The organism is Clostridium sp. MCC345 (assembly GCF_018785345.1).
GTDB lineage: Bacteria > Bacillota > Clostridia > Lachnospirales > Anaerotignaceae > Anaerotignum_A > Anaerotignum_A faecicola.
Genome location: NZ_WQPP01000060.1, coordinates 230,770 through 322,558, shown reverse-complemented (window position 1 = coordinate 322,558; position 91,789 = coordinate 230,770). Strand labels below are relative to the sequence as shown.

At 48.0% G+C, this 91,789-nt stretch carries 81 protein-coding genes, 2 tRNA genes and 1 riboswitch; of the genes, 67 read left to right on the top strand and 16 right to left on the bottom strand.

The features are described from left to right. Positions 1-3 precede the first annotated feature (3 nt). The 16 genes from GPK49_RS10975 (at position 4) to recA (ending at position 18,247) form a co-directional block, all read left to right on the top strand. Positions 4-75: transfer RNA gene (locus GPK49_RS10975), tRNA-Gly, on the top strand. An 82-nt stretch (positions 76-157) separates the two neighbouring features. Next, the gene (locus GPK49_RS10970; protein ID WP_016407207.1) at positions 158-439 is read left to right on the top strand and encodes a DUF503 domain-containing protein; all 282 of its coding nucleotides are present in this window, start codon (positions 158-160) and stop codon (positions 437-439) included. Positions 440-624: 185 nt separating this feature from the next. Next, positions 625-1,917 carry a trigger factor gene (tig, locus tag GPK49_RS10965; RefSeq protein ID WP_016407206.1) on the top strand — a complete coding sequence of 431 codons (1,293 nt, stop codon included), beginning with the start codon at positions 625-627 and terminating at the stop codon, positions 1,915-1,917. Between the two features lie 106 nt (positions 1,918-2,023). Further along, positions 2,024-2,623: an ATP-dependent Clp endopeptidase proteolytic subunit ClpP gene (clpP, locus tag GPK49_RS10960; RefSeq protein ID WP_215677867.1), complete on the top strand. Its 600-nt coding sequence runs from the start codon at positions 2,024-2,026 to the stop codon at positions 2,621-2,623. Then, entirely contained in the window at positions 2,624-3,925 is a 1,302-nt protein-coding gene (gene clpX, locus GPK49_RS10955; RefSeq protein WP_016407204.1) for an ATP-dependent Clp protease ATP-binding subunit ClpX, read from the top strand. It begins immediately after the preceding gene. Positions 3,926-4,227: 302 nt separating this feature from the next. After that, positions 4,228-5,418 (top strand): threonine ammonia-lyase, encoded by a 1,191-nt coding sequence (gene ilvA / locus GPK49_RS10950; protein ID WP_016407203.1) that lies wholly within the window; start codon positions 4,228-4,230, stop codon positions 5,416-5,418. A 118-nt stretch (positions 5,419-5,536) separates the two neighbouring features. Beyond that, a complete protein-coding gene (locus tag GPK49_RS10945) occupies positions 5,537-6,436 on the top strand; it encodes a DMT family transporter (protein ID WP_016407202.1) in 900 nt (299 codons plus the stop codon). 128 nt (positions 6,437-6,564) lie between these two features. Continuing rightward, positions 6,565-9,399 (top strand): FtsK/SpoIIIE family DNA translocase, encoded by a 2,835-nt coding sequence (locus GPK49_RS10940; protein WP_215677865.1) that lies wholly within the window; start codon positions 6,565-6,567, stop codon positions 9,397-9,399. 98 nt (positions 9,400-9,497) lie between these two features. Next, a riboswitch (ZMP/ZTP riboswitch) is annotated at positions 9,498-9,577 on the top strand. A 112-nt stretch (positions 9,578-9,689) separates the two neighbouring features. Then, a complete protein-coding gene (locus tag GPK49_RS10935) occupies positions 9,690-11,363 on the top strand; it encodes a formate--tetrahydrofolate ligase (protein WP_016407199.1) in 1,674 nt (557 codons plus the stop codon). 20 nt (positions 11,364-11,383) lie between these two features. Further along, positions 11,384-12,241, top strand: a complete 858-nt coding sequence (gene folD, locus GPK49_RS10930; RefSeq protein ID WP_215677856.1) for a bifunctional methylenetetrahydrofolate dehydrogenase/methenyltetrahydrofolate cyclohydrolase FolD — start codon at positions 11,384-11,386, stop codon at positions 12,239-12,241. A gap of 112 nt (positions 12,242-12,353) precedes the next feature. Then, positions 12,354-12,827 (top strand): hypothetical protein, encoded by a 474-nt coding sequence (locus tag GPK49_RS10925; RefSeq protein WP_215677854.1) that lies wholly within the window; start codon positions 12,354-12,356, stop codon positions 12,825-12,827. Between the two features lie 141 nt (positions 12,828-12,968). Next, complete coding sequence (rimO, locus tag GPK49_RS10920; protein WP_215677852.1) at positions 12,969-14,333, top strand: 30S ribosomal protein S12 methylthiotransferase RimO; 1,365 nt, start codon at positions 12,969-12,971, stop codon at positions 14,331-14,333. After that, positions 14,311-14,850, top strand: coding sequence for a CDP-diacylglycerol--glycerol-3-phosphate 3-phosphatidyltransferase (gene pgsA / locus GPK49_RS10915; protein WP_016407195.1), 540 nt, complete (start codon positions 14,311-14,313; stop codon positions 14,848-14,850). Before rimO ends, pgsA begins: the two co-directional genes overlap by 23 nt. 115 nt (positions 14,851-14,965) lie before the next feature. Continuing rightward, positions 14,966-16,204 (top strand): competence/damage-inducible protein A, encoded by a 1,239-nt coding sequence (locus tag GPK49_RS10910; protein ID WP_118581743.1) that lies wholly within the window; start codon positions 14,966-14,968, stop codon positions 16,202-16,204. After that, a complete protein-coding gene (locus tag GPK49_RS10905) occupies positions 16,191-17,051 on the top strand; it encodes a DMT family transporter (protein ID WP_016407193.1) in 861 nt (286 codons plus the stop codon). The genes GPK49_RS10910 and GPK49_RS10905 overlap by 14 nt, the downstream gene beginning before the upstream one ends. 101 nt (positions 17,052-17,152) lie before the next feature. Next, positions 17,153-18,247: a recombinase RecA gene (recA, locus tag GPK49_RS10900; protein WP_016407192.1), complete on the top strand. Its 1,095-nt coding sequence runs from the start codon at positions 17,153-17,155 to the stop codon at positions 18,245-18,247. A 95-nt stretch (positions 18,248-18,342) separates the two neighbouring features. Here recA and GPK49_RS10895 read toward each other — a convergent pair whose 3' ends face one another. From GPK49_RS10895 to GPK49_RS10885, 3 genes are read right to left on the bottom strand one after another with little or no spacing between them, the layout of a single operon-like run. Further along, complete coding sequence (locus GPK49_RS10895; protein ID WP_016407191.1) at positions 18,343-18,675, bottom strand: branched-chain amino acid transporter permease; 333 nt, start codon at positions 18,673-18,675, stop codon at positions 18,343-18,345. Continuing rightward, on the bottom strand, positions 18,676-19,386 hold the full coding sequence (locus tag GPK49_RS10890) for an AzlC family ABC transporter permease (RefSeq protein ID WP_016407190.1): 711 nt from the start codon (positions 19,384-19,386) through the stop codon (positions 18,676-18,678). A gap of 30 nt (positions 19,387-19,416) precedes the next feature. Next, positions 19,417-21,186, bottom strand: a complete 1,770-nt coding sequence (locus GPK49_RS10885; protein WP_016407189.1) for an Rqc2 family fibronectin-binding protein — start codon at positions 21,184-21,186, stop codon at positions 19,417-19,419. A 249-nt stretch (positions 21,187-21,435) separates the two neighbouring features. Here GPK49_RS10885 and GPK49_RS10880 point away from each other — a divergent pair, with 249 nt between their 5' ends. The 15 genes from GPK49_RS10880 (at position 21,436) to GPK49_RS10810 (ending at position 36,261) form a co-directional block, all read left to right on the top strand. Then, positions 21,436-22,323 carry a YicC/YloC family endoribonuclease gene (locus GPK49_RS10880; protein ID WP_118581738.1) on the top strand — a complete coding sequence of 296 codons (888 nt, stop codon included), beginning with the start codon at positions 21,436-21,438 and terminating at the stop codon, positions 22,321-22,323. Positions 22,324-22,380: 57 nt separating this feature from the next. Then, positions 22,381-22,989 (top strand): guanylate kinase, encoded by a 609-nt coding sequence (gmk, locus tag GPK49_RS10875; RefSeq protein ID WP_016407187.1) that lies wholly within the window; start codon positions 22,381-22,383, stop codon positions 22,987-22,989. Position 22,990: 1 nt separating this feature from the next. Continuing rightward, complete coding sequence (rpoZ, locus tag GPK49_RS10870; protein WP_016407186.1) at positions 22,991-23,290, top strand: DNA-directed RNA polymerase subunit omega; 300 nt, start codon at positions 22,991-22,993, stop codon at positions 23,288-23,290. Positions 23,291-23,346: 56 nt separating this feature from the next. Next, complete coding sequence (gene priA / locus GPK49_RS10865; protein ID WP_318283905.1) at positions 23,347-25,782, top strand: primosomal protein N'; 2,436 nt, start codon at positions 23,347-23,349, stop codon at positions 25,780-25,782. A gap of 133 nt (positions 25,783-25,915) precedes the next feature. Then, complete coding sequence (def, locus tag GPK49_RS10860) at positions 25,916-26,368, top strand: peptide deformylase (protein WP_016407184.1); 453 nt, start codon at positions 25,916-25,918, stop codon at positions 26,366-26,368. Positions 26,369-26,380: 12 nt separating this feature from the next. Then, a complete protein-coding gene (gene fmt / locus GPK49_RS10855; protein ID WP_215677842.1) occupies positions 26,381-27,310 on the top strand; it encodes a methionyl-tRNA formyltransferase in 930 nt (309 codons plus the stop codon). A gap of 41 nt (positions 27,311-27,351) precedes the next feature. Beyond that, a complete protein-coding gene (locus GPK49_RS10850) occupies positions 27,352-28,056 on the top strand; it encodes a zinc metallopeptidase (protein ID WP_016407182.1) in 705 nt (234 codons plus the stop codon). 146 nt (positions 28,057-28,202) lie between these two features. Continuing rightward, positions 28,203-29,555 (top strand): 16S rRNA (cytosine(967)-C(5))-methyltransferase RsmB, encoded by a 1,353-nt coding sequence (rsmB, locus tag GPK49_RS10845; protein ID WP_215677840.1) that lies wholly within the window; start codon positions 28,203-28,205, stop codon positions 29,553-29,555. A gap of 3 nt (positions 29,556-29,558) precedes the next feature. After that, positions 29,559-30,608: a 23S rRNA (adenine(2503)-C(2))-methyltransferase RlmN gene (gene rlmN, locus GPK49_RS10840; RefSeq protein WP_215677838.1), complete on the top strand. Its 1,050-nt coding sequence runs from the start codon at positions 29,559-29,561 to the stop codon at positions 30,606-30,608. A 1-nt stretch (position 30,609) separates the two neighbouring features. Next, on the top strand, positions 30,610-31,377 hold the full coding sequence (locus GPK49_RS10835; RefSeq protein ID WP_215677836.1) for a Stp1/IreP family PP2C-type Ser/Thr phosphatase: 768 nt from the start codon (positions 30,610-30,612) through the stop codon (positions 31,375-31,377). An 18-nt stretch (positions 31,378-31,395) separates the two neighbouring features. Continuing rightward, a complete protein-coding gene (locus tag GPK49_RS10830) occupies positions 31,396-33,786 on the top strand; it encodes a protein kinase domain-containing protein (protein WP_215677834.1) in 2,391 nt (796 codons plus the stop codon). Positions 33,787-33,805: 19 nt separating this feature from the next. Further along, positions 33,806-34,687, top strand: coding sequence for a ribosome small subunit-dependent GTPase A (gene rsgA / locus GPK49_RS10825; RefSeq protein ID WP_215677832.1), 882 nt, complete (start codon positions 33,806-33,808; stop codon positions 34,685-34,687). 3 nt (positions 34,688-34,690) lie between these two features. Then, positions 34,691-35,356 (top strand): ribulose-phosphate 3-epimerase, encoded by a 666-nt coding sequence (gene rpe, locus GPK49_RS10820; protein ID WP_016407176.1) that lies wholly within the window; start codon positions 34,691-34,693, stop codon positions 35,354-35,356. A gap of 2 nt (positions 35,357-35,358) precedes the next feature. After that, entirely contained in the window at positions 35,359-35,997 is a 639-nt protein-coding gene (locus GPK49_RS10815; protein WP_016407175.1) for a thiamine diphosphokinase, read from the top strand. Between the two features lie 93 nt (positions 35,998-36,090). Then, complete coding sequence (locus GPK49_RS10810; protein ID WP_016407174.1) at positions 36,091-36,261, top strand: hypothetical protein; 171 nt, start codon at positions 36,091-36,093, stop codon at positions 36,259-36,261. Positions 36,262-36,339: 78 nt separating this feature from the next. Here GPK49_RS10810 and rpmB read toward each other — a convergent pair whose 3' ends face one another. After that, entirely contained in the window at positions 36,340-36,543 is a 204-nt protein-coding gene (gene rpmB, locus GPK49_RS10805) for a 50S ribosomal protein L28 (RefSeq protein WP_016407173.1), read from the bottom strand. Positions 36,544-36,762: 219 nt separating this feature from the next. On the opposite strand from rpmB, the gene GPK49_RS10800 reads away from it, so the two are divergent. The 5 genes from GPK49_RS10800 to GPK49_RS10780 all read left to right on the top strand — a co-directional run bounded on the left by GPK49_RS10800 (position 36,763) and on the right by GPK49_RS10780 (position 41,410). Next, positions 36,763-37,854 carry an adenine-specific methyltransferase EcoRI family protein gene (locus GPK49_RS10800; RefSeq protein WP_215677830.1) on the top strand — a complete coding sequence of 364 codons (1,092 nt, stop codon included), beginning with the start codon at positions 36,763-36,765 and terminating at the stop codon, positions 37,852-37,854. Beyond that, positions 37,844-38,938: a GmrSD restriction endonuclease domain-containing protein gene (locus GPK49_RS10795; protein WP_215677829.1), complete on the top strand. Its 1,095-nt coding sequence runs from the start codon at positions 37,844-37,846 to the stop codon at positions 38,936-38,938. The genes GPK49_RS10800 and GPK49_RS10795 overlap by 11 nt, the downstream gene beginning before the upstream one ends. 138 nt (positions 38,939-39,076) lie before the next feature. Next, on the top strand, positions 39,077-39,988 hold the full coding sequence (locus GPK49_RS10790) for a ribonuclease Z (protein ID WP_215677827.1): 912 nt from the start codon (positions 39,077-39,079) through the stop codon (positions 39,986-39,988). A 33-nt stretch (positions 39,989-40,021) separates the two neighbouring features. After that, the gene (gene tsaD / locus GPK49_RS10785; RefSeq protein ID WP_215677825.1) at positions 40,022-41,050 is read left to right on the top strand and encodes a tRNA (adenosine(37)-N6)-threonylcarbamoyltransferase complex transferase subunit TsaD; all 1,029 of its coding nucleotides are present in this window, start codon (positions 40,022-40,024) and stop codon (positions 41,048-41,050) included. A gap of 30 nt (positions 41,051-41,080) precedes the next feature. Continuing rightward, a complete protein-coding gene (locus GPK49_RS10780; protein ID WP_016407169.1) occupies positions 41,081-41,410 on the top strand; it encodes a pspA/IM30 family protein in 330 nt (109 codons plus the stop codon). 73 nt (positions 41,411-41,483) lie between these two features. Here GPK49_RS10780 and ymfI read toward each other — a convergent pair whose 3' ends face one another. After that, positions 41,484-42,224, bottom strand: a complete 741-nt coding sequence (gene ymfI, locus GPK49_RS10775) for an elongation factor P 5-aminopentanone reductase (protein ID WP_330548460.1) — start codon at positions 42,222-42,224, stop codon at positions 41,484-41,486. 143 nt (positions 42,225-42,367) lie between these two features. Between ymfI and GPK49_RS10770 the strand changes: the two genes are divergently transcribed. Together GPK49_RS10770 and GPK49_RS10765 are read left to right on the top strand one after the other, a co-directional pair. Continuing rightward, on the top strand, positions 42,368-43,225 hold the full coding sequence (locus GPK49_RS10770; RefSeq protein WP_215677823.1) for a hypothetical protein: 858 nt from the start codon (positions 42,368-42,370) through the stop codon (positions 43,223-43,225). A gap of 103 nt (positions 43,226-43,328) precedes the next feature. Next, entirely contained in the window at positions 43,329-45,269 is a 1,941-nt protein-coding gene (locus GPK49_RS10765) for a fructose-1,6-bisphosphatase (protein WP_277118787.1), read from the top strand. 64 nt (positions 45,270-45,333) lie between these two features. On the opposite strand, the gene GPK49_RS10760 is transcribed toward GPK49_RS10765, so the two are convergent. Further along, a complete protein-coding gene (locus GPK49_RS10760) occupies positions 45,334-46,578 on the bottom strand; it encodes an NAD(P)/FAD-dependent oxidoreductase (protein WP_215677819.1) in 1,245 nt (414 codons plus the stop codon). A gap of 195 nt (positions 46,579-46,773) precedes the next feature. On the opposite strand from GPK49_RS10760, the gene GPK49_RS10755 reads away from it, so the two are divergent. Continuing rightward, the gene (locus GPK49_RS10755; RefSeq protein WP_215677818.1) at positions 46,774-49,146 is read left to right on the top strand and encodes an endonuclease MutS2; all 2,373 of its coding nucleotides are present in this window, start codon (positions 46,774-46,776) and stop codon (positions 49,144-49,146) included. A gap of 30 nt (positions 49,147-49,176) precedes the next feature. Then, positions 49,177-49,860 carry a response regulator transcription factor gene (locus tag GPK49_RS10750; RefSeq protein WP_215677816.1) on the top strand — a complete coding sequence of 228 codons (684 nt, stop codon included), beginning with the start codon at positions 49,177-49,179 and terminating at the stop codon, positions 49,858-49,860. A gap of 19 nt (positions 49,861-49,879) precedes the next feature. Here the strand turns inward: GPK49_RS10750 and GPK49_RS10745 are convergent, their stop codons facing one another. After that, entirely contained in the window at positions 49,880-50,266 is a 387-nt protein-coding gene (locus GPK49_RS10745; RefSeq protein WP_118581691.1) for a hypothetical protein, read from the bottom strand. 117 nt (positions 50,267-50,383) lie between these two features. Between GPK49_RS10745 and GPK49_RS10740 the strand changes: the two genes are divergently transcribed. After that, the gene (locus GPK49_RS10740; protein ID WP_215677814.1) at positions 50,384-51,802 is read left to right on the top strand and encodes a sensor histidine kinase; all 1,419 of its coding nucleotides are present in this window, start codon (positions 50,384-50,386) and stop codon (positions 51,800-51,802) included. Between the two features lie 106 nt (positions 51,803-51,908). Here GPK49_RS10740 and GPK49_RS10735 read toward each other — a convergent pair whose 3' ends face one another. Continuing rightward, complete coding sequence (locus tag GPK49_RS10735; protein WP_215677813.1) at positions 51,909-52,946, bottom strand: TlpA disulfide reductase family protein; 1,038 nt, start codon at positions 52,944-52,946, stop codon at positions 51,909-51,911. A gap of 245 nt (positions 52,947-53,191) precedes the next feature. On the opposite strand from GPK49_RS10735, the gene GPK49_RS10730 reads away from it, so the two are divergent. The 3 genes from GPK49_RS10730 (at position 53,192) to GPK49_RS10720 (ending at position 57,088) form a co-directional block, all read left to right on the top strand. Next, positions 53,192-53,878 (top strand): response regulator transcription factor, encoded by a 687-nt coding sequence (locus GPK49_RS10730; protein ID WP_016407159.1) that lies wholly within the window; start codon positions 53,192-53,194, stop codon positions 53,876-53,878. Next, on the top strand, positions 53,862-55,391 hold the full coding sequence (locus GPK49_RS10725) for a sensor histidine kinase (protein ID WP_016407158.1): 1,530 nt from the start codon (positions 53,862-53,864) through the stop codon (positions 55,389-55,391). The genes GPK49_RS10730 and GPK49_RS10725 overlap by 17 nt, the downstream gene beginning before the upstream one ends. A 197-nt stretch (positions 55,392-55,588) precedes the next feature. Beyond that, positions 55,589-57,088, top strand: a complete 1,500-nt coding sequence (locus tag GPK49_RS10720) for a copper amine oxidase N-terminal domain-containing protein (RefSeq protein ID WP_215677811.1) — start codon at positions 55,589-55,591, stop codon at positions 57,086-57,088. A 48-nt stretch (positions 57,089-57,136) separates the two neighbouring features. On the opposite strand, the gene GPK49_RS10715 is transcribed toward GPK49_RS10720, so the two are convergent. Further along, positions 57,137-58,000 (bottom strand): PHP domain-containing protein, encoded by an 864-nt coding sequence (locus tag GPK49_RS10715; protein ID WP_215677809.1) that lies wholly within the window; start codon positions 57,998-58,000, stop codon positions 57,137-57,139. A gap of 109 nt (positions 58,001-58,109) precedes the next feature. Between GPK49_RS10715 and GPK49_RS10710 the strand changes: the two genes are divergently transcribed. The 9 genes from GPK49_RS10710 to ylqF all read left to right on the top strand — a co-directional run bounded on the left by GPK49_RS10710 (position 58,110) and on the right by ylqF (position 66,490). Then, positions 58,110-58,550: a TIGR04086 family membrane protein gene (locus GPK49_RS10710; protein ID WP_016407155.1), complete on the top strand. Its 441-nt coding sequence runs from the start codon at positions 58,110-58,112 to the stop codon at positions 58,548-58,550. Positions 58,551-58,714: 164 nt separating this feature from the next. Beyond that, positions 58,715-59,953 carry a protein translocase subunit SecD gene (gene secD / locus GPK49_RS10705; RefSeq protein WP_215677807.1) on the top strand — a complete coding sequence of 413 codons (1,239 nt, stop codon included), beginning with the start codon at positions 58,715-58,717 and terminating at the stop codon, positions 59,951-59,953. A 13-nt stretch (positions 59,954-59,966) separates the two neighbouring features. Then, positions 59,967-60,848 carry a protein translocase subunit SecF gene (gene secF, locus GPK49_RS10700; RefSeq protein ID WP_016407153.1) on the top strand — a complete coding sequence of 294 codons (882 nt, stop codon included), beginning with the start codon at positions 59,967-59,969 and terminating at the stop codon, positions 60,846-60,848. Positions 60,849-60,977: 129 nt separating this feature from the next. Beyond that, positions 60,978-62,753 (top strand): single-stranded-DNA-specific exonuclease RecJ, encoded by a 1,776-nt coding sequence (gene recJ / locus GPK49_RS10695; RefSeq protein ID WP_215677805.1) that lies wholly within the window; start codon positions 60,978-60,980, stop codon positions 62,751-62,753. A 12-nt stretch (positions 62,754-62,765) separates the two neighbouring features. Further along, entirely contained in the window at positions 62,766-63,281 is a 516-nt protein-coding gene (locus GPK49_RS10690; RefSeq protein WP_215677803.1) for an adenine phosphoribosyltransferase, read from the top strand. Between the two features lie 64 nt (positions 63,282-63,345). Further along, positions 63,346-64,293 (top strand): AEC family transporter, encoded by a 948-nt coding sequence (locus GPK49_RS10685; protein ID WP_215677801.1) that lies wholly within the window; start codon positions 63,346-63,348, stop codon positions 64,291-64,293. Positions 64,294-64,442: 149 nt separating this feature from the next. Then, positions 64,443-64,787, top strand: a complete 345-nt coding sequence (gene rplS / locus GPK49_RS10680; protein WP_016407149.1) for a 50S ribosomal protein L19 — start codon at positions 64,443-64,445, stop codon at positions 64,785-64,787. Between the two features lie 131 nt (positions 64,788-64,918). Further along, positions 64,919-65,509 (top strand): signal peptidase I, encoded by a 591-nt coding sequence (gene lepB / locus GPK49_RS10675; RefSeq protein ID WP_016407148.1) that lies wholly within the window; start codon positions 64,919-64,921, stop codon positions 65,507-65,509. 30 nt (positions 65,510-65,539) lie between these two features. Further along, positions 65,540-66,490 carry a ribosome biogenesis GTPase YlqF gene (gene ylqF / locus GPK49_RS10670; protein ID WP_215677799.1) on the top strand — a complete coding sequence of 317 codons (951 nt, stop codon included), beginning with the start codon at positions 65,540-65,542 and terminating at the stop codon, positions 66,488-66,490. Positions 66,491-66,548: 58 nt separating this feature from the next. On the opposite strand, the gene GPK49_RS10665 is transcribed toward ylqF, so the two are convergent. Genes GPK49_RS10665 through GPK49_RS10655 form a run of 3 tightly spaced genes read right to left on the bottom strand, consistent with a single transcriptional unit; the run spans position 66,549 to position 68,991 of the window. Further along, positions 66,549-67,187 (bottom strand): NUDIX hydrolase, encoded by a 639-nt coding sequence (locus tag GPK49_RS10665; protein WP_215677797.1) that lies wholly within the window; start codon positions 67,185-67,187, stop codon positions 66,549-66,551. Between the two features lie 5 nt (positions 67,188-67,192). Continuing rightward, complete coding sequence (locus GPK49_RS10660; RefSeq protein WP_118581661.1) at positions 67,193-68,254, bottom strand: tyrosine-type recombinase/integrase; 1,062 nt, start codon at positions 68,252-68,254, stop codon at positions 67,193-67,195. 14 nt (positions 68,255-68,268) lie between these two features. Continuing rightward, a complete protein-coding gene (locus GPK49_RS10655) occupies positions 68,269-68,991 on the bottom strand; it encodes an ATP-binding protein (protein ID WP_215677795.1) in 723 nt (240 codons plus the stop codon). Between the two features lie 273 nt (positions 68,992-69,264). On the opposite strand from GPK49_RS10655, the gene GPK49_RS10650 reads away from it, so the two are divergent. The 8 genes from GPK49_RS10650 (at position 69,265) to GPK49_RS10615 (ending at position 81,527) form a co-directional block, all read left to right on the top strand. Next, positions 69,265-71,508: a RelA/SpoT family protein gene (locus GPK49_RS10650; protein ID WP_174707763.1), complete on the top strand. Its 2,244-nt coding sequence runs from the start codon at positions 69,265-69,267 to the stop codon at positions 71,506-71,508. Positions 71,509-71,529: 21 nt separating this feature from the next. Further along, positions 71,530-71,982, top strand: a complete 453-nt coding sequence (gene dtd, locus GPK49_RS10645; protein WP_016407142.1) for a D-aminoacyl-tRNA deacylase — start codon at positions 71,530-71,532, stop codon at positions 71,980-71,982. Next, positions 71,982-73,454, top strand: coding sequence for a coproporphyrinogen dehydrogenase HemZ (gene hemZ / locus GPK49_RS10640; RefSeq protein ID WP_277118798.1), 1,473 nt, complete (start codon positions 71,982-71,984; stop codon positions 73,452-73,454). Before dtd ends, hemZ begins: the two co-directional genes overlap by 1 nt. Continuing rightward, positions 73,451-74,701, top strand: coding sequence for a histidine--tRNA ligase (gene hisS, locus GPK49_RS10635; RefSeq protein WP_215677793.1), 1,251 nt, complete (start codon positions 73,451-73,453; stop codon positions 74,699-74,701). Before hemZ ends, hisS begins: the two co-directional genes overlap by 4 nt. A 192-nt stretch (positions 74,702-74,893) precedes the next feature. Continuing rightward, entirely contained in the window at positions 74,894-76,252 is a 1,359-nt protein-coding gene (trkA, locus tag GPK49_RS10630; RefSeq protein ID WP_016407139.1) for a Trk system potassium transporter TrkA, read from the top strand. Positions 76,253-76,276: 24 nt separating this feature from the next. Beyond that, entirely contained in the window at positions 76,277-77,728 is a 1,452-nt protein-coding gene (locus tag GPK49_RS10625; protein WP_215677791.1) for a TrkH family potassium uptake protein, read from the top strand. Between the two features lie 614 nt (positions 77,729-78,342). Further along, the gene (locus tag GPK49_RS10620) at positions 78,343-80,508 is read left to right on the top strand and encodes a response regulator (RefSeq protein WP_215677789.1); all 2,166 of its coding nucleotides are present in this window, start codon (positions 78,343-78,345) and stop codon (positions 80,506-80,508) included. Between the two features lie 236 nt (positions 80,509-80,744). Continuing rightward, a complete protein-coding gene (locus GPK49_RS10615) occupies positions 80,745-81,527 on the top strand; it encodes a stalk domain-containing protein (protein ID WP_215677787.1) in 783 nt (260 codons plus the stop codon). Between the two features lie 118 nt (positions 81,528-81,645). Here GPK49_RS10615 and GPK49_RS10610 read toward each other — a convergent pair. After that, positions 81,646-81,735, bottom strand: a tRNA-Ser gene (locus tag GPK49_RS10610). 129 nt (positions 81,736-81,864) lie between these two features. Between GPK49_RS10610 and hemW the strand changes: the two genes are divergently transcribed. From hemW to GPK49_RS10580, 6 genes are all read left to right on the top strand, one after another. Then, on the top strand, positions 81,865-83,001 hold the full coding sequence (gene hemW, locus GPK49_RS10605) for a radical SAM family heme chaperone HemW (protein ID WP_215677785.1): 1,137 nt from the start codon (positions 81,865-81,867) through the stop codon (positions 82,999-83,001). 149 nt (positions 83,002-83,150) lie between these two features. Then, on the top strand, positions 83,151-84,200 hold the full coding sequence (hrcA, locus tag GPK49_RS10600) for a heat-inducible transcriptional repressor HrcA (RefSeq protein ID WP_118581631.1): 1,050 nt from the start codon (positions 83,151-83,153) through the stop codon (positions 84,198-84,200). A 24-nt stretch (positions 84,201-84,224) separates the two neighbouring features. After that, on the top strand, positions 84,225-84,788 hold the full coding sequence (gene grpE / locus GPK49_RS10595; RefSeq protein WP_215677889.1) for a nucleotide exchange factor GrpE: 564 nt from the start codon (positions 84,225-84,227) through the stop codon (positions 84,786-84,788). Positions 84,789-84,832: 44 nt separating this feature from the next. After that, positions 84,833-86,665, top strand: a complete 1,833-nt coding sequence (dnaK, locus tag GPK49_RS10590) for a molecular chaperone DnaK (protein WP_215677783.1) — start codon at positions 84,833-84,835, stop codon at positions 86,663-86,665. Between the two features lie 106 nt (positions 86,666-86,771). Continuing rightward, positions 86,772-87,944, top strand: coding sequence for a molecular chaperone DnaJ (dnaJ, locus tag GPK49_RS10585; protein ID WP_016407124.1), 1,173 nt, complete (start codon positions 86,772-86,774; stop codon positions 87,942-87,944). A gap of 159 nt (positions 87,945-88,103) precedes the next feature. Further along, on the top strand, positions 88,104-89,267 hold the full coding sequence (locus GPK49_RS10580) for a cation diffusion facilitator family transporter (protein ID WP_215677781.1): 1,164 nt from the start codon (positions 88,104-88,106) through the stop codon (positions 89,265-89,267). Between the two features lie 43 nt (positions 89,268-89,310). Here the strand turns inward: GPK49_RS10580 and GPK49_RS10575 are convergent, their stop codons facing one another. The 3 genes from GPK49_RS10575 to GPK49_RS10565 form a co-directional block, all read right to left on the bottom strand. Beyond that, a complete protein-coding gene (locus GPK49_RS10575; protein WP_215677779.1) occupies positions 89,311-89,775 on the bottom strand; it encodes a low molecular weight protein-tyrosine-phosphatase in 465 nt (154 codons plus the stop codon). Positions 89,776-89,960: 185 nt separating this feature from the next. Further along, positions 89,961-91,160: a site-specific integrase gene (locus tag GPK49_RS10570; protein ID WP_008703747.1), complete on the bottom strand. Its 1,200-nt coding sequence runs from the start codon at positions 91,158-91,160 to the stop codon at positions 89,961-89,963. Positions 91,161-91,271: 111 nt separating this feature from the next. Beyond that, on the bottom strand, positions 91,272-91,505 hold the full coding sequence (locus tag GPK49_RS10565; RefSeq protein WP_008703749.1) for an excisionase: 234 nt from the start codon (positions 91,503-91,505) through the stop codon (positions 91,272-91,274). Between the last annotated feature and the right edge of the window lie 284 nt (positions 91,506-91,789).

Genomic DNA, 91,789 nt, shown 5'->3' with positions numbered 1-91,789 from the left:
TATGCGCGAGTGGCTCAGTGGTAGAGCATCGCCTTGCCAAGGCGAGGGTCGCGAGTTCGAATCTCGTCTCGCGCTTAGAAGAATCGGTTTTGAGGACAATCAAGACCGATTTTTTCTTTTACCTTTCTTTTAACAAAACCGGAAAGGAGGGACTCATGTGTTTGTAGGGATTTGTGAGGCAACCTTTCGTGCAGAATGGGTTTCCAGCTTGAAGGAAAAGCGGATGGTGGTCAAAAGTCTGGTGGAAAAAACGAGGCATAAATTCAACGCCTCCGTGGCGGAGGTGGACAGACAGGAGGAGCATAAAATGCTCGTGGTTGGCTTTGCTTGTGTCAGCAATGAAAAAAGCCATGCGGAGCGTATGCTGCAGCATATTCTGGATTTCATGGAGAAAAGCACAGAAGCGGAATTGATTTCGGCAGAATATGAGGTATATTAGGTGTATTTTTGTTGAAAACAGACGGAAAATTTGCATTTACCTGTAGATTTTCAAAATTCAGTGTGTTATAATCTACTGTGATTGTGCAGTTTTAGCGTACTGTAACTCAACATGGCAGCATCATTTAGAAAATAAAGACAAAGTTGTCATAAAAAACGAATATCTTTAAGGAGGAACTTCTTACAATGAACGCAACATTAATCAGCAAAGAAAAAACAGCAGTAAAACTTTCTTTTGAAGTAAGCGCAGAAGTACTGGAACAGGGCATGGCTTTTGCTTACAACAAACACAAAAATAATCTGTCTCTGCCCGGCTTCAGAAAGGGTAAAGTACCCAGAAAGCTGATTGAAGCACAGTATGGCGAAGGCTTTTTCTATGAAGATGCAATCAACCACATCTTCCCCGATGAATACATGGCAGCAGTAAAGGAACTGGGTCTGGACGTTGTTTCCGCTCCCACTCTGGATATTGACTATATTCAGTCCGGCAAGGGCGCAAAATTCATCTGCGATGTAACTGTAAAGCCTGAAGTGGAACTGGGTCAGTATAAGGGTCTGGAAGTAGAAAAGGTTTCCGCAGAAGTAACAGATGAAGACGTTATGAAGGAACTGGAAAAGGTGCAGAAGCAGAACGCAAGAAAGGTTGAAGTAACAGACAGAGCAGCACAGCTGGGCGATGTTGTAAACATTGACTATCTGGGCTCCGTTGACGGCGTTGCTTTCGATGGCGGCAAGGCAGAAGGCTTTGATCTGGAGCTGGGCTCTCATTCCTTCATCGAAGGCTTTGAGGATCAGATTGTTGGCCACAACATCGGCGAAGAATTTGATATCAACGTAACCTTCCCCGAAGCTTACCATGCACCCGAACTGGCAGGCAAGGCAGCTGTATTCGCAATTAAGGTAAACGGTATCACAGCAAAGGAACTGCCCGAACTGAATGACGCATTTGCAGAAGATGTTTCCGAATTCTCCACTCTGGATGAATACAAAGCAGACATTCTGGCTAAACTGGCTGCAGAGAAGACAGAAAAGGCAAAGCAGCTGCAGGGCGATAAGCTGCTGGATGCAGCAGTTGCAAACTGCAAGATGGAAGTGCCTCAGGTTATGTACGATAACAAGATTGACAGCATGATGAGAGAATTTGAAGAAAATATCGTTCGTCAGGGTCTGTCCATGGATGTTTACTATCAGTACATGGGTACAAATGAAGAAACCATGAGAGAAACCTTCAAGGATACATCCATGAAGAGCGTTGATGCAAGACTGATGCTGGAAGCAATCGCAAAGGCTGAAAATTTGGTTATCTCCGATGAAGATCTGGATGCAGAGGTTATCAAATACGGCGAAAGCTACGGTGTAGACGGCAAGACAATGCTGGATATGATTCAGGAAGACGATAAGAACGCCCTGAGACAGGATATGCTGGTAAGAGCTGCTATGAAGGTAATCGAAGACAACGCAGTCATCAAAGAAGCATAAGAAGCATAAAAAAAGCAACAAAAAGGCGAAGACTTGGAAATATTGCAATGCAGATAGGCACAGGAAACTGTGCCTATTTAGATAATATAAGATTGGAGGAATCATAATGAGTTTAGTACCTATGGTCGTAGAACAGTCCAACCGTGGCGAACGTTCTTATGATATTTATTCCAGATTGCTGAAGGACAGAATCATTTTTCTGGGGGAAGAGGTCAACGATGTAACCGCAAGTCTGGTTGTGGCACAGCTGCTTTTTCTGGCGGCGGAGGATCCCGATAAGGACATCAACCTCTACATCAACAGCCCTGGCGGTTCTGTAACGGCAGGCATGGCAATTTATGATACCATGCAGTATATCAAGCCTGATGTATCCACCATCTGTATCGGTATGGCGGCAAGCATGGGCGCATTTCTTCTGGCAGGCGGCGCAAAGGGCAAGAGATATGCTCTGCCCAATGCAGAGGTCATGATCCATCAGCCCAGCGGCGGCGCAAGAGGGCAGGCAACGGATATCCGTATCCATGCGGAAAATATCCTGCGCACCAAAGCAAAGCTGAATCAGATTCTGGCGGAAAATACAGGCAAGCCTGTGGAAGAAGTGGAAAAAGACACAGAACGCGATAACTTTATGAGCGCTGAGGAGGCAAAAGCCTACGGTTTGATTGATGCTGTCATCACAAAGCCTCAGACAAAGGAGAGAGGATAAATGGCAGGGAAAACGGAAGATATGAATAAGCTGCACTGCTCCTTCTGCGGAAAAACGCAGGATCAGGTGAAAAAGCTGATTGCCGGCCCGAATGTATATATCTGCGATGAATGTATCGACCTCTGCTCGGACATTATCGAGGAAGAATATGATGTGCTGGCAAATAAGGATGAAAATTTCAATGTGCCGAAGCCGAAGGAGATTAAGGAAACGCTGGATGAATATGTCATCGGGCAGAGCAGAGCAAAACAGGCTTTGGCGGTTGCGGTGTATAACCACTATAAACGCATTTATATGGATACCAAGGCAGAGGATGTAGAGCTGCAAAAGAGCAATATCCTTCTGGTTGGACCTACAGGGACAGGGAAAACCCTTCTGGCACAGACCTTGGCAAAGGTGCTGAATGTACCCTTTGCGATTGCGGATGCAACCTCTCTGACCGAAGCCGGCTATGTCGGCGAGGATGTGGAGAATATCCTGCTCAAGCTGATTCAGGCGGCAGATTATGATGTGGATAAGGCAGAACGCGGCATTATCTATATCGATGAAATTGATAAAATCACAAAGAAAAGCGAAAATGTATCCATCACCAGAGATGTCAGCGGCGAAGGCGTACAGCAGGCACTGCTGAAAATTCTGGAGGGGACTGTGGCAAGCGTGCCTCCGCAGGGCGGCAGAAAGCACCCGCATCAGGAATTTATCCAGATTGATACAACCAATATCCTTTTCATCTGCGGCGGTGCCTTCGGCGGCATTGAAAAAATCATTCAGAACCGCATGGGGCATAAAGTGATTGGCTTTGGTGCAGAGGTGCAGAGCAAGCTGGATAAAACAAATGACGAGCTTTTGCAGAGCCTTATGCCGCAAGATTTGCTGAAATATGGTCTGATTCCGGAATTTATCGGTCGTCTGCCTGTTGTGGTAACGCTGGATAATCTGGATGAGGATGCCTTTGTGCATATTTTAACAGAACCCAAGAATGCACTGACAAAGCAGTATGAATATCTTTTTGCGCTGGATGATGTTATTCTGGAGTTTAAGGAGGAAGCGCTGCGTGCTATCGCAAGAAAGGCAATGGAACGGGAAACCGGCGCGCGTGGGCTGCGTTCTATTGTAGAGGAATTCATTAACCCGATTATGTATGAAATCCCGACACAGACAAACGTGGAACGCTGCATTATCACAGAGGATGTTGTAAACGGCAAGGCGGCTCCCGAATATGTTTATAATGAAAACAGAAAGCCCCTGCAGCGGATGCGAAAGCGCAAAAGCAGCAGAGGAAACAGCGGTGTTTCCGCATAAACCAAGAAAAATCGGAAAAATTGAGTATCTCTATCCTAATGATAGGGATACTTTTTTATTGGAAAAACGCACAATAGAAGGGGATTTCATTTTGCAGTGTGCGGAAAAATGTGCATATTTGGCGGATTTGTCGGAATTTTTAACAAAATCGCAAAAAATGTCTAAAAAATCACAAATAGCTGTTGACGGAATCGCATTTGCGTACTATAATTTATGCGTACTTGAGAGAGAGACAAGGACAGAAAAATGTCCTTGATAAAAAGACAAAACATATTATATAAAAGACACTAGGAGGAAGAAAAATGCTTACACTGGAAATGATTCAGGACGCAAAAAAAACACTGGAAGGCGTTGCAAGAGTAACACCTTTGTACGAATCCGCTTTTATCAACCCTAACGCAAACGTATTTATCAAATGCGAAAATATGCAGGTAACAGGCTCCTTCAAGCTGAGAGGTGCTTATGTAAAAACAGCAAGCCTGACAGAAGAAGAAGCTTCCAAGGGTGTAATCGCTTGTTCCGCAGGTAACCATGCACAGGGCGTTGCTCTGGCAGCACAGAAAAAAGGCATCAAGGCTACTATCTGCATGCCCGCAGGCGCTCCTCTAGCTAAGGTTGAAGCTACAAAGAGCTACGGCGCAGAAGTTGTTCTGGTTCCCGGTGTATATGATGATGCTGCTGCAAAGGCAGTAGAACTGCAGCAGGAAAAGGGCTACACATTCCTGCACCCCTTCAATGATGAATATGTAATGGCAGGTCAGGGTACTGTTGGTCTGGAAATCATGGAAAAACTGCCCGAAGCTGACGTTGTATTCGTTCCCATCGGTGGCGGCGGTCTGATTTCCGGTGTTGCTTGCGCAATCAAGAGCATCAACCCCAACTGCAAGGTATATGGCGTGCAGGCAGCAGGCGCTCCTTCCATGAAGCAGTCCATCGAACATAAGAAAATCGAAAAGCTGGCTAGCGTTTCCACAATGGCTGACGGTATCGCAGTTAAGGAGCCCGGCACACTGACATTCGAGGCTTGCATGAAATATGTTGACGGCATCGTAACTGTAACAGAAGCTGAAATCGCATCCGCAATCCTGATGCTGCTGGAAAAACACAAAATGGTAGCAGAAGGCGCAGGTGCAGTTTCCGTAGCAGCAGCTATGACAAATAAAGTAGATATCAAGGGCAAAAACGTTGTATGCGTAGTTTCCGGTGGTAACGTAGACGTAAACGTACTGGACAGAATCATCGACAAGGGTCTGCAGGAAAACGGCAGAATCGCTGAATTCTCTGTAATGATGGCAGATAAGCCCGGTCAGCTGATTCAGCTGCTGCAGATTATTGCACAGACAGGCGCAAACATTCTGGATGTAAACCACGACAGAAGAGCAAAAGGCGTAGCAGTAAGCAATGTAGTTGTAAACGTAACCGTTGAAACAAGAAACAAAGCACACTATGAAGAAATGGTTGCAGCACTGAAGGCACAGGGCTACACAATCTGATTTTTCCGAGTGCTTCATAATAACCTTTAACAACACAGGGTACTGATCGAAGGGTCAGTACCTTTTTTTGTTGAAAAAAGCGAAAAAATATATTATTCTGTTACCTGAGGTGAAAAATATGGAACAACAAAAGAAAAAGCGTACAGCAGGAATCTGCCTTACCCTCGCGGGTGGCATTTGCTGGGGGCTTTCCGGCTGCTTTGGGCAATATTTATTTCAGAAAAAGGATATTACGGCAGATTGGCTTGTGATGGTGCGGCTGCTTTTGGCGGGAGTACTTTTGGTTTTGATGGGCTTTTTGCTGACGAAAAAACGGATGGGGGATATCTGGAAAAATCCTGTGGACAGAAGGCAGCTCTTGATTTTTTCTGTTTTTGGTATGCTGAGCTGTCAGTATACTTATTTTGCGGCCATCCAATATTCCAATGCAGGCACGGCAACGGTGTTGCAGTCCTTGGCGCCTTTGCTGATTTTGGGGGTTGTGTGCTTCAAGGAAAAGCGTTGGCCTCGTAAAATGGAAACAGGTGCTATCTTTTGTGCATTGCTGGGGGTGTTTTTGCTCAGTACGCATGGCGATATTCACAGCATGAGCATCACAACCTTGGCTTTGGTGTTCGGCTTAGGTGCGGCGGCAGGCGGTGCGGCGTATAATCTGCTTTCCGGGGATTTATTGCGGCATTATGGCGTATATGCCGTTGTGGGCTATGCCATGCTGCTTGCGGGTGTGGCAATGCTGCCCTTTGTGCGCCCCTGGAGCTATGCCGTTCCTTTTGACCAAGGAACTGTTTTGGCGACGGCAGGGGTGGTTGTGATTGGCACGGCGATTGCGTTTTCGCTTTATCTGAAGGGTGTCAGCATTGTGGGGCCCTTCATGGGAAGCCTGCTCGGGATGATGGAGCCGATTACGGCGGTTATCGTTTCCCTCCTCTTTTTGCACGCAAAATTCCAAGGCATAGACCTGATTGGCTTTGCGCTGATTCTGGGGACAGTGGTGGCGCTTTCCTTGCAATCGAAATAATGAAAAAAACAGGATACCTTGGTTTTTGCAGAAGCCAAGGTATATTTGCGTGCAAAGGAATTTTGTGATAAAATTATGTATTGGAAAATTTTTATCTGAAGGATATGGAAATAGATGAGGTGAGAGCTTTGGCGGAACAGAAAAATAAGAAAAAAACTGCCAAAACCACTGCAAAATCGCCGTCTGTGAAAAAAGCAACGGCAAGGAGCAGTGCCGGAAGGGAAATAGCAAAAAAGGAAACGGGAGCGAGAAAAGAGACCACCAGAATGACGGCGCAGCCTGCCCGTTTTGGGGACAGTATTCTGGATGAGGTCATTCTGCTTCTGATTATTGTTGCATCAATTATTGTATTTATCAGCCTGCTGACGGAAAGGATGGGCATCATCGGCGGCATCATCAGCAGCTTTTTCAAGGGACTTTTCGGGCTTGGCGGGCTTTTTCTGCCCATCTGCGTGATTGCCTACTGCATCTGGATGCTGGTGAGCGAGGAAAAGCGATATCCGCTTGTGCGCGGCATCGGGGCGGGGCTATTTCTGTTGACCGTAGCCGCCTTTGCGCAGGTGCTGCACCCGATTCAGGCGGCAGAAAGCCTTGGCTTTTTCAAACGCTGTGGTGTGTTTTACGGCGCAGGTGCGTTTACAAATGGAGGGCTGACAGGTGGACTGATTGGCGGTGGACTGGACAGGGCATTGGACACCCTTGGGAGCGTCATTGTCCTATTGGCGACAGGCATTATTTCCATCGTCATGGCAACAGGAAAATCCTTCTTCCATGCTCTTGGGGATGCCAATGCGCACCGTAAGGCGAGACGGAAGGTGAAAAACGAAAAAATCAAGAATAAAGTCGAGCGGATTCGCCAGCAGGAGGAGCTGGAAGCGGAGCGGCAGGCGAAAAAGGCGCAGCGCCGCAGAAGGATGAACCGTGAGGATTTCAATATCGAGGTACAGGAGAACAGCGGTGAAACGCCCTATGTGGAGGAAACGGTGTTCCGCAAGAAGCCTTTGATTCTGGAAACGAAAAAACGGGAACCGATTTTTGATTTTGTGAAGGAAAACGGCGCAGAGGTTGCGGTGCGCAGAGAAGAAAAGACGGAGGATGCACCGAAGGAAGCGCACGATGAAAAAGCCGCAGAAACGCCTTCTATCCGAGAAGCGGCGGCAATGCCGGCAGAGGATGTGCGAAAGGAGGCGGCAGAGGAGCAGGTGAAACCGCAGGCAACAGAATCCGATGCGGCGGATGCATTGTTTGCGGAAATCTTTGCAGAAAAGCCGCGCGAGGAAAGCATCAGCATTGATATTCTGCCGGAGGAGGACATGGGCAAAACCGTTGTGCCGAGAAAGGAAACGCCCGCTGCCAAGGAGGAAATCCCCATTGCAATGATGGAGGAGGAGACTGTGGAAGAAACGCAGGCAGAGGAAGCGGAGGAATCCGAAGAAGCGGCAGAGCCGGAGGCAGCGAAGCCTGCGGCAGATATGCCTGAGCCAAAGAAGGAAACGGCACCTGTCGAGGAAGAAAAGCCGTATATCTTTCCGCCGATTACGCTGCTGGGAAAAGATCCGCAAACGGGCAACGGCAGCAACCGTTCGGAATTATTTGAAAATGCAAGAAAGTTGGAAACTACGCTGAAAAGCTTTAGTGTGGATGCAAAGGTAATCCAAATCAGCAGAGGTCCTACTGTGACGCGCTATGAGCTTTCGCCGAGCCAAGGCGTAAAGGTCAGCAAGATTGTGAATTTGGCGGATGATATCGCGCTGAATCTGGCGGCAAGCGGGATTCGTATTGAAGCACCCATTCCCGGCAAGGCGGCAGTCGGCATTGAAGTGCCGAATAAGGAAACACAGTCGGTTTATATGCGGACGCTGTTGGAAAGTGATGCCTTCAAGCAGCACCCCTCTAAGCTTGCCTTTGCCCTGGGGCAGGATATTGCAGGCAACCCTGTTGTGACGGATATTGCAAAAATGCCGCACCTGCTGATTGCGGGCGCAACGGGTTCGGGGAAATCGGTCTGCATCAATACGCTGATTACGAGTATTCTTTATAAGGCAGACCCCAAAGAGGTTAAGCTGCTTCTGGTTGACCCGAAGGTGGTAGAGCTGAGCGTGTATAACGGGATTCCGCACCTTTTGATTCCGGTTGTGACAGATCCGAAGAAGGCAGCCTCTGCGCTGAATTGGGCGGTGCGTGAGATGCTGCAAAGATATAATGATTTTGCTGCCCATGGTGTCAGAGATATTAAGGGCTTTAATAAATTGATGGAAGAAAAGGGTGACGAAAAGGGCAAAATGCCGCAAATTGTCATTATCATTGATGAGTTGGCAGACCTGATGATGGCAGCACCCGGCGAGGTGGAGGATGCTATCTGCCGTCTGGCGCAGATGGCGCGTGCGGCAGGGATGCACCTGATTATTGCGACACAGCGTCCCTCTGTGGATGTCATTACGGGGGTAATCAAGGCGAATATCCCTTCCAGACTGGCGTTTGCCGTATCCTCCGGCATTGACTCCAGAACGATTCTGGATATGGTCGGGGCAGAAAAGCTGCTGGGGAAGGGCGATATGCTGTTCTATCCTTCGGGACAAAGCAAGCCTTCCCGTTTGCAGGGCGCATTCGTAACAGATCAGGAGGTCGAAGCTATTGTCGATTTTCTGAAAAAGAGCAGCAAGCCCAATTATACACAGGAAACCATCGACCAGATTACCGCTGCCGGCAAGGTTGGCGGTGCGGCGGAGGATTCGGATGAATTTTTCTCGCAGGCAGTTGATTTGATTCTGGAAAAGGAAAAGGCATCTGTTTCCATGCTCCAAAGACAATTCCGCATCGGCTATAACCGCGCGGCAAGGCTGATGGATGATTTGGAGAAGCAGGGGATTGTCGGCCCGGAGGAGGGCAGTAAGCCTCGAAAGGTTCTCATTACCAAAAGCGAATGGGAGGAAATGACGGGGGCAGTTCCCGATGAGATTTAAAATACCAAAAAGGATTGTGGAGAGAACTCTCTGCAATCCTTTTTTCGGTTTTCGACTTAAAATGATTGACAAAAAGAAAGAAATATAGTACTATCACGATAGGGTCATATGACTGACGGAAGTGGAGACAACCACATGGAGTATGACTATTCGAATGCCGACCGTCTGGGCGATGATGCTTGGATTGGGTGCGGTTTTTTTTATGGAAAATTTTCGGTAAAAAACGCACCATCCCTTGTATCAGATGTGGAACAGCGGAATACCGCCAAAGCAGAGAGGAGATTTTTCGAATGTTTAAAACAGACTTACAGATTGCGCAGGAATGTAACATGGAGCATATCCTGAAGGTTGCTGAAAAAGCAGGGATTCCCGAAGAATATGTAGATTGCTACGGCAAATACAAGGGCAAAATCAGCAGCAAATATTACGACAAAATCAAAGATAACCCCGATGCAAAGCTGATTCTGGTAACAGCGGTGAACCCTACCCCCGCAGGCGAAGGCAAAACAACCGTTACCATCGGCCTGACAGAGGCATTGCAGCAGATGGGCAAAAATGCCATTACCTGCCTGCGTGAGCCTTCCTTGGGGCCCTGCATGGGCGTAAAGGGCGGCGCTGCCGGCGGCGGCTATGCACAGGTGGTTCCCATGGAGGATATCAACCTGCACTTTACCGGCGATTTGCACGCCATCACAACAGCAAATAACCTCTTGGCATCCATGGTGGATAACCACATTCAGCAGGGCAATGAGCTGAACATTGACCCCAGAAGAATTGCATGGAAGCGCTGTGTAGACCTGAACGACAGACAGCTGAGAAATGTGATTTCCGGCTTGGGCGGCAAGGTAAACGGTGTACCCAGAGAGGACGCATTCCAGATTACCGTTGCTTCCGAAATTATGGCAATCTTCTGCTTGGCAAATGATTTGAAGCAGCTGAAGGAAATGCTGGGCAGAATCATCGTTGGCTACACCTATGATGATGAACCTGTAACAGCAAAAATGATTGGCGCAGACGGCGCAATGACAGTTCTTTTGAAGGATGCACTGCAGCCTAACGTAGTGCAGACACTGGAAAATACACTGGCAATTATTCACGGCGGTCCCTTCGCAAATATCGCACATGGCTGTAACTCCGTTATGGCAACAAAAACAGCAATGAAAATTGCGGATTATGTTGTAACAGAGGCAGGCTTCGGTGCAGATTTGGGCGCTGAAAAATTCTTTGATATCAAGTGCCGTAAGGCAGGCCTGAAGCCCGATGCGGTTGTTCTGGTTGCAACCGTGCGTGCGCTGAAATATAACGGCGGTGTGCCGAAGGCAGATTTGTCCAATGAAAATCTGGATGCACTGGCAAAGGGCTTTGTGAATCTGGAAAAGCACATTGAAAACATCCAGAAATACGGCGTTCCCGTTGTGGTAACACTGAACCATTTCGTAGCTGATACAGATGCAGAGGTGGCTTATGTGAAGGAACGCTGCGAATCCATGGGCGCAACCTTTGCCGTAGCGAAGGTTTGGGCTAACGGCGGCGAGGGTGGCAAGGCTCTGGCTGAAAAGGTTCTGGAAACACTGGAAACAAAGGAAAGCAAATTCCATTTCCTGTATGAGGATGAACTGAATATCGTAGAAAAGGTAAATAAGGTATGCAAGGAAATCTATGGCGCAGGTACAGTAAACTTCTCTGCGGCGGCAAAGAAAACACTGGCACAGATTGACAAGCTGGGCTTTCACGATTTCCCTGTATGTATTGCAAAGACACAGTATTCTCTTTCCGATGATCCCAAGGTTCTGGGTCGTCCGGAAGGGTTCGAGGTAACAGTAAAAGAGATTCGTATTTCCGCAGGCGCAGGCTTTATCGTTGTTCTGCTGGGCGATGTTATGACAATGCCCGGTCTGCCTAAGAAACCGGCTGCGCTGAATATCGATATTGACGATAACGGAAATGTGGTAGGTCTCTTCTAAGAAAAAGGGAGTTAAAAAGGATGAAAGCACAACTGATTGATGGCAAACGGATTTCTGCGGAAATTAAGGCAGAGGCGGCGGAGGAGGCAGCAGCATTAAAGGCAAAGGGTATCACACCCTGCTTAGCGGTTGTTTTGGTCGGCGATGATTCCGCCTCTCAGGTATATGTGAATAACAAGAAAAAGGCATGTGAGGCAGTCGGGATTCGCTCGGTTTCCCATGTGTTGTCTGGGGGGACAACGGAGGAAACACTTTTGGAGCTGATCGCCAAGCTGAACGCGGATAAGGACATTCATGGGATTCTGGTGCAGATGCCTGTGCCAAAGCAGATTGATGAACGAAAGGTTATTCTTGCCATCGACCCGAAGAAGGATGTGGATTGTTTCCATCCCGTAAACGTGGGCAATCTCCACACAGGCGGAGAGGGATTCCTTCCCTGCACCCCTGCGGGCATTATCGAACTGATTAAGCGCAGCGGTCATTCCATCGAAGGGAAGCAGTGTGTTGTGATTGGCAGAAGCAATATCGTAGGAAAGCCTGTGGCTATGCTGTTGATGCAGGAGAACGGCACTGTGACGATTTGCCATTCCAGAACAAGGAATCTGGCAGAAATCTGTCGGGGGGCAGATATCATTGTCAGCGCAGTGGGCAAGGTAAACACAGTGACGGCGGATATGGTAAAGGAAGGCGCGATTCTCATTGATGTTGGGATGAATCGCAATGAGGCAGGCAAGTTGTGCGGCGATGTGGATTTTGAGAACGTGAAGGAAATTGCAGGGGCGATTACGCCTGTTCCCGGCGGCGTTGGCCCGATGACCATCGCTATGCTGATGAAAAACTGCAACATAGCCGCAAAAATCCAGAATGGATTGGAATAAAGAAAAATTGTAAGAAAATCTTAAGATGGATACCCTTGACTTTTCCGGAGAGCCAAGGGTATTCTTTTTATATAGAGAATGAACGGGAAGTGAGCGGAAAGGAAGTGTTTGTATGAAAAAAGGTGCTTTGAAGGGTATTGTATGCTTGGTTGTAATCGTGGTTATCTGGATGGCAGTTTCTTTTCGGAGCAAACCGCTTTCCGAGGAGGGGGAAATTTCCCTTGAGAATTTTGTAGTTTGCCGTGTGCAGACGATGGAGATAAAAAATGATACAGGCTATGTGAGTGGGGCAGAAATCAGAGAGAAGGAACGGATGCAGAAGGCACTGGATGCGTTGGGTGAAATAGAGGTCAGAAAAATGATGCCATGGGAGAAGTTCTTTTCCGACAGGCAGGAACAGGAAACGTATTATACAATGATGATTTGGTACGACAGCGAAACGGAAGGACGGTATGAGTCGCTCGCCTGCTGGGAGGGAGGACGCATTGATTTCAGAGATACCGCCTACATGATTACGGGAAAGGAGAAAACGAAGGCGACAGACCTGCTGGAAGGGCTTTTGCAGGAATACGAAACAGCAGAATAAGGAAAAGCAACCCTCGATTGTATCGGGGGTTTTTCTTTGGCAGAAAGAGGGAAAAAGAATTTTGCGGAAATATAGCAATTTTCCTAGTTTTATAGTAAAATATAACGATAGAAAAAAGAGAAGATTTTAAGGAGGAATACAATGAGCAGAAAAATCGCATTCACCTCTTTGGGGTGCGATAAGAATAGAGTTGACAGTGAGGTTATGCTGGGGATTTTGCAGAAAAACGGCTACACAGCGGTAGCGGATGAGGCAGAGGCGGATATTATCGTGGTGAATACCTGCTGCTTTATCAAGGATGCTTTGGAAGAAAGCATTGAAACCATTCTGGAGATGTCCCAATATAAGAACCCTGATGTGGGGAACTGCAAGGGATTGATTGTGGCAGGCTGCTTAGGGCAGAGATATGAAAAGGAATTTTTTGATGAATTGCCGGAGGTGGATGCCATTATCGGCACAACGGCGTACGAATCCATTGCCGAGGTTGCGGATGAAATTCTGGGCGGCAAGGAGCAGGTGAAGCAGCTGGAAAGCATTGACCTTGCTATGCAGGATGGAAACGGCAAGCTGCGTGTGCTTTCGACCGCACCATATTTTGCGTATCTGAAAATTTCTGAGGGCTGCGACAACCGTTGCACCTATTGTGTGATTCCGCAAATGCGTGGCAGACACCGTAGCAGAGAGCTGGAAAGCCTTGTGGAGGAAGCAACCCTTTTGGCACAGCAGGGCGTGAAGGAATTGGTAATTGTTGCACAGGATACATCTATCTACGGCAGAGATTTATACGGTAAGCCGATGCTGGATGTGCTTTTGCGGCGGCTGAATGCCATTGAGGGTCTGGAGTGGATTCGCCTGCTGTATGCGTATCCCGAAACGCTGACAGAGGAAACCATTGAGGCAATGGCAAGCTGCGAAAAGGTTTGTCATTATATTGATATGCCGATTCAGCATGGGAATGATGCCGTACTGAAACGCATGGGCAGAAAGAGCAGTCAGGCACTGATTCGGGAGAAGGTGGCAAGGCTGAGAGAGGCTATGCCCGATATTGCCATCCGCACCACGCTGATTGTCGGGTTCCCCGGAGAGACAGAGGAAGAATTTGCGGATTTGCAGAGTTTCGTGCAGGAAATGAAATTCGACCGTCTGGGTGTGTTCTCCTATTCGCAGGAGGAAGGCACGGTTGCGGCGGAAATGGAAAATCAGATTCCGGAGGAAACGAAGGAAGAACGCAGGGATATCATCATGGATATACAGAAATCCATTGCGGCTGCGCTTTGTGAAAAAGAGGTCGGCAAGGTGATGGAGGTGCTGATTGAGGGCAAGCTGCCTGAAGAAAATATCTTCTGTGGCAGAACAAGACGGGATGCCCCCGAAATTGACGGTCTGGTATTTGTTTCCTCGGAGGAGGAGCTGTATTCCGGTGATTTTGTAACGGTAAGGATTCGAGAAGCAGGCGATTATGATTTGATGGGAGATGTGGTTTATGGATATGAATTTGGCGAATAAGCTGACCATGCTGCGCGTGGTTATGATTCCGGCATTCTTGCTGGTGCTGTTTCTGGCACCTGAGCCAATGAACAGATATATTGCAGTGATTATTTTTATCGTGGCATCCTTAACGGATATGCTGGATGGCAAGATTGCAAGAAAATACAACATGGTTTCCAACTTCGGGAAATTCATGGATCCCCTTGCGGACAAGCTGTTGGTGATGTCTGCATTGGTTTCCATGGTTGCCTTAAAGGACTTGGCGGCATGGGTGGTTATCGTGATTTTGGCAAGAGAATTTGCCATTACAGGCTTCCGTACTCTTGCGATGGAGGCGAATATCGTGATGGCGGCAAGCTGGTGGGGGAAGGTGAAAACCACCACGCAGATGATTATGATTCCTGTGCTGCTGCTGAATCTGCCGTTTGCGTGCATGCCTGTTCTGGAAAAGCTTCTGGTGATTCTGGCGGTATTCTTTACGATTTTCTCCGGCGCGGATTATATCATTAAGAATAAGCAGGTTCTGATGGGCTAAGAGAAAAATGAAAGAGAGCGCTTTGTTTGAAAAGGCTCTCTTTTTTATTTCGGGATATTGGAATCCGATGATAAAAACGGTACAATAGAGGAAAAGACACAAAGGAGGAAGAAACATGAAGGCGGAGATTCTTGCAGTTGGCACGGAGCTGCTGTTGGGGGATATTTTGAATACAAATGCACAGTTTCTGGCGCAGGAGCTGGCCAATCTGGGGATAGAGGTATATTATCAGACGGTTGTTGGGGATAACCCACAGCGTTTAAAGGATACGATTTTTCATGCCTTTTCCAGAGCGGATTTGATTATTACAACAGGCGGCTTAGGGCCTACCGAGGATGACCTGACGAAGGAAACGGCGGCAGAATATTTCGGGGAAAGGCTGATTCTGGATGAAAGAGCATTGGGCAGAATTCGGAAATATTTTGACCGCACAGGCAGAGTGATGACGGAAAACAACGTGAAGCAGGCAATGGTGCCGGAGAAAAACGGGATTGTGCTGTATAACGATAACGGCACGGCACCGGGGATTATTATGGAGAAGAACGGAAAGATGATTGTGATGCTGCCCGGCCCTCCGAGAGAAACGATTCCCATGTTCCAAAATCAGGTGAAGCCTTATCTGGCGAAGAAGCAGGAATTTACCTTTGTTTCCCGTATTCTGCGCGTGGCAGAGGTGGGCGAGAGTGCCATGGAGGAAAGGGTAAAGGATATCATTGATGCGCAGACCAACCCGACGATTGCGCCCTATGCGAAGGATGGCGAGGCAATTCTGCGCATTACGGCAAAGGCAAGGGACGAGGAGGAAGCAAATCGACTGATTGACCCTGTTGCGGCGGTATTGAAGGAAAGATTGGGCGATGCGGTCTATGGCGAGGGCGAAACCGATTTGGAAACCGTTGTGGCAGAACAGCTGTTGCAAAAGCAACTCACGTTAGCGGTGGCGGAATCCTGCACCGGTGGTATGATTGCGTCTAATCTGGTGGAATATCCGGGAATTTCTGCGGCACTTGTGGAGGGCTGTGTGACCTATTCCAATGAGGCGAAAATGCACAGACTCGGCGTAAAGGCGGAAACACTGGAGAAATACGGCGCAGTCAGCGAGGAAACGGCGAAGGAAATGGCGGAGGGCATTGCGAGAACAAGCGGCGCAGACATCGGCGTGGCAACTACGGGCGTTGCAGGTCCGGAAAGCAGCGAGGGCAAGCCGGTCGGTCTGGTTTATATTGCGATTGCTTATAAAGGAAAAACGGAGGTGTACACCTGCCATTTTGTCGGGAAGCGGAACAAAATCAGAGAACGTGCGGCATATACTGCGCTGAACCGGCTGAGGAAGGTAATCAATGATGAAGCATAAGGGGGATTGGCTGCTGCTTCTGGCGGCATTTATCGGCGGCGGCGGATTTATCAGCCTGAAATATCTTCTGGATTGGGGATATGACCCGTTTCAGGTGATTTTCGGGCGTTTTCTGACGGCATCCGTCTGCATGTGTCTGGTTTACTGCAAACGGCTGAAACGAATTACCAAAGAGGAATGGAGGGTCGGCAGTATTCTGGGGGCATTGCTTGCGGCAATGTTTCTTCTGATGACGGTTGGGCTGCAATACACCACGCCATCGGTCAATGCGTTTCTGGTGAATATTCCTGCGGTCATTGTGCCGTTTGTCTGCTGGGGTGTGTTCAGGCAGAAGCCGAATCGGAACTGCTTTCTGGCGGCGGGGATGACGCTCTTTGGCGTTTGCTGCCTTTCTCTGACGGCGGATTTTCGTCTGGATTTCGGGGCAGGGCTGTCACTCTTGGCGGCGGTGGCGTTTTCGCTGCAAATGGCGTTTCTGGGGAATCTGACCAAGGACTGCGATTCTGTGCATATTGCGATTGTGGAGAATCTTTCGACCCTTGCGGTGATGACGGTGATTCTGATGTTTACGGGATGGGATATGCCGCCTCTGACATTGCCTGCCTTCGGAAACTTTTTCTATGCAGGGGCATTTTGCACCGCGCTTTATTTTGTGCTGCAAAGCATCGGACAGCAAAGCACTGCGCCGAACAAGGCGGCAATCATCATTACAACGGAATCTATTTTTGCGGCGGTATTTTCTGCGATTTTATACGGCGAACGGATGCACTTCAGGGGATATCTGGGGTGTGCGGTGATTTTTGCGGCAATGGCTTTGGCGGAAAAGCCTGTGCAGGAGAGAAAATAGCCGTTGACAAGGCGAACAAAATCGAATAAAATGGAAAAAAAGAGAACAAATATTCGTGAATATAAACAGAATCCGATAGGGTTTGGAAAGGTGGAAATAAAATGGCGGCAAAGGCACAAAAGGAAGATGTAAAATTTGAAGATAAGCAAAAGGCACTGGATGCGGCATTAAGCCAGATTGAGAAGCAGTTTGGCAAGGGTGCGGTAATGAAGCTGGGGGACAATAATGCAAAAATGGCGGTTGAGGTTGTGCCGACCGGCTCTCTGAGCCTGGATTTGGCGTTGGGGGTTGGCGGTCTGCCGAAGGGCAGAATCGTTGAGGTTTATGGCCCTGAATCCTCCGGTAAGACAACGGTTGCCCTGCACATGGTGGCAGAGGTGCAGAAGCGCGGCGGCATTGCAGGGTATGTGGATGCGGAGCATGCGATGGACCCCACTTATGCAAAGGCGCTGGGGGTTGATATTGATAACCTCTATATTTCTCAGCCGGATGACGGCGAACAGGCGTTGGAAATCACCGAAACCATGGTACGCAGCGGTGCGATTGATATTGTGATTGTGGACTCCGTAGCGGCATTGGTGCCTCGTGCGGAAATCGAGGGCGAAATGGGCGATTCCCATATGGGCCTGCAGGCAAGACTGATGAGCCAGGCATTGAGAAAGCTGACAGGTATTACCAATAAATCGAATTGTACGGTTGTTTTCATCAACCAGCTGCGTGAGAAAATCGGCGTAACCTTCGGCAATCCCGAAACCACAACGGGCGGTCGTGCGCTGAAATTCTATTCCTCTATCCGTATGGAAATCAGAAAGGCGGATGTGCTGAAGCAGGGAACGGAAATTGTCGGCAACCGCACAAAGGTAAAGGTTGCGAAAAACAAGGTAGCACCTCCCTTCAGAACGGCAGAGTTTGATATTATCTACGGCAAGGGCATCTCCAAGGAGGGGGATATTCTGGATCTGGCGGCAGATGTGGATATCGTAAATAAGAGCGGCGCATGGTATGCCTATAAGGAAACCCGTATCGGGCAAGGGCGTGAAAACGCAAAGCAGTTCCTGCGCGAGCATCCCGAAATGTGCGCGGAAATCGACCATCTGGTGCGCGTGCATTATGGACTGGAGCAGAATCAGGCTGCCCCGCAGACAGCAGAAGCGGCAGATGCAGCCGAAGCACCTATCACGGAAACAGAATTTTAAAATTATAATCAAAAAATTATAATTAAAAAATTGCAAAAAAAGAACCCTTCGTATGGAAAAAATACGGAGGGTTTTTCTGTTAAAATTATGTAGTATTATGCAAATACAAGCTGCACCAGAACCATATAGCAGACAGTGCCGCAGAAAATGCTGATGAGAGTGCTTCTTTTCCAGAGGTGCAGAATGGCTGTTACCGCGGAGGCAATCAAGAGCGGCGCAAAGCCTGCCGCAGAGGAAAAAGAAATGCCCTTCAGACAATAAATGACAAGGGTTGCCATAATTGCCATCGGAAGCACACGCCCCAGATAGCGTACAGGCTCTGGAACGGCTCTGCCGCTGAAAATGAGGAAGGGCAGGGCACGCTCCAGAAGGGTGCAGATGCCGCAGACGGCAATGATTGCAATAGATTGCATTGTAGTTAAAACCATTTACGCTTCCTCCTTTTCTTCTTTTACAGCTTTTACAGGCTCGATACGGTGACGCAGGATGCTTAAAAGAGCAACGGTAATCACCAGCGAAGGCAGAATGAAATTGCTTGGCCCGAAGATAAGCAGACAGACGATGGCGGAAACAAAGGCAAGCCATGCCGGCAGGCGGTTATCCGCGCCAAGTATCTGCTCTATCAGGATAACGATGAAAAGGGCGGTCAGCGCAAAATCAATGCCTGTGGTGTTGAAGGGAAGCATGCTCCCAATCAGCGCACCGATGATGCTCAGGATAATCCAATAGGAGATGGACAGAAACGCCGTCAGCACATACGCCCATTTTTCATTGACATCCGACTCGAAATGATGCGAACAGTGGAGGGAATAATTTTCATCCGTCAGGGAATAGATGAGAAAATATTTCCAAGGACCGAAGGTACGGAATTTTTCGATGAAGGACAGCCCATAGAAAATATGACGGCTGTTGAGCAGGAGTGACATAATCGCAACGGTCAGAAGCGAAACGCCGCCGGCGAAGAAGGTCACCATCAGATATTGCAGAGAGCCTGCCAGAACGAAAATGCTGCATGCGCCTGTCCAGACGAAATTATAGCCGCAGTTCTGCATCAGTACCCCGTAAGCAAGGGCAACGGGGATATAGCTGATGAGGATGGGAAGGCTGTGCTTGAGTGCGTAACGAAAGGCTTTTGCCATAAATCATGCTCCTTTCTGAAGGTATCTTATTTATTCATTTTTCATTTGTTGGATACGGGCTTCGTCGGGGGTGATGTAAATGGTTTTATTCGTCAGATAAATCACCATGCCCGGCTTTGCCCCGTTTGGTTTTTTGATATTTTTTCTTTGGGTATAATCCACAGGAACCATGCTGCTGTTTTTCGCTTTACTGTAGAAGGCGGCAAGGTTTGCAGCTTCCTCCATCGTGGCTTCGGGCAGCTCGCTTTGCCCGTTGGTGCGGATGATGACATGGGAGCCGGGGATATCCTTCGTGTGCATCCAGAGGTCTGTCGGCTCGGCGGTGCGCAGCGTCAGCTCGTCATTTTGCAGATTGCTTTTCCCGACCAGAATTTCATACCCATCGGAGGAAATATAACGCAGGGGCTTTGCCCTTTTCGGCTTCGGCTGTCCTTTTTTCTGTGCCTGCCTGCGGATGAAGCCGCTTTCCGCTAATTCTGTGCGGATTTCGGAAAGATCGGCATCCTCCTTGGCGTTTTCCAGTGCGTTGAGGACGCTTTCCAGATACGCCAGCTCCTCGTTATTCTGTTTTTCCTGTATTTCCAGTGCCGCAAGGGTACGCTTTGCCTTGTTGTATTTTGCAAAATATTTCTGCGCATTTTCCGCAGGTGTTTTTGCGGGGTCAATGGCAATTTCGATTTCGGGCATGGACTCCTCGTAATAATCAATGGTTTTGAAGGTTGTTACGCCCTGCGGAACGGCATAGATATTGGCAGTCAGGAGCTCGCCCTTTTTCTTCCATAAATCCATGCCCTTTGTTTCGCGGCGTGTTTTTAGCTGAATTTCCTTTTTCTTCACACAGCGTTCGATATGATTGGTTACCAGCTTTCGCATATCCTGCGCCTTCTGGCGGATATGTGCCGCATTATCCCGCTCCTGATAAAAGCCCTCCAGAAGGGCAGAAACGGAAGGAAAGGGCTTTGCGGCAAGGCCTTGAAATTGCTGCATTTTCAGAACGGCAAAATCGACAATGCGATTATTTTCCTTCTGATAATAAATGGCAGGGCAGAAGTCCGCCGCTTTGACCTCCTGCATGGTTTTTTCAAAGGCGGCAAAGAGCCGTTCACTGTTTTCCAATGTGGTTTCCTGACAGGAATCCGAAGCATCCAACCCTGCACGGGTGCAGATTTCGCCTGCCATGACAGGGCTGATGCCGGTGTAGGTTTGATAAAGAAATTCCTGCAGCCTTCTGCCTTCCTGCAAATGCAGGGAAAAGAGGAAATCCGCCTGTTCGGCAAGGAGGGGGTTTTTCTTATCCTGCGAAGGGGGGAAAACATATTCCTTGCCGGGGAGTACCTCTCGGACAGAGCTTTTCTCATGGGTGACACGCTTGATGGAATCCAGAATTTTGCCGGTTTCATCGGTCAGGATAAGGTTGCTGTGCTTGCCCATGATTTCCAGAATCAGATTTTTTGTAGTGATATCACCCATTTCATTGGCGGATTCAATCCTGAGGATGATGATACGCTCGAAATTCGGCTGCACAATATCTATAATTTTGCCGCCCGCGATATGCTTGCGCATGACCATGCAGAATAAGGGCGCGGTCATAGGGTTTTCGCGGCTGCTTTCGGTCAGGTGGATACGGGGATGGGCAGAGTTGGCGGAAATGATGATTTTCTTTGCGCCGCTGCCAAGCCCACGAATTGACATACGAATTTCATCCGCAAGGGGCTGATGGATTTTATCGATACGCCCGCCTAAAAGGGCTGCTTTGAGTTCTGATACGATGGCAGAGGTTGTAATGCCGTCCAGTGCCATAAGGAACACCTCCTTGAATACATTTGGTTAATTCATAATTTTAACATAGGATTTTCTTTTTTGCATTATTTTTTCAAACGGATTACCAAGAAAAGCAGTAGGATTTGCAAAAAAATTCTAAAATGAAGGAAATATTAAAAAATGATTAAAAATAGTGGATACAATTTGCGGTTTTCCTTGCTATTTGGCAAACACTTATGTATAATAAAACAACGATTTTTGGAACGAAGCATAGAAAGGAACCGAAACATGAGTGCAAGTGTAAGAAGCATGACAGGCTATGGACGCGGCGAGCATATTGCAGAGGAAAGAAAGTTTACGGTGGAAATGAAATCCGTAAACCATCGTTATAATGACATGACGATTAAGCTGCCCCGTTCTCTGGCAGGTCTGGAGGATAAAATCAAAAAAAGAATCATGCATGAGGTATTTCGCGGCAAGACTGATGTGTATATCAGCTTTGAAACCTTTTCCGCAGCGGATGTGGAGGTAAAGCTGAACGAAGCACTGGCGGCGGCATATATCGAAAAGCTGAAGCTGATAGAAGAAAAATTCGGCATCTACAGCGAAAATAAGCTGGAGCTGGCGGCAAAATTCCCCGATGTGATTACGGTGGAGAAGGCACAGCAGGAGGAAGAAGTCATCTGGGAGGCACTGGTGCCTGCACTGGATGAGGCAGTGGAAAAATTCGTTGCCATGCGTACCGTTGAGGGCGAAAATCTGAAAAAGGATATCCTTTTGAAGGGCGAACGCATCAGGACGCTTGTGGCAGAGGTGAAGGAACGCTCCCCTCTGGTGGTTGTGGAATATCAGGAAAAGCTGAATAACCGCCTGAAGGATTTGCTGGGCGGCGTTGATGTTGATCCACAGCGCATTGCGACAGAGGTTGCGGTTTTTGCAGACCGCGGCTGCGTGGATGAGGAAGTGACCAGACTGGAAAGCCATCTGATTCAACTGAAGGATATTCTGGACGGTGGCGGACAGGTAGGACGTAAGCTGGACTTTCTGATTCAGGAAATGAACAGAGAATCCAATACCATCGCATCCAAGGCGAATGATATTCAGATTGTAAAGGCCACGATTGAACTGAAAAGTGAAATCGAAAAAATCAGAGAACAGATTCAAAATTTGGAGTAACAGCCTTTTTTCGCAATAAAAAAGAAAGGCTATTTATAGGATAAAGGGGAAATACACATGAATAAACAGGGTATTTTATTGATTATCTCTGGTCCTTCCGGTTCCGGCAAAGGGACGATTGTAGAGCGTCTTTGCGAGAAGAACAATTTTTCGCTTTCCATTTCCGCAACAACAAGAAAGCCCAGAGAATACGAGAAAGACGGGGTGCATTATTTCTTCCATACAAGAGAGGAATTTGAGAAAATGCGCGACCGCAAGGAGCTTCTGGAATGGGCGGAATTCTGTGGCAATTATTACGGCACACCCAGAAAATATGTAACAGAGCAGCTGATGGCAGGCAATAATGTCATTTTGGAGATTGAGGTACAGGGTGCGCTGCAGGTAAAGAAAATTTACCCCGAAGGCGTGCTGATTTTCATGGTTCCGCCCAATCTGGAGGAGCTGGGCAACCGCCTGACCAAACGCGGCACCGAGGATAAGGAAACCATCAACAAACGACTGCGCCGCGCATTGGAGGAGATGGAGCTGGTAGAGGAATACGATTATCTGGTCATCAATGACACCGTAGAGCAGGCAACTGAGGATATGCTGACTATCGTTGCGGCAGAAAAGATGAAATGCAGCAGAAATAAAAATATCAAAAAGATTTTCAAAGGAGAGATGTAATATGTTAAGACCTTCTTATTCCGATATTCTGGAGGTTATCACACAGGATTCCGAGGATATTACCATTGCCAGCAGATATACCATCGTGATTGCGGCGGCAAAAAGAGCAAGACAGCTGGTAGATCATCAGCAGCCCATGATTGACCATATTGAGGTGGATAAGCCCGTTTCCATCGCAGTCAATGAAATTTACGAAGGAAAGCTGAAAATCCGCGAGGGCAAGCCTGAGGAAGAGGACAAAGAGGTTGCACTGGCAGAGGTTGATTTTGCAAGCATGGCAGAGGAAACCGAGGAAGAATAATATGTAAGGAAAATAGCCCGTTTTTACGGGCTGTTTTTGTAGGGAGGTGAGAAGTGATGTATGCGAAGGTGATTGTTGGGCTGAATCAGCCGGAAATGGATAAGCTGTTTGATTATCGGATTCCCGAAGGGATGACAGTGGAAATCGGTGTAAGGGTGATTGTGCCGTTTGGCAGCCGCAACAAAAAGGCGGAGGGCTATGTCATTTCTCTTTCCGAAAAAACAGAGGTGCCTGCGGATAAAATCAAGGAGCTTCTTGAGGTTCTGGATGAGGGCAGACCAACCTTTACCCCTGCCCTTCTGGATTTGGCGGAATGGATGAAGGAACGCTATTTCTGCACGCTGAACCAATGCCTGCAGGCAATTATGCCGCCTGGCATCCGCACAAAAAGCAGCTGGACAGTCAGCCGAAAATCGCTTGATGCTGAAACGAAGCTGACCCCGAAGGAAACGGCGCTGCTTGCATTATTCGGGGAACGAAGGGAAATTCCCTTGGAGGAGGTACAGGCAGAATTCGGCGGAGATTGCCTGACATTTCTGCGGAAGGCAGAGGGAAAGGGGCTGCTTGCGCTGAAGCAGGAGCTGCACCGCAGTGAATACAAAAACGAAAAACGGCTCTATTCTCTGGACAGAGACCATCCCCTTCTGGAAGCGGCATGGAAAAAGGCGGAGAAGGAGAAGCGTCTGGAGGGGCAAAGGCTGCTGCTGGAGTACCTTGCAAACGGCAGAGAAGCAACTGCCGCAGAGCTGAAGGAAGCCCTCGGCATTACGGATTCTCCCATTAAAACCCTGCTGAAAAAGGGCATCCTGCGGGAACGGAGGCAGACGGAACGGCGAAATGTCTTTGATGCGGATACGGTGGAACGGACACAGCCCTTTACCCCGACGGCAGAGCAGGCGGCGGCGCTTTCTGCTTTGCATCGGGAATTGGAGCAGGAAGAAAAAAAGCCTGTACTTCTGCATGGCGTGACGGGCAGCGGCAAAACGGAGATTTATATGCAGATCATTGCGGAGGTTCTGGCGAGGGGCGAGCAGGCGATTGTACTTGTGCCGGAGATTGCCTTAACCCCTTTGCTTGCGGAGCGGTTCGTTTCCCGCTTTGGGGATGCAGTCAGCGTGACGCACAGCCGCCTTTCCATGGGGGAGAGAGTTGACCAGTGGAAAAAGGCAAGGGATGGCGAAATTTCGGTTGTGATAGGCGCACGGTCGGCTTTGTTTCTGCCGTTTCCGAAGGTTGGCGCAATTATCATGGATGAGGCACACGAGAACAGCTATGTTTCCGATATTACCCCGAAATATGACACAAAGGACGTTGCGGCGGCACTGGCAAAACGCTATGGTGCGCTCTTTCTGATGGGGACGGCAACGCCCGATTTCATCAGCTATTACAAAGCAAAACAGGGAGAATTTCTGCTGCTGGAATTAAAGGAGCGGACGGGCGGCGGCGTTCTGCCGCGGATGCTTGTGACGGATATGCGAAAGGAGCTGGCAGAGGGCAACCGTTCTGCGTTCGGCAGAGCATTGCAGGCGGAAATCCGCAGGAATCTGGAGAAGGGCGAGCAGACCATGCTCTTTTTGAACCGCAGAGGATATGCAACCTTTGTTTCCTGCCGTAGCTGTGGGCATGTGATGAAATGCCCGGAATGTGATTTAACCTATACCTATCATGCGAAGGAGCATGCGCTGGCTTGCCATTATTGCGGCAGGAGAGCCCCTTTGCCGAAGGTCTGCCCTGTCTGTGGCTCGAAGTATATTCGTTATTTCGGCACAGGGACACAGAAAATAGAGGAGGAAGCAGGAAAGCTGTTTCCGGAAGCAAGGATTCTGCGGATGGATTTGGATACCACGCTGACAAAGCACAGCCATGAAAAAATTCTTGCGGCATTTGCGGCAGGAGAGGCGGATATTCTGATTGGGACGCAGATGATTGCCAAGGGGCATGATTACCCCAATGTGACGCTGGTGGGCATTATGGCGGCGGATTTATCCTTAAATGCGGACAGCTTTACGGCGGCGGAAACGGGCTTTCGGCTGATGCTGCAGGCGGCAGGACGTGCCGGCAGAAGGGATGACAGAGGGCGCGTGTTTCTCCAGACCTATCAGCCACAGCACTATGCGGTGCAGTATGCCGCGAAGCAGGATTATGAAGGCTTTTATGAGGAAGAAATGCTCATGCGGCAGATGATGGGCTATCCGCCGTTTTCCGCATTTTTCAGTATTCTGCTGACAGGTGCGGCGCAGGAGGAAGCGGCACAGGCGGCGCAGGAGCTGGCAGAACGACTGGCACAGGCGGATGAGGAGGAGATTGCAACGATTCTCGGGCCGACGGCACTGCCGAAATTTCGCGGAGAATACCGCTACCAAATTATTGTGAAGGCGGCGGAGGAGGAACCCCTGCGGCAGCTGGTTCTGCCGACAGCGGAGAGGATGAAGAAGGAGCGAAACCGTAATGTGCGCGTAGGTTTGGCGCTTAACCCGACCAATATTGTATAAAGCAGAAAAAAATGTTATAATATTTCATTGGAAAACGAAAAATGCGCTTTCCGTTTCTGTTTCAGATAAATTTACAAAAAGTTTTTTGTTTGTTCAAATTTTGGAGATATTATAGAATTAGGAGGAAGAAAAAATGGCAATTCGTAATATTCGTATCAGCACAGATGAGGTGCTGAGAAAAACCTGCAAACCGATCAAGGAAATTACCCCTAACCTGCTGACACTGCTGGATGATATGGCGGATACCATGTATGAGGCAAACGGCGTTGGTTTAGCCGCACCACAGGTAGGGATTCTGAAAAGAGCCGTTGTCATTGATATCGGCGAGGGCCTGGTGGAGCTTTTGAACCCTGTCATTCTGGAAACGAGCGGTTCTCAGACTGACGAGGAGGGCTGCCTGAGCCTGCCCGGACAATCTGCCCCTGTGGAACGCCCCTATTATGTGAAGGCAAAGGCGATGGACAGAGAGGGCAATGAATTCATCATCGAGGGGGAAGAACTGATGGCACGCGCATTGTGCCACGAGATTGACCATCTGGATGGGATTCTGTATATTGATAAGGCACTGCCGAGAGAGGAAGCGTAAGGAGGAATACCGATGAGAGTGATTTTTATGGGAACGCCCGATTTTGCGGTACCTTCCTTACAGGCATTGCTGACAAGGCATGAGGTTGTGGCAGTGGTGACACAGCCCGATAAGCCCAAGGGCAGAGGGAAAAAGCTACAGCCCACACCCGTAAAGGCAGTGGCGCTGGAGCAAGGGATTCCTGTTTTGCAGCCTGTGAAGGTACGCGAACCGGAGGTTATCGAACAGCTGCGCGGCTATGGCGCGGATTTGATTGCCGTTACTGCATTTGGGCAGATTTTGCCGGAGGAAATTCTGAATATGCCGAAATATGGCTGTATCAATGTGCATGGCTCGCTTCTGCCGGAATACAGAGGGGCGGCACCGATGCAGCGCGCCATTATTGACGGTAAGAAGGTAACAGGCATTACCACGATGTTCATGGCAAAGGGCATGGATACGGGGGATATGCTTTTGAAAACGGAAGTGGAGATTCTTCCGACAGATAATTTTGAGGATCTGCATGATAAAATGGCGGTGGCAGGCGCAGCACTGCTTCTGGAAACGATTGACGGACTGGAAAAGGGCACAATTACACGGATACCGCAGGATGATGCACTGGCAACCCATGCGCCCATGATTCATAAGGAGACAGGACATATTGACTGGAGCAAAGGCGGACAGCAGATTATTGATCTGATGCGCGGAATGTATCCCGGACATGGCGCATACGCTGTTTTGGGAGAGGAGCCGCTCAAGATGTTCTGGGCAGAGGCGGAAAATAAAAGCTACCCCGATGCGGCATTTGGCGAAATCGTAGAGGTGACAAAAAAGGACTTTGCGGTAAAATGCGGCGATGGAATTTTGCGTATCAAAGAGGTGCAGGCGCGCGGCGGTAAGAAGATGGCGGCGGATGCGTATCTGCGTGGGCATGAAATGCAGACAGGCATTTTGCTTGGCTAAGGCTTGAATAGGAAAGTTCCAAACAGATAGGAGGAACCGATATGTATTATGGTTATGGATATGGATACGACAGCATGTACTTTTTGGTGCTTCTGGCATTCATTTTTTCGATGGTTGCGCAGATGAAGGTATCCGGTACATTTAAGAAATATGCGAAAATCAGAAACAGACGAGGCTTAACGGGGGCGCAAGTGGCAGAACAGATGATGCACAACGCAGGCATTTATGATGTAAGCGTGCAGCGCGTGGCAGGCAACCTGACAGACCATTATGACCCCAGAACAAAGACACTGCGCCTGTCCGAAAGCGTGTATGACAGCACATCGGTAGCGGCGGTCGGCGTAGCGGCGCACGAGACAGGGCATGCCATTCAGCATGATGTGGGCTATGCACCACTGGCACTGCGGAGCTTTTTTGTGCCTCTGGCAAACTTCGGTTCCAGACTGGCAATCCCCCTGATTCTGATTGGGTTTATTTTCAGCGGCGGCGGCAGCACATTGGTGACACTGGGGATTCTGTTCTTCTCCCTTTCCGTTGTGTTTACGATTATTACACTGCCTGTGGAATTCAACGCATCCAGAAGGGCGATTCGCCTGCTGGCAGATGACGGATTTCTGGACAGCGACGAAATCGGCGGCGCGAAAAAGGTGCTGAGTGCGGCGGCAATGACCTATGTTGCGGCGGCATTTGCGGCAATCGCGCAGCTTCTGAGACTGGTTGCCATCTTTGGCAGAAGAAACGATTAAAAAAGAAAGGCTAATCTGATTGCGGATTAGCCTTTTGGTGTTTTTGTGGATGCCTCTTTTTTGTCGAAATAGGGGCGAAATGATTGAAGAATCCTCTATTTTGTCGTATAATATTATGTTGAGACAGAATGGCTTGAACGGAAGGAATGGAAAAAATGATCCAAATCAATCCAAGAGAGATTGCGGCAGAGGCGCTCATGGAAATCATGACGGCGGATGCCTATAATACAATGACACTGCGCCGCCTGCTGCGGCAAAACGGTGCGATGTCCAGACAGGACAGAGCCTTTGTGACGGAGGTAGTAAACGGTACACTGCGCAATTTGATTTATATTGACCATGTGCTGAATACCTTTTCCAAAACAAAAACGGAAAAAATGAAGCCGTGGCTGCTGGCAGTGCTGCGGACGGCGGTGTATCAGATGTACTTCATGGACGTACCGGATGCAGCGGCGTGCAATGAGGCGGTGAAGCTGGCATCGGTCAGAGGATATGGCTCTTTGAAGGGCTTTGTGAACGGCGTACTGCGCACGGCGGCCAAGAAAAAGCAGGCGATTCCCCTGCCTGAGAGGGGAACGGCGGAATATCTTTCTGTGGCGTATTCCCATCCGCTGTGGCTGGTGCGGATGTGGATTGCCTATTATGGCTACGAAGAAACGGAGCAAATTTGTGCGTATGATAATCAGTCCCCCGATGTGACGATTCGGGTGAATACGCTGAAAACGAATACGCAGGCTTTGAAAAAGAAGCTGGAGCAGGCAGGTGTGCATGTGGCAGAGAGCAGAATCTGCGCGGATGCACTGCATCTGACGAAAACGGCGGATTTAAGCCGTCTGGATACCTTCAAAGAAGGACTGTTCCATGTGCAGGATGAAAGCTCTCAGCTCGCGGTACGGGTGTTAGACCCGAAAAAAGGCGATAAGATTTTAGACATGTGTGCCGCGCCGGGCGGGAAAAGCTTTACGATTGCGGAACGGATGGAAAACGAGGGCAGTCTGCTTTCCTGCGATATTTATGCGCATAAAATCGACCTGATGGAGGAGGGCGCGGAACGCCTTGGCATTTCCATCATGCAGTGTAAGGTAAAGGATGCGGCGGCTGAGGAGGAAAGCCCGAAGCAGTTTGACCGTGTACTGGCGGATGTGCCCTGCTCCGGTCTGGGGCTGATGCGAAAGAAGCCGGATATCCGCCTGAAAAAGGATGGCAATGAGATTGACAGCCTGACAAAAATTCAGAGAGAAATTCTGGGAAATGCGGCAGGCTATGTGAAAAAGGGCGGCGTTCTGGTTTACAGCACCTGTACGCTTTGCCGAAAGGAAAATGAAAAGAATCTGGAATGGTTTCTGAAAGACCACCCCGATTTTACGGCGGAGGATATTTCGGAATTTCTGCCCGAAGGCTGGGATACGGAAACGGCGAAAAAGGGATATCTGACCCTGCTGCCCCATAAAACAGGAACAGACGGATTTTTCATTTCAAAATTAAGAAGAAAGGATTGAGATATGGAAAAGGTTGATATCAAATCCATGGACATAACCGAATTGCAGGAGCTTTTGCAGGAATTGGGTGAGCCAAAATTTCGGGCGAAGCAGCTTTTCGATTGGCTGCACGCAAAGCAGGTGGACAGCTTTGCCGAAATGACGAATCTTTCCAAGAGCCTGCGAGAAAAGCTTGGCGAAACGGCGGCAATCAACGGTGTGAAAATCGTGCGGCGGCTGGTTTCGCAGATTGACGGCACGAGAAAATATCTTTTTGCGCTTTCGGATGGCGCAATTATCGAAAGTGTATTGATGAAATATGAGCATGGCAATACGGTCTGCATTTCGACGCAGGTCGGCTGTCGGATGGGCTGCAAGTTCTGCGCATCCACACTGGACGGCGTGGAACGCGGACTGACGGCAGGGGAAATGCTTTCCCAGATTTATGCGATTCAGAAGGACTGCGGCGAGCGGGTACACGGTACGGTACTGATGGGCAGCGGCGAGCCTCTGGATAATTATGACAATGTTCTGAAGTTTTTGCGTCTGATTAACGACCCGAATGGGCAGAATATGGGACAGAGACATATTACGCTTTCGACCTGCGGTCTGGTGGAAAAAATTTATGCGCTGGCGGAGGAAAATTTGCAGATTACACTGGCGGTTTCCCTGCATGCGCCGAATGATGAAATCCGCACGCAGACCATGCCTGTGGCAAAGCTGTACGATATGGACAGACTTTTGCAGGCGTGCAGGGAGTACGCAGAGAAAACAAAACGCCGCATTACCTTTGAATATGCGCTGATTCATGGCGTGAATGACGGGGATGCACATGCGCGGGAGCTGGCCGGAAGGCTGAGAGATATGCTCTGCCATGTGAACCTGATTCCCGTCAATGACGTAAAGGAGCGCAATTATATCAAAAGCTCTGCGGAGCGGGTAAAACGGTTTGCATCTATTCTGAGTGAAAATGGTGTGGAAACCACAGTCAGACGAAAGCTAGGCAGTGATATTGATGCTGCCTGCGGTCAGCTGAGAAGAAGCCACATCAAGGAAAAGGCTAGGGAGGAATAAGATGCGGGAAAATAAGCGGCAGGGAGGTGGAGCAGCGTTGAAAGCAGTTGGAATGAGCGACATTGGAAAATGCCGCAAAAATAATGAGGATGCCTATTACATTTCGGCAGGGGAAGATCCTGCGGAAAATTTATATCTGGTTGCCGATGGGATGGGCGGCTGCAACGCGGGAGAAATCGCGAGCAGCTGTGCAATCGAAGGCTTTCTGGAGCATTTCTGGAAGGAAATGAAGCATGCAGAAAATGACGACATGCTGGATTTGATGACAGGTGCGATGGCAGCTGCAAATCGGATGGTTTATGAAAAATCCAATTCCGACAGGGAGTTTGCGGAAATGGGAACAACCATCGTTGCAGCGGCGGTGCGCGAGGAGAAGCTTTATGTTGCCTATGTGGGGGACAGCAGAGCTTACCTTTTTCGCAAAAAGGAGATGCAGCCCCTCACCACAGACCATTCCTATGTGATGGAGCTGGTGAAGATGGGGAGCATTACGAAGGAGGAAGCGGCAATGCACCCCAAAAGAAACGTGATTACGCGCGCCATTGGGATTCGGGATACCGTGGAGACGGATACGGTGATTCATCCCGTGCAGAAGGGAGACATCGTTTTGCTTTGCACAGACGGGCTTTCCGGTATGCTGAAGGATGAGGAAATGGCGAAGATTTTGAGCAAGCGGATCGCCTTGGACAAAAAAGCGGCAATTCTGGTGGAGGAAGCGAATCGGCAGGGGGGACATGACAACATTTCCCTTATTCTGGTTGAGATATAAGTAGGAGGTTACAAACTGATGTTATTGAATCCGGGTACTGTCCTAAGCGGCAGATACGAAATATTAGAAAAAATCGGTTCCGGCGGCATGGCAGTTGTTTACAGAGGCAGAGACAGAAAGCTGGATCGTTATGTTACGGTGAAGGTTTTGCGGGAGGAATTTGTCGGGGACGAGGAATTTATTGAACGCTTTCGTTCCGAGGCCTGCTCCGTTGCGAGATTATCCCATCCCAATATCGTAAGAGCGTATGATGTGGGCGAGGACGGAGATATTAAGTATATTGTTAATGAATACATCCACGGGGATACACTGAAAAAGGCAATCAAGGAAAAAGCACCCTTTGATTCCCGTTCTACTATCAATGTTGCCATTCAGATTGCCTCTGCGCTGAGTCAGGCGCATAAGGCACACATCGTACATAGAGATATCAAGCCTCAGAATATTCTGGTGGGGACAGACGGTGTGGTAAAGGTGACGGATTTTGGCATTGCCAGAGCGGCAACCGCGTCCACCATGACAACAACGGCAAATGCGGCGGGCTCTGTGCATTATTTCTCCCCTGAGCAGGCAAGAGGCGGCTATGTGGATGAAAAAAGCGATATCTATTCTCTGGGTATCACGATGTTTGAAATGATTACAGGCGTATTGCCGTTTCAGGGCAACAATTCCGTCAGCATTGCATTGATGCATATCAATGACGAGCTGCCGGATATCCGCCAGTATAACCCGAACTGTACGCGCTCTCTGGAGGGGATCATCCGCAAGGCAACGATGAAAAAGGCAGATGAACGCTATGCAAGCATTGACCTTCTCTTGGCAGACCTGATTCGTGCCAGAGCGGAGCTGAACGGTTCCGCAAAGGAAGAAAAGCCTGCGGAAAAGAAAGCGGCAGCGGTTGGTGCAGCGGCGGCTGGTGCGGCAGGCGTGCGGATGTCCAGAAGGGCAGAGGCGGCAGCCAGACTGCGTGAAGCGCAGGAGAAAACGGAAATGGAAAAGGCGGCACAGGCCGCAGTGGAAACACCGCAGGAAACAAAGCCGGCTGACCCGAAGGAGTTGGAATATATCCGCAGCCACGCGGAGCGTCCACATGCGGAACACAGCTATGCAGAACACGCACATGCGGAGGGACACCATGCAAGCCACCGCCATGCGGCGGAAAACGCAGCTGAGCCGCTTGATGATTTCGCACAGGAGAACCCTGTGGAGGAGGAGGCACATACCCCTCTGGCAGGACTTGAAAAATACGGTAAAAAGCTGAAAATGAAGCATATCTCCAAAGAGGATGATTATGAAAATGAATATGTAAAATCGGAGCCTGTGAAGGCAAGCAGACGACCCGGAAAAATTCGCAGAAACCCCAGAACCGAAGGGGATTTTGATAACGAGCATGATAGAAAGGCAGAACGTAAGGTTGTGATTGCGGCTGTAATTACGGCACTGGTGCTGATTGGTGTGATTTCCGTTGTCGGCATTAAATTTATGGGCGGCGGCTTTGGCGGCTTTATTTCCAGTGATAAGAATATCGAAACCCCCCTGTTCTTAGGGATGGATTACGATGAAGCAGTAAAGGAAGCGGAAAAAATGGGGATTACCCTTGTGCAGGAGGGGGAGGACTACAGCAGCTTCTATGACACAGGCTGTATCATTTATCAGTCTGTCAACGAAGGGACGATGATTGGTGAAGGTACCAAAATCGGCGTAAAGGTCAGCCTTGGATTGACAGAGGAGGAAATGCCGAATGTGGTTGGCAAGAGCGAAAATGCGGCAATCGAAGCCATTACCCGTCTGGTTGGGGACGTGGCAGAGATTCGCTATGTGCATGACGCAGATGCAAAGCCCTCTGAGGTTATCAAGCAGGAGCCAGAAGCCGGTGCTTCTATTACGGCAAAGAGCCGCATTATTCTGACCATCAGCAAGGGGGACGAGGATACCAATGTTACCGTACCCAATGTTGTAAATGATACACTGGAGGATGCAAAGGCTTCCCTGACAGCGGTTGGCTTAACGGTCGGGAATGTATCTTATGCGGCAAGCGACAAGGTGGCAGAGGGCAAGGTTATCACGCAGACTGTAGCGGCGAATAAATCCGTACCGAGCGGTAGTGTGGTTAATCTGGTTGTCAGCAGCGGCGCGGATACGCAGGAGAATGAGAACAATAAGCCTTCCTCCAATACCCAGACACAGGGCACAAAATATTTCACAATTAACGCACCCAGCGGCAGCGAAGGCTCTGTTTATGTGCGTGTGGTAAAAGAGGATGCGGACGGAGTATACCCTGTGGTAGACACCTACAGAGATGCCTCCGAATTCCCTTACAGCGTTTCAGTAACGGGTAAGGGCAGTGGTACGGTTACCTGCTATATTGATAATGTGCAGCAGTGGTCGCAGAGTGTAAACTTCTCCGGATGATAAGGATAAAGGTGAATCTATGCTGGAAGGCGTAATTTTAAAGGGAATTGGCGGTTTTTATTATATTGATACGGAACGCGGCGTATACGAATGTCGGGCGAGAGGCATCTTCCGCAAGGAGGGGATTCGCCCGACCGTAGGCGATGCGGTGCGGATTTCTGTTCTGGATGAGGAAAAGAAAAAGGGCAGTCTGGATGAAATTCTGCCCAGAAGGAATGAGCTCATCCGTCCAAGGGTGTCCAATGTGGATCAGGCGGTGATTGTATTTGCGGCAAAAAGCCCGAATATGAATCTGGATTTGCTGGACAGGTTTCTGCTGCTGGCAGAGGAACAGGAGCTGGATATCGTAATTGTTATCAATAAAATCGACAAGGATAAAAAGGAGAATTATCTGGCGGCGGCAGAAATGTATTGGGATGCAGGCTATGCCGTTATCTGCACAAGTGCGGAAAAGGAAATCGGCATTGATGCACTGCGTACTGCTCTGGAAAACAAGATTTCTGTATTCGCAGGACCTTCGGGGGTTGGCAAAAGCAGCTTAATCAATAAAGCTTTCCCCGGATTGGAATTAAATACGGGCGAAATCAGCGAAAAGATACAGCGCGGGAAGCACACCACGCGACATGCGGAGCTGATTCAGATCACAGAGAAAAGCTATATCGTGGATTCTCCGGGGTTTACCTCTCTGTATCTGACGCATATTCCCTCGGAAAAGCTGCAGTATCATTTTCGGGAATTTCTGCCCTTTGTGCATGCATGCTATTACAACGGCTGCGTGCATATCAATGAACCGGATTGTGCCGTAAAGGAGCAGATTGGCAAGGCAATCCATCCGATGAGATATGAGAGATATGTTACGATTTATCATGAACGTAAGGAAGAAGAAGAGAGGAGATTCTAACCCATGAAAACGAAACTTTCCCCCTCCATGCTTTCCATTGATTTTGGCAAGGTAGCGGAGCAATTAAAGCTGGTCGAGGACGCAGGCACGCAGTATATCCATCTGGATGTGATGGATGGGATTTTTGTTCCCAATATTTCCTTTGGGATTCCTGTGATTAAGAGCATCAGAAAGCACAGCAATATGGTTTTTGATGCACATCTGATGATTGTGGAGCCTGAAAAATATGTAGAGGAATTCAGAAAAGCCGGTGCGGATATTATCAACTTCCATGTGGAGGCAACGAAATACCCCGCAGAGGTGATTCAGCAGATTAAGGCAACGGGTGCAAAGGCAGGCATTACCATTAACCCCAGAACGCCTGTTGAGGTGGTATATCCCTTCCTGAAGGATGTGGATATGGTTTTGGTTATGACAGTAGAGCCCGGCTTTGGCGGACAGAAATTCATGGCACAGCATGTTTCCAAAATCAGACAGCTGGCAGAATGGAAAAAGGAGCTGGGTCTGGAGTTCGATATTGAGGTAGACGGCGGCGTGACACTCGATAATGTGCGCGAGGTTCTGGATGCAGGCGCAAACGTGATTGTTGCAGGCTCTGCGGTATTCGGCAAGGAGGATATTGCAGGCGCGGCAAAGGGCTTTCTGGATATTTTTAAGGAGTATGAATAACAATGAAGGTAATTCTTTTTGCGGGAGCGGAAATCAGAGATTACAGCTTTTGTGAGAGCTATATGGATGGCGCAGATGCGGTCATCTGCTGCGATGCAGGGATGCGTCATGCAAAGGCACTGGGCATTGACCCCGATTATATCGTAGGGGATTTTGATTCCACAGCCTCGGAGGTTCTGGAATATTATAAGGCGAAAAATATCCCCATTCGGCAGTTCCCGACCAGAAAAAACGAAACCGACATGGAGCTTGGGATTATTCTGGCACTGGAGCTGGGCGCGACAGACCTTGTTCTGTTCGGCGGTATTGGGGACAGATTTGACCATACGCTTGCCAATGCGCATTATCTGCTTTCTCTTCTGAAAAAGGGCGTGCGTGCGCGTTTGGTGGATGATAAAAACTGCGTAGAGGTGATTGACAGACAGCTGACACTGCATGGCAAGGTTGGGGATTTGGTTTCCACACTGCCCCTTTCCATGGAGGTAACAGGCATTACGCTGAAGGGCTTTTCTTATCCCTTGACGGATGCGACACTGACACTGGACGGCGATTATATTGCGGTCAGCAATGTATTGGCGGAGGAAACCGCAACGATTGATATCAAGAGCGGCTATCTTTATGTGATTCGTTCCAGAGATTAAAACAAAAGCAGAAGCCCCCGACCAAAAACGGTTGGGGGCTTTTTGCACATTTGTAAGGCGGCGTGCATATCAATGATAAGAGGGGGGATTGGAATGCGAAGAAGATGTAACGGCGCGCCCATCAAATGGCTGGGCGGTGTTGTGCTGATTGCCATTGGACTGGGGATGCTTCTTGCATGTCTGATCCCGAAATGCGTTTTTCTGATTGGGATGGGATTTGTCGGGCTGGGGGTATGGCTCATCAGTCAGAACAGAAGATGCTGATTCTTCTATATTTCTATATACGAAAAAAAGCCGTTCTTTTTAAAATCAAAAAGAATGGCTTTTATCATTCGCTTGGAATTAGATTGCGCGTGTAATCTTGTTGGAACGCATACATCTTGTGCAAACGTAAATAGATTTTACATTGCCGTTGTCTTCAACGATTTTAACCTTCTTTACGTTGGGTTTCCATTTTCTATTCGCACGTCTACTTACCTGGGAACGTTCAATACTGATTCTATGACCTGTAATCTGGCCTTTTTCACAAATCGCACATTTAGCCATTGTCTGCACCTCCTTCAACCTCGCCTATGTGACATAACAAAGATATTTTAGCAGAAAAGCAAACGATTTGCAAGGAAAATAAGCAGAAAAAACGGATTTTTTTTTCGGGCAGAGGGTGTATTGTGCGGAATCTGTTCTTGTGTTATACTGATAAACAGCATAGAAAGTTAATTTATGATTTGAGAATAAAAGAAGAAAGATGGAGCGGCGGAGAAGGATATGGCAGGAAATAGCAACTTGAACGATTCTGCAAGAAACAAGCAGGACGAATTTTATACACAACTATCCCTTATAGAAAGCGAACTAAAGCATTACAGACAGCATTTCAAGGGGAAAACTGTTCTTTGTAACTGTGATGACCCATACGAAAGTAATTTCTTCAAATATTTTGCAATGAATTTCAATGCGTTGGGCTTGAGAAAGCTGATAACGACTTGCTATGCTACTTCACCCGTAACGGGTAAGGAATTTCAATATTATGTGGATAACAGCGGACAGCTTTCTTTTATTTCGTCCGAGAACAATTCGCCTGTATCGGCAGGTAACGAGCGAAAGCCCTATAAAGTGGAAATTACAGAAGTCACAGATGAAAATGGGGATGGGCGCATCGACCTTGCAGACGTTGAATTTCTTATGCGCAACAAGCAGAATACAATGACATTGCTTGATGGCGATGGTGATTTTCGCAGTCCTGAATGTGTAGAGTTACTGAAAGAAGCAGATATTGTTGTTACAAATCCGCCCTTTTCGCTTTTCCGAGATTATATGGCACTGCTGATTTCACATGAAAAGAATTTTCTCATCATAGGAAATCTTAATGCTGTAAAATACAAAGAAATTCTACCTTTGTTTATGACTGATAAAGTTTGGCTTGGTTGTAATAGTGGGCATTATTGGTTCAAAGTCCCTGACAGTTACGAGGAAAAGAAAACAGATTTCAAAATTGATGAGAACGGTCAAAAATGGCGCAGAATGGGAAATATTTGTTGGTATACAAATCTTGATACTGAACGCCGCCATGAAGATATGACTTTGTTTAGACGGTATTCACCTGAAGTTTACCCTAAATATGATAATTATGATGCCATAGAAGTTAGTAAAACAGCGGATATTCCGTGCGATTATTATGGGATAATTGGTGTACCTATAACATTTATGACAAAGCACAACCCCGAACAGTTTTCGATTGTTGGAGTATTGAATAGTGGCAGTGCAAATGAATATGATTTTGCAAAAGCTATACTAAATGGCAAGCAATTATATGCCAGAGTATTAGTACAACGAAAGCAGGTGAACACGAATGAAAATTAAACTGCACGAAATCCCTGTTCGTGATGTTGTAGCAGGATATGTGGACAGTGCCGAAAACGGTGTTGTTGGTTATGGCGGCAAGCTGAACATTCGACCTGCCTTTCAGCGGGAATTTATTTACAAGGACAAACAGCGTGATGAGGTTGTGCGTACAATCCGCAAAAACTTTCCGCTGAATGTGATGTATTGGGTAAAAAGTGATAATGGCAACTATGAGCTGCTCGATGGACAGCAAAGAACAATCAGTATTTGCCAGTATGTCAACGGCGATTTTTCTATTGACCATAGGGCTTTTCATAATTTGACCGATACAGAACGTAAAGAGATTCTTGACTATCCGCTGATGATTTATATTTGTGAGGGTACGGATAAGGAAAAGCTGGACTGGTTCAAGATTATCAATATTGCAGGCGAACAGCTGACAGCGCAGGAATTGCGAAATGCCATCTATACGGGTGAATGGTTGACCGAAGCAAAAAAATATTTCAGCAAATCACAATGTCCTGCCTATCAGATTGCAGGTGATTATTTGAGCGGCAGTGCAATACGTCAGAACTACCTTGAAACTGCTATCAAATGGATTGCTGCCCGTGATGGTATCGAAATCGAGGATTATATGTCCAAGCACCAGCATGATACAAACTGCAATGAATTATGGCTATACTTCCAGAGTGTCATAAGTTGGGTAAAAGCTACATTCCCGACCTTCCGCAAAAAGTTGATGTCTGGACTGGAATGGGGTATCTATTACAATAAATATGGCGCAAATGCGCATGACCCGAAGGCATATGAGAAACGTATTGTTGCACTGCTGGATGATGAGGATGTTTCTAATCAGAAGGGTATTTATGAATATCTGCTTGACGGAAACGAAAAGCATTTAAGCATTCGTGCATTCAGTCCCAAAATGGCACGAACTGCTTATGAGCGTCAGAAAGGTATCTGTCCGAAATGCGGTAAGCGTTTTGAAATTGAGGAAATGCAAGCCGACCATATAACCCCGTGGAGCAAGGGTGGAAAGACAATTTCTGAAAACTGTCAAATGCTTTGCGCCGATTGTAACCGTAGAAAGAGCAACCTATAATTTCAGTGCCTGTCGCATAATGCGGCAGGCATTTTTAATGCCCTCCCTTCGGAAAAGATTGTATTTTGCCCATTTTTGCGGTATGATAAAAGAGGAAACATAGGGAGACCTATAGAAGAAATACAAAGGAGAAACCGAATGTTAGATATTTGTTTACTGGGAACAGGCGGCATGATGCCCATGCCCAGCCGCTTTCTGACAGCCATGTTGGCAAGGCTCAACGGCAGGCTTGCCTTGATTGATTGCGGCGAGGGAACGCAGGTGACCATGAAGATGCTCGGCTGGGGCTTTAAGGCGATAGATGTGATCTGCTTTACGCATTTCCATGCCGACCATATTTCGGGGCTGCCGGGGCTGCTTCTGACGATTGGCAACGCAGGGCGGACAGAACCCCTCATGCTGATTGGCCCTGTCGGCTTACAGCGGATTGTCGAGGGGCTGACGCTGATTGCGCCGGAGCTGCCGTTTTCGATCGAATATATTGAATTGGATAAGGATACGCCGAACCCGATACGGGTGGGGGCGTTTGAAATTCATCACTGCCCTGCCGACCACATGGTGAAATGCTTTGCTTACCGCATTGATTTGAAACGCAAGGGAAAATTCGATGTAAAAAAGGCGGAGCAGCTTAAGCTGCCGAAGCCTCTTTGGAATAAGCTGCAAAAGGAAGGCAGTGTGGAGCATGAGGGCAAGACTTATACGGCGGATATGGTAATGGGGGAAAACCGCAAGGGCATTTCCGTAGCATACTGCACAGACAGCAGACCGGTTGACCGTATTACGAAATTCGTGGAGGGCGTACAGCTTTTCATCTGCGAAGGGATGTACGGCGAGGAGGAGAAAAAGCAGAAGGCAAGAGAAAACAAGCACATGCTTTTTTCCGAGGCGGCACGCATGGCAAAAAATGCAAACGTGGAACGGCTGTGGCTGACGCATTTCAGCCCTTCTCTGAACGAGCCTGAGGCATATTTGCCGGTGGCGCGGGAGATTTTTCCTATGACGGAGCTGGGCGAGGAGCGCAAGTGCATTACCATTGAATTTCCAAAATAAATTCCGAAAGTAAGAAACGGTGGAGAAAAAATCATGGAAGAAAAAAAGGATATTTATATATTAGCCATTGAAAGCTCCTGTGATGAAACAGCGGCGGCAGTGGTGAAAAACGGCAGAGAGGTGCTTTCCAATGTGATTTCCTCTCAGATTGACCTGCATACGCTATACGGCGGCGTTGTGCCGGAGATTGCATCCAGAAAGCATGTTGAAAATATTGACGGTGTCATTAAGAAGGCACTGGCGGACGCAGGCATGACACTGGAAGAAATGGATGCCATCGGCGTGACCTACGGTCCCGGACTGGTGGGGGCGCTGTTGGTTGGGCTTGCGGAGGCAAAGGCGCTTGCGTATGCGGCAGGAAAGCCTTTGATTGGCGTACACCATATCGAAGGACATATTTGTGCGAACTATATTCAGAATAAGGATTTTGCACCGCCCTATATGGCACTGGTGGTTTCGGGCGGACATTCCCATCTGGTTTATGTTTCCGATTACGGGAAGTATGAAATTATGGGACATACGAGAGACGATGCGGCAGGCGAGGCCTATGATAAGGTTGCGCGCGCGATTGGCATGGGGTATCCCGGAGGTCCGAAGATTGATGCGGCGGCGAAGAAGGGCAACCCCGATGCAGTGAAATTCCCTCGTGTTTTTCTGGAGGAGGACAGCTATGATTTCAGCTTCAGCGGCTTGAAATCGGCGGTACTCAATTATGTGAATAAGCAGAAAATGATGGGGGCAGAAATTGTTCCGGAGGATATTGCGGCAAGCTTTCAGCAATCTGTAGTAGAGGTTCTGGTGAGCAAGACCATCAAAGCGGCAAAGGCGCATGGCGTAAAGAAGATTGCGCTGGCAGGAGGGGTTGCCTCCAACAGTGCCCTGCGGACAAGGATGCAGGAGGCATGCGAAAGGAATGGCTTTTATCTGAGCGTGCCTGCGCCGATTCTCTGCACCGATAATGCGGCGATGATTGGCTGTGCGGCATACTATGAATATATTGCAGGAGTAAGGGATGGTTTGGATTTGAACGCGAACCCCAGCTTGAAGCTAGGGCAAAGATAAAAAAGTGTATACGCAAGGGAGGAACGAAGTATGGCAAGTATTTTAAACAGATACGAAAACATTATGTCCACGAATGTTTGCGGCATGATCGAATTCGCGGAAGACCCTATGAAAATGGCAAGACATTTATCTCACCACATGGAGGATGACCTTTCCAAAACGAAGCGGGAGGGCGCAGAGCTGATTGCAGAGATAGAAAAGCTTGAGGACAACAAATCGGTTCCCAATGCGGAAGCACTTTTGGTTGCGAAAAAGGCAGAGCTGATGAAGCTGCATGAAATACATGAGAAGCTGAATGACCAGATTCAGCAGATTACGGCAATCAGAGCGGCAATTTATGAGGCGGCTCGGAAAAAATAAAAATAGGAAAACAAAAAAGCAGCTGTAGAAAAGGTGGATTACAGCTGCTTTTTCTATGCTTGTTTTTTGATTTTTAGAGCATGCCGCCGTCAAGCGTGATGATTTTGCCCGTCAGGAAGGATGCCTTTTGGTCGGCAAGAAAGACTGCCAATTCCGCCACTTCCTCCGGCTGTCCGAAGCGCATAAGAGGGATTTCATCTGCCAGTGCCTGCCGTTCCTCCTCGCTGAAGCAGGCATTCATTTCCGTATCAATGACACCGCAGGAGATGGCATTGACCCGAATATGGGAGGGCCCAAGCTCCTTCGCCATCGCTTTGGTGAAGGCATTGATGCCGCCCTTAGAGGCGGAATACACAGCCTCGCAGGATGCGCCGACCTCGCCCCACATGGAGGAAATATTGAGAATGACACCATCCTTTTCGGATACCATGGCAGGGACGGCAAGATGGGTGCAGTTCAGCACTGAACCAAGGTTGACATCCAGCACATGGTTCCATTCGGCAGGGGTCATATCCGTAAACAGCCCGATATGGGAAATGCCTGCGTTATTGACCAGAACATCCACCATACCGAAGGTTTCTTCGATTTTTGCGAAAAGCAGCTTGCAGCCTTCATAATCAGAAACATCCGCCAGAACGGCAAGGACGGGAATAGCTTCACTTTCCAGGAGGGACTTCGTTTCCTCCAGCTGCGCCGCACTTTTGGAGGCATTCAGCGCGACATTATAACCGGCGCGCCCGAAGGCAAGCGCAATTGCCCTGCCGATGCCGCGGGAGGAGCCTGTTACCAGAACGGTTTTCTTTTTCAATTCCATAAAAATTCACAGCCTTTTTTCGTATTTTTTCTTATTCTAAAGGAATTCTTAAGAATTGGCAAGAGTGTCTGCGTTGGCTTTTGTCGGAGAATGTGGTATACTTTTCGGGTAAGAGAATGGAATCGGAAAGGATGAAACGATAAATGAACCATGATTTTTTCTACCGCGAATGGAACTGGATTGAGCAGCTTTCTGCGGCGTTCCATGTATTTGCGGCAAATATTAAATCCATATTGAAGGTGCTTTTGATTGTATTCCTGCCTATCAGTATTCTGGAAAGCATCATCAACGGGCGTATGCTGAACGCATATACGGTGTTTCAGCAGATTGCACAGGCGGGCGTAAGCCTATCCAATGAAGCAGACTTTTTTCAGGCGGCCTATCAGGTGCTGTTCCACTCTGGTCTGACGCTTTTGGTCGGTCTGTTTTTGCAGCCTGTCGGGACGATTGCCATTGCAAAGGTGGTAAAGCAGTTTGTGACAAAGCAGGAAATTTCCTTCGGCACTGCGTTGGGCGAAGCCTTTTCCCTGATGCCGACGATTGTGTTTTCGGGGGTTATTTACGGTGTGCTGATTTTCCTGACCAGCTTGATTATTGTGCCCGGAATTTACCTGAGCGTGGCTTGGGTGTTTTATGTGTATGCCATTGGGCTGAGTGACAAAAAGGGCATGGAGCCTATGCGCTACAGCAAAGCTCTGGTGAAGGGTAAATGGTGGAGAACCTTTGGCTATCTGCTGCTGTTGGCTGTGATTGTGATGCTTTGGAATTCTGCATTCCAGCTGAGCTACAGCTTTTTCCCGAATGAAAGAATTGGGAATGCGGTGTATCAGTTTCTGTGTTATTTTTCTGCTGCGTTTGTAACGGTCGGGGAGGCACTGCTGTTTTTAAACAGAGAGGCAGTGACATACGGCATACCGGCAGAGCCTGCGGCGGAGGATGCGCCTGCGGAATCCGTTACAGGGACGGTAGAGGGAGAGCCCGAAGAAGAGAAAAAGAACTAGGAAAATAGTGGCTTTTTTGATATACTCAAAGAGCAGCACAGAGAAACGAAGAATAGAGGTGCAAGTTATGTATAGTGGAAGTGGGAGCTTTCCCGCAGAAGAAATGAAATATTTGAAACTGCTGTCCAATCAGTATAAAAATATCAACAGCGCAGCAACGGAGATTATCAACCTGAAGGCGATTCTGAACCTGCCGAAGGGGACGGAGCATTTTGTTTCCGATATCCATGGTGAGGCGGATTCCTTCAGCCATGTACTCAGAAACGCATCCGGCGTTATCAAGAACCAGATTAGTGCAATCTTTGGGGAGAGCCTGCGCAGCAGTGAGAAAAAATCACTGGCAACACTGATTTATTACCCGGAACAGAAGCTGGAAAAGATGGCTGAAGCAGAGGAGGAAATGGCAGAATGGTATAAAATTACCCTGCACAGACTGGTGAAAATCTGCAAGGTGGTATCCTCGAAATATACCCGTTCTAAGGTGAGAAAGGCACTGCCGAAGGAATTTGCCTATATCATCGAGGAGCTGCTGCACGAAAACAGCGCCAGCGTGGATAAGGATATGTATTATACGGAAATTATACATACCATTATTGACCTTGGGCAGGCAGACCGCTTTATCGTTGCGATGTGCAATCTGATTCAGCGGCTTGCGATTGACCAGCTGCATGTTATCGGGGATATTTATGACAGAGGCCCCCATGCGGCAAGAATTATGGATATTCTTTCTCATTATCATTCTGTGGATATCCAGTGGGGCAACCACGATATCGCATGGATGGGCGCGGCGGCAGGCTGTCAGGCCTTGATTTGTAATGTGCTGCGTATTCAGACAAGATATGCAAATTTGGATACGATAGAGGAGGATTACGGCATTAACCTTTTGCCCTTGGCAACCTTTGCGATGGATAAATACGCCGGCGACCCCTGTGAGCAGTTCAAGCCCAAGGGGGATGAGGTGCTGAGTGATAAGGACTTCAACATGATTGCCAAAATGCACAAAGCAATTTCCATCATGCAGTGGAAGATGGAGGGGCAGATTATCAAACGCCGCCCCGAATTCCGCATGGAAAACAGATTGCTGCTGGATAAGATTGATTTTGAAAAAGGAACCGTGCTTGTGGATGGCGTGGAATATCCCATGAATGATATGAATTTCCCGACGATTGACCCGAAAGACCCCTATAAGCTGACGGAAGAAGAACAGGAGGTTATGGATAAGGTGAAATCCTCCTTTGTGAACAGCGAAAAGCTGCAGCAGCATGTGCGCGTGCTGTATCATAAGGGGAGCATGTATACCATTTTCAACTCTAACCTGCTGTTCCATGGCGGCATTCCCATGAATGCAGACGGGACACTCAAGGAAGTGACCTTCCGTGGGAAAAAATACATCGGCATGGAATATCTGGACGCAGTAGAGAGAACTATGCGCGAGGGTTATTTCAATAAGGCACATACCGAGGCAAAAAGAGAATGTATGGACTACATCTGGTATATGTGGTGCGGCGAGGATTCTCCCCTGTTCGGCAAGAAGAAAATGACAACCTTCGAGCGATATTTTATTGATGATAAGACAACGCATAAGGAAGAAAAGAATCCTTATTATACCCTTAGAAATGAGGAATCTGTCTGTGAGCATGTTCTGGAGGCCTTCGGCTTAGACCCGAAAAGCTCTCATATCGTGAATGGACACGTTCCCGTTAAGGTGGTAAAGGGAGAGAGCCCCATCAAGGCAAATGGCAGATTGTTCGTAATCGACGGCGGGTTTTCCAAGGCATATCAGAAGGAAACGGGGATTGCAGGCTATACGCTGATTTACAATTCCCATGGCATGGTTCTGGTATCTCATGAGCCCTTCGTATCCACGGACAGAGCCATTGCGGAGGAAAAGGATATTCTTTCCTCTACGGTTGCGCTCCAGTATACACAGGACAGAATCCGTGTGAAGGATACGGATATCGGGAAAAAGCTGCAGGAAAGTATTGCAGAGTTGGAAAAGCTGCTTTACGCATATCAGAACGGTATCATTAAGGAGCAGCAATAAAAACTGAAATTGAGCAGGAAAAAGCCCTTGCGAGAGAAAAACCTCGTAAGGGCTGCTTTTTTGCTTATTTTTTATTTTTCTTTGGGGAAGCAGGGATTTTTCGGGCAGCAGCCTTACCTGCCAGATACCCGCTTGCCCATGCCCATTGCAGGTTATAGCCACCGCAGTCCCCATCTATATCGAGCACCTCGCCTGCGGCAAAAAGACCGGGCATCAGGAGGCTTTCCATGGTATGAGGGTTGAATTCCTCTGTGCGGATACCGCCTGCCGTTACCTGCGCGGCATCAAAGCCCATCGTGCCGACAACGGAAAGGGAAAAATCCTGTATGGCATGCGCGATTCTCTTGATATCAGAGGGCCTGAGGGAGAAAATGGGTTCGGTGAAGCCAAAGCCTACGTAGCGCAGAAGGGTGCGCCCCAAGCGGTTATGCAGAATCCCTGTCAGGAAATTTTCCATAGCCTGATGGGGCATTGCTTTTTTGCGGCTTTGCAGGAGGGAAACCACCTCATCATGGCTGAGATGACGCAGGAGATTCAAATGCACCGTCAGCGGTGCTTTTCCTGTAGAAATGACACGGGAGATTTCAAAAACAGTCGGGCCGCTGATGCCGAAGTCCGTAAACTGGATTTCGCCTGCATTTTCCGCAAGGATTTTGCCGTTTCGCTCCACGAGGACAGAGCCATCTGCACGCACGCCCTTGAGTGCCTTCACGAAGGTGGTATCGGTTTTTACCTGCACCAGCGCAGGGAACAGCTTGGTAATGGTATGCCCCTGACTTTTCAGAAGGTCATAGCCGCTTTGCGTGCCGCCAAGCTTGCCGCCTGCCATGCCGCCACAGCAGATGATAACGGCATCGGCGTGGAGGGTCTCCTCCCTGGAAAGCACTTGAAAGCCACCCTTTTTGCCGCGCTTCAGCGCAGTAACCTCGAAGGAGGTGCGTATCTCTACGCCCATTTCCTCCAGAGCAAGCCGCAGCACATCTACCACACTGCCTGCTTGATCGGAAAGGGGATAAACCTTGCCGCTTGGCTCTACGGTGGTAATCAGTCCGAGAGATTGGAAAAATGCAAGCGTTTTTTGGGTATCAAAGGCCTGCAGGGCAGTCTGTGCGAATACCGTGTTTTGCCCGTGGTAATTTTTCATTGTCAGCTTTGTGTTGGAGAGATTACAGCGCCCGTTGCCTGTTGCGAGAAGCTTGCGCCCAACGCGCGCCTGTCGTTCCAGAATACAAACCTCTGCACCCTCTTTTCTTGCGGAAAGCGCCGCCATCATGCCGGAGGCACCACCGCCGATAATAAGAACCTTCATTGTGTCACCTTTCTATTTTATGGGAATTGATTTCGATTGATATATCTGTTTATTATAAGCGGTTTTTAGGCGGAATGCAAATGAAGCGACGAATTTGAAACGTTGTAGCAGGGCATAGATTGTGGTATACTTATATGATAAGTTGGTCATAGAATAGAGCTATGATAGGAATTTAATATAAATGGAGTTAAAAAGATGAACGAAAAAGCATTGCATACGTTAGAATATGACAAAATCATAGAAAAGCTGGTGGGTTATGCGGTTTCCCCGATGGCAAAGGAACGTGCCGCGGCACTGCGCCCTTCTGCCGCCATGAGTGATATTATCATTTGGCAGGAGGAAACAACGGAAGCGACCACCATGGTACTGAAAAAGGGGACACCTTCCTTCGGCGGTTTTCGGGAAATCCGTCCGCAGCTAAAGCGGGCCTCTATGGCAGGGATTCTTTCCATCGCGGAGCTGATGTCGGTGGGGGAATTTGCGTATGTCTGCCGCAAGGTAAAAAATTATGCCAGAAAAGAAAACAAGGACGAGGTCTATGCCCGTCTGGATGAATATTTTGATTTGATCACCCCTCTGGATAAGCTGGAAAATGAAATTAGCCGCTGTATTCTTTCGGAAACGGAGGTTGCGGATGATGCCAGCGCAGGACTGCGGAGTGTCCGTCGGGAGATTAAGGCATCAAATGAAAGGGTGAAGGAGCATCTGAATGGGGTTATCAATTCCTCGGCATACCGCAATATGCTGCAGGATTTTGTGATTACCATTCGTAATGACAGATACTGTGTCCCCGTTAAGGCGGAATACAGAAGCTCCTTTCCGGGAATGATTCACGATCAATCCAACACAGGCTCTACGCTGTTTATGGAGCCCTTGAGTGTGATTCAGCTGAACAACAAAATCAAGGAGCTGCAGGCGAAGGAAAAGGAAGAAATCGAAAAGATTCTGATTGCCCTTTCGGATATGGTGACGGCAAATGCGTTTGCGATTGAGGGGAATCTGGAACTGCTGACGCAGCTTGACTTTATTTTTGCAAAGGCAAATCTTTCCCTTGCCATGGATGGGACACAGCCCCTGTTTAATACAAAGGGCTACATCAATATCCACAAGGGCAGACATCCTCTGCTTGACCCGAAAAAGGTTGTGCCGACGGATATTTATCTGGGAAAGGATTTTACTACGCTGATGATTACAGGCCCGAATACGGGCGGGAAAACGGTTGCCCTGAAAACCCTGGGGCTGTTTACGCTGATGGGGCAGGCAGGACTGCATATTCCTGCATTTGATAATTCGCAGCTGGCGGTGTTTGATAATGTGTTCGCGAGCATCGGGGATGAGCAGAGCATTGAGCAGAGCCTGAGTACCTTCTCTGCACACATGACGAATATCGTAAAAATTATGGATGAGGTGACGGATGACTCTCTGGTGCTGTTCGATGAGCTTGGCGCAGGGACAGACCCGACGGAGGGCGCAGCCTTGGCGGTTGCCATTATCCAAGCCTTGCTGGAAAGAAAAATCCGTACCGCAGTGACCACGCATTACAGCGAATTGAAGGTATTTGCGCTGACGACAGAGGGCGTGGAAAATGCCTGCTGTGAATTTGATGTGGAAACGCTCCGCCCGACCTATCGCCTGCTGATTGGGATTCCGGGAAAGAGTAATGCGTTTGCCATTTCCAAGCGGTTGGGCTTGCAGGAGTATATTCTTTCTGCGGCAAAGGAATTTATCAGTCGGGATGAGGCAAGATTTGAGGATGTCATTACCGATTTGGAAATCAGCAAGAAATCCGTTAAGTTTGAACAGGAGCGCGCAGAGGAATACCGCAGAGAGGCGGAGGAGCTGAAAAAAGAGGTTGAGCGGCAGAAGGAAAAGACGAGAGAGCAGAAGGAAAAAATTCTTGCCAAGGCGAGAGAGGACGCAAAGCAGCTTTATGTGCAGGCGAAGGAGGAAGCCGACCGTATCATCAAGGAGATGAATAAGCAGGCGAAGGAGGCAAACAATCGCACGAAGGCGCTGGAGCAGAGACAAAAGCTGAATGAAAAGCTTTCCTCCATGCAGCAGGATTTCCTGAAATCGAAAAAGGTAAAGCCGAACCATAAGGCACCCGAAAATCTGAAGCCGGGCGACAGAGTGTATGTGATTTCCTTTGACCAGAACGGCGAGGTGCTGACTGCGCCTGATAAGAATAAAGAGGTTATGGTGCAGATGGGGATTATGAAAATGAAGGTGCCGATGGCGGAGCTGATGCTTGACGATACCCCCAGACCGAAGGAAAAACAGAAAAGACAGCAGCCGACAAAGGCAAAATTCTCCAAGAGCCAGTTTATTTCGGCGGAGATTGATTGCCGTGGACAGCTTGTGGATGAGGCGATTGCCAATATTGATAAATATATTGATGATGCGTATTTATCCGGACTGAAGCAGGTTGTGATTATCCATGGGAAGGGCACAGGCGCACTGCGCGCAGGGGTGCAGAATTATCTGAAAATGAATTCTCATGTAAAAAGCTACAGACCCGGTACCTTCGGCGAAGGCGAAGCCGGTGTTACGGTGGTGGAATTAAAATAAAAGGCGGATTTCTGAACAGAGGTGAAGAAGATGGAAAAACAGAAGATTTTGGTTGTGGATGACGATAAGCATATTGCGGAGCTGATTTCTCTTTATATGATGAAGGAGGGCTATGAAACGCAGGAGATTTATGATGGAAAGGAAGCTGCCGCGGCAGTGGAAGACTTTCAGCCTGATTTAATCCTGCTGGATCTGATGCTCCCCGGAATGGACGGCTATCAGGTCTGCACAGAGGTGCGTAAGACAAGCCGTGTACCGATTATCATGCTGACGGCGAAGGGCGAAACCTTTGATAAGGTGCTTGGCTTGGAATTGGGTGCGGATGATTATATCGTAAAGCCCTTTGAGCCAAAGGAGCTTGTGGCACGAGTGAAGGCGGTGCTGCGCAGATACGAGCCAAAGCAGGAGGAGGACAAAAATATTTTGAAATTCGGGGAATTGGAAATCAATTTGTCGAACTATTCTGTGCTGTATCATGGGAAAAGTCTGGATTTTCCCCCGAAGGAATTTGAACTGCTCAGCTTTCTGGCGCAGCATCCCAATCGGGTATTCACCAGAGAGCAGCTGCTTGACCGCATCTGGGGCTATGAATATGTGGGGGACACCAGAACGGTGGATGTCCATGTAAAGCGCATCCGTGAAAAGCTGAACAGCGAGGATGAATGGGGCATTCGGACAGTCTGGAGTGTCGGCTATAAATTCGGACAAAAATAAAAAGGGGGAATACCCCTTTTTATATGTCGGATTCTTTTTCAGCTGTTTCGGCAGGCGCTTCGGCAGGAACAGGTGCGCCGTCAACGGTCATATCCTCTGCGGAAACCGCTTCCGCAGGCGTATCCTCTGCGGACTGCTGCGTTGCCTCATATTCTGCTTTTTTCTTCAGCAGCTCCTGTCGTCTTGCATCCTTACGCATGTTTGACCAGCGCAGCATAAAGCAAAGAACCAGCAGGAAAAGGATGAGATAATGAAAGCTATTCATGTGCCGCCAATCCACACGAACAAGTACGAGAACAGCCAGAGCGATGAGAAGCATATCTCTGGGTGCCATTTGCTTTCTTCTGGGCGGTGTAGGCTGAGGGCTGTTTTGTGTATTATTTTCCATAGGGTAATAATCAGGCAAAAAATGCCGTTCTCCTTTCTAAAATTTCTTGTTTTTTGAGCAAAACAGGTACATAAGAACAGTATATCATTATTTTAATGATTTGTAATGCTTTTTTTCTTTTTTGGAGGAATGAAGATGAAAAACGATTCCATTGTGCGCAAGCAGATGATGCTGTATATGGCAACCATTGCGATATTTGTTGCGGTGGTTTGCGGCGCGTTGACAATACTTTATACCAAACATTATATGGCAGAGAAACGGGAGGAATTGATTCAGCAGGGAGAAAAAATCGCACAGGCCTACAAGAAGGGATACCGGACAGGCAATCTGAGCGAGCTAAGCTATGAACTGCAGATTCTGGAAAGCTACATGGGCTCAGGGGTTTTGGTTATCAATGAGAACGGTGAGGTTGCGCTTGCCTCTCCGGGGTTTAATGATGAATTTCTGGGGGATAACAGAATCAGCCAGACATTGATTGAGCGTGTGCAGAATGGAGAAATCGTTTCGGTACAGACAAAAAGCGGACAGGTTTCCGATACGCCCATGCTGGTGGTCGGATATCCGTTTTCGGAGGGACATCTGGCAGGAATTCTGATGTGCCGTTCCCTGCCGGAGATTGAGGAATCCTTGAAGGAAATGTACCAGATTAGCGTAATCAGCCTGTTTTTCGTTTCGCTTCTGGGGCTGATTGTCAGCTATGTGACGGCGAAATATGTTGCGTTGCCGCTGATGCGGATGAACCGTGCGGCAAAGGTTATTGCAAATGGGAATTTTGAGGAGCGCGTGGATGTGACAAGCTCGGATGAACTGGGTGAGCTGGCGCAAAGCTTTAACCACATGGCGGAAAGCCTGCAAACGCATGAGAAGGTGCAAAAGGATTTTATTGCAAATATTTCGCATGACCTGCGTTCGCCATTGACCAGTATGCAGGGCTTTCTGACGGCAATGCTTGACGGAACGATTCCGCCTGAAAAACGGGAGCATTATCTGAAAATCGTTCTGGAGGAAACGGAACGGCTTTCTCGTATGACACAGAGTATTGTGGAGCTGAGCCGCGCACAGAGCAGTGCGATTTTGCTGGATGAATCGGATTTTGAATTGAATGAGCTGATTCGTTGGAATATTGAAATGCTGGAACCGCAGTTAGAAGAAAAGAACGTACAGATTCATGGCATTTATGAAGCGGAACAGACCATGGTGCATGGGGACAGAGACAAAATTTCCCGTGTGCTACAGAACCTGTTGGGCAATGCAGCAAAATTTTCACCGCAAAATGGTATTATCGAGGTGGAAACGACACTGGATAAGAAAAAGGTTCTGGTTTCTGTAAAGGATCAGGGACCGGGCATCAGTGAGGAAGACCAGAAATATGTCTTTGACCGTTTCTTTAAAACGGATACGACTCGAAATATGGACAAGACGGGCAGCGGAATCGGTCTGGCGATTGTGAGAGAATTTTTGCAGGCACATGGCGAAACGATTACGGTAAAAAGTGAGAAGGGAAAGGGTGCAGCCTTTGTTTTCTCGCTGAAATTGGCAAAAAAAGAAAATTAAAAGGAATTGAGGCAACGAAACAGGAACTGCCCCTCACCTGTCAGACAGTATGCGATACGATTTAGCAGGTGGGGGGCAGCTCAGAAGAATATGTGATTTTTATTGTTTATTTGCTAGTTTTCATTTTTTTCAGCATGGTTTCCGTTGTTTCCATATAATAGGAAGCATCCTGTACCCCCTTGATTTTTAAATCGGTGGGCTTGCCCTTGCTGTCTACAAAGACGGTGGTCGGCAGACCCTCCAGATTATCCGTAATCCAAGTGGCAAGGTTTTGGTCCGGCATGATGCCTTTGAAGGTAACGCCGGCTTTTTTATACGCATCGGTTGCGATTTTTTCTGCCTTCTGCCCGGGAGTGTCAATGACAACCTGCACGAAGTTTACGTTTGGATGCTTTTTCTGCAAATCCTTGTAGAAGCTTTGCAGGGTATCCAGTTCATTGATGTTGTCCTCCTCGCAGTAGCTTGCCCAGAAGTTTACCACCGTCATATCGTAATCATAGAAAACAGCGGAGGTGACAGGGTCGCCATCAAGGGTATTGGAAATGAAGTTGAGATATTTGCTGTTTTCCTCTGCTTCATCCAGCACCGCTTCCTCATCCGGCAGGGAAATTTCAATACTTTCGCGCAATTCCGGCAGATAGCTTTCCAATTCGCGGAAGGTTGCCTGTGCTTCTGTGGAGAAGTGGTCGATGCCGTCGGCATAATCGGTCAGGAAGAAGAATTGGAAATCACCCTTTACGCCGATTTTTTCCACACTCTTGAAAAAGTCCATTTCCTCTTTTACTTCATCTGTTTCCAGATTTTCTGTTCGCACAACGAGCATTTCCACGATAGGGGTCATCAGTTCTTCCACAGCAATAGTGGATTCGGCATCATTCAGCGGCTCCATATTTTCATCAGGCGCATAGTTATACTGAATTTTTGCATAGATATCGCCGTTCACCTTGACATAGGACGCGGGGATGAGGTTTGTATTTTCCATTTCTACCCATGCATCGGGGATAGTGTAGGAAAGGCCGCATTTCGGTAGGTTAAATTCTGTCTGAATTTCTTGTTGGGTATCGTCGGCAGTATCGGTTTTGCCACAGGCGGCGGAGCCAAAGAGCAAAAGGGCTGCCAAAAGCAGAGCTAGCTTCTTTTTCATATTTTAAATACCTCCTAGATTCTTTTTTATGGTTCGGATAATATTATAGCGAAAAAGCTTTTTCTCTGCAACCGCAGAGAGGAAAGATTCCGAAGATTCACCTGTGATTTTTATATTTTAATGACATTTTAATCTATTTTGAAACTGCCTTTAAGAGAAAAAAAGCATACTAAAAGGAATAAAAACAAGACAAACAAAAAAAGAATTGTTATACTGATAAAAATATGATTGAAGGAAGTGGGAAAATGGAACGAAAAAAAATCCTTCTGATTGAAGATGAGGTAAAGCTGGCTCGTTTTGTGGAGCTGGAATTGAAATATGAGGGCTACGATGTAACGACCTGCCATGACGGCAGAGTGGGGATGGAGATGATCACGAATCAGGAATTCGACATGATTTTGCTTGACCTGATGCTGCCGGGGCTGACCGGTATTGAAATCTGCCGCCGGGTACGGAAGTTTTCGCAGGTACCAATCATTATGCTGACGGCAAAGGATGAGGTAATGGATAAGGTTGCCGGACTGGACAGCGGTGCGGACGACTACCTGACAAAGCCCTTCGCGATTGAGGAGCTGCTTGCAAGAATGCGTGTGGCATTCAAGCACAGCGAGGGAAGTAATATTGCGAAAAAGACGATTTTGCAGGTACAGAATCTGGAGATTGATACGGAAAAGCGAATGGTAACGGTCGATGGCAAGGTGGTTGATTTAACAAAGAAGGAATATGAGCTTCTGACCTATCTGGTACAGAATAAGAATATCGTTTTAACGAGAGAACAGATTTTGAATGAGGTCTGGGGCTATAGCTACATTGGCGAAACAAATGTGGTGGATGTGTATATCCGCTATCTGCGTGCGAAGATTGATGAAGCCTTTGGGAAAAAATACATTCTGACCATTCGAGGGGTAGGATATTATGTCAAGGAAGAATAAGGAGTGGCTGAAGGGAATTCAGCACATGGCGATTGCCAAGCGAATCACGCTGCTTTACGGGGGGATTTTTTCGCTGTCCCTGCTGTTTATCAGTGGCTTTATGATGCTGAATATCTCCGGCTTGCAGCAGAGCGAAATGCGTAGAGAATTGCAGGAGACCATGACGCAGGTGCAGGAATTTTTGCAGACAAATACGGAGCTGAGTGATGAAAGCCTGAGAGAGCTGCTGGGGGATAAATATGTTGAGGTCAGCATTTACAGCAGCGAAGCAAATGAAACCTACAACAATTTTGTGGGAGAGATGCCGCCGTTTCTGTTTCGTCCCGAAGGGGAGCCTCCGAGCAGGCAAAAGCCGCAGAACGGCGCGGACAAGCCGCCTGTGATTGGAGAGAATGAGCTATACAGAGAGGGCTACCAGATTAACGGGCGGAGAGAAAACAAAAGCGGCAATGTGGAATATATTCTGGAAAACAGCACAGACCAGCAGTTTATGCTGCTAACGAACCATTTTGAAACGGATACAGATGCGTATCGAATTCAGGTGTTCAAAATGATGGGGAATAACGCCTATATGATGCGGAATTTTCTTGTAAAAATGCTGATTGTGGATATTCTTGGGATTTGCTGTGCATTTCTGATTGGGAAATATATCAGTGACCGTATTCTGCGTCCCGTTGAAGCGATTCGCTCGGCGGCAGAGCGGATTTCCATCGAGGACTTGAGTCAGCGGATTTCTACGGAAGGCCCTGAGGATGAGATGAAGGAGCTGACGATTACGTTTAACTCCATGATTGACCGATTAGATGGGGCGTTTCAGCGGCAGAGTCAGTTTATTTCCGATGCGTCCCATGAGCTGCGGACACCCATTGCTGTCATTCAGGGTTATGCGAATCTGATTAACCGCTGGGGCAAGAGCGATCCTGAGGTTTTGCAGGAATCCATCGATTCTATCCTGACAGAAACCGACCACATGAGTGCGCTTATCCGTCAGCTGCTTTTTCTGGCGAAGGGTGACCAAAATAAGCTGCATGCGCAGAAAGCGAGGGTTTCTCTGAACGAGATTGCGGCAGAGCTGGTGCGTGAAATGGATTTGCTGCAGGAGGGCAGAAGCATCACCTTTACAGCGGAGGATGAGGTGGAAATTTTTGCGGAATATGATTTAATCAAGCAGCTGCTGTGGATTCATGGCGAGAATGCCTTAAAATATTCCCCGAACGGCAGTGAGATTGCGGTGCGGGTCTGGAAGGATGCAAGCTTCGGCTATGTTTCCGTGGAAGACCACGGCGCAGGCATTGCGGAGGAGGACCTGCGTAAGATTTTCGACCGTTTTTATCGTGCGGATAAATCCAGAAATAAGGAGGTTTCCGGTACAGGCTTAGGGCTTGCTATTGCGCGCTGGATCATCGATTGCCATGATGGAGAGGTTCTGGTGGAAAGCAAGGTAGGGGAAGGAACGATTTTCACCGATAAATTCCGGCTGTTTTCCGCAGAAAAGAAAGCAAAATCAAAATAATAAAGAAGCAAAACAAAAGGAAAGAAGGCAAAAAGAGGTGTCTCGAAACAGAAGGACGCTTCTTTTTTGCATGAAATTCATAAAAAAAGCTTAATTTTTCTTTGTTCTATTGTTTGGAAGGGAAGTCTTTGCTATAATATTCATAGGTTAAATCTGTTAGATAACCAAAAAAAGGTTGAAAAAGGAGGCGTTTACTTATGAAAAAGAAGCTGGCGGCACTGCTTTGCGGTGTTATGTGTGTGGGAGCATTTTCGGGCTGTTCGACGGATGAGCTGGGCTATCTGAAGATGGCAGCAAATGCAATGGATACCATGAAGACCTGTGAGGTAAAGGGAACGATGCAGGCGGATATCAACTTTGATGCATTGGAGACGTTTATGACAGATGTTGCAAAAGCAACAGGTGCGGATATGGTTGCGACAGTTGGGGAATTCCCTGACGGCAGAAAGACCATGCAGATGGATTACGACATGAATCTGGATATGGATACAATGAAATACGATATGTCCTTTGATGTGAATTACGAAGGCAAAAAGTACGATTTGGGTACGGTGTATTACAGTCTGGCGGATGGCATTGTTGTGACAACAGATACCCTTCTGGGTGCATATCAGCTTGCGGGGGCTGTGGAAGAAAAGAATGACAGCTATCTTTTCACAGAGGCCTTTGCAAGAGATTTCAAGGCAGCACTGGGACAGCAGAAATATATTACACTTATCTCTGCCGAGGATATGACAGGGGTTGACATGGAAGGGGTAAGCATGAGCGGCTTGCAGGATGCCGTATTTACCTTCTATGAGGATGTATTCAAGGGCTTTGAAACAGGCATGGTAAAGAAAATCAGCGGCGGCTATGCGATTCAGGCAGACGGACAGCAGGTGGCACAGCTGATGATCAATATGCTTGATTTTATCGGCAAGAACCCTGAGCAGGTGCTGAATGCAACCGAAGCCTACATGATGACTGTAATGGACAGCATGAATGCAAGTGCAGAGGATAAGTCACAGATAAAGGAAGGCTTTGCAGAGCTGAAGGCATCGGAGCAGGACTTCGTAGACGGCGCGAGCGACCTGAGTGCAATGTTAAAGGAAATTGTGAAAGAACCCAGCATTTCCATGGTTCTGAACAGCTTCAAATATAGTGCGGAGGTAAAACAGCTGGCAGAAGGCTTCCGTTCTACAGAGGTGTATGATGTAACCCATAACGGCAAAAGAGTTGCGAAGATTACTACAGATTCTACCATGATGAGCTCCAACGAAATCGTAACGATTCCGAAGGGCGGCATGACATTGGAGGAGCTGCAGAATCAGATGGCGCGTCTGGAAAATAAATATAACCCTGTTGTCGGCGTAACCGTGACATGGGGCTGGGGCGGCGATAACGAAGCAAGCCTGGAGGCAAACAGAAAAGAAGGCAGTGCGGTATTCGGTGGCAATTATGATTATACCGATCTGGTTGTGAAAAATGGCAGAGCATACCTGCCCTTGCGTGATATCTGCGATATGCTGGGCGAGGATGTCGGCTGGGAAAAGACCACAAAGACCTCTTATGTGATGCAGAACGGCAAACGCGTGAATATGAATGTGCTTTTGCAGGACGGCAAAGCATTCGTTGGCGTAAGAGCCTTTGAAAAGCTTGGTTATACCGTAACCTACACTCCTCTGGAGGACGAAAATATGGTTGAAATTATGAAATAAGCCGAAACAAAATAAATGGAGGACGATGAAAATCGTCCTCTTTTTGCGTTATCGGTGTGTTCTTTTTTTCAGATTTTCCCAGAAGGCATAGGGAATGGCGAGGTTATTTTTCCCACTGCCAAGATAGATATCGGGTTTATTTTTTCCGTGAAAATCACTGCCGCCGGAGGGGAGCAGACCCAGTCGCTTGGCAAGTGCGGTGATTTCCTTTGTCTGTTCGGGGGTATAGGTGGAATATTGGCACTCGATGCCGTCCAGACCATAGGGAATCAGCTCCCTGCAAAGAATTTCCAGCTGCGCTACATCCAGCTCATAAAGCGTAGGATGCGCCAGAACCGCCGCGCCGCCTGCCGCCTTGATGGTTTCGATGCAAAGGGCAGGAGAGAGAAATTCCCGCTCCACATAGCCCGGCAGACCAGGGGAGATATAACGGGTAAAAGCGTCCGCCTTCTTTTTGATATAGCCCTTTTCGAGCAGAATATTCGCAAAATGCGCCCGTGTGATGATTTCACCGCCTGCGTTTGCCGCCACCTCGTCCAAAGTCAGATGCAGACCGATGGAGGAAAGCCTTTCGCACATCCTGCGGTTGCGGATATCGCGGCTGCTTCGGATGGTTTCCATGCGGCCCTTGAGAAGGGGATGCGCCGGGTCAAAGCCTAAGCCGACAATATGGATTTCGGGACGGTGGAAATGCTCCCAGAGTGCGGCAAATTCAATGCCTGCGATGGCTTCGATGCCGAGGGCGTTTCCTGCGGCTTGAAATTCCGCCAGACCGTCAATGGTATCATGGTCGGTCAGGGCGATGGCGGAAAGCCCGATTTTCTGCGCCAGCGCTGCAACCTCTTTGGGGGCATAGGTGCCATCCGATGCGGTGGAATGGCAGTGTAAATCTATAATAGAGGAATCATGCATAGCAATGCCTCCTTTCTATTTTATCGGTATATCTATCAGTATAGCATACTTTTTCCAAAAGACCCATAAAATAAAACCAGAGAGGTCTGTTTGGATAGGATGTGATTTTTTGGGGAAGGAAAAAGGAAAGAAGGAAAAAAGAGAAAAAAAGGAGAACCATAGCCGCCGAACCCGCGAAAGGCAGACGGGCGGCACGGCGCTTTGCCTTCTGCGCGGCATGGGCATTGCCTTTGCCATCACCTGTATTATATTTATCGGCTTTGGGATGATACTGACCTATACCGCTGCTTCGGAGGAAAGTCTGCCTTTGGTTTCGCTAATCTGTACGGCGCTTTCTGTGGCGGCGGCAGGCTATGACTGGGCGGCGTGCAAAAGGAAACGGGGGCTGCTATGGGGGGCTCTGGCAGGGCTTGTTTACACCGCTCTGCTTTACGTTATTACAAGCCTTGCGGCGGATTCCTTCGTTTTGCATGCTTCGGGGCTGATGACGCTTGCAGTGGCACTTGCGGCAGGAGTCATCGGCGGAATTCTGGGGGTAAACCGCAGGTAGTGCAACAGAATTAGAAAATAAACTTGCAAATCCATCATTTTATGCTAAAATAAATTTTGTGATAAACGGAATAAAGGGGCATGGATCCTTCCGCTGACAGAGAACAAGGAAAGATTCATCCCTTTTTTGCGTAAGAAAACAGCATGAAAGGATGGAGAAAAAAGATGAAGATGAAAGGCAGAATGATGCTTTTGCTGACACTCATTGTGGCGGTTGCGCTGAGTGCAATCTCCTATAAGGGGATTGGTTCCAAAAAGGCATTGAGTGTTCATCGCATTGAGCAGGGTCTTGATTTGAGTGGCGGTGTAGATATCGTTTACGAAGCAGACCAGAAATCTGTAACAGACGATGAAATGAAGGCAGCAATTTCCCTTTTGCAGGGCAGATTGGACTGGAAGGGCTGGACAGAGGCTGAGGTTGCCCGTGAGGGGGACAAGCGTATCCGCGTGCAGATTCCCGGTGTGGAGGATGCGGAGGAAGCCATTCAGGAAATCGGACAGACCGCGCAGCTTTCCTTTGCAGATGAGGACGGCAATGTGCTGCTGACAGGTGATATGGTAAAGGATGCAACCAAGCAGGTTGGTTCCACAAGCAAAAACAGCGCTTCTCAGCCCTATGTTGCACTGGAGTTCAACAAAGAGGGGACGGAAAGATTTGCAGAGGCAACCTCGAACAATATTGGTAAGCAGATTTATATTATTATGGATAATGAGGTAATCAGTGCGCCGACTGTTCAGACAGCAATCACAAACGGACAGGCAATGATTACGGGCAGCTTTACCGCGGAGGGGGCAGAACAGCTTGCGTCCCTCATTCGTGCAGGCTCTCTGCCGTTTAACCTGAATGTAATTCAGATGAAGAACGTAGGTGCGCGTCTGGGTGCGGATGCGCTTTCCACAGGCATTAAGGCAGGTATTATCGGTATCGCTTTGGTACTGATTTATATGCTGTTTGCCTATAAGCTGCTGGGCTTTGCGGCAGACTGGGCACTGGTAATTTATATTGGCTTGGAGTTGGTGGCGCTGAGTCTGTTCCATGTGACGCTGACATTGCCCGGTATCGCAGGTATCGTGCTTTCGGTAGGTATGGCGGTAGATGCGAATATCGTTATTTTTGAACGTGTGAAGGAAGAACTGGTTCTGGGTAAGAGCCTGCGCAATGCGCTGAAGGCAGGCTTCAAGAGAGCAACTCCTGCCATTCTGGATGGTAATGTAACCACGTTGATTGCGGCGGCGGTTCTGTTCTTCTTAGGCAGTGGTACAGTGAAGGGCTTTGCAACTACACTGATGATCGGTATTGTGATTTCCATGTTCACTGCGCTTTTTATTACTCGTGTGATTGTGAACGGTCTGATGTATGCCGGTGTGCAGAATCCCAAATATTACGGCTTGAGAATGAAATAAGGAGGTGGGGAAAATGCAGATTATTCAAAACAGAAAAAAATTCTTTATCCTTTCCCTGCTGGTCATTATTATTGGTTTTGGCTTTATGATTGCCAATGCACAGGCAGGTAAGGGCGCACTCAACTGGGACGTTGAATTTACAGGCGGTACCTCCATGGAACTGAATATGAACGGTAAATATGATAATGACAAGCTGATTTCCATTATCAAGGACGTAACCGATCAATCCAGTCCGCAGATTCAGGAGGTTCTGGGGACAAATAACGTAGAAATCAAATTGCAGTCCATCGACAGCCCTACGCGTACGGCTCTGGTGGAAGCAATCCAGAAGGAATATTCCAAAGCGACACTGACGGAAGCGAATGATATCAGCGGTACGGTCAGCGGTGAAATGCAGCGTGCAGCCATCAAGGCAACGCTGATTGCGGCAGTAGCAATGCTGATTTATATTTCTATTCGGTTTAAGGATGTGCGCGCAGGCGGCAGTGCCATTCTGGCGCTGATTCATGACGTGCTGGTGGTTCTGGCGGCGTATGCGATTTTCCGTATTCCCGTAAATAATGCTTTTATTGCGGTACTCTTGACGATTCTGGGGTATTCCGTAAACTCGACCATTGTTATTTTCGACCGTATTCGTGAAAATAAAGGGGCATTCAAGAGAAACCAGACAGCAGAACGCATCAATAAGAGCATCAGCCAGACATTGGCGCGTTCCATCAATACATCCCTGACAACATTGTTTACCATTGGTGCCATTTATTTCCTTGGTGTGCCTTCCATTCAGGAATTCGCACTGCCTATGATGGTTGGCATCATTGCCGGTGCATATTCTTCCATTTGCATTTCCGGCTCTATCTGGTACACATTGCTGCCCAAGGCGGAAAAAGACGTATAACGATCAGTCGAAATTAAGATTTTGACTTGCGAGAGGAAAAGAAAGCGTTGTTCTTTGGTTCATCCGAAACAACGCTTTTTTCTCTTGCCCTGCTATGGTATGATGGAGGGGTATGAAAGGAGTGGCGGCATGAAACGCTGGCTTTTAAAACGAACGAAAATAGATACGGCGGCAATGGCGCGGGATTTGGGTATCCGCCGGGCAACAGCTGCAGTGCTTGCCAATCGGGAGCTATCTTCCAGACAGGCGGCAAGGAATTTTCTCTGCGGCGGTACGGCGGCATTAGGAAATCCGCTGGAAATGAAGGACTTTTCGCAGGCAGCCTCTCTGCTTGCGGAAGCGATTCGCGCAGGAAAGAAAATTGTCGTGTATGGGGATTATGATGTGGACGGGGTGATGAGCACCTCTATTTTATATCAGACGATTCTGCGATGTGGCGGCAATGCTGTTTTTTATCTGCCGCATCGGCAGAAGGAGGGCTACGGGCTGAACCTGAAGGCAGTGAATCAGCTTGCGGCAGAAGGCATAGAAGTGCTTTTCACCTGTGATAACGGCATTGCGGCGTTGCAGGAAATTGCGCTTGCGAAGGAAAAGGGCATGACGGTTGTAGTGCTTGACCACCATGAGCCCGGCTTTCGGGGCGAGGGAGAGGAGCGCAGGGATATTCTGCCTGCGGCGGATGCCATCATTGACCCGAAGCAGCGAGCCTGCCCCTATCCCTTTAAGCAGATGTGCGCCGGAGGACTTTCCTATTACTTTGCGCATCACCTTTTGCAGATATTTGAAATTACGGATGAGGGGCTGGAACGACAGCTTTTGACCTTTGCAGGCATTGCGACCGTCTGCGATATTGTGGATTTACTGGGGGAGAATCGTGCGCTCGTGCAGATGGGGCTTGCGGAAATTGGCAAAACGGAAAATATTGGGCTGCGCGTGCTGATTGAGGAGGCAGGGCTTTCGGATAAGGCCATTTCGGAATATCATATCGGCTTTATCATTGGGCCCTGTATCAATGCGACAGGACGGTTGGAAAGCGGCAGGCTTGCGGTGGAGCTTTTCTGTACACAGAATGAGAAGGAAGCGAGAGAGAAGGCAAGGCATCTGGTGATGCTCAATGCGGAACGCAAGCAGCTGACAGAGGAAGCGGCGGAGCGTGCGGATATTGCCCTGCAGGAAGGCGACGCTTTGCAGGATAGGGTGCTTGTGCTGTATGATGCGGAGATTCACGAAAGCATTGCAGGGATTGTTGCAGGCAGAATCAAGGATAAATATTACCGCCCGACCATCCTGATTACGGGCAGCGAGGACGGAGCAAAGGGCTCAGGCAGGAGCATTGAGGGCTATCATCTGTTTGAGGCATTGTTTGCCAATCGGGATTTATTTACGCGCTTTGGCGGACATGCCATGGCGGCAGGGCTTTCTCTGCCTGTAGAAAACATCCCCGTTCTGCGCAGACGGCTCAATGAAGGCTGTACCCTGACGGAGGAGCAGATGATTCCGATTCTGCGGCTGGAGGATGCACTTTCCTTTGCGGAGATTGACTTAGGGCTTGCAATGGAATTGCAGACACTTGCGCCCTTCGGCAAGGGCAACCCTGCGCCGTTATTTGCATCCAAGGGGATTCATGCTGACCGTGTGGATTTGATAGGGAAGAATAAAGATATCTTGCGGCTGACGCTTTCCGAGCCGGAAAATGGGATTCGCCTTTCGGCAATCTCCTTTGATGGCTATGAACCGCTCAGAGAAATGCTGAAAGCATTGTATCCGGCAGAGGATTGTGATAAAATAATACACAGTGGGCTTTTGCCGCAGCTGCTGGATATTGTGTATAGCATTGAAATCAACAGCTATCGCGGCAGAAGCAATATACAGTTGATACTAAAGGATTTTCGATTTGCAAAATGAGGAGGATATGGGATGGATTTAAAGGACAAGATCAGATCAATTGAGGATTACCCTCAGAAGGGTGTGATCTTCCGTGATATTACAACACTGCTGAAGGATGCAGAGGGGCTGAGGGACGCTGTGGATGCCATAACGGCTAGCCTTGCGGATGTTTCCTTTGATTTGGTGCTGAGCCCCGAATCCAGAGGGTTTATCTTCGGGATGCCTGTGGCGTATAATATGGGGAAGGGCTTTGTTCCTGTCAGAAAGGCGGGAAAGCTGCCTGCGGAAACCATCAGCAAGGAATATGAGCTGGAATACGGCAAGGCAACAATCGAAATTCATAAGGATGCCATCAAGCCCGGACAGAAGGTTGTCATTGTAGATGACCTGATGGCAACAGGCGGCACAGCAAAGGCGATTATGGAGATGGTAGAGGAAATGGGCGCAGAGGTCGTTGCCTCCGCATTTTTGATAGAACTGGATTTTCTGAACGGCAGAAAGGCCTTGCCCGATTGCAGAGTCGAGGCTGTGATTCATTACGAATGAGAAAAAAAGGAAGGGTGGCACTGCCGCTCTTTCTTTTTATAAAAGAATAGATGAGGGATAAGGTATGTACGGACAATTTTTTATACTGTTTGGATTGATTCTGGTGGGGTATTACTGCAACAAAAAGGGATATCTGCCGTTGGAAACGAACAAAAATGTGGGACACATGGTTATGCGTGTGACGATTCCTGCCATGCTGATTACAACGATTGCGAGCATTGAGATTACCGACAGGGTGCTGCGTGCGTTTTTGCTTTCTGCCGCAGGGCAGATTGCCATGATGGTTGTGTTTGGCTTTTTGATGCGGCAATACGGGCGGAAAAGAGGCTTGGACAGCCGCCTTCTGCCCATGCTTGACCTGACCGCAGGCTCCCTGAACACAGGCTTTATCGGCTTGCCCGTGACCATGATTTTCTTCGGGCAGGCAGGGATTATTTATATGTCTGCGGGGGTTTTGGCACTGAATTTGTATCTTTGGTCGTATGGTGTATATCTGATTTCAGACAAGAAGGCGACAGGTGCGGCGGCCATCGGGAAAAGCTTTTTGCAGGGCGCAATCAACCCGAACTGCATTTCTATTTTGCTGGGGCTTTTGCTTGCGGTGACGCATACGGCGCGATTTGTGCCGACAGTGGTGCTTGGCTTTCTGACAAAGGTGGGGGATTTATCGACACCGCTTTCGTTGATTTATATTGGCGCATTGGCAGGCGGCAGCGGCATCGTGCAGCTCTTTAAAGAAAAAATGGCACTGGAAATCAGTGTGGTGAAGATGATTGGGATGCCTGCATTGGCAATTCTTGCAATGCTTTTTATTCCTGCGGATGGTCTTGCAAAGTCGGTGTTCCTGCTTTCCGTTTGCATGCCATCAGCGGCGGTCGTGCCGATGATGGTCGGCAGATACGGCTATGGGGATAAGATGTCCTCGGATATTGTGCTTTGGACAACGGTTCTTTCTATGGCAACGCTGCCGTTAAGCGTGCTGCTTGCCGCAAAGCTTTACGGAGCAGTCTGAAAAGCCTGAAAAACCTTTATTTTTCGGAAAAAAGTGCTTGCAATGCCCTTTCGGGCGTGGTATAATTTTTCATGTTGATTACGGACGGTCCAATGCCGCTGTCAAAGGGATGGGGTAAGAACGTCTAAGGTGCATAAGGAGGAAATACAATGGATATCATCAGAGAACTGGAAAATGAACAGCTGAAAAGCGAAGTAACTCCTTTTAACGTTGGCGACACAATCCGTGTTTATGCTAAAGTAGTAGAGGGTACAAGAGAAAGACTGCAGATGTTCGAAGGCGTTGTTATCAAAAGACAGGGCGGCGGCATCAGAGAAACTTTCACAGTAAGACGTATCGCTTCCGGCGTTGGCGTTGAAAGAACATGGCCCGTACACTCTCCCAGAATCGACCGTATCGAGGTTGTAAGACGTGGTGTTGTAAGACGTGCTAAACTGTTCTACCTGAGAGACAGAGTTGGTAAAGCAGCTAAGGTTAAAGAAGTTCTGAAATAAGCTGTACATTTTGTACCGGAACGAGAAAAAGCAGTCTCGATGAACAAGTTTCATCGAGACTTTTTTCGTGAGAGGCAGAAGGGCTTTTGCCTTTGACGAAAAAATGCGTTTGGATAAAGGAGGTCTTTGGAATGGAGCAGGCAATTGAAAAGCAGGAAGAACAGAAGCCTACAAGAAGAAAAAAGGAAAAGAAGGGAATGCCCATGCTGCTGCAGCTGGTGCTGTTGGTTGTTGTGATTGTGGTTTTGCGTAATGTAATGGGGACGGTTCTGGTAAAGGGGTCTTCCATGGAGCCGAATTTTTACCATGGCGATTTTGTGTTTATCAATAAGCTGAGCACCTCCTTCGGTACGCTGAAAAAGGGTGATATTGTTATCTGCCGCCTGAATGACGAAAAGAAAAATATCATCAAGCGTGTGATTGGTCTGCCCGGGGATGTAATTGACCTCAGAGATAATGGTGACGAGGAAGATACGATATACTCTCTGTATATCAATGGGGAGTTGGTGAAGGAGGACTATATCAAAGCGCCGATGGATACAAAGGGAAATATTGAGTACCCTTATACAGTTCCCGAAAACAGCTATTTTGTGATGGGGGACAACAGAAACGCAAGCTCCGACAGCCGCAGAAAATCGGTCGGCGCGATTCCGAAGGAGAACCTGATGGGGAAGGTTGTGTTCCGCCTGTATCCCTTCAGCTCCATTGGCTTTATCAAATAAAAACATGAGTGAAAATAGAAAGAGGTAGCTATGAACAATATTCAATGGTATCCCGGGCACATGACAAAAACCCGCAGAATGATGGAGGAAAATATTTCTCTGGTGGATATTGTCATCGAACTGGTAGATGCAAGAATTCCATACAGTAGCAAAAATCCGGATCTGGATACGCTTGCGAAGAATAAGCACCGCATTCTGCTTCTGAATAAATGCGACCTAGCGGACGAAAGGGCAACCGATATCTGGCAGGAATATTTTGAAAAGCAGGGCTTCCGCGTGATTCGCATCAATGCGCTGAAGGGCAACGGCTTGGGCGAGGTGACGGAAACGGCACGCAGCTTAATGAAGGAAAAAATTGAGAAGCTGAAAGCAAGAGGGCGTATCAATGTCCCTATCCGCAGCATGATTGTGGGTATCCCGAATGTGGGGAAATCCACGTTTATCAATAAATATGTGGGGAAGGTAACGGCGAAAACCGGGGATAAACCCGGTGTGACCCGCGGCAAGCAGTGGATAAAATTAAAAAAGGATTTTGAGCTGCTCGATACGCCGGGCATCCTCTGGCCGAAATTTGAGGACCAGCAGGTGGGGCTGAAGCTGGCGTTTACGGGGGCAATCAATGATGATATTCTTGACCCCGAAAATATGGCGCTTGCCTTTATCAATCACATGATTTCCAGAAATCCCGACTGTCTGCGGAATCGGTATCAGATTACATTCGATACGATTGAGGAGCCGCATGTAATTCTGGAAAAAATCGCGATGGCGCGCGGCTTCAAGAAAAAAGGCGATGAACCTGATTTGGAGCGCGCAGGCAAAATTCTGATGGATGAATACCGTGGCGGCAAGCTTGGCAGGCTGACATTGGAGCTGCCGGAGGATATTGATGTGATGCTGGAGCAGAAGAAGGCAAGGGCGGCGGAAAAAGCGGTTTTGGATAAGGAACGGAAAAAGGCCTACAATAATAAAAAGAAGAAATAACACAAAAACCATAGGACTGGCGGATACCAGATTCTATGGTTTTCTTTTTTAGCTGCTTTTAAAATTTCAGCTTAGACTCGTTTAGAATCTCGATGATATTGCGAAGCACCTGTGCGGTGAAGCCCCAGATGATATGCCCGTTATATTCATAGAAAAGCTGTGTGGTTTTGCTCTTGCTAAAGGGATAATTTTTGCCGCCTTCGATTTTTTCGTAGGGGAAATCGGGGGATTCTATGACCTTCCAGACGGTATCATGCCGCTCCGGCTCGGTTTTCAGAAAGAAACGCAGGGGGACGGTGAAAATTTCTGCAACCTCCTTGGGATTTGGGACTGCGGTTTTGTAAATTTCATAGGGGATATAGGCGATATAGGGCTGAATCATGCCACGATAAATCGTCAGCATGAAGTCACTTTTCCCCAGAAGGCGAATATCCTTTTGAGAGATGCCGATTTCCTCCTCGGTTTCTCTGAGAGCGGTTTCCACGAGGGTTTCGCCCTGTTCCCGATGTCCGCCGGGAAAGCAGACATCCCCCGGCTGATTTACCCCTGCGGCGCGTTTTGTCAGAATGAAATGCAGTTCTCCGCCTATCTCTGTCAGCAGAGCAAGAACGGCGAAATGGCGCAGCTTCCAAATGGGGGCTGCTTCATGCGCAGAAAAAACAGCGGTGACTTTTTTCAGACAGTTTTTATGTTCCATGGGGCTCAGTCCTTTCTTAATCTGATGCGGGTTGCTGCCATGCGGCGACGGCTGTCCTCGATATCGGCGTAATGCTTTCGGGTGGTATTGACATCGGCATGCCCCAGCACATCCGCCACTAAGTAGATATCCCCCGTTTCCTGATAGAGATTTGTACCGAAGGTACTGCGCAGCTTATGGGGGGTGATTTTTTTGATTGTAACGCCCTGTGCGTATTTTTTGACCATATTCTGCACCGTCCGCACGCCGATGCGCTTGCCCTGACTCGAAAGAAAGAGGGCATCTTCATTTTCGTCCTTGGTTAGGGCGTTCTGCCGTTCCTCTAAGTAATCCGCAAGGGTTTCCCGTACTTCTTCGCCGAAATAGAGGAAAACCTCGTTGCCGCCCTTACGGGTAACCTTGACGGCGTTATTCTGAAAATCCAGATCCTTAATATTGATACCGACACATTCGGAAACACGCATCCCCGTCCCAAGCAGGAGCGTCATCATGGCAAGGTCGCGCTTTTTTGTTTTTTCATGGAAGACCTTCTGGCGGTCGGTCAGCTTTTCGCCGCTTTCCACTGCATCCAGAAAGTTTGCCATTTCGTTCACATCCAGACGCACAATAGCTTTTTCGTGGATTTTCGGGGTATCGACCAAAGAGGCAGGGTCCGCCGATATAATTTTTTTCTTATACAGATATTTAAACAGCATCCGCACTGCGGCAAGCTTACGGGATTTCCCTTTTTCCTCGTTGTGCATTTCCTTGCCATAGGCAGGGTTTTCATAATCGGGGCGAATATAATAGGAAAGATATTCCATGAAACAGTCAATATCCTCCGAGGTGACCTCGCTCAAATGCGCTGCGGTCAAATCCTTCGGCTCGATGCCGCCGAGGGTGCGATGCTCCTCATAAAGATAGCGGAAGAAAATCCGCAGATCGTAGGCATACGCCAGACGGGTTTTAGTAGAGGTGGTCTGTGCGATGCCGCGAAAGAAGGCTTGCACAAAGGAGGGCAGCTCCCTCTGGATTTCCCGAAGACGCAGGGTTTCCTTATTTTTCAGTTCCTCACGGTAATCAGACATCAGGCTCACCTTCCTTATTCCTCATGATTCCAACCCTTTAGGGAGGAACGCTTGATGGCACCGAATACCTTTTCCTGCAAATTATCATACCGTAGGGAAAGCTCTGCCAGAAGCTCCTTGGTTTCCTGCCGCTTGGTATTTCCGTCGGCAAGACAGGGGTTTTTTACGATATGGATATCACTTTTATTGACAAAGCTGCGACATTCCCATTCCGGCACATACATCAGCGGGCGGATGGAATAGAGTTTTTTTCTGTCCAAGAAGCTAACGGGAGCGAAGCAGTTCAGGCGACCCTCATAAAGCAGAGACATAAAGAAGGTTTCCACAACATCGTCCTTATTATGCCCCAAAGCGATCTTATTGCAGCCAAGCTGTTCCGCCATATCATTCAATGCGCCCTTCCGCATTTTTGCACAGAGAGAGCAGGAATTTTTTTCTTTTCGCTCATCAAAAATGATTTTGCCGATATCGGTTTCCACAACGGTATAATGCACACCCAGCTCATTGCAGAGTGCCTGTATGCCGTCATAGCTTGCACCGGGCAGACCGAGGGAGACGGTAATTGCCTCCAGCTCAAACCGCTTGGGATAGAAGCGCTGTAAATGCTTGAGGGCGACCAGAAGACAGATGCTGTCTTTGCCGCCGGAAATGCCGACCGCGATTTTATCGCCTTCCTCTATCATGCTATAATCATCTACTGCGCGGCGCACATAGCTTAATAATTTCTGTAATTTCATGTGAATACTCCTTTGTTTCCTGCATCTATCATGCGGTATAATCTATACTTATCTTATATAGATTATAGCGGAAGGAAGGAAAAAATAAAAGAGCCGCGGAGTTTTTTTCGGAAAAAGCGGAAAGACTGTAAAGGACAAAAGAATCTTGCGCCCAAGGGCATACTTTTGTGGAAATATTCTTGAAAATATACATATAAAACTGTATAATAATTTTTATAATCTTTTTTCGACAAAATTATTAGAAATTTTTATCAATAAGAGGGGGTGATGAGTATGGCAGAGATTGATGAACAATTATATAAGGAATTGATTGATAAAATCAAAACCTACCATCCGTCCGATGATTTTTCCATGGTGGAAAAGGCATATAAGCTGGCGGTGGAAGCGCATAAGGAACAAAAGAGAAAATCAGGCGAACCATATATCATCCATCCTTTGAAGGTGGCATATATTCTGGCGGAGCTGGAGCTGGATATGGAGACCATCACGGCAGGGATTCTGCACGATATTATTGAGGATACACCTTATACCTATGAGGATATTACACACCTGTTCGGCGAGGAAATTGCTGCATTGGTGGATGGTGTGACGAAACTGGGCAAGCTTTCCTATACCACAAAGGAAGAGGCGCAGGCAGAAAACTACCGCAAGATGTTCCTTGCCATGGCAAAGGATATTCGTGTTATTTTAATCAAGCTGGCGGACAGACTGCACAATATGCGGACGTTAAACTATATGACACCCGAAAAGCAGAGGGAGAAGGCGCAGGAAACGCTGGATATTTACGCTCCTCTGGCACATCGTCTGGGTATTTCCAAAATCCGTTCCGAAATGGAGGATTTGTGCTTTAAATATCTGAATCCGGATGCGTATTTCGATTTGGCGGCAAAAATCCAGAAGAAAAAGGAAGAACGTGACCAGTTCGTGCAGAGCATGGTGCAGGAATTACAGACGAAGATGAACGAGGCCGGCATCAAGGGGAAGGTTTACGGCAGAACAAAGCACTTTTTCAGCATTTATAAGAAGATGGTGAACCAGAATAAAACCCTTGACCAGATTTATGATTTGTTCGCTATCCGTGCGCTGGTGGACAGCGTGAAGGATTGCTATGCCGTTCTGGGGATTGTGCATACGGCGTATACCCCCATGCCCGGACGGTTTAAGGATTATATTGCCATGCCAAAGCCGAATATGTATCAGTCGCTGCACAATACGCTGATTGGCCCGCATGGGCAGGTGTTTGAGGTGCAGATTCGTACCTGGGAAATGCACCGCACAAGCGAATACGGTATCGCTGCCCACTGGAAATATAAAGAGGGCAGAGCAAACGAAAAATCGAGCAAGGCGCAGAAAAGTGAGGAAGCAAAGCTGGCATGGCTGCGGCAGATTATGGAATGGCAGAAGGATATGTCCGATAATAAGGAATATCTGGATACCATTAAGCTGGATTTGAATATCTACAGCACACAGGTGTATGCCTTTACGCCGCAGGGGGATGTTATCCAGCTGACGAAGGATTCTACCCCGATTGACTTTGCCTATATGATTCATTCGGCAGTCGGCAATAAGATGGTCGGCGCGAGGGTAAATAATAAAATCGTTCCGCTGGATCATAAAATCCAGAATGGGGACATTGTAGAGATTATCACTTCACAGAATTCCAAGGGGCCGAACCGAGATTGGCTTGCCATTGTCAAAACAGCACAGGCAAGAACAAAAATCAAGCAGTGGTTCAAGAAGGAAGAGAAGGAAGAAAATATCATCCGTGGACGCGAAATGATTCTGGCAGATATCAAGAAAAAGGGATATCAGCCGCAGGATTTGCTGCGCCCGGAATGGGAAGAAATCGTTCTGGTGAAATACGATTTCAAGACATGGGATGCGCTTCTGGCTGCTGTCGGCTACGGCGGCATGAAGGAGGGGCAGGTTGTTAACCGCTTGAAGGATGAATATTTAAAGGAAAAGAGAAAGACGCAGACGGCAGAGGATGCGCTGAAGGATTTTGAAAAGACCATCGACCAGAAGCCTGTGAAAAAGCATAAAAGCAAGAGCGGCGTTGTGGTGGAAGGCATCGGGGATGTTGCGGTGCGTTTTTCCAAATGCTGTAGTCCGGTGCCTGGGGATGAAATCATCGGCTTCGTGACACGCGGCAGAGGGGTTACGATTCACCGTACCGACTGCATCAACGTGATCAATCTGAGCAACGAGGAACGCGGACGCTTGATCAATGCCGAATGGGATACGCAGTTTGCCAAGGGAGAAAGCAATACCTCTTATTTGGCGGAGCTGAAGGTTGTAGCGAATGACAGGGTTGGCTTGATTGTGGAAATCAGCCGTCAGCTGGCGGATGATGATATTTCCGTAAAGGGCTTTAATGTGAGAACCACAAAGGATATGCAGGCAATTTTGAATGTTACGATTGAAATTAAAACAAAGGAACAGCTGGAGCGCGTGGTCACACGTCTGAAAAATCTGCGTGATGTGACAGAGGTGGAGCGTGTTTCCGGTCTGGGCTGATATAGGGTTTAGGAGGAAGAAATGAGAGCAGTATTACAGAGAGTTACAGAAGCAAGTGTAACCATTGACGGACAGAAGGTTGGAGAAATCGGCAAGGGGATTATGGTGCTGTTTGGCATGCTGGGAACAGATACGGATAAAACCATTGATTACATGCTGGATAAGGTCATCAATCTGCGTATTTTTGAGGATGAAAACGGCAAGATGAATCTTTCTCTGTTGGATATTGAAGGAGAGTTGCTGATTGTGCCTAACTTCACCCTGTACGGGGATGCAAGAAAGGGCAGACGACCCGGCTACAGCAGCGGGGCAGCACCCGAAATTGCAAGCGAATTGTTCGATAAGCTGTGTGCAAAGGCAGAAGCACTGGGCATCAAGAAGGTGCAGCATGGCATTTTCCAGACAGATATGAAGGTTGCCCTTGTCAATGATGGCCCTGTGACACTGCTGCTTGACAGTGAAAAGCTGTTCTGATGCGTATGGATACGGAAACCATCAGCTATGTTCTGGAGGGACATGAGCTGCAAAACGATGTGCAGACAATGATACAGGTATTTCTGGCAAACCGCCATTATATCCGCACGGACACAGTGACAGATGCGGAGATTACCGTAAAAAGCGAGATGAAAGAGGGCATTGCTTCGGCAATGCTTTATCGCCGTGGGGAGAAGGCTTCCGCATGGTCGATGGAATATGACGAAAAAATGCTGACGGAAAAGGAACAGAAGCGCATCATCAAGCGGACGATTTATGAGCTGCTGAAGGCGGAAACGGGAATTCGCCCCCAATGGGGACTGCTGACAGGCGTGCGCCCTGCAAAGCTCATCAGCAGCCTGTTGGAGGAGGGCAAAACGGACAAGGAATGTCTTGCTTTTCTGACGGAGGATTATCTTGTGATGCCGCATAAGGCGGCACTGGCGCTCAAGGTGGCAAAGGCGGAACGAAAAATTCTGGAGGATAACCGCCCTGAGGAAATCAGCCTGTATATCGGGATTCCCTTCTGTCCAACCAGATGTCTGTACTGCTCCTTTACGGCGTATCCGCTCCATCAGTATAAAAATCGGGTGGATGAATATCTGGATGCCATGTTCAGAGAATTGGATTGGCTTGCGGCATACAGCAGAAGCTTCGTGATGAAGAATATTTATATCGGCGGCGGCACACCGACCTCCTTGGATGAGGCACAGCTGGAACGCCTGCTGCAAAAGGTGGAGGAGCTGTTCCATCCCGATGAGAGCATGGAATATACCGTTGAGGCAGGTCGCCCCGATACGATTACAAGAGAAAAGCTGCGGCTTTTAAAGGAGTACGGCGTGAACCGCATTTCCATCAATCCGCAGACGATGAACGATAAGACCTTGCGTGCGGTTGGCAGAAAGCATACGGTGGAGGATATCCGTCGGGTGTTCCGCGAGGCAAGAGAGGAAGGACATCAGAATATCAATATGGATTTGATTCTGGGTCTGCCGGGAGAGGATGCCGCAGATGTCCGCAATACCATGGAAGAAATCATGAAGCTGGCACCCGATAACGTAACGGTGCATACGCTTGCAGTCAAGCGTGCATCCCGACTCAGAGAGGAACTGGCACAGCATGACATGACAACGGCGGAAGCCTTGGAGGAAATGCTTGATATTTCCGCGGAATACGCCGAAAGAATGGGCATGGAGCCGTATTATATGTATCGCCAGAAAAATATGGTCGGCAATTTTGAAAATGTCGGCTATTGTCATCCCGGCAAGGAAGGCATCTATAATGTACAGATTATGGAGGAAAAGCAGACTATCCTTGCGGCGGGCGCAGGCGCGAGCACAAAAACGGTTGACCCCGAAACAGACCGCATTGAACGGGTGTTCAACGTAAAAAGCATCGAGGATTATATCGGTCGCATAGAGGAAATGATAGAAAGAAAGAGAACGGGCTTGCCCCAAGGAGGTAATATATGATCCAGTTAGTGAAAGGGACAAAGGATATTTACGGCGCAGAGGTGAAGGCTTGGCAGGAAATCGAAGGGAAAATGAGACGCATTTGCGAAACCTTCGGCATTGGTGAAATCCGCACGCCCGCGTTTGAATTTACAGAGCTGTTTGCCAGAGGGGTTGGCGAAACCACAGATATTGTGCAGAAGGAAATGTATACCTTTACGGATGATGGGGACAGAAGTCTGACACTTCGTCCGGAGGGAACGTCAGGTGCAGTGCGTGCGTATGTGGAGCATGGGATGCACAATCAGGCACAGCCCACAAAGCTGTATTATATTTCCCCGACCTTCCGTTGTGAAAATACACAGGCAGGCAGACAAAGACAGTTCCACCAGTTCGGCATTGAAATGCTTGGCTCCTACAGTGCGGCGCAGGATGCAGAGGTTATCTCTGTTGCAACTGCTTTACTGGAGGAATTAGGCGTAGAGGGCGTAGAGCTGCGCATGAACAGCCTTGGCTGCCCCGAATGTCGTGCAAGATACAACAAAACACTGAAGGAATTTATCGGACAGAACCTGGACAAGCTTTGCCCGACCTGCAAGGAGCGTTTCGAGAAGAACCCCCTGCGTGTGCTGGACTGCAAAGAAGAAAGCTGTCAGCAGATTGTGGCAAATGCGCCCTCTGTGCTGGATTGTCTGGATGAGGAATGTACGGCACATTTTCAGAAGGTGCAGGATATTTTGACTGCAAACGGCATTGCCTTTACCATTGATCCCAAGATTGTGCGTGGCTTGGATTATTACACCAGAACGGTTTTTGAGTTTGTATCCGATGGGCTGACTGTATGCGGCGGCGGAAGATATGATAATTTGGTTGAGGAAATCGGTGGAAAGCCTACAGGCGCAGTCGGTTTTGGTCTGGGGATTGAAAGACTGATTATGATTCTGGAAAAGCAGCATGGTGCCATTACCGAAACACCTGAGAGAGATGTTTATATCGGCTCTATGGGCGAAAAGGGACTTTTGAAAGCACAGTCTCTGACCTATGAGCTGAGAAAGGCAGGCATTCAGGCGGACTGCGATACTGTGGAACGCAGTGTAAAGGCACAGATGAAATATGCCAATAAGATTGGTGCAAAATATTCCGTTATCCTTGGTGATTCTGAACTGGAAAGCGGCAGAGTAGAGCTGAAGGATATGGCAAACAGTGAAAAGAGCGAGGTTGCTCTGGCAGATTTGCCTGCAATCCTCAAGGAAAAATGCGGAAAATAAAACAAAAACAGAATGAATACAGAGCCTTGGGAGAACCTTCTTTCAAGGCTTCCTTTTTACTTGCGGGGCGGCAGAGATTTTCATTGCCATGCAGCTTGGAAAGGTCTTGTATTTTTGGGAATAAAGTGATATGATAGCTTGATGGATTGAAGAATGTCAGAAAATTTCCTTAAAGGATAAGGAGGATACAGCATGAAGGTTGTAATCGTAGGGGACGGTAAGGTCGGCGGCACTATCGCCAGACAGCTCTCCGGTGAAGGACATGACATCATTGTAATTGATAATAATACAAGTGTTCTGAATAATGCTTCCAATACGATGGATATTATGAGTGTGGAGGGGAACGGTGCAAGCATGCTTGTCCAGAAAAGAGCAGGTGTGCCTGAGGCAGATTTGCTGATTGCGGCAACCTCCGCGGATGAGGTAAATATGCTTGCCTGCCTGCTGGGGAAAAAGCTAGGCGTGCCGCATACGATTGCCCGTGTGCGTAACCCCGAATATTATGAGCAGATTAACGAATTGAAGGAAGAGCTTGGGCTGAGCATGACGGTAAACCCCGAATTTGCGGCGGCAACGGAAATCCTGCGTCTTTTGCGCTTCCCCTCTGCTTTGAAAATCGAGGTGTTTGCGAGAGGGCGTGTGGAACTGGTAGAGGTCAAGATTCCGCCCCACAGTGTGCTGGATGGGATGCCTCTATGGGCGATTTATAAGGAGTTTCAGGTAAAGGTTCTGATCTGCGCGGTGCAGAGAGCAGGAGAGGTGCATATCCCCAACGGTAACTTTGTATTGCAGGCAGGGGATAAAATCAACCTGACCGCATCACATAGTGAGATTGAAAAATTCTTCCGTACCATCGGTCTGTTCCGTACGGGGGTAAAATCGGTCATGATTCTGGGCGGCGGCAGAATGGCGTATTATCTGGCAAAGGCACTGATTCTTTCTCATGTGCGCGTAAAGATTATCGAACTGGATTATAAGCGTTGTGAATATCTATGTGAGGCGCTGCCGGAAGCGGTTGTGATTCACGGAGATGGGACGGATAAGGAAACTCTGCAGGAGGAGGGTCTGGAAAAGACGGATGCTCTGGTCTGCCTGACGGGGATGGATGAGGAAAATATCGTAGTTGCGCTTTATGCCAAGGCGAAAAAGGTTTCCAAGGTGATTGCGAAAATCAACCGTATTTCCTTTGATGAAATTCTGGATGCGCTGGATATTGATGGCTTTATTTCGCCGAAGATGATTGCGGCAAATAATATTGTCCGTTATGTGCGCGCGATGCAGAATTCCGCAGGGAGCAGTAACGTAGAAACGCTGCATAAGCTGGTAAATGAGCAAATTGAAGCATTGGAGTTCAAGGTAAGAGAAAAATCCAGCGTAGTGGGTGTGCCGCTCAAGGATTTGAAGACGAAAAGCGAGGTTCTGGTGGCAACGATTATCCGCAATGGCAGAGTTATTATTCCGGGCGGTAATGACATGATTGAGGTGGATGACAGTGTGATTATTATTACCAGAAATAAGCATTTGACGGACTTGAAGGATATTTTGAAATAATAAATTGAAATTTGGTGAAGGGTTATGAATTTTAATATGATTGCCTATATTCTGGGCAATATCATACGAATAGAGGCTGCCCTGCTTGCAGTGCCTGCCTTTGTTTCTATATGGTATCAGGAGGCAAAGGCGGCATCGGCATTTGTCGCAACCATTATCGCCTGCCTGATGGTAGGGACGGTTCTGGTCAGCCGTGAGCCGGAAAATAAGCGGATTTATGGGCGAGAGGGCTTCGTTGTGGTTGCACTTTCGTGGATTGTGATGTCCGTTCTGGGGGCACTGCCGTTTTATCTGAGCGGCTCTATTTCGGGCTATGTAAATTGCTTTTTTGAAACGGTATCCGGCTTTACCACAACGGGCGCAAGCATTTTGCAGGAGATTGAAACTCTGCCGAAAAGTATTCAGTTCTGGCGTTGCTTTACGCATTGGATTGGCGGTATGGGGATTCTGGTATTTATGCTTGCAATTATGCCCCTTGGGGACGAGCGCACGATGTATCTGATGAAGGCGGAGGCACCCGGACCTCTGGTTTCCAAGCTGGTGCCAAAGGTAAAATCGACAGCAAAAATCCTGTATACGATTTATATTGTACTGACACTGGTGGAGATGATTTTGCTGTTTGCAGGTGGAATGCCCTTTTTTGACAGCGTGGTGCATGCCCTTTCGACAGCGGGGACAGGCGGCTTTTCTGTAAAAAATAGCAGCATTGCGGAATACAATAGTGCGTATTTTGAATATGTCATTACGGCATTTATGCTGCTGTTCGGGGTGAACTTCAACCTGTTCTATTTGATGCTGATGAAGGATTTTAAGAATGTGTGGAAAAATGAGGAGCTGCGCTGCTATATTGCCATTGTCTGCATTGCGACAGCGTTGATTACCATAGATATTTCTCGGTATTATTCGACAGTGGAGGGTGCCTTCCGCCATGCTTTCTTCCAAGTGGCGGCAATTATGAGTACAACGGGCTTTGTAACGGCAAACTTCGACCTCTGGCCTGAGTTTTCTAAGACACTTCTGTATTGCCTGCTAATTCTTGGGGCATGCGGCGGTTCAACCGCGGGCGGTATTAAGGTTTCGCGTTTTGTAATCCTTCTGAAAATGATTAGGCGGGAGATCAGCCATATTGTGCACCCGCGCTCTGTTAACCTGATTAAACTGGACGGCTATAAGGTGGATGAGGATTCTATTCGCAGCGTGACAGGGTTTATTATTCTGTATGTGCTCATTTTGCTGGGGTCGTTCATGCTGGTTTCGCTGGATAATTTCGACTTTATTACGAATGTGACTGCGGTTACAACATGCCTGAGTAATGTCGGACCGGGACTTGCTATGGCAGGGCCTGTTGAAAACCTTTCCTTCTTCTCCGGCTTCGCAAAGATTGTGCTTTGCTTGGATATGCTGCTGGGGAGACTGGAAATTTTCCCGATTATTATGCTTTTCGCTCCATCCATCTGGAGAAAGAGCTACATGTAACAACGCAGAGCCAAGCATCTGCAAAAAAAGAACAGCTTACATGCTTGCATGATAGGCTGTTCTTTTTATTGCAGATATTTGGCGAGCGCCACAACGAAAAAATACGAAGTATTTTTGAGATGGGCTCTGCGTTGTTGCATGTGGGTGCCCTGATTTCGATTTTACAGAAAAAGCAGCCTGTTTGGGCTGCTTTTTCTGTAAAGGGGAGGGTATATTACTATGATAAACCAAATATAGGTAGTTGTCTGTTTTTTTCTTTCAATATTTTTCTTCCAATAGGGGAAGGGGTGCCTGCAGCCTTTCGGGGAAGGGGACTGCAGGCGGAAGTAAAAGGGGGCGTCCTTTCGACTTCTTTTGTAGTATACTGTAAAAATATGGACAAAGTGTGAATAGAAACTTAAGGCTTTGTTAAAATATGCGAATGTTTTCTTTATTGGGGTGCCCTTTATCCGCTGCGCAGAGAGCTTTGCTCTGATTGCTGCTGTATATATGAGCCAATAGTTCGGATTTATGAATAAAAGTTGTAAATAAAATATCAGCGTGCTATGATAATTTGAGAGATATCTATGAAACAGGATTCGATACAGACGGGCTTATGCAATGAGGAGAAAAACATGGCAGATAGTGGAAGGATTGAAAAAAAGAAAGACCGGCAGACAAATCAGGCGGATATGGGACAGAAACGCAGATCACATCGTATGAATATCACGGCACTTCTGATTTTTCTGTTTTTATTTATTGGCTGCTCTCTTTTGCAGTACGCGAACAACGGGCAAAATGCACAGAAGTCCTGCGGGCTGATGCTGGATCAAATGAAGGAACTGATTACGGAAAATGAAAGGAGCTTTCAGCAGCTGGAGGATACGCTGAAGGATGAATATACTATTCGGGCGAATATCGCGGCGGATTATATTACACAGGGCTGGGAGGATTACAAGGAGGCAGATGATTTTGCTGCGCTGGCGAAGCTGTTAGGGGTGGACGAGGTGCATGTGTTTGATGAAAAGGGTAAAATTATCAACGGATCTGTCCCCAAATATTATGGCTTTACAATGGATTCAGGGGAACAGATCGGTTTTTTTAAGCCTATGCTTTCTGACCACACGCTTTCCCTTTGCCAGGATGTAACGCCGAATACGGCAGAGGGCAAGCCTATGATGTATGCGATGGTCTGGGCAGAAAATGACAATGCACTGGTGCAGATTGGCGTAACGCCGGACAGATTGCTGGAATGGATGCAGAGCAGCGATATCAGCAAGATTGTGGGGCGGTTGCCGCTGGTTGAAGGTATGTCGATTTATGTTGTGGAGAATGCGACAGGAACGGTGATTGCCGCAACGAATGATGATATACTGGGGTATGAGATTTTTCCTGAAGACAGAATACAGGATTCTCTGGAGGAAGGAAAACGCTATCAGAAAACGGTTTCGTTCCATAACAGCAGCCGTTATGTTGTCTATGAAAAAATGGGGGAATATGATATTCTCGTTTCTTATAAAATTCGTGCCGCGAATAAAACCTTACCGCTTTCTATGGCAGAATTTGCGCTCATTCTGATTGCGGCACTCCTGCTGCTCACGCGAGTGACAAGAAGCTACATCAATTATCTGGAGCGGCAGGGGCGTGAGCTGCGTACCTCCAATATGGCAAAGACGGATTTTCTACGCCGCATGAGCCATGATATCCGCACGCCGCTGAATGGGATTCGGGGCGTGACTGCGATTGCCGAGTATTATGCGGATGACATGGAAAAGCAGGCGGAGTGCCGCCATAAGGTAATGCAGGCATCCGGCTTTCTGATGGAGCTGGTTAATAATGTGCTGAATATGAATAAGCTGGAATCCGGTGAAATGAAACCGGAAAATAAGCCGTTTGATTTGATTGAGCTTTTGACAGAAACAGCGAGTATCGTTGAGATGCAGGGGCAGGAATATGCCATCCATTTTCAGATGCAGATGGGGAAGCATAAATATCGTCATTTGATTGGCAGTCCGCTTTATCTGAAACAGGTTTTGCAGAATATCGGCGGCAATGCGGTGAAATATAACCGCGCAGGCGGAGCGGTCACGTTTGCTTCTGAGGATGTTGCGTATTCCGATGGGCGCGCGGTGATAAAATTCACCTGTACGGATACGGGGCGCGGCATGAGCAGGGAATTTCTCGTGCATGCCTTTGAACCGTTTTCGCAGGAAAATACGGACGCACGGACAACCTTTACCGGTACGGGGCTTGGACTTGCCATCACGAAGCAGATGGTAGAGCTGATGGAGGGCACGATTTCGCTGAAAAGTGAGCAGAATGTCGGCACAACGATTTCTGTGACGATTCCATTCCGGATAGATGTTGATTATACGGAGCCGCAAGAGGACGCAAAGCCTGCCGATGCTGCTTCTCTGGAGGGCGTGCATGTGCTGCTGGTGGAGGATAACGAGTTAAATATGGAGATTGCGGAGTTCCTGTTGAAAAAGGCAGGAATCACTGTAACAACGGCATATAACGGACAGGAGGCTGTGGATGTATTCCGTACGAAGGCGGCGGGCACCTTTGATGTCATCCTGATGGATGTGATGATGCCTGTGATGGATGGGCTGACGGCAGCAAGGGAAATCCATGCAACGAACCGTGTGGATGCGGCGGAGATTCCCATTTTTGCCATGACGGCAAACGCATTTTATGACGATGTGAGACAAAGCAGAGAGGCAGGTATGGTGGAGCACCTTTCCAAGCCCATACAGGAGCAGGAGCTGCTGGATGCCATCCGTCGGCATGTGAAACGGTGAGTGCTTATAAGAGAAAAAAGGGAAATTCCTTAACAGAAGGAGTTTCCCTTTTTGGTTATTACCAACAGCAAACCGCCCGAATCGGGGCGATAACCTCGGTTCGGGCGGTTCGGCATTTTCATATTGATGCTCTATCCGTTAGCATTTTAGCGGGTATAAAAGCATCCATTCATTACATGCTGCGAGCGCGGTACAGGAAGGTTACAATCTGCGCACGGGTACAAATGCCGTCCGGCATGAAGGAATTATCACCTGTGCCGGCGGTGATTCGCCCGGTCAACCGCTTTCTCATAGTAGCTGCCCTCCGGCACATCCATGAATGCGTCGGGCGCGGCTCCACAGGCGGCAGCGGTGGCGGCGGCGTAACAAAATATGCCGTAGCCGTTTCTCCCGCAGATAACGGCAAGGTTACACCCGATAAGACAAGCGCGGCAAAGGGCAGCGTTGTAACCATTACAGCAATGGCAAACGATGGCTATGCGCTTGATACAATCAAGGCAACCGATAAGGCAGGCAAGGAAATCAAGCTGACCGATAAGGGCGATGGCAAATATACCTTTACCATGCCTGCATCTAAGGTGGAAGTAAAGGCTGCATTTAAGCAGACTGCATCCAAACCCGATAAGCCCGCTGAGGAAATGAAGACAGTCGTAGTAATGCAGATTGGCAGCAAGACGATGTTCGTAAACGGTAAGGCTTACGAAAAGGACGCTGCACCTGTTATCATGAACGACAGAACTCTGGTTCCGATTCGATTTGTAACGGAATCTCTGGGCGGCACGGTTGCTTGGAACGCAGAAACAAAAGAAGTTACTCTCGTGATTGACGGTAAGGAAATTAAGATGACAATCGGCAAGACGATTGAAAAATACGGCGTTGCTCCCGTTATCATCGATAGCCGTACCTTCGTTCCTGTTCGCTTCGTGGCAGATGAGCTTGGCGCAACAACCGCTTGGAACGCTGAAACGAAAACAGTAACCATTACGAAAGCAGTAACCCCTATGAAAACAGAAAAATAAATAGGAACAAAACGAATAACCAGTAGGTTGGGCGTTCATCGGAAACGGTGAACGCCTTTTTTGGTAATAAGCAAATAAAAAAGCCAGCAGTCGAAAATCAACTACTGGCTTATTTCTACGGAGATGGTGGGATTTGAACCCACGCACGGGTTTGCGCCCGCCTGCCGGTTTTCGAGACCAGTCCCTTCAGCCACTTGGGTACATCTCCAAAGGTTATCTTAAACAGTATAGCAGAAGAAGGAAGAAAATGCAACGTCTGTATACAGAGAAGTGTTCTTTGATTGAAAAAGCGCGGCGCGCATGATATCATTTGAAGAATGAGAGGAGGAGAAAACGCATGGAATCCATCGGTTTATATATTCATATCCCTTTTTGCAGACAAAAGTGCCTTTACTGTGATTTTCCCTCGTGGGCAGGAAGGGAAGGGCAGATGCAGATGTATGTAGATGCGCTGACGGCAGAAATCCGAGCGCAGGGCAAGCGGTATGAAAATCGCGAGGTTGTTTCGGTATTTTTTGGCGGCGGAACGCCAACAGCACTGGAAATTCCTATGCTGGCACAGCTGATGCAGGCGATTAGGGAAAGCTTTCGGGTTACGGCAGATGCAGAGCTGACGACAGAGGCGAACCCGGGAACGCTGAGCTATGAAATGGCGGCGGCGTTGAAGAAAATGGGCTTTAACCGCCTGAGCATGGGCGTGCAGGCATGGCAAAATTCCATTCTGCACAGGCTGGGCAGAATCCACACGATAGAGGAATTTCTGGAAAATTATCATGCGGTGCGGCAGGCAGGCTTTGAGAATGTGAATGTAGATTTGATGTTTGCATTGCCGGGGCAAAGCATGGCACAATGGCAGGAAACAGTGCGGCAGATTGCGGCATTGAAGCCGGAGCATATTTCCGCTTACAGCCTGATTATAGAGGAAGGTACGCCGTTTTATGAAAGCTACCGCGCCGGAAAGCTGGAATTGGTATCGGAGGAGATGGACAGAGAAATGTACCACTGGACAGTGGACACCCTTGCGGAGTGGGGGTATGGACAGTATGAAATTTCCAATTTCGCAAAGGTGGGCAGACAGAGCCGCCACAATCGCATTTACTGGCAGGCGGAGGAATACCTTGGGATGGGCTTGGGCGCACATTCTTATATGGATGGAAAGCGCTTTCACAACAGCTATGATTTGCAAAAATATATTTCTGCGAAAGGAGATACTTCCTTATTAAGAGAGGATACAGAGTTGATTACAGAAACGGATGCATTGGCGGAATTTATGTTTCTGGGGCTGCGGCTGACGGAGGGCGTTTCGTTTGTGCGATTCCGACAGCGATTCGGGAAGGAAATGGACACCGTTTATGGGAAGGAATTACAGGAGCTGGCAGAGCTGGGGCTGCTTTTGCGCGACGAAAGCGGTGTGCGGCTGAGCAGAAGGGGGATTGATGTGAGCAATGCGGTGTTTGAGCGGTTCCTTTTATGAAAGAATATGAATGAATTGTAAACATTTTCAAAAATCATAAAAATTTTTAGATTAGCACTTGACATCTTCGGTGGCTAGTGCTATCTTTATATACAGAAGTTAGCACTCAAGTTAAACGAGTGCTAATAAAAGAAAAAGGAGGCGACGGTATGGCATTAAGTGACAGAAAGATACAGATTTTGCAGGCCATTATCAATGATTACATTGAAACGGCGGAGCCCGTCGGTTCCAGAACCATTGCAAAGAAATATAACTTAGGTATCAGCTCTGCAACGATTCGGAATGAAATGAGCGATCTGGAGGAAATGGGGCTGATTTTACAGCCGCACGCATCCAGCGGCAGAATTCCTTCCGATATGGGCTACAGGCTCTATGTAGACCATCTGATGCAGCAGAAGGAGCTGAAGCCGGAGGAAAAGAAATATCTGCAAAGTGTGGTCGCGCGAGATATCAATCAGATTGACTATCTGATGGAGGAATCCGCAAAGGCTTTGTCCCTGCTGACAAATTACACGACCTTTGTTTCGGAGCCTGTCGGGCAGAGAACGAGAATCAAACAGATTCGCCTGCTCCCGTTTGACAGCAGCTCCGTGCTGCTCATCATTGCAACGGGTGACAACTTCATTAAGAACCATGTCATCAAGATGGACAGCGCACCAACGGAGGAAAAAATCTTCTATATGGGCTGTTGCCTGAACAATGTGCTGCAGGGCTGCGCGCTGAATGAAATCGATGGCGTGGTGGTCAGCAAGTTGCAGGCAGAGCTGAAGGAGTATCAGGAATTATTGCAGCCGATTCTCAAAGCAATTGAAATTACGATGCGGTCGGCGGAAAAGGTACAGGTTCACATGAGCGGTGCCAAGAATATGCTGGCGTTCCCCGAATTTTCGGATATCCAGAAAGCAAAATCTCTGATTCAGACCTTGGAGGAAAAGGATCAGCTGGTAACAATGCTGAAGGAAAGCTCCGGCAATGATATCCAGATTATGATCGGCAGTGAGAACAGCGTGCAGGGCATGCAGGATTGCAGTGTAATCACAGCGACGTATAAAATGGGGGATAATACAAGAGGTACCATTGGCATTGTTGGCCCAACCCGAATGGATTATTCACAGGTTATTTCCGTATTGAATGGAATGGTGCAGAGCATTGAAAAAGTATTGCGGAATCTATCCGATGGGAACCATAAAAATACTTAGAAATGAGGGAACAACGTGGAAGAAATGAAAAAAGACGAAGCTCTGGAGGAACAGCAGACGACGGCAGAAGCAGCAGAAGCTACGGAAGCTGAGGCAGTTCAGGCGGAAGAGATTCCGGATGCTGTGGATGAAACGGCAGAAAAAATCGCGAAGCTGGAACAGCAGGCTGCGGATAATCTGGACAAATATCAAAGAACACTGGCGGAATTTGATAACTTCCGCAAGCGTACAATAAAAGAAAAAGCCGTGATGTATGATGACGGCGTAAGAAGTACCATTGAAAAGCTTCTGACAGTTATCGACAATCTGGAACGTGCCGTTGCGGTACAGGAAGGAAAGGTCGATGCGGACGATGCTTTCTTCAAGGGCGTGAAAATGACTCTGGTGCAGTTCCGGGAAATCCTGCACAGCATGGGCGTGGAGGAAATCAAGGCACTGGGCGAGAAATTCGACCCCAACCTGCACGCGGCAGTTGCGCATGAGGATGACGAAAGCTATGGTGAAAACGAAGTCATTCTGGAAATGCTGAAGGGCTATAAGTATAAAGATAAGGTGATTCGCCACAGTATGGTTAAGGTGGCAAACTGAGTACAAAATAAAAATGAACAATGTTCTTTTAGGAGGAATTGATTATGGGAAAAATTATTGGTATTGACTTAGGTACAACAAACTCTTGTGTAGCAGTAATGGAAGGCGGTCAGCCTGTTGTTATCGTAAACAGCGACGGTGCAAGAACGACACCCTCTGTTGTCGGCTTTGCAAAAAACGGCGAAAGACTGATTGGTGAAACAGCAAAACGTCAGGCAATTACAAATCCTGACAACACTATTTCTTCCATCAAGAGCCACATGGGCGAAAATTATAAGGTAAACATTGAAGGCAAGGCATATTCTCCTCAGGAAATCTCTGCTATGATTCTGCAGAAGCTGAAAGCAGACGCAGAGGCTTATCTGGGCGAAACCGTAACAGAGGCAGTTATCACTGTTCCTGCTTACTTCAATGACTCTCAGAGACAGGCAACAAAGGATGCCGGCAAAATTGCAGGTCTGGATGTAAAGCGTATCATCAACGAACCCACATCCGCAGCACTGGCATACGGTCTGGATAACGAAAACGAACAGAAAATCATGGTTTATGACCTGGGCGGCGGTACCTTCGACGTTTCCATCATCGAAATCGGTGACGGTGTTATCGAGGTTCTGGCTACAAATGGTAACACACATCTGGGTGGCGATGATTTCGACCAGAGAGTGATTAACTTCCTGGTAGATGAATTCAAGAAAACAGAAGGCATGGATTTGTCTAAGGATAAAATGGCAATGCAGAGACTGAAAGAAGCAGCAGAAAAGGCGAAAAAGGAGCTGTCCACAGTAACCTCCACAAACATCAACCTGCCTTTCATCACAATGAATCAGGATGGCCCGAAGCATCTGGATATCACACTGACAAGAGCAAAATTTGACGAACTGACACATGACCTGGTAGAAAGCACCATGGGCCCCGTAAAACAGGCGCTGGCTGATGCAGGCCTGTCCACAGGCGAAATCGATAAGGTTCTGCTGGTTGGCGGTTCCACAAGAATTCCCGCCGTACAGGATGCAGTAAAGAAATACACAGGCAAGGAGCCCTTTAAGGGCATTAACCCCGATGAATGTGTTGCAGTCGGTGCAGCAATTCAGGGTGGTAAGATGGCAGGCGATGAGGGCGCAGGCTCTATCCTGCTGCTGGATGTAACGCCTCTGTCTCTGGGTATTGAAACTCTGGGCGGCGTTGCAACAAAGCTGATTGACAGAAACACAACCATCCCCACAAATAAAAAACAGATCTTCTCTACCGCAGAGGATAACCAGACAGCTGTTGATATCCATGTTGTACAGGGGGAAAGACCTCTGGCAAAGGATAACAAGACACTGGGTCAGTTCAAGCTGGACGGTATCGCTCCCGCAAGAAGAGGTGTGCCTCAGATTGAAGTAACCTTCGATATCGATGCAAACGGTATTGTAAACGTATCTGCTAAGGATTTGGGTACAGGCAAGGAACAGAAAATCACAATCACAGCAGGCTCTAACCTGAGTGAGGATGAAATCGATAAGGCTGTCAAAGAGGCAGAGCAGTTCGCAGAAGCCGACAGAAAGAGAAAAGAAGCAATCGATGCGAAAAACGAAGCAGACTCTCTGATTTTCCAGACAGAAAAGGCAATCGAAGAGCTGGGCGATAAGCTGGACGGTGCTGATAAATCCACAGTAGAAGCAGAGCTGACAAAGCTGAAAGATACGGTAAAGGATTTGGCACCCGAAACAATGACAGATACAGATACAGAAAATGTAAAGGCTGCAACAGAAAGCCTGAAGCAGGAATTCTACAAGCTTTCCGAAAAGCTGTATCAGCAGGCACAGGCTGCACAGGGCGAAGCTGCACAGGGCGGCGACTCCGATGTAGTAGACGGTGACGGGAAAGAAATCTAATTGACAGAAATAAACAAAAAGCAAGGGTGCCTACCGACAGGGCAGGGCATCCTGCTTTGCTGTTAAGATAGCATAGGGGAAGATCCCCGGCAAGGTGGTGAGTGAGTTGGCAAATAAAAGAGATTATTATGAGGTACTGGGCGTAAAGAAGGATGCCACAGATGCGGAGCTGAAAAAGGCTTACCGTAAGATGGCAGTAAAATACCATCCTGACCAGAATCCCGGGGATAAAGATGCAGAAGAAAAATTCAAGGAAGTCAACGAAGCGTATGAGGTTCTGAGCGACAGCCAGAAGCGTGCGCAGTATGACCAGTTCGGTCATGCGGCCTTTGAACAGGGCGGCATGGGCGGCGGTGGCGGCTTCTATAGCGGCCAAGGCTTTGATATGGGCGATTTGGGCGATATCTTCGGCAGTATGTTCGGCTTCGGCGGCTTTGGCGGCGGCGGAGCGAAAAGAAACGGCCCCAGACGCGGGAAGGATGTAAACGTAAGCATCCAGCTGACCTTTGAGGAGGCAGTTTTTGGCTGCAAAAAAGAAATTTCCATTGCAATTTATGATGAATGTGAAACCTGCCATGGTACAGGCGCGAAGGCAGGTAGTCATCCCGAAAGCTGCCCGACCTGTCACGGGACAGGGCAGGAGAGAGTGATGCAGCAGTCCATGTTTGGCTCTGTAACCTCCGTAAGAACCTGTTCCAAGTGCGGCGGTACGGGTAAGGTTGTGAAGGACCCCTGCAATACCTGCCATGGCAGCGGCAAGGTGCGTAAAACAAAGAAATACGAGGTTAACGTACCAAAGGGTATTGATAACGGGCAGACCATTCGTCTGGCAGGCAAGGGCGAAATCGGTGAAAACGGCGGCGGCTACGGCGATTTGCTCGTAACGGTTTATGTACAGCCGAACCGTGTATTTGTGCGTAAGGGTTATGATATTTATTGTGATGTACCCATTACCTTCGTGCAGGCGGCACTGGGCGGTGAAATCACGATTAAGACCATTGATGGTGAGGAGAAATATACCGTCAAACCCGGTACACAGCCCGATACAGTCGTAACCCTGCGTGGCGTGGGTGTGCCGAATCTGAGAAATCCTAAGGTAAGAGGGAATCAGATTGTAACATTGAAGGTAAAAATCCCTACAGATATGAGCGAAAGACAGAAGGATTTGCTGCGTCAGTTCTATGGGGAGGCACCTAAGGCAGCGACAGAAGCAGAGGCTCCTAAGGAGGAGAAAAAATCCTTTTCCAAAAAAATGAAGGACTTCTTTAAAGAAGATTAAGAGAAAAGCAATCAAACAGTTCCCCTGTTCCGAAAAAGGAATAGGGGGCTTTTTTGTGCAGAGTTGCGGTGGTTTGTGGTTGTAATTCGCTTTTCAAAGTGATATGATAATACGATAACCTGATGAAAAAAGAAGATGAAAAAATTGGGGGAAGTGGGTATGACAGGGCTTTTGTTAAGGCTTTTTGTAAAAAATTATACGGATGCGGAGAATACGCAGGTGCGTACTGATGTAGGCAAGCTGGCAGGCGTGGTCGGCATTTTCTGCAATGGGCTTCTGTTTTTCGGCAAGCTTGTGGCAGGGCTTCTGTCCGGCTCGGTTGCGATTGTTGCCGATGCGGTGAATAACCTTTCGGATGCATCCTCCTCTGTGGTGACGCTCCTTGGCTTTCGTCTGGCACAGCAGCCTGCGGACGCAGACCATCCCTATGGACACGCCAGATATGAATATCTTTCGGGGCTGATGGTGGCAGTGCTGATTCTGGTTATCGGCGTGGAGCTGGTGAAATCCTCCGTGGAAAAGATCATTCATCCGGAGGCAGTGGATTTCTCTGCGCTGACAGTTGTCATTCTGGTTGGCTCTATTTTGGTAAAGCTGTGGATGTCCTTCTTTTTCGGTAGCCTGGGGAAACGGATTCACTCTCTTACCCTGGAGGCAACCGCGGTGGATAGCCGCAATGACGTAATTACAACGGCGGCGGTTCTGCTGGGGTGTTTCGTGGGATTTCTGTTTCGCATTAAGATTGACGGTTACATTGGTCTGCTGGTTGCGGTGTTCATTCTCCATTCGGGTGTGAATATCGTAAAAGAAACGATTTCTCCGCTGCTTGGGGAACAGGCGCAGCCGGATTTAATTGAGAAAATCAAGGAACTGGTGACAGCACCGGACGAAATTCTGGGTGTGCATGATTTGCTGATTCATGATTATGGCCCGGGGAAATGCTTTGCTTCGATTCATGCAGAGGTCAATGCGGATTTGTACTCTCTGGAGGGGCACGACATCATTGATGAGTTAGAAAGCAGGGCTTTGCGGGAGTTGAATGTCCATTTGGTGATTCATTATGATCCCATTTTGGTGAATGATGCGGAATGGAATGAAATGCGGCAGGTGACACAGGAGATTATCTATGAAATTGACCCTGCCGTGACGATGCACTGCTTCCGCATCGTCGGCGGCAAGGAACAGAAAAATCTGGTGTTCGACCTGATGGTGCCTTATGAAGCGAAACGCCCGAATGAGGAATTGAAGCAGGAAATTGATCGGAAGCTTCGGGAAAGAAATATAAAATATGGAACCGTCATTCGGTTTGATGGGAAGGAATAAGAAAAAAAGATGATAGGATGTGAAAATCTTATCGTCTTTCTTGTTATAGTTTGCCTTCTTTTTGCAGATATGCCAGAAAGCCCTCCAGACCCTCCATAATGTCATGATATGTGATATCAAAATCACCGGTATACCAAGGGTCGGCAATATCTCTGGGGCGACTGCTGAAATCCAACAGACGATAAACCTTATGGTCGGGGTCCTCCTTGATCTGCCGCATTAAATTGGGAATGTTGTACCGCTCCGCAACCAGAAGATAGTCATAGGCGGCATAATCCTCCTTCGTTACCTGCCTTGCGTGGTGCATATTGCAGGAAATGCCGACAGATGCCAACTTGCGTTTTGCCGGGGGATAGACTCCGTTGCCGATTTCCTCGCGACTCGTTGCGGCGGATGCAATATGGAATTGAGCGGAAAGTCCGCGTTTTTCTACCATGTCGCGGAAAAGATATTCCGCCATGGGGGAACGGCAGATGTTGCCGTGGCAGATAAATAATACTTTAATCATCTTTTTATATCTCCATTTAAGTCTTGTATTTCTTCTCAAACGCTTGATATTTCAGGGTTTTCCGACTTTTGAGTTTTCCTTTCTTTTCAAGGTATCTTCTCAAATCTTCTCGTATTTTCTTGTGTTTTTCCCTGCAATCTTGGTAAATCCGTTGGTAAAGCAAGCGTCCTTACCAACGGGCTTTTTTAACTATTCGCTATCCGATATACTTCTTCCTTTGCATCATCAAAATTCACATGGGTGTAAGTGTTCAAGGTTACACTGATGTCTGCGTGACCCATGATATACTGCAAGGTTTTCGGATTCATCCCGGATTTTGCCATATTAGAGCAAAAGGTGTGCCTGCATACATGAGGGGTAACTTTCGGCATCTGGATACGGTAAATCCTGTTGTATTTCTGAATGATATGCTCCAGATACTTTTCCCAGTGAAGGGCAACCATCGGCATATCGTTTTTATCCAGAAACAAAAATCCTGCATATCCTTCCACCATCGGTTCAACTTTTGGTGTCTTGCGGTTGGCAATGATTCTGCGAAAACACGCTGCGACAGCTTCCGTCATCGGCACATAGCGGATGCCTTTGTCAGTTTTTGGTTCTTCAATTACATACTGCATCTGTGCAGTACGCTGTAACTGATGGTCTACCTTGATACGCATTTCTCCAAACTCGATTTCTGAAACCGTCAGTCCACAGAACTCTGAGATACGAAGCCCTGTGTGAAAAAGAATATAGATTGCATCATAGTATCTGCTAAAATGTTTATCTTCCTGAATAAACTTTAGCAAATCTCTCTGCTGCTTTCGGGTAATCGCTTCTCTGGTAACAGAATCATTGACAATGACGGATGCAAGCTCAAATTCAAATGGATTTTTACGAAGCAAATCATCGTCTACCGCCATCTGAAATGCTGGTCTGAGGACTCCCCGGATAGAATGAATGGAACTGTATCCCCGCCCATCAATTTGTTGGAGCTTAATCAACCATGCCTTGGCGTCTGACAAACGCACCTTATCAATTCGCAGATTCCCAAAACTCTCTTTTTTCAGCATATTGATGACCGTTTTATATCCGGCAACCGTATTGTGACGAACTCCTGTTTTCAATGAAACATACTTTTCTACCAGTTCCAAAACAGTATAGTTGCCACCGTTGGTTACGATACGGTCAAACAAATCCGCTTCAATCTGTTTTTCTTTCTCACGCAGGGAAGGCTCCCGCTTCTTCCCCTTTGGCATTGGGTCATTCTTGTCTAAACGCCAGCTGTATACATTTTTCTCTTTTCCGTCCTCATCAATATAGCGGAACCGATACCTCCCATCTTTACGCTGGTACTCGCCCTCTCGCAAAATCCGATTACGGTTATCTCGTCTTTTCTCACTCATCGTGAACTCTCCTTTCAAAAAAAGAGAGCCAGACTTGCACTCTTATCATAGCACAAATCCAGCTCTCCGCATAGTTATATCATGTGAAATCGGTAAATCTGTCAGCTCTGTTTACACAGCAGTAGCCTGATCCAGATACCTCTCAAATTTCTCACGCTTAATGAGGGCACGATTGCCGTTCATCACATAAAAATCCTCATTGGGATGTGTGTCAATAAGCGTTCTCAATTTTCCTTCGCCGATATGATAATATCTGGCTGCTTCCTCAATGGTAAGCGTATATCTACGCCACACCGGAATATCCGAGTAATTTTTTCCTTCAATATTCAGCTTATTATTCGCCATAGGCAGTTATCCTCCATACATGAAAATAGCCAGATAGAGGGTGTCGGCAACGAAGTCCGGCAACGGGCTTCAAAAGACCTTGCAAACAATCTCAATCTGGCGATGGTTACTATTTATACTTTTCTTTTATTTTTCTGTTGTTTTGGTTGTTATAAGGGAGAAAAGCCCGGAAATAAGGGGTTTTCCCCGGCAACCGGCTCGGCAACGGGATAGCAACAGGGGGTGCAACGGGCGGTCATTTTCAGAATGGAAGCTCCATCTGTTCTGTGACCTCCACAAAACCA

Bases quoted from the DNA above. Each gene is read 5' to 3' on its own strand.
- recA (WP_016407192.1), top strand. From the start codon at position 17,153: ATGGCGGCAAAGGCACAAAAGGAAGATGTAAAATTTGAAGATAAGCAA.
- recJ (WP_215677805.1), top strand. From the start codon at position 60,978: ATGAAACGCTGGCTTTTAAAACGAACGAAAATAGATACGGCGGCAATG.
- GPK49_RS10580 (WP_215677781.1), top strand. From the start codon at position 88,104: ATGACAGGGCTTTTGTTAAGGCTTTTTGTAAAAAATTATACGGATGCG.
- tig (WP_016407206.1), top strand. From the start codon at position 625: ATGAACGCAACATTAATCAGCAAAGAAAAAACAGCAGTAAAACTTTCT.
- GPK49_RS10685 (WP_215677801.1), top strand. From the start codon at position 63,346: ATGTACGGACAATTTTTTATACTGTTTGGATTGATTCTGGTGGGGTAT.
- GPK49_RS10575 (WP_215677779.1), bottom strand. From the start codon at position 89,775: ATGATTAAAGTATTATTTATCTGCCACGGCAACATCTGCCGTTCCCCC.
- GPK49_RS10830 (WP_215677834.1), top strand. From the start codon at position 31,396: ATGTTATTGAATCCGGGTACTGTCCTAAGCGGCAGATACGAAATATTA.
- GPK49_RS10780 (WP_016407169.1), top strand. From the start codon at position 41,081: ATGGCAAGTATTTTAAACAGATACGAAAACATTATGTCCACGAATGTT.
- GPK49_RS10735 (WP_215677813.1), bottom strand. From the start codon at position 52,946: ATGAAAAAGAAGCTAGCTCTGCTTTTGGCAGCCCTTTTGCTCTTTGGC.
- GPK49_RS10620 (WP_215677789.1), top strand. From the start codon at position 78,343: ATGGCAGATAGTGGAAGGATTGAAAAAAAGAAAGACCGGCAGACAAAT.
- GPK49_RS10660 (WP_118581661.1), bottom strand. From the start codon at position 68,254: ATGTCTGATTACCGTGAGGAACTGAAAAATAAGGAAACCCTGCGTCTT.
- rimO (WP_215677852.1), top strand. From the start codon at position 12,969: ATGAGCAGAAAAATCGCATTCACCTCTTTGGGGTGCGATAAGAATAGA.
- rpe (WP_016407176.1), top strand. From the start codon at position 34,691: ATGAAAACGAAACTTTCCCCCTCCATGCTTTCCATTGATTTTGGCAAG.
- rpmB (WP_016407173.1), bottom strand. From the start codon at position 36,543: ATGGCTAAATGTGCGATTTGTGAAAAAGGCCAGATTACAGGTCATAGA.
- GPK49_RS10765 (WP_277118787.1), top strand. From the start codon at position 43,329: ATGAAATATTTGAAACTGCTGTCCAATCAGTATAAAAATATCAACAGC.
- GPK49_RS10800 (WP_215677830.1), top strand. From the start codon at position 36,763: ATGGCAGGAAATAGCAACTTGAACGATTCTGCAAGAAACAAGCAGGAC.
- GPK49_RS10810 (WP_016407174.1), top strand. From the start codon at position 36,091: ATGCGAAGAAGATGTAACGGCGCGCCCATCAAATGGCTGGGCGGTGTT.
- secF (WP_016407153.1), top strand. From the start codon at position 59,967: ATGCAGATTATTCAAAACAGAAAAAAATTCTTTATCCTTTCCCTGCTG.
- GPK49_RS10725 (WP_016407158.1), top strand. From the start codon at position 53,862: ATGTCAAGGAAGAATAAGGAGTGGCTGAAGGGAATTCAGCACATGGCG.
- GPK49_RS10935 (WP_016407199.1), top strand. From the start codon at position 9,690: ATGTTTAAAACAGACTTACAGATTGCGCAGGAATGTAACATGGAGCAT.
- GPK49_RS10945 (WP_016407202.1), top strand. From the start codon at position 5,537: ATGGAACAACAAAAGAAAAAGCGTACAGCAGGAATCTGCCTTACCCTC.
- rplS (WP_016407149.1), top strand. From the start codon at position 64,443: ATGGATATCATCAGAGAACTGGAAAATGAACAGCTGAAAAGCGAAGTA.
- GPK49_RS10740 (WP_215677814.1), top strand. From the start codon at position 50,384: ATGAAAAACGATTCCATTGTGCGCAAGCAGATGATGCTGTATATGGCA.
- GPK49_RS10890 (WP_016407190.1), bottom strand. From the start codon at position 19,386: ATGGCAAAAGCCTTTCGTTACGCACTCAAGCACAGCCTTCCCATCCTC.
- pgsA (WP_016407195.1), top strand. From the start codon at position 14,311: ATGGATATGAATTTGGCGAATAAGCTGACCATGCTGCGCGTGGTTATG.
- GPK49_RS10665 (WP_215677797.1), bottom strand. From the start codon at position 67,187: ATGGAACATAAAAACTGTCTGAAAAAAGTCACCGCTGTTTTTTCTGCG.
- GPK49_RS10615 (WP_215677787.1), top strand. From the start codon at position 80,745: ATGAAGGAATTATCACCTGTGCCGGCGGTGATTCGCCCGGTCAACCGC.
- GPK49_RS10835 (WP_215677836.1), top strand. From the start codon at position 30,610: ATGCGGGAAAATAAGCGGCAGGGAGGTGGAGCAGCGTTGAAAGCAGTT.
- GPK49_RS10795 (WP_215677829.1), top strand. From the start codon at position 37,844: ATGAAAATTAAACTGCACGAAATCCCTGTTCGTGATGTTGTAGCAGGA.
- GPK49_RS10925 (WP_215677854.1), top strand. From the start codon at position 12,354: ATGAAAAAAGGTGCTTTGAAGGGTATTGTATGCTTGGTTGTAATCGTG.
- GPK49_RS10750 (WP_215677816.1), top strand. From the start codon at position 49,177: ATGGAAAAACAGAAGATTTTGGTTGTGGATGACGATAAGCATATTGCG.
- GPK49_RS10885 (WP_016407189.1), bottom strand. From the start codon at position 21,186: ATGGCACTGGACGGCATTACAACCTCTGCCATCGTATCAGAACTCAAA.
- dtd (WP_016407142.1), top strand. From the start codon at position 71,530: ATGAGAGCAGTATTACAGAGAGTTACAGAAGCAAGTGTAACCATTGAC.
- secD (WP_215677807.1), top strand. From the start codon at position 58,715: ATGAAGATGAAAGGCAGAATGATGCTTTTGCTGACACTCATTGTGGCG.
- hisS (WP_215677793.1), top strand. From the start codon at position 73,451: ATGATCCAGTTAGTGAAAGGGACAAAGGATATTTACGGCGCAGAGGTG.
- GPK49_RS10790 (WP_215677827.1), top strand. From the start codon at position 39,077: ATGTTAGATATTTGTTTACTGGGAACAGGCGGCATGATGCCCATGCCC.
- GPK49_RS10570 (WP_008703747.1), bottom strand. From the start codon at position 91,160: ATGAGTGAGAAAAGACGAGATAACCGTAATCGGATTTTGCGAGAGGGC.
- clpP (WP_215677867.1), top strand. From the start codon at position 2,024: ATGAGTTTAGTACCTATGGTCGTAGAACAGTCCAACCGTGGCGAACGT.
- GPK49_RS10880 (WP_118581738.1), top strand. From the start codon at position 21,436: ATGAGTGCAAGTGTAAGAAGCATGACAGGCTATGGACGCGGCGAGCAT.
- GPK49_RS10625 (WP_215677791.1), top strand. From the start codon at position 76,277: ATGAATTTTAATATGATTGCCTATATTCTGGGCAATATCATACGAATA.
- rsgA (WP_215677832.1), top strand. From the start codon at position 33,806: ATGCTGGAAGGCGTAATTTTAAAGGGAATTGGCGGTTTTTATTATATT.
- trkA (WP_016407139.1), top strand. From the start codon at position 74,894: ATGAAGGTTGTAATCGTAGGGGACGGTAAGGTCGGCGGCACTATCGCC.
- GPK49_RS10815 (WP_016407175.1), top strand. From the start codon at position 35,359: ATGAAGGTAATTCTTTTTGCGGGAGCGGAAATCAGAGATTACAGCTTT.
- GPK49_RS10850 (WP_016407182.1), top strand. From the start codon at position 27,352: ATGTATTATGGTTATGGATATGGATACGACAGCATGTACTTTTTGGTG.
- GPK49_RS10655 (WP_215677795.1), bottom strand. From the start codon at position 68,991: ATGAAATTACAGAAATTATTAAGCTATGTGCGCCGCGCAGTAGATGAT.
- ymfI (WP_330548460.1), bottom strand. From the start codon at position 42,224: ATGGAATTGAAAAAGAAAACCGTTCTGGTAACAGGCTCCTCCCGCGGC.
- gmk (WP_016407187.1), top strand. From the start codon at position 22,381: ATGAATAAACAGGGTATTTTATTGATTATCTCTGGTCCTTCCGGTTCC.
- GPK49_RS10720 (WP_215677811.1), top strand. From the start codon at position 55,589: ATGAAAAAGAAGCTGGCGGCACTGCTTTGCGGTGTTATGTGTGTGGGA.
- GPK49_RS10690 (WP_215677803.1), top strand. From the start codon at position 62,766: ATGGATTTAAAGGACAAGATCAGATCAATTGAGGATTACCCTCAGAAG.
- hemW (WP_215677785.1), top strand. From the start codon at position 81,865: ATGGAATCCATCGGTTTATATATTCATATCCCTTTTTGCAGACAAAAG.
- GPK49_RS10565 (WP_008703749.1), bottom strand. From the start codon at position 91,505: ATGGCGAATAATAAGCTGAATATTGAAGGAAAAAATTACTCGGATATT.
- GPK49_RS10730 (WP_016407159.1), top strand. From the start codon at position 53,192: ATGGAACGAAAAAAAATCCTTCTGATTGAAGATGAGGTAAAGCTGGCT.
- priA (WP_318283905.1), top strand. From the start codon at position 23,347: ATGTATGCGAAGGTGATTGTTGGGCTGAATCAGCCGGAAATGGATAAG.
- GPK49_RS10650 (WP_174707763.1), top strand. From the start codon at position 69,265: ATGGCAGAGATTGATGAACAATTATATAAGGAATTGATTGATAAAATC.
- folD (WP_215677856.1), top strand. From the start codon at position 11,384: ATGAAAGCACAACTGATTGATGGCAAACGGATTTCTGCGGAAATTAAG.
- hrcA (WP_118581631.1), top strand. From the start codon at position 83,151: ATGGCATTAAGTGACAGAAAGATACAGATTTTGCAGGCCATTATCAAT.
- clpX (WP_016407204.1), top strand. From the start codon at position 2,624: ATGGCAGGGAAAACGGAAGATATGAATAAGCTGCACTGCTCCTTCTGC.
- GPK49_RS10715 (WP_215677809.1), bottom strand. From the start codon at position 58,000: ATGCATGATTCCTCTATTATAGATTTACACTGCCATTCCACCGCATCG.
- fmt (WP_215677842.1), top strand. From the start codon at position 26,381: ATGAGAGTGATTTTTATGGGAACGCCCGATTTTGCGGTACCTTCCTTA.
- rsmB (WP_215677840.1), top strand. From the start codon at position 28,203: ATGGAAAAAATGATCCAAATCAATCCAAGAGAGATTGCGGCAGAGGCG.
- grpE (WP_215677889.1), top strand. From the start codon at position 84,225: ATGAAAAAAGACGAAGCTCTGGAGGAACAGCAGACGACGGCAGAAGCA.
- lepB (WP_016407148.1), top strand. From the start codon at position 64,919: ATGGAGCAGGCAATTGAAAAGCAGGAAGAACAGAAGCCTACAAGAAGA.
- def (WP_016407184.1), top strand. From the start codon at position 25,916: ATGGCAATTCGTAATATTCGTATCAGCACAGATGAGGTGCTGAGAAAA.
- GPK49_RS10895 (WP_016407191.1), bottom strand. From the start codon at position 18,675: ATGGTTTTAACTACAATGCAATCTATTGCAATCATTGCCGTCTGCGGC.
- rpoZ (WP_016407186.1), top strand. From the start codon at position 22,991: ATGTTAAGACCTTCTTATTCCGATATTCTGGAGGTTATCACACAGGAT.
- tsaD (WP_215677825.1), top strand. From the start codon at position 40,022: ATGGAAGAAAAAAAGGATATTTATATATTAGCCATTGAAAGCTCCTGT.
- GPK49_RS10910 (WP_118581743.1), top strand. From the start codon at position 14,966: ATGAAGGCGGAGATTCTTGCAGTTGGCACGGAGCTGCTGTTGGGGGAT.
- GPK49_RS10755 (WP_215677818.1), top strand. From the start codon at position 46,774: ATGAACGAAAAAGCATTGCATACGTTAGAATATGACAAAATCATAGAA.
- ylqF (WP_215677799.1), top strand. From the start codon at position 65,540: ATGAACAATATTCAATGGTATCCCGGGCACATGACAAAAACCCGCAGA.
- GPK49_RS10905 (WP_016407193.1), top strand. From the start codon at position 16,191: ATGATGAAGCATAAGGGGGATTGGCTGCTGCTTCTGGCGGCATTTATC.
- hemZ (WP_277118798.1), top strand. From the start codon at position 71,982: ATGCGTATGGATACGGAAACCATCAGCTATGTTCTGGAGGGACATGAG.
- rlmN (WP_215677838.1), top strand. From the start codon at position 29,559: ATGGAAAAGGTTGATATCAAATCCATGGACATAACCGAATTGCAGGAG.
- GPK49_RS10760 (WP_215677819.1), bottom strand. From the start codon at position 46,578: ATGAAGGTTCTTATTATCGGCGGTGGTGCCTCCGGCATGATGGCGGCG.
- ilvA (WP_016407203.1), top strand. From the start codon at position 4,228: ATGCTTACACTGGAAATGATTCAGGACGCAAAAAAAACACTGGAAGGC.
- GPK49_RS10770 (WP_215677823.1), top strand. From the start codon at position 42,368: ATGAACCATGATTTTTTCTACCGCGAATGGAACTGGATTGAGCAGCTT.
- dnaK (WP_215677783.1), top strand. From the start codon at position 84,833: ATGGGAAAAATTATTGGTATTGACTTAGGTACAACAAACTCTTGTGTA.